103 protein-coding genes, 2 tRNA genes, 2 pseudogenes and 1 riboswitch (2 of these 108 only partly in view) are annotated in these 115343 nt (G+C 52.2%); of the genes and pseudogenes, 56 read left to right on the top strand and 51 right to left on the bottom strand.

The genetic code is table 11. The features are described from left to right. Both CLR69_RS08445 and proP read left to right on the top strand, forming a co-directional pair. Window positions 1-653 carry the 3' portion of an AraC family transcriptional regulator gene (locus CLR69_RS08445; RefSeq protein ID WP_129713270.1) on the top strand. It extends 283 nt beyond the left edge of the window, so the window shows 653 of its 936 coding nt (coding positions 284-936); its start codon lies off the left edge, out of view; it ends in the stop codon at window positions 651-653. A 282-nt stretch (window positions 654-935) separates the two neighbouring features. Beyond that, window positions 936-2438, top strand: a complete 1503-nt coding sequence (gene proP / locus CLR69_RS08440) for a glycine betaine/L-proline transporter ProP (protein ID WP_129703987.1) — start codon at window positions 936-938, stop codon at window positions 2436-2438. Between the two features lie 114 nt (window positions 2439-2552). Here the strand turns inward: proP and CLR69_RS08435 are convergent, their stop codons facing one another. The 10 genes from CLR69_RS08435 to CLR69_RS08390 form a co-directional block, all read right to left on the bottom strand. Beyond that, window positions 2553-4013 carry an AMP nucleosidase gene (locus CLR69_RS08435; RefSeq protein ID WP_129713269.1) on the bottom strand — a complete coding sequence of 487 codons (1461 nt, stop codon included), beginning with the start codon at window positions 4011-4013 and terminating at the stop codon, window positions 2553-2555. A 154-nt stretch (window positions 4014-4167) separates the two neighbouring features. Beyond that, complete coding sequence (locus tag CLR69_RS08430) at window positions 4168-5946, bottom strand: ABC transporter permease subunit (protein WP_129713268.1); 1779 nt, start codon at window positions 5944-5946, stop codon at window positions 4168-4170. A gap of 37 nt (window positions 5947-5983) precedes the next feature. After that, complete coding sequence (locus CLR69_RS08425) at window positions 5984-7495, bottom strand: ABC transporter substrate-binding protein (protein ID WP_129713267.1); 1512 nt, start codon at window positions 7493-7495, stop codon at window positions 5984-5986. 10 nt (window positions 7496-7505) lie between these two features. Further along, on the bottom strand, window positions 7506-8753 hold the full coding sequence (locus CLR69_RS08420; protein ID WP_129713266.1) for an MDR family MFS transporter: 1248 nt from the start codon (window positions 8751-8753) through the stop codon (window positions 7506-7508). 86 nt (window positions 8754-8839) lie between these two features. Further along, complete coding sequence (locus CLR69_RS08415; RefSeq protein WP_129713265.1) at window positions 8840-9667, bottom strand: ABC transporter ATP-binding protein; 828 nt, start codon at window positions 9665-9667, stop codon at window positions 8840-8842. Beyond that, window positions 9664-10503: an ATP-binding cassette domain-containing protein gene (locus CLR69_RS08410; RefSeq protein ID WP_197730568.1), complete on the bottom strand. Its 840-nt coding sequence runs from the start codon at window positions 10501-10503 to the stop codon at window positions 9664-9666. The genes CLR69_RS08415 and CLR69_RS08410 overlap by 4 nt, the downstream gene beginning before the upstream one ends. 182 nt (window positions 10504-10685) lie before the next feature. Then, on the bottom strand, window positions 10686-11606 hold the full coding sequence (locus CLR69_RS08405; protein WP_129713264.1) for an Rpn family recombination-promoting nuclease/putative transposase: 921 nt from the start codon (window positions 11604-11606) through the stop codon (window positions 10686-10688). A 175-nt stretch (window positions 11607-11781) separates the two neighbouring features. Beyond that, window positions 11782-13575, bottom strand: a complete 1794-nt coding sequence (locus CLR69_RS08400) for an aryl-sulfate sulfotransferase (protein ID WP_129713263.1) — start codon at window positions 13573-13575, stop codon at window positions 11782-11784. Window positions 13576-13591: 16 nt separating this feature from the next. After that, window positions 13592-14401, bottom strand: a complete 810-nt coding sequence (locus CLR69_RS08395; RefSeq protein WP_129713262.1) for an ABC transporter ATP-binding protein — start codon at window positions 14399-14401, stop codon at window positions 13592-13594. Beyond that, window positions 14398-15999: an ABC transporter permease gene (locus tag CLR69_RS08390; RefSeq protein WP_129713261.1), complete on the bottom strand. Its 1602-nt coding sequence runs from the start codon at window positions 15997-15999 to the stop codon at window positions 14398-14400. The genes CLR69_RS08395 and CLR69_RS08390 overlap by 4 nt, the downstream gene beginning before the upstream one ends. Before the next feature lie 238 nt (window positions 16000-16237). Between CLR69_RS08390 and CLR69_RS08385 the strand changes: the two genes are divergently transcribed. Further along, window positions 16238-17368, top strand: coding sequence for an ABC transporter substrate-binding protein (locus tag CLR69_RS08385; protein WP_129713260.1), 1131 nt, complete (start codon window positions 16238-16240; stop codon window positions 17366-17368). Between the two features lie 12 nt (window positions 17369-17380). Here CLR69_RS08385 and CLR69_RS08380 read toward each other — a convergent pair whose 3' ends face one another. The 3 genes from CLR69_RS08380 to CLR69_RS08370 form a co-directional block, all read right to left on the bottom strand. After that, entirely contained in the window at window positions 17381-18319 is a 939-nt protein-coding gene (locus CLR69_RS08380; RefSeq protein WP_129704009.1) for a LysR family transcriptional regulator, read from the bottom strand. Window positions 18320-18635: 316 nt separating this feature from the next. Beyond that, a complete protein-coding gene (locus CLR69_RS08375) occupies window positions 18636-19394 on the bottom strand; it encodes a CDP-diacylglycerol diphosphatase (protein WP_129713259.1) in 759 nt (252 codons plus the stop codon). Window positions 19395-19700: 306 nt separating this feature from the next. Next, window positions 19701-20438, bottom strand: a complete 738-nt coding sequence (locus CLR69_RS08370) for a LuxR family transcriptional regulator (RefSeq protein WP_129713258.1) — start codon at window positions 20436-20438, stop codon at window positions 19701-19703. A gap of 817 nt (window positions 20439-21255) precedes the next feature. On the opposite strand from CLR69_RS08370, the gene CLR69_RS08365 reads away from it, so the two are divergent. Then, on the top strand, window positions 21256-22227 hold the full coding sequence (locus CLR69_RS08365) for a chemotaxis protein (protein ID WP_129704016.1): 972 nt from the start codon (window positions 21256-21258) through the stop codon (window positions 22225-22227). A 249-nt stretch (window positions 22228-22476) separates the two neighbouring features. On the opposite strand, the gene CLR69_RS08360 is transcribed toward CLR69_RS08365, so the two are convergent. Further along, window positions 22477-23760, bottom strand: a complete 1284-nt coding sequence (locus CLR69_RS08360; RefSeq protein ID WP_129713257.1) for a TetR/AcrR family transcriptional regulator — start codon at window positions 23758-23760, stop codon at window positions 22477-22479. Window positions 23761-23853: 93 nt separating this feature from the next. On the opposite strand from CLR69_RS08360, the gene CLR69_RS08355 reads away from it, so the two are divergent. Then, window positions 23854-25110: a multidrug effflux MFS transporter gene (locus tag CLR69_RS08355; protein WP_129713256.1), complete on the top strand. Its 1257-nt coding sequence runs from the start codon at window positions 23854-23856 to the stop codon at window positions 25108-25110. A 46-nt stretch (window positions 25111-25156) separates the two neighbouring features. On the opposite strand, the gene yghU is transcribed toward CLR69_RS08355, so the two are convergent. Beyond that, window positions 25157-25996 (bottom strand): glutathione-dependent disulfide-bond oxidoreductase, encoded by an 840-nt coding sequence (yghU, locus tag CLR69_RS08350; protein ID WP_129713255.1) that lies wholly within the window; start codon window positions 25994-25996, stop codon window positions 25157-25159. Window positions 25997-26155: 159 nt separating this feature from the next. Further along, entirely contained in the window at window positions 26156-26767 is a 612-nt protein-coding gene (locus CLR69_RS08345) for an NAD(P)-dependent oxidoreductase (protein ID WP_129713254.1), read from the bottom strand. A 102-nt stretch (window positions 26768-26869) separates the two neighbouring features. On the opposite strand from CLR69_RS08345, the gene CLR69_RS08340 reads away from it, so the two are divergent. From CLR69_RS08340 to CLR69_RS08330, 3 genes are all read left to right on the top strand, one after another. After that, window positions 26870-27310, top strand: coding sequence for a winged helix-turn-helix transcriptional regulator (locus CLR69_RS08340; protein WP_129713253.1), 441 nt, complete (start codon window positions 26870-26872; stop codon window positions 27308-27310). A gap of 226 nt (window positions 27311-27536) precedes the next feature. Beyond that, complete coding sequence (locus tag CLR69_RS08335; RefSeq protein ID WP_129713252.1) at window positions 27537-27875, top strand: type II toxin-antitoxin system RelE/ParE family toxin; 339 nt, start codon at window positions 27537-27539, stop codon at window positions 27873-27875. A gap of 18 nt (window positions 27876-27893) precedes the next feature. Continuing rightward, window positions 27894-28196 (top strand): helix-turn-helix domain-containing protein, encoded by a 303-nt coding sequence (locus CLR69_RS08330; RefSeq protein WP_129713251.1) that lies wholly within the window; start codon window positions 27894-27896, stop codon window positions 28194-28196. A gap of 42 nt (window positions 28197-28238) precedes the next feature. Here the strand turns inward: CLR69_RS08330 and CLR69_RS08325 are convergent, their stop codons facing one another. After that, a complete protein-coding gene (locus CLR69_RS08325; protein ID WP_129713250.1) occupies window positions 28239-29243 on the bottom strand; it encodes a threonine ammonia-lyase in 1005 nt (334 codons plus the stop codon). A gap of 52 nt (window positions 29244-29295) precedes the next feature. Here CLR69_RS08325 and CLR69_RS08320 point away from each other — a divergent pair, with 52 nt between their 5' ends. Then, window positions 29296-29646: an ArsR/SmtB family transcription factor gene (locus tag CLR69_RS08320; protein WP_129704029.1), complete on the top strand. Its 351-nt coding sequence runs from the start codon at window positions 29296-29298 to the stop codon at window positions 29644-29646. A gap of 26 nt (window positions 29647-29672) precedes the next feature. Here CLR69_RS08320 and CLR69_RS08315 read toward each other — a convergent pair whose 3' ends face one another. Then, window positions 29673-30929, bottom strand: coding sequence for an MFS transporter (locus tag CLR69_RS08315; protein ID WP_129713249.1), 1257 nt, complete (start codon window positions 30927-30929; stop codon window positions 29673-29675). A gap of 66 nt (window positions 30930-30995) precedes the next feature. Between CLR69_RS08315 and CLR69_RS08310 the strand changes: the two genes are divergently transcribed. From CLR69_RS08310 to CLR69_RS08260, 11 genes are all read left to right on the top strand, one after another. Continuing rightward, complete coding sequence (locus tag CLR69_RS08310; protein ID WP_129713248.1) at window positions 30996-31454, top strand: helix-turn-helix domain-containing protein; 459 nt, start codon at window positions 30996-30998, stop codon at window positions 31452-31454. Window positions 31455-31939: 485 nt separating this feature from the next. Continuing rightward, window positions 31940-32776: a transporter substrate-binding domain-containing protein gene (locus CLR69_RS08305; protein ID WP_129713247.1), complete on the top strand. Its 837-nt coding sequence runs from the start codon at window positions 31940-31942 to the stop codon at window positions 32774-32776. A gap of 132 nt (window positions 32777-32908) precedes the next feature. Next, window positions 32909-33607: an amino acid ABC transporter permease gene (locus tag CLR69_RS08300; protein ID WP_165346009.1), complete on the top strand. Its 699-nt coding sequence runs from the start codon at window positions 32909-32911 to the stop codon at window positions 33605-33607. Then, on the top strand, window positions 33608-34309 hold the full coding sequence (locus tag CLR69_RS08295; RefSeq protein WP_129713246.1) for an amino acid ABC transporter permease: 702 nt from the start codon (window positions 33608-33610) through the stop codon (window positions 34307-34309). Between the two features lie 10 nt (window positions 34310-34319). Continuing rightward, window positions 34320-35045: an amino acid ABC transporter ATP-binding protein gene (locus CLR69_RS08290; RefSeq protein WP_129713245.1), complete on the top strand. Its 726-nt coding sequence runs from the start codon at window positions 34320-34322 to the stop codon at window positions 35043-35045. A gap of 12 nt (window positions 35046-35057) precedes the next feature. Beyond that, window positions 35058-36260: a pyridoxal phosphate-dependent aminotransferase gene (locus tag CLR69_RS08285; RefSeq protein WP_129713244.1), complete on the top strand. Its 1203-nt coding sequence runs from the start codon at window positions 35058-35060 to the stop codon at window positions 36258-36260. A 24-nt stretch (window positions 36261-36284) separates the two neighbouring features. Further along, a complete protein-coding gene (locus CLR69_RS08280; protein ID WP_129713243.1) occupies window positions 36285-37517 on the top strand; it encodes an MFS transporter in 1233 nt (410 codons plus the stop codon). Beyond that, window positions 37517-38458, top strand: coding sequence for an NAD(P)-dependent oxidoreductase (locus tag CLR69_RS08275; protein ID WP_242451572.1), 942 nt, complete (start codon window positions 37517-37519; stop codon window positions 38456-38458). Before CLR69_RS08280 ends, CLR69_RS08275 begins: the two co-directional genes overlap by 1 nt. A 54-nt stretch (window positions 38459-38512) precedes the next feature. Then, window positions 38513-39238, top strand: a complete 726-nt coding sequence (locus tag CLR69_RS08270) for an IclR family transcriptional regulator (protein WP_129704044.1) — start codon at window positions 38513-38515, stop codon at window positions 39236-39238. Between the two features lie 590 nt (window positions 39239-39828). Continuing rightward, window positions 39829-41100 (top strand): DUF1835 domain-containing protein, encoded by a 1272-nt coding sequence (locus CLR69_RS08265; RefSeq protein ID WP_129713242.1) that lies wholly within the window; start codon window positions 39829-39831, stop codon window positions 41098-41100. 177 nt (window positions 41101-41277) lie between these two features. Next, window positions 41278-42102, top strand: coding sequence for an alpha/beta hydrolase (locus CLR69_RS08260; protein WP_197730538.1), 825 nt, complete (start codon window positions 41278-41280; stop codon window positions 42100-42102). Window positions 42103-42403: 301 nt separating this feature from the next. On the opposite strand, the gene CLR69_RS08255 is transcribed toward CLR69_RS08260, so the two are convergent. The 3 genes from CLR69_RS08255 to CLR69_RS08240 form a co-directional block, all read right to left on the bottom strand. Next, window positions 42404-43654, bottom strand: a complete 1251-nt coding sequence (locus CLR69_RS08255) for an MFS transporter (RefSeq protein ID WP_129713241.1) — start codon at window positions 43652-43654, stop codon at window positions 42404-42406. Between the two features lie 390 nt (window positions 43655-44044). After that, complete coding sequence (locus tag CLR69_RS08245) at window positions 44045-44440, bottom strand: Imm63 family immunity protein (protein ID WP_129713240.1); 396 nt, start codon at window positions 44438-44440, stop codon at window positions 44045-44047. Between the two features lie 104 nt (window positions 44441-44544). Next, window positions 44545-45000 (bottom strand): GNAT family N-acetyltransferase, encoded by a 456-nt coding sequence (locus tag CLR69_RS08240; protein WP_129713378.1) that lies wholly within the window; start codon window positions 44998-45000, stop codon window positions 44545-44547. 216 nt (window positions 45001-45216) lie between these two features. On the opposite strand from CLR69_RS08240, the gene CLR69_RS08235 reads away from it, so the two are divergent. Continuing rightward, window positions 45217-45561: a DUF1294 domain-containing protein gene (locus CLR69_RS08235; protein ID WP_129713239.1), complete on the top strand. Its 345-nt coding sequence runs from the start codon at window positions 45217-45219 to the stop codon at window positions 45559-45561. A 43-nt stretch (window positions 45562-45604) separates the two neighbouring features. Here the strand turns inward: CLR69_RS08235 and CLR69_RS08230 are convergent, their stop codons facing one another. After that, on the bottom strand, window positions 45605-46555 hold the full coding sequence (locus CLR69_RS08230; protein WP_129713238.1) for a bifunctional helix-turn-helix transcriptional regulator/GNAT family N-acetyltransferase: 951 nt from the start codon (window positions 46553-46555) through the stop codon (window positions 45605-45607). Between the two features lie 189 nt (window positions 46556-46744). Then, complete coding sequence (locus CLR69_RS08225) at window positions 46745-47080, bottom strand: gamma-glutamylcyclotransferase family protein (protein ID WP_129713237.1); 336 nt, start codon at window positions 47078-47080, stop codon at window positions 46745-46747. 191 nt (window positions 47081-47271) lie between these two features. On the opposite strand from CLR69_RS08225, the gene CLR69_RS08220 reads away from it, so the two are divergent. From CLR69_RS08220 to CLR69_RS08205, 4 genes are read left to right on the top strand one after another with little or no spacing between them, the layout of a single operon-like run. Then, window positions 47272-48105, top strand: a complete 834-nt coding sequence (locus CLR69_RS08220; protein WP_129713236.1) for a helix-turn-helix domain-containing protein — start codon at window positions 47272-47274, stop codon at window positions 48103-48105. An 11-nt stretch (window positions 48106-48116) separates the two neighbouring features. Next, on the top strand, window positions 48117-48461 hold the full coding sequence (locus tag CLR69_RS08215) for a hypothetical protein (RefSeq protein WP_129713235.1): 345 nt from the start codon (window positions 48117-48119) through the stop codon (window positions 48459-48461). Further along, window positions 48454-49755 carry an NAD(P)/FAD-dependent oxidoreductase gene (locus CLR69_RS08210; RefSeq protein ID WP_129713234.1) on the top strand — a complete coding sequence of 434 codons (1302 nt, stop codon included), beginning with the start codon at window positions 48454-48456 and terminating at the stop codon, window positions 49753-49755. The genes CLR69_RS08215 and CLR69_RS08210 overlap by 8 nt, the downstream gene beginning before the upstream one ends. A 54-nt stretch (window positions 49756-49809) precedes the next feature. Further along, the gene (locus CLR69_RS08205) at window positions 49810-50181 is read left to right on the top strand and encodes a cupin domain-containing protein (RefSeq protein WP_129713233.1); all 372 of its coding nucleotides are present in this window, start codon (window positions 49810-49812) and stop codon (window positions 50179-50181) included. Between the two features lie 209 nt (window positions 50182-50390). Here CLR69_RS08205 and CLR69_RS08200 read toward each other — a convergent pair whose 3' ends face one another. The 7 genes and pseudogenes from CLR69_RS08200 to mtfA all read right to left on the bottom strand — a co-directional run bounded on the left by CLR69_RS08200 (window position 50391) and on the right by mtfA (window position 56862). Further along, the gene (locus tag CLR69_RS08200) at window positions 50391-51839 is read right to left on the bottom strand and encodes an amidase (RefSeq protein WP_129713232.1); all 1449 of its coding nucleotides are present in this window, start codon (window positions 51837-51839) and stop codon (window positions 50391-50393) included. 34 nt (window positions 51840-51873) lie between these two features. Beyond that, a complete protein-coding gene (locus CLR69_RS08195; RefSeq protein ID WP_129713231.1) occupies window positions 51874-53085 on the bottom strand; it encodes an MFS transporter in 1212 nt (403 codons plus the stop codon). A gap of 10 nt (window positions 53086-53095) precedes the next feature. Continuing rightward, window positions 53096-54031 (bottom strand): SphA family protein, encoded by a 936-nt coding sequence (locus CLR69_RS08190; RefSeq protein WP_129713230.1) that lies wholly within the window; start codon window positions 54029-54031, stop codon window positions 53096-53098. Window positions 54032-54088: 57 nt separating this feature from the next. After that, window positions 54089-55081, bottom strand: a complete 993-nt coding sequence (locus CLR69_RS08185) for a helix-turn-helix domain-containing protein (RefSeq protein ID WP_129713229.1) — start codon at window positions 55079-55081, stop codon at window positions 54089-54091. A 172-nt stretch (window positions 55082-55253) separates the two neighbouring features. Continuing rightward, window positions 55254-55704 (bottom strand): annotated as a pseudogene (locus CLR69_RS23155) (integrase arm-type DNA-binding domain-containing protein); the annotation flags it as partial. 174 nt (window positions 55705-55878) lie between these two features. Next, window positions 55879-55954, bottom strand: a tRNA-Asn gene (locus CLR69_RS08170). Window positions 55955-56064: 110 nt separating this feature from the next. Then, window positions 56065-56862, bottom strand: a complete 798-nt coding sequence (mtfA, locus tag CLR69_RS08165; RefSeq protein WP_129713228.1) for a DgsA anti-repressor MtfA — start codon at window positions 56860-56862, stop codon at window positions 56065-56067. A 93-nt stretch (window positions 56863-56955) separates the two neighbouring features. On the opposite strand from mtfA, the gene CLR69_RS08160 reads away from it, so the two are divergent. Together CLR69_RS08160 and CLR69_RS08155 are read left to right on the top strand one after the other, a co-directional pair. Further along, window positions 56956-57045, top strand: a tRNA-Ser gene (locus tag CLR69_RS08160). 240 nt (window positions 57046-57285) lie between these two features. After that, window positions 57286-57453: a YqaE/Pmp3 family membrane protein gene (locus CLR69_RS08155; RefSeq protein ID WP_010280855.1), complete on the top strand. Its 168-nt coding sequence runs from the start codon at window positions 57286-57288 to the stop codon at window positions 57451-57453. An 88-nt stretch (window positions 57454-57541) separates the two neighbouring features. Here CLR69_RS08155 and CLR69_RS08150 read toward each other — a convergent pair whose 3' ends face one another. Both CLR69_RS08150 and CLR69_RS08145 read right to left on the bottom strand, forming a co-directional pair. Further along, window positions 57542-58963, bottom strand: a complete 1422-nt coding sequence (locus CLR69_RS08150) for a DASS family sodium-coupled anion symporter (protein ID WP_129713227.1) — start codon at window positions 58961-58963, stop codon at window positions 57542-57544. Between the two features lie 146 nt (window positions 58964-59109). After that, entirely contained in the window at window positions 59110-60459 is a 1350-nt protein-coding gene (locus tag CLR69_RS08145) for a class-II fumarase/aspartase family protein (RefSeq protein ID WP_129713226.1), read from the bottom strand. Between the two features lie 227 nt (window positions 60460-60686). Between CLR69_RS08145 and CLR69_RS08140 the strand changes: the two genes are divergently transcribed. Continuing rightward, complete coding sequence (locus CLR69_RS08140; protein WP_129713225.1) at window positions 60687-61427, top strand: GntR family transcriptional regulator; 741 nt, start codon at window positions 60687-60689, stop codon at window positions 61425-61427. Window positions 61428-61507: 80 nt separating this feature from the next. Here the strand turns inward: CLR69_RS08140 and CLR69_RS08135 are convergent, their stop codons facing one another. Next, complete coding sequence (locus tag CLR69_RS08135; RefSeq protein WP_129713224.1) at window positions 61508-62980, bottom strand: sensor domain-containing diguanylate cyclase; 1473 nt, start codon at window positions 62978-62980, stop codon at window positions 61508-61510. 275 nt (window positions 62981-63255) lie between these two features. Here CLR69_RS08135 and CLR69_RS08130 point away from each other — a divergent pair, with 275 nt between their 5' ends. Next, window positions 63256-64179 (top strand): lipid kinase, encoded by a 924-nt coding sequence (locus CLR69_RS08130; RefSeq protein WP_129713223.1) that lies wholly within the window; start codon window positions 63256-63258, stop codon window positions 64177-64179. A 62-nt stretch (window positions 64180-64241) separates the two neighbouring features. On the opposite strand, the gene CLR69_RS08125 is transcribed toward CLR69_RS08130, so the two are convergent. The 3 genes from CLR69_RS08125 to moeA form a co-directional block, all read right to left on the bottom strand. Then, complete coding sequence (locus CLR69_RS08125) at window positions 64242-64841, bottom strand: nitroreductase family protein (protein WP_129713222.1); 600 nt, start codon at window positions 64839-64841, stop codon at window positions 64242-64244. Between the two features lie 106 nt (window positions 64842-64947). Next, window positions 64948-65700 (bottom strand): molybdopterin-synthase adenylyltransferase MoeB, encoded by a 753-nt coding sequence (gene moeB / locus CLR69_RS08120; protein ID WP_129713221.1) that lies wholly within the window; start codon window positions 65698-65700, stop codon window positions 64948-64950. Window position 65701: 1 nt separating this feature from the next. Then, on the bottom strand, window positions 65702-66937 hold the full coding sequence (gene moeA / locus CLR69_RS08115) for a molybdopterin molybdotransferase MoeA (protein WP_129713220.1): 1236 nt from the start codon (window positions 66935-66937) through the stop codon (window positions 65702-65704). A 766-nt stretch (window positions 66938-67703) separates the two neighbouring features. On the opposite strand from moeA, the gene CLR69_RS08110 reads away from it, so the two are divergent. The 4 genes from CLR69_RS08110 (at window position 67704) to gsiD (ending at window position 73119) form a co-directional block, all read left to right on the top strand. Further along, window positions 67704-69605, top strand: coding sequence for a dipeptide ABC transporter ATP-binding protein (locus tag CLR69_RS08110; protein WP_129713219.1), 1902 nt, complete (start codon window positions 67704-67706; stop codon window positions 69603-69605). Between the two features lie 25 nt (window positions 69606-69630). Beyond that, complete coding sequence (gene gsiB, locus CLR69_RS08105; RefSeq protein WP_197730537.1) at window positions 69631-71175, top strand: glutathione ABC transporter substrate-binding protein GsiB; 1545 nt, start codon at window positions 69631-69633, stop codon at window positions 71173-71175. A 108-nt stretch (window positions 71176-71283) separates the two neighbouring features. Continuing rightward, window positions 71284-72204, top strand: coding sequence for a glutathione ABC transporter permease GsiC (gene gsiC / locus CLR69_RS08100; protein ID WP_129704102.1), 921 nt, complete (start codon window positions 71284-71286; stop codon window positions 72202-72204). Window positions 72205-72213: 9 nt separating this feature from the next. Continuing rightward, window positions 72214-73119 carry a glutathione ABC transporter permease GsiD gene (gene gsiD / locus CLR69_RS08095; RefSeq protein WP_129704104.1) on the top strand — a complete coding sequence of 302 codons (906 nt, stop codon included), beginning with the start codon at window positions 72214-72216 and terminating at the stop codon, window positions 73117-73119. Window positions 73120-73173: 54 nt separating this feature from the next. On the opposite strand, the gene CLR69_RS08090 is transcribed toward gsiD, so the two are convergent. The 6 genes from CLR69_RS08090 to bioA form a co-directional block, all read right to left on the bottom strand. After that, window positions 73174-74871: an NAD-dependent malic enzyme gene (locus CLR69_RS08090; RefSeq protein ID WP_129704106.1), complete on the bottom strand. Its 1698-nt coding sequence runs from the start codon at window positions 74869-74871 to the stop codon at window positions 73174-73176. Window positions 74872-75080: 209 nt separating this feature from the next. Further along, complete coding sequence (cdd, locus tag CLR69_RS08085) at window positions 75081-75971, bottom strand: cytidine deaminase (protein WP_129713218.1); 891 nt, start codon at window positions 75969-75971, stop codon at window positions 75081-75083. Between the two features lie 173 nt (window positions 75972-76144). Next, a complete protein-coding gene (locus CLR69_RS08080; protein WP_129713217.1) occupies window positions 76145-76840 on the bottom strand; it encodes a CidB/LrgB family autolysis modulator in 696 nt (231 codons plus the stop codon). After that, window positions 76840-77247, bottom strand: a complete 408-nt coding sequence (locus tag CLR69_RS08075; protein ID WP_129713216.1) for a CidA/LrgA family protein — start codon at window positions 77245-77247, stop codon at window positions 76840-76842. The genes CLR69_RS08080 and CLR69_RS08075 overlap by 1 nt, the downstream gene beginning before the upstream one ends. A gap of 209 nt (window positions 77248-77456) precedes the next feature. Further along, window positions 77457-78251: a GH12 family glycosyl hydrolase domain-containing protein gene (locus tag CLR69_RS08070; protein WP_129713215.1), complete on the bottom strand. Its 795-nt coding sequence runs from the start codon at window positions 78249-78251 to the stop codon at window positions 77457-77459. A 276-nt stretch (window positions 78252-78527) separates the two neighbouring features. Further along, a complete protein-coding gene (bioA, locus tag CLR69_RS08065) occupies window positions 78528-79832 on the bottom strand; it encodes an adenosylmethionine--8-amino-7-oxononanoate transaminase (RefSeq protein ID WP_129713214.1) in 1305 nt (434 codons plus the stop codon). Window positions 79833-79927: 95 nt separating this feature from the next. Between bioA and bioB the strand changes: the two genes are divergently transcribed. From bioB to CLR69_RS08035, 6 genes are all read left to right on the top strand, one after another. Beyond that, entirely contained in the window at window positions 79928-80965 is a 1038-nt protein-coding gene (bioB, locus tag CLR69_RS08060) for a biotin synthase BioB (protein WP_129704116.1), read from the top strand. A gap of 39 nt (window positions 80966-81004) precedes the next feature. Further along, window positions 81005-82162, top strand: coding sequence for an 8-amino-7-oxononanoate synthase (bioF, locus tag CLR69_RS08055; protein WP_129713213.1), 1158 nt, complete (start codon window positions 81005-81007; stop codon window positions 82160-82162). After that, window positions 82143-82904, top strand: a complete 762-nt coding sequence (bioC, locus tag CLR69_RS08050) for a malonyl-ACP O-methyltransferase BioC (protein ID WP_129713212.1) — start codon at window positions 82143-82145, stop codon at window positions 82902-82904. The genes bioF and bioC overlap by 20 nt, the downstream gene beginning before the upstream one ends. Further along, the gene (gene bioD / locus CLR69_RS08045) at window positions 82897-83577 is read left to right on the top strand and encodes a dethiobiotin synthase (RefSeq protein WP_129713211.1); all 681 of its coding nucleotides are present in this window, start codon (window positions 82897-82899) and stop codon (window positions 83575-83577) included. Before bioC ends, bioD begins: the two co-directional genes overlap by 8 nt. A gap of 998 nt (window positions 83578-84575) precedes the next feature. Next, window positions 84576-86588 (top strand): excinuclease ABC subunit UvrB, encoded by a 2013-nt coding sequence (uvrB, locus tag CLR69_RS08040; protein ID WP_129704124.1) that lies wholly within the window; start codon window positions 84576-84578, stop codon window positions 86586-86588. 28 nt (window positions 86589-86616) lie between these two features. Then, window positions 86617-87048, top strand: a complete 432-nt coding sequence (locus CLR69_RS08035; RefSeq protein ID WP_129713210.1) for a VOC family protein — start codon at window positions 86617-86619, stop codon at window positions 87046-87048. Here CLR69_RS08035 and yvcK read toward each other — a convergent pair. Further along, a complete protein-coding gene (gene yvcK, locus CLR69_RS08030) occupies window positions 87024-87956 on the bottom strand; it encodes a uridine diphosphate-N-acetylglucosamine-binding protein YvcK (protein ID WP_129704126.1) in 933 nt (310 codons plus the stop codon). The genes CLR69_RS08035 and yvcK overlap by 25 nt on opposite strands. 426 nt (window positions 87957-88382) lie before the next feature. Further along, window positions 88383-88531, top strand: a riboswitch (molybdenum cofactor riboswitch). On the opposite strand from yvcK, the gene moaA reads away from it, so the two are divergent. From moaA to CLR69_RS08000, 6 genes are all read left to right on the top strand, one after another. Then, on the top strand, window positions 88519-89508 hold the full coding sequence (gene moaA / locus CLR69_RS08025; protein ID WP_129704128.1) for a GTP 3',8-cyclase MoaA: 990 nt from the start codon (window positions 88519-88521) through the stop codon (window positions 89506-89508). It overlaps the preceding riboswitch by 13 nt. A gap of 34 nt (window positions 89509-89542) precedes the next feature. Further along, a complete protein-coding gene (gene moaB / locus CLR69_RS08020) occupies window positions 89543-90061 on the top strand; it encodes a molybdenum cofactor biosynthesis protein B (RefSeq protein WP_129713209.1) in 519 nt (172 codons plus the stop codon). An 18-nt stretch (window positions 90062-90079) separates the two neighbouring features. After that, complete coding sequence (gene moaC / locus CLR69_RS08015) at window positions 90080-90574, top strand: cyclic pyranopterin monophosphate synthase MoaC (protein ID WP_011094349.1); 495 nt, start codon at window positions 90080-90082, stop codon at window positions 90572-90574. Further along, the gene (gene moaD, locus CLR69_RS08010) at window positions 90571-90816 is read left to right on the top strand and encodes a molybdopterin synthase sulfur carrier subunit (RefSeq protein ID WP_129704132.1); all 246 of its coding nucleotides are present in this window, start codon (window positions 90571-90573) and stop codon (window positions 90814-90816) included. The genes moaC and moaD overlap by 4 nt, the downstream gene beginning before the upstream one ends. Before the next feature lie 2 nt (window positions 90817-90818). Further along, complete coding sequence (gene moaE / locus CLR69_RS08005) at window positions 90819-91271, top strand: molybdopterin synthase catalytic subunit MoaE (RefSeq protein WP_129704134.1); 453 nt, start codon at window positions 90819-90821, stop codon at window positions 91269-91271. Between the two features lie 112 nt (window positions 91272-91383). After that, window positions 91384-92091, top strand: a complete 708-nt coding sequence (locus CLR69_RS08000; RefSeq protein WP_010280929.1) for a Bax inhibitor-1/YccA family protein — start codon at window positions 91384-91386, stop codon at window positions 92089-92091. A gap of 68 nt (window positions 92092-92159) precedes the next feature. On the opposite strand, the gene CLR69_RS07995 is transcribed toward CLR69_RS08000, so the two are convergent. From CLR69_RS07995 to hlyD, 4 genes are read right to left on the bottom strand one after another with little or no spacing between them, the layout of a single operon-like run. Next, the gene (locus tag CLR69_RS07995; protein ID WP_129713208.1) at window positions 92160-93296 is read right to left on the bottom strand and encodes an ABC transporter permease; all 1137 of its coding nucleotides are present in this window, start codon (window positions 93294-93296) and stop codon (window positions 92160-92162) included. A 9-nt stretch (window positions 93297-93305) separates the two neighbouring features. Continuing rightward, window positions 93306-94481, bottom strand: a complete 1176-nt coding sequence (locus tag CLR69_RS07990; RefSeq protein ID WP_129713207.1) for an ABC transporter permease — start codon at window positions 94479-94481, stop codon at window positions 93306-93308. Further along, the gene (locus CLR69_RS07985; RefSeq protein WP_129713206.1) at window positions 94459-96201 is read right to left on the bottom strand and encodes an ATP-binding cassette domain-containing protein; all 1743 of its coding nucleotides are present in this window, start codon (window positions 96199-96201) and stop codon (window positions 94459-94461) included. Before CLR69_RS07985 ends, CLR69_RS07990 begins: the two co-directional genes overlap by 23 nt. Further along, window positions 96194-97222: a secretion protein HlyD gene (gene hlyD / locus CLR69_RS07980; RefSeq protein WP_129713205.1), complete on the bottom strand. Its 1029-nt coding sequence runs from the start codon at window positions 97220-97222 to the stop codon at window positions 96194-96196. Before hlyD ends, CLR69_RS07985 begins: the two co-directional genes overlap by 8 nt. A 519-nt stretch (window positions 97223-97741) precedes the next feature. Between hlyD and CLR69_RS07975 the strand changes: the two genes are divergently transcribed. The 7 genes from CLR69_RS07975 (at window position 97742) to rhlE (ending at window position 106172) form a co-directional block, all read left to right on the top strand. Then, on the top strand, window positions 97742-99865 hold the full coding sequence (locus CLR69_RS07975) for a TonB-dependent receptor (RefSeq protein WP_129713204.1): 2124 nt from the start codon (window positions 97742-97744) through the stop codon (window positions 99863-99865). Beyond that, the gene (locus CLR69_RS07970) at window positions 99855-100874 is read left to right on the top strand and encodes an ABC transporter substrate-binding protein (protein WP_129713203.1); all 1020 of its coding nucleotides are present in this window, start codon (window positions 99855-99857) and stop codon (window positions 100872-100874) included. The genes CLR69_RS07975 and CLR69_RS07970 overlap by 11 nt, the downstream gene beginning before the upstream one ends. After that, window positions 100871-101860, top strand: coding sequence for a FecCD family ABC transporter permease (locus CLR69_RS07965; RefSeq protein ID WP_129713202.1), 990 nt, complete (start codon window positions 100871-100873; stop codon window positions 101858-101860). The genes CLR69_RS07970 and CLR69_RS07965 overlap by 4 nt, the downstream gene beginning before the upstream one ends. Then, window positions 101853-102884: a FecCD family ABC transporter permease gene (locus CLR69_RS07960; RefSeq protein ID WP_129713201.1), complete on the top strand. Its 1032-nt coding sequence runs from the start codon at window positions 101853-101855 to the stop codon at window positions 102882-102884. The genes CLR69_RS07965 and CLR69_RS07960 overlap by 8 nt, the downstream gene beginning before the upstream one ends. A 12-nt stretch (window positions 102885-102896) precedes the next feature. Then, window positions 102897-103745: an ABC transporter ATP-binding protein gene (locus CLR69_RS07955; RefSeq protein WP_129713200.1), complete on the top strand. Its 849-nt coding sequence runs from the start codon at window positions 102897-102899 to the stop codon at window positions 103743-103745. Then, entirely contained in the window at window positions 103735-104547 is an 813-nt protein-coding gene (locus CLR69_RS07950) for an IucA/IucC family C-terminal-domain containing protein (protein WP_129713199.1), read from the top strand. The genes CLR69_RS07955 and CLR69_RS07950 overlap by 11 nt, the downstream gene beginning before the upstream one ends. Window positions 104548-104756: 209 nt before the next feature. After that, complete coding sequence (rhlE, locus tag CLR69_RS07945) at window positions 104757-106172, top strand: ATP-dependent RNA helicase RhlE (protein WP_129713198.1); 1416 nt, start codon at window positions 104757-104759, stop codon at window positions 106170-106172. Window positions 106173-106209: 37 nt separating this feature from the next. Here rhlE and CLR69_RS23360 read toward each other — a convergent pair. The 3 genes and pseudogenes from CLR69_RS23360 to CLR69_RS07930 form a co-directional block, all read right to left on the bottom strand. Then, window positions 106210-106311 (bottom strand): annotated as a pseudogene (locus CLR69_RS23360) (DMT family transporter); the annotation flags it as partial. A 13-nt stretch (window positions 106312-106324) separates the two neighbouring features. Beyond that, window positions 106325-107524 carry a multidrug effflux MFS transporter gene (locus CLR69_RS07935; protein WP_129713197.1) on the bottom strand — a complete coding sequence of 400 codons (1200 nt, stop codon included), beginning with the start codon at window positions 107522-107524 and terminating at the stop codon, window positions 106325-106327. Continuing rightward, a complete protein-coding gene (locus CLR69_RS07930) occupies window positions 107517-108131 on the bottom strand; it encodes a TetR/AcrR family transcriptional regulator (protein ID WP_129713196.1) in 615 nt (204 codons plus the stop codon). Before CLR69_RS07930 ends, CLR69_RS07935 begins: the two co-directional genes overlap by 8 nt. Before the next feature lie 125 nt (window positions 108132-108256). On the opposite strand from CLR69_RS07930, the gene CLR69_RS07925 reads away from it, so the two are divergent. The 3 genes from CLR69_RS07925 to CLR69_RS07915 are packed head-to-tail and all read left to right on the top strand — an operon-like array spanning window position 108257 to window position 113993. Then, window positions 108257-109423 carry an efflux RND transporter periplasmic adaptor subunit gene (locus CLR69_RS07925; RefSeq protein ID WP_129713195.1) on the top strand — a complete coding sequence of 389 codons (1167 nt, stop codon included), beginning with the start codon at window positions 108257-108259 and terminating at the stop codon, window positions 109421-109423. 3 nt (window positions 109424-109426) lie between these two features. Next, window positions 109427-112579 carry an efflux RND transporter permease subunit gene (locus tag CLR69_RS07920; RefSeq protein WP_129713194.1) on the top strand — a complete coding sequence of 1051 codons (3153 nt, stop codon included), beginning with the start codon at window positions 109427-109429 and terminating at the stop codon, window positions 112577-112579. Beyond that, complete coding sequence (locus tag CLR69_RS07915) at window positions 112569-113993, top strand: efflux transporter outer membrane subunit (protein ID WP_422762866.1); 1425 nt, start codon at window positions 112569-112571, stop codon at window positions 113991-113993. The genes CLR69_RS07920 and CLR69_RS07915 overlap by 11 nt, the downstream gene beginning before the upstream one ends. Window positions 113994-114129: 136 nt before the next feature. Here CLR69_RS07915 and CLR69_RS07910 read toward each other — a convergent pair whose 3' ends face one another. After that, the gene (locus CLR69_RS07910; protein ID WP_129713193.1) at window positions 114130-114801 is read right to left on the bottom strand and encodes an epoxyqueuosine reductase QueH; all 672 of its coding nucleotides are present in this window, start codon (window positions 114799-114801) and stop codon (window positions 114130-114132) included. A gap of 216 nt (window positions 114802-115017) precedes the next feature. On the opposite strand from CLR69_RS07910, the gene dusC reads away from it, so the two are divergent. Continuing rightward, a protein-coding gene (dusC, locus tag CLR69_RS07905; RefSeq protein ID WP_129704164.1) for a tRNA dihydrouridine(16) synthase DusC crosses the window boundary here: on the top strand, window positions 115018-115343 show its 5' end (the start). Its footprint extends 607 nt past the window's final position; 326 of the gene's 933 nt are visible here — the first part of the coding sequence; it begins with the start codon at window positions 115018-115020; the stop codon falls past the right edge of the window.

The following is a 115343-nucleotide window of genomic DNA, read 5'->3' as shown; positions in this document are numbered from 1 at the left end:
TCTGGTTTCGTCAGCAGCATGTCACTATAACGACGTTTGGTGCTAGCGCGGGCGAACGCCGTTATCAAGCTCAGCAGCAGGTCGATCAGCTACGGTTGCTGGTGGGGAAAGCGGCGACTACTCGTTACTTTGGCGCGGAGTGTGCGGAACAGCTGTTTAGTGAGGATGGGCTACAGCAGCGAGCATTTACGCCCGTTTCTGCGGCCAGTCAGGTTCATGTGAATGCGCTGTGCGGCGACGTCGATCCGCTGAATCGCCATATTCACGCCTTAAGTCTGTTATCGCAGCATCGACATCTTTTGCAACCGAACGGCGAACGTGGCGCTATTCATTCACAGGAACGGCGGCAGTTGGAGCGAGTTCGCCATTGGATGCGTGAACATTTGGCTGAACCGCTAACGCTAGCCTGTATTGCCGCGCAATCAGGGATGAGTGAATCCAGACTCAAACTTGGGTTTCATCGCTGCTTTGCAACCACACCGGGTCAAATGCTATTGCGGATGCGGATGGAACGGGCGCACCAGCTATTGGAGCAAGGGTTTCAGGTGGCGCAAACGGCCTGGCAAGTCGGCTATCGACACCCGGCTAATTTCAGTCTGGCCTTTACGCGCTATTTTAACCGTAACCCGAAAATGATTGCGCCGCGTAAGTAAATAATACACAGAAGATAATAGGCGTATTCTGTCATAACCTTTTACTGTTATTTTCCTTTCATTATATTCCCGTGCGTTATTTAGGCATGCAGCGTCATTCTGGGGCGTGAATCCGAGCCTTTGTTCAAATTCTTCTATACTCCATTCAGCAGCATCAATGTGTAACGAATATTGCGGCCAATAAGCGGTTATTTCTTAGTGTGCAGTCGGGTGGTTCCCTGCGCATGAAGTAAGTCGGTTTATTTTTAATAAATGGTCGCTTTTTAAGCAAAGGAATAAAGGATGAGATTAAAAAAGAAAAAAATCGAACCGATGAAAATTCAGGACATTACCATTATTGATAATGCCAGACTCAAAAAAGCCATTACCGCTGCCGCCTTGGGCAATGCTATGGAATGGTTTGATTTTGGCGTATATGGTTTTGTAGCGTATGCGCTCGGACAGGTCTTTTTCCCCGGTGCCGATCCGGGTGTGCAAATGATTGCGGCGCTGGCAACGTTCTCCGTTCCCTTTTTGGTTCGTCCACTCGGTGGGATATTCTTTGGTGCGATGGGGGATAAGTTTGGTCGCCAGAAAGTGTTATCGATCACCATTATTATTATGTCAGTGAGCACATTCTGTATCGGTTTGATTCCGTCCTATGAATCTATCGGTATTTGGGCACCCGTATTGTTGCTGTTAGCGAAATTGGCGCAGGGTTTCTCCGTTGGGGGAGAATATACCGGTGCGGCTATTTTTGTTGCCGAATATTCTCCTGACAGGCGACGCGGTTTTTTAGGTAGCTGGCTGGATTTCGGTTCGATTGCTGGGTTTGTTATGGGGGCGGGCGTCGTAGTACTGATTTCCTCCATCGTGGGGGAAGAAAGTTTTCTGGAATGGGGATGGCGTATTCCATTCTTTATTGCCGCACCGCTCGGCTTAATCGGTATTTATCTGCGCCATGCGCTCGAGGAAACGCCGACGTTCCAGCAGCACGTGGATAATATTGATAAAGAATCGAAAGACAGTATTCAATCTCCGCCGAAGATTTCTCTGCGCGAGATTGTGACCAAACAGTGGAAAGGCTTGCTGGTCTGTATTGGGATGGTGATTACCACGAATGTCACCTATTACATGCTGCTGACCTATATGCCGAGTTACCTGTCACACAGCCTGAATTACTCTGAAGATCATGGGGTGATGATTATTATTGCCGTCATGATCGGGATGCTGTTCGTGCAGCCAGTTATGGGGCTGATGAGCGACCGTTACGGACGTAAGCCGTTTATTATTTGTGGCAGTATCGGGTTGTTGCTGCTGTCAGTACCCAGTTTTATCTTGATTAACAGCGATGTGATTGGGCTGATTTTCTGCGGATTATTGATGTTGGCCGTACTGCTGAATTCGTTCACCGGTGTGATGGCATCGACGCTTCCCGCACTGTTCCCCACGCATATTCGTTATAGCGCACTGGCGACGTCATTTAACGTTTCCGTACTGGTTGCAGGCTTTACGCCAACGGCGGCGGCGTGGCTGGTGGAGTCGACTGGCAACCTATATATGCCAGCATATTACCTGATGGTGATTGGGCTGATCGGCCTGATTACCGGGATGTCGATGCGAGAAACCGCAAATCAGCCGCTGAAAGGCGCAACGCCTGCGGCGTCGGATCGGACGGAAGCCAAAGAGCTGTTGCAGGAACAATACGACAATATTGAGCAGAAAATAGAAGACATTGATGAGCAAATTGCCGAGTTGGAGAAAAAAAGAAAACGGCTGTCCGAACAGCATCCTGAGATTAATTAGCCCTGACCCTTGGTACTAAGGAAGCGCCACGGATGTGGCGCTTTTGCTATGCTTCATTCTGCCAGATCAGGCCACCGCACGAATGGGGTCGCCTCTCTGAACAACGTCTGTCAATTAGCGGAAAGGTGGCTCGTTAAAAGTGCGTAGCTTGCGCGAATGCAGCTTGTCGCTTTCCGCCCGCAGCAGATCGATGGCGCAGATGCCAATCTGCAAATGCTCCGAAATCGCCCCTTCATAGAAACGGTTCGCCTGTCCCGGTAGTTTGATCTCACCGTGCAGCGGCTTATCCGAGACGCACAGCAGCGTACCGTAAGGCACACGGAAGCGATAACCCTGTGCGGCAATCGTCGCGCTTTCCATATCCACCGCGACAGCGCGGCTGAGATTAAACCGCAGAGCGGACGCCGCGTAGCGTAATTCCCAGTTGCGGTCATCGGTGGTGACAACGGTGCCGGTACGCAGGCGCTGCTTAACTTCTTCTCCCGGCATGCCACTGACCATCTTGGTGGCGTCATACAGCGCGCGCTGCACTTCGGCGATGCTGGGAATCGGGATATCCGGCGGCAGAACGGCATCCAGAACGTGGTCGTCACGCAGGTAGGCGTGTGCCAGCACGTAATCGCCGATGGACTGACTTTCGCGCAGGCCGCCGCAGTGGCCGATCATCAACCAGGCATGTGGGCGCATGACGGCAAGATGATCGCAGATAGTTTTGGCGTTGGATGGCCCGACGCCGATATTGACCATCGTAATCCCTTTACCTTGACGAGGAATCAGATGATAGGCGGGCATCTGGTGATTCTTCCATGCCAGATCGGAAACCGTCTGCTCAGGGTTAGGTGTGTCAGCGGTGATATAGATACCTCCCGCGCAGGACAGCGCCTCATAAGGGCTATCAGGATCGGCAATCTGCGCACACGCCCAGCGCACGAACTCGTCGACATAACGGGTGTAGTTGGTGAAGAGAATGAATGGCTGAATATGCTCCACCGGCGTACCGGTATAGTGGCGAAGTCGTGCCAGTGAGAAATCGGTGCGCAGCGCGTCGAAGTGTGACAGCGGCGATGTGGTGGTGGCGTGAAACAGACCATCTGCCGTTTCGTCCCCAATCTGCGACAGCTCTGTGGTTGGGAAATGTTTGGCGATGCCTGCGCTCATAGAACGGTCAAGAATCAGATCGGAACCGTCGAGCACGTAGGGGAACGGAATTTCCTGCTGTGACGGACTGACCTCAATGCTGACGTCATAATCCCCCTCCAGCAGCGCCAGTTGTTCCGCCAGATAAGCACGCAAGAATGTGGGACGGGTGACGGTGGTGGAATAACTGCCGGGATGGGTAAAACGGCCATAGGCACGATGTCGGGGATGACTGGTCGAGTTGCCATTCCAACTGACGCGTAAGGCTGGGTAGGCAAATAGCCCTGCTGCACGCGCAGTGGCATCGGGCAGCGTACCATCATTGATAAAGTCCCCGATGGCATCGCGCAGTGCTGAGACGGCGCCATCATACAGCGCTTCCAGTTTATCCAGAGTCTGAGTGACGGTAAGACTGACGTCGGATCCGCTGTTATGCATGTTCTCTCCTTTATTCACGCTCTGCACTGTTCATATTCTGAACTTCTGTCACATTCTGTACCTCGACGGAGGTTAGCTCATAGCGTAACTGAAGATGCACAGCCCTGCCATCGTGAAATCTGGCAGGGCTGTTAACGTGAAGAAAAGAGGGCCGTTAGTGCTTCTGGCGCCCTGAGAGATTGGCGGCGCTCACGGCCAGTATCGACAGCACGCCGAGCGCGGCAGCCGGTGCCAGCACGCCCCAGAACGCACGCTCGATGTACGGCATACCTTCCGCCAGTACGCGTCCCCATTCTGGCGTCGGCGGTGATGCGCCCAGACCTAAAAAGCCGAGCGATGCCAGCGCCAGCGCGATGCCGGGCAGTCGCAGCATGGCATGACGAAAGAGTGGGCCAACTAGCGCGGGCAGAACATAGAATAGGCTGCGCCGTATCGGCCCTACGCCAAGTATCGGCAGCATCCGAATATAAGGGCGCGCAGTGATTTCGGCGACCAGTGCTGCCGTGTGGGCCGCCAGCGGTGCCCAACTGACGGCAATCACGGCAATCGCCGCACCCGTTGCCGTTGGGCCGTTGACGGCGGCAACCAGCAGCCCGGCAATCACTGGCGGCAGGGCGTTAGTCACTTCGATGGGGCCGATGAGCAGACGTGGGAACAATCCAACTAATAGGCCAATCGCCAGACAGGCTAACGACACCGCCAGCGCCAGCAGACAGGTATTTAACGTACCGTGTGCGACGCGCGCCAGCAAATCACGCCCCATTGCATCTGCGCCGAAAGGTAACAGGAACGAGGGGGGTTGCAGGCGCAGAAAGGCGGAGGTGTAGGGATCGCGCGGCAAGCCTGCTAGTAACAAAAGCACCAACAGCAGTACACAGATAATAGGCAGCCAGATGGCATGACGAGATACGGAATTACTACGCGCTTCTGGCACTGGCATCGCCCCGCTGTGCAGCGCGCCCCCGAGAATTAGCAGCCGCACGCCGCTTGCTGCCATACCCGCTAGCGAGGCGATGAATAAGAGAATCAACACGCCGACCTGCAGGGCAGGGAGATCCTGCGCAGCCGCCGCGCCCAGCGTTGCGCGTCCCAGACCGGGAATGGCGAACACTTTTTCGACGGCAATCGCCCCGCCAGTTAGCGATACCAGCACTAGCCCGATGAGCGGCATCACGCTGGGTAACGTGCGTTTCAGTACGGCTAACGCGATATGACGACGGTTTACCCCCGCGACGCTCCAGGTCGTTAACCAATTCTCGCTAAAGGTGGCGGAGAGCGCATCGGCAATAATCCTGCCGAGGTAACCGCCTGCCGGGATGCCCAGTGCCAGCGACGGCAGTACCGCATAGTGCAAGCCCAGCCAGCCATAGGGTGGAAACCACTGTAGCCAGACAGCACCGACGATCAGCAGAAACGACGCCAGCAGGAACTCGGGCAGTGCGGTAAATAGGGCGGCGAACAGGCCGCCTGAACGATGAACCTGACCGAGTAACCCCTGCCGAAAGGTGGGGGCGCACAGCACGGCAGCCAGCGTGAAAGCCACCAGCGCCGAGGAAGCCATCAGCGTGAGCGATACGCCTGCTGCCTGCAACATCCCCGGGAGCACGGGGCGACCAGAAACCCAGGAGTTGCCTGCATCGCCGTGCAACAGGCCTGTCAGCCAGTTCAACAGCAACTGCAACGGACCTTGATCCAGTCCGAGAGAGTGGCGAATGGCGTTTAGCGTTTCTGCGGTCGCTTCTTGCTCGCCGGAACGAGCACGCAGCAGCGCTAGCGCTGGATCCTGGCCGGATAACCACGGCAACATACCAATCAGTACCACAATCCCTGCCAGCGTCAGCAGTCGCGAAAATAGCGGGATCAGCATGCCGTATCGTGGACGTTGCGTCTGGTTGATGGTCGCGCAGGTACGGCAATATAGCGATTCGCTCATAAACTCGTCATCTTTCTGGTTGCAGGTGCGTTACCCGTTATTTTGCGCCAGTGGCAATATGTGTGGCGGCGTTAATCAATGTGCGTTCACGCGGGTCACGCAGTGCGTCTTTCACCTGCGCGCTTTCACCTTGAATCACGCGCTCATGCAGCATCGGGATTGCAGCATCGCTAGCAAGGATCAGGTTCTCTGCCTGCATAATGGCTTGACGACGCGCCTCCCCGGCGGGAATAGCGGATGCTTTTTGCAGCGCCTGATCGATTTCCGATCGGCATAACTGGGCGATATTGAACGATCCTTCGCAGGCAAAATCGCTATACAGATACGCTACCGGATCGCCGGAATCCAGCACGGTGGCGCGAGACAAAATAAAGGCGTCAAACTTGCCAGCCAGTGCGTCAGACTCGATCTGCGCATATTCACGTACCACCTGCTTTACCGTAAATCCGGCGGCGGTGAGTTGCTGCGCCAGATAGACCGCAACTTCAGGCAGCTCGGCGCGATCGCTGAAGGTTGCCAGCGTGATGGTCGCGCCAGCGGGCGTACCGGCCTTAACGGGATTTGCTACGGGCTGACGCAGTGTCGCAGCCCATGGTAGGGCTGGTCCCAACAGACCTTGTGCGACATCGGCACGCTTCTCATACACGTTATCCACCAACTGCTGACGATTGATGGCATCGCGTACGGCAGCACGCATGGCTGGGTCTTGCATCACGCCATGGCGTGTATTCAGATATAGCGTGTTGGTACGTGGCATAGGTACTTCATGTACCAGCGATTGCTCCAGCAGCGGTGCCTGAGAAACAGGAATGGCTTCGACAATATCTGCCGTGCCAGTACGCAGGGCGGCGGCACGCGCCGCGCCGTCGGACACAAAGCTGACGTCGATACCGCTAGCCTGTGCTTTCTCGCCCCAGTAGCCGTCGAATCTGTCCAACACCGCACTGCTGGTGCCAGTAACAGTTCGCAGCACGAACGGACCGCTCCCTGTGTTAATCGGGTTCACCACGCCATTCTTACCGTATGCCGTGGTGGAAAGAATCGCTAACTGCGGGCTGGATAAACGCTGCGGTAGCAGCGGATCCACGTTGGCGGTGGAGACAATGACGGCGTTATCACCATCGGCTTTTACCGTTAACTGCACACCGTCCAGAATTCGGGGTTTGGGTGAGGCGGTAGACGCCACCGTGAGCGCATTGACTACCGTAGCCGCGTTTAACGTGGTGTTATCGTGAAAATGGACATTCGGGCGCAGTTCAAAACGCCAGGATTTATCATCGATCTGCTGCCATTTCGTCGCCAGCGCGGGTTGAGCTTCGCCGAGTTTATCGAGCACCACCAGCGTTTCCGCCGTACTCCAACGGGAGAGTTTAAAGGCGTCATCGCTCAGCGGCGTCAGGCCCGAGCGCGGTGGCTGGAGCATCGCCAGTTTGATTCGACCATCAGTATGCGAGGTGTGGTTTTCCTCCGGCTCATTGAAGCAGCCTGAAAGCAGCAGCGTGGCTGAGAGCAAACCGGAAATAGGCCACAGGGTGCTACGCATATTCATCAGTCTGTCCTTATTCATTCATGGTTGAAGCGGATTTAAACGGGCGGCAGATGACCATCATCGCCAGTGAGCTACATAACGGTACGGCGGCGAGCAAGACCCATGGAATAGCGGCCTGTGGCGACGGCGTCAGCGCGCGGTCGAGCTGACTCCCTAGCACGAAGTTACCGACCAGTACGGCGATACCGCCCATTGACGCCAGCGCACCATAGTGCGCCCCCAGATTCTTGTTGTTGGCAAAGCGCGGGATGAGGTCCATCCCGACGGGGACGATTAGCATCTGTCCCAGCGTCAACAGCGTAATTAATGAGATCGCGGGAAGCAGGCGCTGCCAGCCTTCGGGCGGTGTGGTGGTGGCGAATAACGCGACGCTAAAGAACGACGCTGACAGCAGCGCGAAGCCCAATGGCAACATGCGTGCCGCACCAACCCGACGGGCAAAACGCGCCAGTGGGAGCTGTAATCCGATCACCAGCAGGGATGCCAGCACAAACAGCGGCCCGAGGTCTTTTTCGCTGCTGCCGGAGCGATGCAGTTCAACTGGCAGCGCCAGATAGAGTTGGTTATAGCTGAACAGGTAAGCGCTGTAGGCGATGATGAAGGCGACAAAGCGCCGCTGGCGAAATGTCTCCCACCACGGTGCGATGTGCAATTCGCCCTGATGCCGCTGTGTCGGTGGCAGACTGAAAAACAGGACGATGAGCGCGATAACAAAGACGCCGGCACCCGCCAGCGCCACACGCTGGAATCCATACCCCGCCAGCACCGAGCCAAGCAATGGCCCCAGCACGGCACCCAACTCGCCACAAATCGCAAACAGGGCGAACCACTCGGAGCGGCTGCGTTTTCCCTCTTTTTCACTTTGCGTACCGGCTTGTGCCATCAGCGCTTCAATGGCAGGAGAGAACAGGGCGCCACCGACGCCGGTCAGACAGGCGCCGAGGATGATCGGCCATAGCGAGTCGCCTAACGCCAGCAGGAGATAGCCGCTGATACGCACGACACAGCCGCATAGGATGATTACACGTGCACCGAAGCGATCGGCCAGCGCGCCGCCGACTAAAAACATTCCCTGTTGAGAGAAGGTGCGTAAGCCAATTACCAGCCCGATAGCCCAGCCGGAAAGCAGCATGTCGTCGCGCAGGAAAATAGCCAGAAACGGCACGACGGCATAAAAGCCAATATTGAAAACAAGCTGGCTACCCAGAAGCAACGGGGGATAAGGCCGTGGGGTGCGGTTGGCGGTAAGGTCTGACATTCAATCATCCGTTATAAAAAAGCCCGTTACGGGGGAAATGTGTGATTAAAGCGGTATTTTATTGTAAAAAGCGCGTTTTCAGCGAGCTAATAGCCGGAGGCCGACAGCGCAGGCACGGCCTGTAATAAACGGGCGGTATGCACCTGTTCTGGCGAAACCAGCACCTCGGTAGTGGGACGATCTTCAATGATGCGTCCGTCGTCCATGACCAGCATTCTGTCGCATAGCCCGGCAAGCATGGAGATATCGTGCGATACCATCAGCAATCCCATCTTGTTTTGTTCAGTGACCTGTTGAAGCAGGGCTTTAATCTGTTCACGCAGTGGCAAATCCAGGCCGCTGACGGGTTCGTCTGCCAATAAAAACTCGGGGCGAACAATGAGTGCTCGCGCCAGCGCGACGCGCTGTGCCTGCCCACCGGAAAGCTGTCCGGCGACCTTGTCCAGAAGTGTGATGCTTAGCCCTACTTGATCCATAACGTCACGCACATTTTTTTCATTAGCGCGACTGCGCTCGTCGGGACGAAGCCGCTTCAGTGGTTCGGCGAGGAGATCGACGACGCGCTGGCGTGGGGCGAGCGAGCCTGCTGGATCTTGCGGAATATACTGAACGCGGCGGCGATACCACAGCAGCGAACGCACTGAACCGGGCTTAATCAGGTTGCCGTCACAGTACACCGCACCACTTTCTGGTGCTTCAAGTGCGAGCAAGGTTTTTAGCAGCGTGGATTTACCACAGCCTGAGGCACCGACCAGCCCGACACGTTCGTTCTGTTGCAAATCCAGCGACAGGTCGTGAAAAATGGCGCTGGCAGGATCGGCCTTTTGCCACGGCAAACGTGGCGTCTGGCGATAGCGGCTAACGTGCTCAAGGCTTAAAAACGGTGAGGACACCGCATGCAGATGATGGCTCATCCGGCAAGCGCTCCGGCAACGGCGGTGGGTAACATGTTGCTGGATAAAACAGTCGTTGATAAAAAATTGTCAGCGCGACGCGCGGCGGCGACCAGACTACGGGTATAGGAATGCTGTGGGGCATTCAGGAGTTGCCGCATAGTACCGGATTCAACGATCTGACCGTTTTCCATCACCAGACCGCGCTGGCAGAGTTGGGCGGCCACGGCGATATCATGCGTAATAAATAACAGGGCTGGCGCATCCGGCTGTGCGCTACGCTCTTGTAAGACCTGCAATACTTGCTGCTGGGTGATGACATCAAGTGCGGTTGTGGGTTCATCCGCGACCAGCAGACGTGTTTTGCCAAGCAGCGCGAGGGTAATACAAATACGTTGACGCTGCCCACCGGACAGTTCGGCAGGATAGCGTTGCAGCAGATTGGGAATATCGTCCAGCTTCATGGCAGACAGAAGCAAAGAAAGCTCAGCGGAAGACGGCGCTTTCAATGCTAGCGAGAGCTGCTTTCCTAACGGCATGAGGGGGTTAAGGGCCGTTGCCGAGTCCTGAAAAACGGCAGAGACGCGGCTGGTATGCGGGCGTGCCAGCGCCTTCAACTGACTGACCTCTTCGCCATTGACCCGAATACTGCCGCTAACCTGACAACCCGCTGGCGGCGTGCCGATGATCGCTTTGGCGGTGAGAGATTTACCGGAACCGGACGCGCCGAGTAAACAGACTCGTTCACCTGCGAACAGCGTAAAACTGATATCGCTGACTTTTGTTTCACCCCCCATAGACAGGCTAAGGTTCCCTACCTGAAGCGTGGCGTCAGTATGTCTGTCCCAGTTGGTCATGATTCGCGTATAAAGTTGATGTAAATCGATATGTAATAACATAACAAATTAAGGCAAAATGATGCAAAGGAAATGTGATCCACAGCGAATAAATCATCCTATCAACGCAGCCTTAACGGCTCGCATCAACGGACGAGAAAGAGGAGAGTAAATTGTAGGGTAGCGCGTTGTGTCTCGAGTGGTTACTCGTTAGGTTCATGGCTGAGCTGTGCCAGTTCTATTGCACTCAACTGAGTAATCTGACAAACCTGAGCCGGTTCCATACCGCTTAACAGGAGTTGGCGAGCAATCTGTCGGGCACTGGTTTTCATACCATGCTGTATCCCCTGCTGCATGCCGTGTTTGATGCCTTTTTCAAACCCGATTTTCTCTAGCTGCTGCGCGATGGTCATGATTGCCTCCCGATCCGTTGACAGAGATTGCGCGACGGTCTCAATAAACTCTGCTGGTCTTGACGTGTTGCCGCTTCGTGCGATGTAAAACAGAATTGCTTTTTTTTGCGGTAGCGGCACTTTCCAGCGCTCAAATAATATCCCGATATCCTGCGCCAGTTCCAGCATATCTCGTGTGCTAATGTGTTTTTGTACCAACTCTAGTAGTGCCACGCGGCGATGCGTCTTGATTTCCTCATCTTGGATCACCGTTAGGTCAACCAAAGGAAAGGATGAATTGTAGAGCTTTTCTGCCTGAATAGCGTCTGAAAACCCATCAAGCCAGCGCAGCGTATAGGGATAAGGGCTGCGCTGGCCGTGATAAAACAGTAAAGGGACGACAAGCGGTAATGTGTCATGACCTTGAGATAGGTGTTGCTGCATGGCAGCCAACGCGTAGCGCAACAGACGAAATGGCATCAGCTTTTCTGTGCGGCTCTGATGCTCAATCACACAGTAGATATAACCTTGCCCTGTGGTGGTATGAATCGAATACAGCATATCCGATATTCTTGCGCGCAGTTCCTCGTCAACAAAAGAGGCTGATTGCAGTTGTAATGAGCTGAAATCGCAGATATTCCTGATTTCTTCTGGTAGGTGGATGGCAAAGAAATCTTTTGCGACGGCTGGATCGCTAAGAAGCTGCTTAAAAATCGCATCATGCACGGCCATGCTGTTTTTCCGTCCCTGAATAGTCTTTATGCAATGGTAAAAGAAGCGGATATAGGCAGGGAAGAAACACAGAGGATGATTACGCTGATATGGAAGCGTGCGCGCAAGAAAAGTGAGAAATGAAAGAAACACAGCGATCTCACAGGAAGCGAGATCGCTTTAGATGTCACGGCGTTTAGGCTTGCTGTTCTGCCAGCCACTGGCGTAGGCGTTCCGGTTGTTGTGCGCCGCTCAGGCGAGCCTGTTCTTCACCGTTGGCGATCCAGAGTAGCGTTGGCAATGTTCTTACCGCCAATTTCTCCGCCAGTGTGATGTGATGATCGGCGTCCAGATAATGGCTCGTTATGTGGCGGTATTCCTCGTTATCCAGAATCGTTTCCAATTGGCGATAGAGGCGCTTACAGTGTACGCAGCGCTCTGCACCTACCAGCAACAGCTGTGGTTCAGCTTGTGCTGCCAGTTCTGTCCAGTCGTTGGCGGTAAGTGGAGCAAAGCGCTCACGGTTGACGGAAAAGAGTTTCGGACTGCGCTTGAGGTCTTCACTGTCGGTCGCGACACACAGGGCATCGCCGCTCTTTTTGTAGGGGCGTGTGCCGTCAATGCGAATGACGCTGGCGAAGCCGGGCGTGGCGGCCCCAGGCTGGCGTAGCTGTGTGTTATCCGGTGCGATCACCGGCGTTTCCTGCGGACGCGACAGCTGCGGCACCCACTCATAGGGCACGCGGTAGGCGCGATACAGCATGTTAGTGTTCACCGTCTTACCCCAGTAGGGGGAAATAAACTCCCAGACAATTTCGTGATCGACGGTGACTTCAAACAGCCGACCATTAGCCCCTTCGTTAATCAGCGTATTGCCGTTCGGCAGGCGCTGAATATTGCTGATATAAGGGCTGTAAAAACGAAACGCGTCGGTTGGGTGTGGAATGCCCGCTTCATAAGGCGAGTAGCGCCAGACGATATCCAGCGTGACCGGATTGATCTCCAACACGCGAGAATGGTCGCGCCAGGCGTTTTTCACTCCATCAGGAGATGCAGGATTGGGTGCACCGTAGCCTGCCCAGCCACCGTTATCAAACACCAGAATATTGCCCGCGCCCGGCAAGCCCGCTGGAATCATATGCGCGTGGTGCTGGCCGATAATCCAGCCGATATGCTTGAGTTCAGGCGTATTGTAATGGGGACCAAGCTGCCAGACGATGTTACCGCTCTGCTTGTCGATGATGGCGATAATGTTGGATTCGCGGGCGTCCCAGATGATGTTATCGGGGTGGAAACGGGTATCGCCCTGATCGAACCACGGATTGGGGCCGAGTGCTGACATCGAGTTGATATGCATCCAGTCGCCCATCCCGCCGCCGCTTTTGCGCAGGTTAGGATTGTTGTACAGCGCGGTTTTGGCATCGTCGTCAAAACCCAACTCGTCGAAATGGTCGCTGCACCGCCACTCCCACAAAATATTGCCCTGCCAGTCAACCTCGATGATGGTGTCATCAAGCAGTAACTTGTCGCTGATGCGTTCGTTATGCAGGTTGGTATGCGCCAGCAATAGCGTGTTGCCGCCAATCGACTGCGGTTCTTGCCCTGGCGCGTAATAGCCGACCGGATTGCCGCTGCGCTGGTAATCATGGTGGACGCGCGCCATCCATTCTGGCGGAAGGTCAGGATCGGTAATGTGTTCATAGCCGTTGAATTTCCAAACGACATTGCCGTCCCAGTCCACCTGAATCAGGTCGACCATATCTTGCATGCCGTAGCGTGAATCGCGTTCGCCGCTGTGCCCGAGGATGTAACCGCCGGGCAGGATTTTGTTGGGGAAGCCGTGCAGGCCTTCCCACAGGCGTAGTTCGGTGCCGTTCATATCCACCAGCACAGCACCGCGCTCCAGCGCTTGAAAGACGGTGTAGCCGCCCCAGGCTTTTTCCGGGTTGTAAATCGTTGTGCCGGTCGGGTAGACGGAAGGGTGTCCCATAATGGTGCTCCAGTATTTACGTGTTCAGAGAAGAAAGGGCAGCTGCCGTGTCAGTAGGCTGCGTCAGTAGCGCGAGCAGATCGCTGCACTGCTGGTGAAAGGTCTGGCTGTCACGCTGACGCGGATGCGGTAGCGAAATGGTTGCAATCTGGCGGATACGGCCCGGTCGCGGTGCCAGCACGACAACGCGGTCGGCGAGATAGACAGCCTCCTCGACGTCATGTGTCACCAGCAGCGTAGTGGTGCCTTCCGCCTGATGAATGCGGCGCAGTTCCTGTTGCATCTGCTGGCGGGTCAGCGCATCCAGTGCACCAAAAGGTTCATCCAGCATCAGGATGCGTGGGTTGGCGACCAGCCCGCGCGCGATAGCCACACGCTGCGCCATACCGCCGGAAAGCTGTGCGGGTAGAGCGTCGGCAAAATCCTGCAAATGCACTAATTGAATGAAGTGATCGATCAGGTGCTTGCGATCTTTTTCGCTGATTGATTCATTCGCCAGCCCGAGTGCGATGTTTTGCCGCACCGTCAGCCATGGAAACAGGCGCGGTTCCTGAAACACCATGCCACGCTCACGCCCTATGCCGCGCACGGTTTTTCCCTCGACCAGCACGCGCCCCTGATAGTCGTTGTCTAACCCGACCAGCATGCGCAGCAGCGTGGATTTGCCGCAGCCGCTGCTGCCGACAATCGCCACCAGTTCACCGCTGTGAATCGACAGGGAAAAATCCTCAATCACCGTCAGCGGTTCGCCCTGTACGCGAAACTGTTTGCGCAGATGGTCGAACTGCACCACTGGCGGTGATACATCAAGGGAAGGGGACGTCATACGATTTCTCCTGCGGAACGCCAGCGCGTCATCCGCTGTTCCAGACCTAATCCGACGCGATCGAGCACTGCGCCTGTTAATCCAATCAATAGCATGCCGCTGATAATTAGAGGCATGTCCAGCAACTGCTGAGCGTTGATCATCAGGCTGCCGATTCCAGTGCCGGATGACATGAAATATTCTGCGCCGATGGTGCCAAGCCAGGCGTAAACCAGCGACAGACGTAGGCCTGCGAAGATGGCAGGCGCAGCGCCCGGCAAAATCAGAACTCGTAGACGGGTCGCTAAACGCAGTTGCAACACCAGCGCGACTTCCTGCAAGGCTTGGGAACGTTGGCGAATGCCGCGATGGCTGGCCACCAGCATGGGAAAGAAAGAGGCGAGTGCGACAAACGTGATTTTTCCGGCTTCATCGTTACCGACCCAGGCAGTCAGCAGTGGCAGCCAGGCAAACAGGGCAATCTGACGCAGCGTCGCGATCGTGGGTGTGAAGAGCGCGTCGCTGGTGGCATTCAGTCCCAGCAGCGCACCGGCTACGAGGCCTGCGACAATACCGCATACTGCACCGGCGAGCGCACGAGTCAGACTGGCCTGCATCGCCTCGGTAAGTGAACCATCGCGGACGCCTTGTAGCAGCGTGTGCCACACGTCGGCGGGTGGGGGGAGCAAGAGCGGGTCGATCCAGCCAAAGCGGCTGGCCTGCTGCCATAACAGAAGAAGCAGAAAAGGCAAAACCAGAGCCGATAGTCTGCGAGACGGCGTCGTGGTGAGTCGGCTGAGTGGGGGATGCGGCCAGAAGACCAGACGGCGCTCCAGTTGGTTGATCAGCCACTCCATTGTCAGCCCAGCCAGACCGATGACGGCGATGCAGACAAACACGATGTCTAGCTGAAACAGCTGGCGTCCCCACACCAGCAGATAGCCGATACCCTGAGACGATGCGAGCAGTTCGACCACGATCAGCGACACCCACGCCTGCGAAAGCGCGAGCCGTAAGCCGGTTAGCCAGGTGGGGAAAGCGGCAGGTAACATTAATTTGATGAAGCGTTGGTGCCACGACAGGCGCAGGGTTCGGGCAACTTCCTGTAGCGCGTGTGGCACATTTCGCACACCCGTTTGCGTATGCAGCGTCACTGGGATAATGACGGCCTTGATGATGACCGCAAGCTTCAGAGCGTCATCAATACCAAACAGCACCATAAACAGCGGGATCCAACCCAGCGTAGGGATCTGCGCCAGCGCGTATACCGTTGGGTGCAGCAAGTGTTCAGCGCGACGTGATGCTCCCATGAGCGCACCGAGTAACGTTCCAGCCAGTAAACCTGCCAGCAGGCCGCCGACGAGTCGTTGCAGGCTGATAAAGAGCTGCGGCAGGAGATCGTTGTGCCAGAGTTCTACGGCGGTGTTGGCGACGACATTGGGGGCAGGAAGAATTTGAACGGGCATCCAGCCGTAATGGGTACTGATGTACCACAGCGCCAGCAACACCAATGGCACGACAAGCGGTACTACGATTAGCACCACAAGAGAATAGACCCGCGTTATCGGCAGTGAAGGCCAGACGACCGCGGTTTTCTTCAGCAGTATCGACTTATTCATTTTATTTCACAAAAGCACCACGGCTGGATGAATAAGTAATAAAAAACAGGTTTACACGCTGAAGGCCAATGCAATAAAACGATGGTCGCCGTGCAATAAATGCATATGCGTAGCCCGAGCCCGCCAGTGCTGATTTATGCTTTTTTCCGCTGAGTAAACCTATAAATGTTATTTAAGCCTGATACCGAGGGTTCGTTAGTTTTCATGGCAGATGAAACGGATTACTGAGGAACACCGTATGCAGCATGTTACCGCTTTAGATTTGCTAGCTTCCTATTCTCGCTGGCGACTGGGAATGAATAAGATTCTTGGTATTACGTTACTGATGAGTGCCGCGCTCGTTTCTGCGGTACAGGCTGACGATAGCGTAACGCCGGATGCACAGAAACCAACGGAGATTCGTATCGGTTTGCCGGACCAAAGCGCCGGTAGTAAGCCCTTTATCCGAGGACCTCTGGGGCTGGCGCATATTCAAAAGCAACTGGAGAAAGAATTTGAGCCGCAGGGTATTAAAATTCAGTGGTCGTTCTTTAAAGGCGCAGGGCCCGCGGTGAATGAGGCGCTGGCAAACAAGCAGTTGGATGTGGTGTATCTGGGCGATCTGGCCGCTATTATTGGCCGTGCGGGTGGCCTGCCAACGCGGGTGCTAGTGGGGTCGCGTGGTTCTAATTCTTATCTGGCAGTGACACCGGAATCGGGTATTCAACGCATTGAAGATTTACGCGGCAAGCGGATTGCGGTCTATAAAGGAACGGCCGATCAGCTGTCGTTTGAACGTGCAATTAAAAGCGTCGGGCTGAACGAACGCGATGTGAGAGTGATCAATCTTGACTGGACGGCGGGCAAAGCGGCGCTGGCGGCAAGACGTGTTGATGCGGTGTGGGGCGGTGTTTCTCTGCTGGCATTGCGTAAGCAGGGTATTAATATCGTTACTACCAGCCGTGCGCTGGGGTGGGCGAATACCACACAGGCTGCGGTGCTAGCGACGCAGGATTTTATCGATCGCTATCCAGGAACGACGCAACAGTTGGTGAATGTGCTGGTGGATAATGCGCGGTGGATCGGTGATGCGCAGCACTTGCCGGAATACACGGCGCTAATGTCTGAACAGAGTCAGATTCCGCAGGCGATTTTTCAGGAAGAGCTGAAAGCGGAAGATCTCCCATTCCAAAGCTCGCCGCGCCTCGATCCGTTCCTGCTCAGCAGTTTGCAGGACAGCATCGAGCGGGCGAAAGCCGCCGGGCTGATTCGCAACACGTTCTCAGCCAGCGACTGGTTTGCCGGCCAGTTTGTCGACCGGGCATTAAAAGCCAAAGCGCTGGAATCGAACTGGACAGTGTATGACGCCAGCGGTAATCCGACGAAATAATCATGACGGCGCTTACAGGGTCGGCAGTGCCGGAGCCGGTGAGCGCAGCCGGTCCTGTGCCAGTATGGTTTCGATCATCAGTTCGGCCAGCGGCGGCAATGTTCTTTGCAAACAGGTGACAATACCGAAGCGGGTTTGCATGTTTCCCCATTCCGGCGGTGTCCCCGTAAGCGGGATTTCTACTAACTGATGGCTTAATCGTCCTAGTGCGAATCCATCCTCGCTGGCGAAGCTGATAGCCTGCGTATGTCGCAGGATGCTGAAGACCGAATAGATATGGTCACACTGAATCTGCGGCCGGTAATCGGGCTGGCGAGTGAGGGCAGCCAAAACCTTACGCATGCCGACGGGCATAAACGGTGAGGCGAGCGGAAAACGCAGCAGGTCATCCGGCGTCACGTTCGTCTGCTGTGCCAGCGGGTGTGAAGAATGGCAGATAAAGAAGCAGCGCTGCTGGCTTAATGGCTGGACATGGAGATTCGTTTCCATTTCGGCCTGCCAGGTATCGGCAACGATGAAAGGCCACTCGTCGGCCAGCAGCCGCTCACGCAGGGACTGCCAGTTATCCACGCTGTAGGTGACTCTGGCTCGTGGGCGAAGGGCATGGAGATGTGCGACCGCTTTGGGGATCAACGCGGTAGAGGGCGCAGGGCCGCAGCCAAACGTCAGTTCGCCTTCCTGTGCCTCGCTGATCTGCCGCATGTCGGTCATCAACTCCCAGGACAGCTCCTGCATACGCCGCGCAAACGGCAGCAGCGTATTGCCCTGCCACGTCAGCGCAAAGCGTCGGTTCTGGCGATCGATAAGCGGATGCCCCATCGCTTGTTCCAGCGCCTGAATGCTGCGGCTGAATGCCGACTGCGACAGACAGACGGCCTCTGCGGCCTGTACGAAACTCCCATGTTCGGCCAGTGCAAGAAAATTGCGTAATTGCCGTAAATCCAGATGCATGTTGCAGCTACCTACGTATCGATTTTCCCCACTTTTTAGGCGGAGGTTGGATAGCAATGCAATGAACAAAACGTTATAAGTTATAGCGAATTGATTGCTATACCCGTCATACTTCAAGTTGCATGTGCGTTGGCTTCATTCGGTCACCCGAATCACTTACTTGGGTAAGCTCATCGGGACTCCTTCACTTGCCGCGTTATTCGGCCTTATGGCCTCACCCCTTTGGGGTCAGCGCAAGCGCTGTTCAAAACGAATGCGTTTTGTCCTGAAACTTGAATTCTTTAGGGTATATCGACCTTCAGGTCGCGGTCAGCGGCTATTTTGCCAGTGCACAAGAAAAATCCTGAATTTCTTCCACGGAGCCGAGACTCATATTAAACACGTCAAGACTGCTGGCGAGCAGCACCTTCTCGCCCGTGGGCGTAGAAACCATCGCAAGACCGTATTTGCCGATAGATTCATTTCGCTGCTGTGCGTAACGATCTAGGGTTTTGAACGGATCGTTTTGCGTCAGTTCGTTCGCCGTGATCGTTTTTGCCAGATAGATGTGTCCGTTAATCTTCGCTGGCAGCGCTTTCCAGTCGCCAGAGAGCGTCGGGAACTGCTGATTCAGCGTTTGATAAATCTCAGGGCGCAGGCAGGCAATGTGGATATGTAGCTGGTTTTGCGTGCGACCATAGCGTGAGTTAATCGCCAGAGAAATATAGTCATCTTTAATCGGTTTACCTGCTTCGCGTGACAGATGGCCGCGTCGGTCCCATGCCTGCATGAAGAAATTGGGGGTGTTTTGCTGCAAGAGTTCAGGGCTCTCGATGCCGCTGATTTTATCCGTGGGGAGTAACAGGTCGTGATAGGGGCCGTTTCTGTCATCAAATAGCACGTAGCCCTCCGTCAGATTGACCTCCAGGCAGGGGGCGGGTTTCCCGCTGCGCTGCTGGTTGGGTACACACTGTTCGCTGACGATTTCCCACAGCGCGTTACTGTTTCCTCGGCTCACTTTCCATCCGATTACCGTGGCTGCGGTAAGTAAAATGACGGCAGAAACAGTGAAGAACAGGATCGTGTTGCGTTTCATGACGGGTCTCCGGCGGGCGCATAAGGCGCGAAGTAGCAGGGAAAAACGGGGCATGAGAATTCAGTGATAAGCCAGTATGGGGGAGAGGCGATGTCATTAATATGACTTTGGTGAAAGGAGAAATCCTAATCAGTAACGGATTGTAAGAGGAGTCAGCGGCAAGAGGAACCGATGGTAACCGCAGGCTGCTGCACGCAGGGATGGCAAACGAAGCTGAACTATATCGCGCATTGTGGAACGTGCAGCAGACGAGTATGCGTCTATCTCACTGTACCGATGTGTCAGGTGAAATAGATGCGCTAGCGATTATAAGGGCTCAGGTTTGATGAGCTGTAATTCCACGCCCAGTCTTATGGCATGTTTGGCATTCAGAACGCCTAGTTTCTTTACCACATTACCAATATGGAATTTCACGGTGCTGATTTTTATATCCAGAATCAGCGCAATTTCCGGGTAGGTTTTTCCCATACTGGCCCAGTAAAGAATTTCGTTTTCACGCTGAGAAAAAATCTCTTTGTCGCCTTGTTTTTTGCTCTGAGTATTTTGTGTCATCTCTTTGTAAAGCGTGGTGATTTTCTCATGGGTAGTAATGAGCAGCATTTGCAGTTTGTCTTTGTTTCCTTCAACAATACTTTCCATATCCGTTGGTACATGTTCTTCAAACATAATCGATAGTGCTGCAAGATTATTATTGTTGTCATGCAAGACAAAGGTGTAGCCATTAACAATATCGTACTCTTTTGACAGATTAAAAATCTTGGAGAACTTTAGCTTAGAATTAATAACGATATTATCTTCCCAAGAGAACGGCGAGACTTTATTTATCGCTGTTAAAATAACGGGATCAATATGCTGATAGTTGTTTTCTTTGTAGGTATTAACCCATTCCTGCGGGTAATTTGAGATGATCACAACCTGGGACGGATTCTTCTTATTCATGATCATATAGGCGTATTTCAGGTCGCCATACTGCTTTAACTTTCGGCTGAGATAGCTTTTTATCGTGTTATTGATAATTTCATTGTCAGAGCAAAATACAGACATGTAACGACCTCAATAAAAAGCGAGAATGTACCCATGATATAGATGATGTCATAAAAGTATAGTGCCGACCTATACCTAAGTCTAACTACTGTTACTCCATGATATCACTTATAATTTTTTCATGAACAGGGCAATTTATAAAAAAATTTAAAAAAGTAAATTTTAAAAATAATTGTTACAAATTGATTTGCCAACCCAGGGAATTACCCATAATTTTGTTCCTGTTCTGTCTACTGAATTTAGGGTGCATGGTATCAAGCCATGCGCCCTAAAAGCAGCTTCCTCATCATACTTCACATTACCTACACGCTGGCCTTCCTGTGACGAACGGATAGCAACGCCTGTGATTCGGCGTTGGATAGTAAATAATCCGTTTTCCCTTATCAATCGCCGTCTTCTTTCTGTGCTCATTGTCGTGCTTTTCTTGTCTTTCTCCCGTTTTTACCGGCGGTGATGTGCCTGTGTATCGAGATCGGCGTAAGGTTTTCTTCTCGGGCAACATTTCTGTCACGATTTGGGATAAGGTGTTGGCAAGTTCTGCCGATATTAATGGTTCAGGGAATGTTATCTGCGCCTTAAAGGATGCGAGCCGACCGTTATACTGAGAGGGTTGATATCCGTCTACTGGTCCGATGATTGCCATCGTTGGATGATGAGGTTGACACAACTAACAAATATTTTACGTTTGACGCTGGATAAGATTGAAGAACACGACTATCACGTACAGTGGAGCGGCCAGATGTTAGTTCATGTTTACTCACATCTCGAATGTTGCCTGATTACGCTATACCTATAAATGACTCGCACTGAGGAAAGCATGGATAATTTTCAAAAAGAGATTGATGAGAGAACAAACCTTACCTCTGCTAATAAATTCGAACTCTTATTATTCCAGTTGGGCAAATCACCTGAAGGTGGCAAATCTGAGCTGTTTGGCATCAACGTATTTAAACTGCGTGAGATTGTGCCAATGCCTACGTTGACCAAAGCGGCTGGCATGAAATCGCCGATGCTGGGCATGGTCAACATTCGTGGGCAAATCATTCCCGTTATCGATCTTCCTGCTGTGGTCGGCAGTGCACCGGATACGGGCCTAAATATTCTCCTTATTACTGAGTATGCGCGTAGTACGCAGGCATTCGCAGTGGAATCGGTAGACGATATCGTTCGTCTGGAATGGAGCCAGGTTCTGACCGCTGAAGCGGGCGTGAGTAGCTCCTATATCACCAGTATTGCACGCCTTGATAACGACAAAGACAGTAACCGTCTAGCTCTGGTGCTGGATGTTGAACAGATTCTGTTTGATATTATTCCTGGCGATCGCGAAACCAAGCTCAAAAATTCAGAAGAGAAAGTTTATCCCTATACGCCAGGCGCGATTGCGATTGTGGCGGAAGACTCCAAGGTCGCTCGTTCGCTGCTTGAACAGGGGCTAACTCAGATGGGCATTCCGTTTAGTATGCACATCACTGGACAGGATGCCTGGAACAAGATTCGGCAGATTGCACAAGAAGCGCAATCAGAAGGGCGACCTATCTCGGATAAAATCTCGCTTGTCCTGACCGATTTGGAAATGCCGGAAATGGATGGCTTTACGCTGACCAGAAATATCAAGCGTGAAGAATTCCTGAAGAATATCCCCGTTGTGATTCACTCTTCACTTTCTGGTAGCGCGAACGAAGATCACGTACGTAATGTTGGTGCAGATGCTTACGTCGCGAAATTCGAAATCAATGAACTGTCGACGGCGATCCAAACTGTGCTGAATAAAGCAAAAGTCAGCCGTTAATTAGTCGCACTGCCGTATTACACATTCGGCCTTTGCCTCCTCCTTTGCGGGAGAGGGCAGAGGCCGATTTTTTTCGTTGCCACCTGTTTAGCTGCTCCCGATTTAATCCCGCGTCTATGAATGCAGGCGAGAGTGATTGCGCTTGATTGGTTCATAGAGGTAGTACATATGTACAGTTTTTATTGTAAGGGCCGGTAACGAGAAGGGAAAATGGAACCGTAGAGGGACTAAAACGGTTTCTCTGCAAGCTTAGCGGAAGGCGTTATACAGCGCTGAAACCGCCTGATAGACCAGATCGCGCGGTAGAGTACGCTCATGTTTTTCCAGCAGTGCACGGATGAAGAAGCCGTTCAACAGCGTACCCAACGGAAGTGCGGCGCTATCGGGAGCGACGACTTTGATGATAGCGATAACGGTGTTAGACCATTCGAGCGCGATGGGGCGCAGGGAAGGGCGTGAAATGGCGGCGGTAAAAAGTTCATACTCGTGTGTCAGCTCATCAATATCCTCAATGCCACGCATGACAAAATCAGTCAGGACATCGCATGGGTCGTCGTGACGACGTCGGAGAAACCAGCTAAACATATCATCGCGAAATAGGGCAATGGCGCTAATCATGACGGCATTCAGGATGTCGTCCAGACTAGTAAAGTGGTAGGTGGTTGATCCTAACGGTACATGAGCGTCATGCGCGACGGCGCGGTGTGTTAATGCACCAATACCATCACGTTTGATGAGATCCGTGGCGGTTTCAATAATGTGAGCCGCGCGCGAATGTACGGTTTTTAACCCCGCACCGCTTGGCGTGACGCCTTTTTCCGCCAGCCAGGCGATTGCCTGTTCTGAGTTGGTTTCGCCAGCGGGAATCGCTGGCATTTCTCGTGAGGAAAACGCAGGCTGCGTAGCGTGAAGAGCTGTAATGGTGTGTGCGGTAGATGTATGTGTCGCTGTAGCATCGTCCGATTGGAACAAGGATTTGGCATCACTAAGCATGGCCTGCCGTTCCTCGCGATCTAACGTCACAAAACCCAGCCCTTGTAATAGGAAAATGCCTTCTGTGGCGAGAAAAGCCAGGCGGATACGTTGCATTGTCGGCGTGGCATCACGTAACCGATCCAATCTGGTACGATAAAATTCCCGTACGGGTTCCAACATTGCAGGGGAATGAACCAGCGCGGTGAGCAGGCCAACGGCACGCGATGTTGTTTCCTCTTCTTCCTGAGCAATCGCAGTAATATGGCCGAGTACATCGGCATGAGGTTGGCCGCTATAGCGTGCGGTTTGTTGCTGTGCTTCCTGCTCAAAGCGGGCAAGTTCACGCGACAGCATGGTCATGATCAACAGGTCCTTACTAGGAAAGCTGTAAACCAGCCCACCTTTGCTAATGCCCGCTTCTACGGCAACGGCATCCAACGTAAAACGATGCACGCCATCGCGCAGCAGTACCTTTTCCGCTGCATCCAGAATCAGATCGTTTTCAATGGTTTTTTTGCGCGCCATCACATTACCTTGTATTTTCGACTGCTCAGTCATATATTGCGTTCGGCAATGCGCATCTTATCCGATTCGCACTCCCATTGCTGTCGGTTATTCATGTTTACGTGGTCTATTTTTGAGGTGTTATCGATGTCTGATTCGTCTTTATTGGCGTCGCGCAGTTTTGTTCTCATCGGCATTTTAGGCATCCTATGCGCGTTTGATGCCATGTCGATTGATATGTATCTCCCGGCTTTTCCCGCGATCCAGCAGGATATTGGCGCGGATGCAGCGGGAATGCAGACCTCGCTGTCGGTCTTTTTGATCGGGCTGGCGCTTGGTCAACTAGTCTATGGGCCGTTGACCGATCGCTATGGCCGAAAAGGGCCGCTGCTGCTGGGCATTGTGCTATTTTCTCTTTCTTCCTTATTTATTGCCCATGCTTCCACGCTATCGGGGTTTGTCTTCTTCCGTCTGATGCAAGGCCTCGGTGGTGCAGCTGGACTGGTTATTCCGCGCGCTATCGTGGCAGATTTGTACTCGGAGCGTGATGCCGCAAAAGTGTTCTCGCTGCTCATGCAGGTGATGGCGATAGCGCCGATCATCGCGCCGCCATTGGGCGGTGTTCTGCTCGGTTCGCTGGGCTGGTCAGCTATTTTCTGGGTGCTGACGGTTGTTGGCATCGTAATGCTGTTTGCCACCTGGCGTTGTGTGCCTGAAAGCCTTCCGCGGCGTGACCGCGTCGGTGGTGGCATGCTTTCTGCTTTAACCGGCTATGCCGTGTTACTACGGCAGAAAAAATTCATGGGCTATACGCTTTCAGGCTCTTTCGTGATGGGCGGCCTGTTTACCTATATTGGTGCATCTGCCTTCATTTTTATTGAATATTTCCAGCTTTCGCCAACGACCTACAGCTATATTTTTGCGTCAAATGCGCTTGGCATGGTGGCGATGGGGCAAATCAATATCTTTCTGCTCAACCGCTGGCGTGAATATCAAATCTTGCCAATCGGGATCGCTCTGCATGTTGCCGGAGGGCTGGTGTTATCCGGCGTTCTGCTGGCAGGCATGACGTCGTTGTGGATCGTTACGGCATTGCTGTTCCTGACCATGAGCTTCCTGAGTCTGGTGTTCGGCAATGTGGTGGCGGTGGCGATGAATACCGCACCCGGTCAGACGGGGTCAGCTTCCTCGCTGCTCGGCGTATTACAGTATGTTTTCGGTGGAGGCGCAGGCGTGATGATGGGCGTTGTGCATGACGGCACGCTGCTTCCGCCAGTCATGTTATTAACCGCCTGTGCGATAGGAGCCCTGCTGAGCTGGTGGTATGCCTCGCGGCAGATGGGTATCGAGACCATGGAAAATAGATTGGCTGATAACCGTACATCAGAAAGGAAAGAGCACTAAAGATGAATGGGAATGCCGCCTGCACTGATTGACAGGCGGCAGAAGATTAATCCAGATCGGATGCCTGATGGCGCTCGGCGGCCTGCTCAGACTCTTCACCCCAGGTACGGTTTACCTTCCTGCCACGAATCACTGCCGGACGCGCGGCAATCTCATCGGCCCAGCGTTTCACATGCGTGTATTCATGCACGGACAGGAACTCCCCCGCGGAGTAAAGCGCGTTCTGCACGAGTCCGCCATACCACGGCCAGACGGCGATATCGGCAATTGTGTAGCTATCGCCAGCCAGATAACGACTCTCTGCCAATCGACGGTTGAGCACATCCAATTGGCGCTTGGTTTCCATCGTAAAGCGGTTGATTGGGTATTCAAATTTTTCCGGCGCATAGGCGTAGAAGTGCCCGAATCCACCGCCAACGTAAGGGGCGGAACCCATCTGCCAGAAAAGCCAATTCAGGGTTTCAGTACGCGTGGCGAGATCGCCTGGCAGCAGTGCCCCAAATTTCTCAGCCAGATAGACCAGAATGGAGCCAGATTCGAACACGCGAATCGGTTTGTCGCCGCTTTGGTCAAGTAATGCGGGGATTTTGGAGTTTGGGTTGATGTCGACAAATCCGCTAGAGAACTGATCTCCATCGCCTATCTTAATCAGCCAGGCATCGTACTCCGCACCCGAGTGGCCCAGCGCGAGCAGTTCTTCCAGCATGATCGTCACTTTCACGCCGTTTGGCGTCGCCAGCGAGTAAAGCTGAAGCGGGTGCTTGCCAACGGGCAGTGCTTTTTCGTGCGTCGGGCCGGCTATCGGGCGGTTAATATTGGCGAAAGCACCGCCGGAGGACGCGGGCTGCCAGACTTTTGGAGGCACATAGGTTGGAGACGTAGCCATTCAAAAACTCCTTATGCATGAAAAGAGAGCGAGTTAAGCCAACACCATAACAAACTCACGCCGTTCGCTGATACCGTTCTGTTCTATCTCTACCTCATAGCGATATAACGCCGCACACTGCTGAAGGAAATCGGCCAATGTGCGGCTCGTCATCAGAGCTTAATAGCCGACGGTAAAGCGTTGGCGAGAGTGTGCCGGAGTCTCAATTTCATCAACCAGTGCGACGGCATAATCTTCGAAGGAGATGCTGCTGCCGTTATCGTTACTCAGCAGTGCATCTTTGCCCAGGCGGAACGTGCCGGTGCGCTTGCCTGGAACAAATTCGGCGGATGGTGAGAGAAACGACCAATCGAGATCTTTTTCTTTCTTTAATAATTCAAGGAAGGCGGCACCACGAGAGGCTTCGGGGCGATAAGCATCAGGAAAATCCGGCTGGTCGATCAGACGCTGACCCGGCGCAATTTCAAGGCTTCCCGCACCGCCGACGACCAGATAGCGCTTTACGCCTGCGGCTTTAACGGCGGCGATCAGGGTTGCGGGATCGGACGAGCCAAATTTAACGGCGCTGACTACCACATCATGTCCCTTGAATAAGGCGACCAGTGCCTCTTTGTCCAGCGCGTCGCCTTGTTTAGCGGTGACGTGCGGCAGTGAGGCAATCTTTTCTGGTGAACGTGCAATCGCGGTGATCGTATGTCCGCGATCGGATAACTCTTTAAGAATGCGTGAACCCGCTTCGCCTGAGGCGCCAATGAGAGCGATATGTGACATGTGAACTCCTTATTTTCTTGTTTTGGGACTAAGTGACAAAAATAGACTATAGACAATCTGGATGGTACATTGCCGACTTTCTCCCAACAAGAAGTCACCGGTATGCAACCAGGTCACACAACAATGACTAATGACACAACCATCGACGACACGGTTAGCCAGCAAACATCGCCAGTTGAAAACCACGATGAGGCGGCGTTTGACCATCCTTGTCCGATCCGTGATGTGTTGGATCGCATCGGCGATCGGTGGAGCTTGTTAATACTGGAAGCGCTGGCGGAAAAGACACTGCGTTTTAACGAATTGAGTCGCCATATCGACGATATTTCACGTCAGATGTTGTCACGCACGCTAAAGCGCTTAGAGGCTGATGGCTTTATTCATCGGACGATTTATGCGGAAGTCCCCCCGCGCGTGGAATACACGCTAACGTCATTAGGGCACTCCTTTTTGCAACCCATGCAGTTGTTGATTCAGTGGGCCGATAAAAACCATGCCGAAATTTGCCGCTCTCGCCGTCAGGCCAGACAACGCGATGCCTGAACGACCATTTGACTCTTAATCAATTGGCCTCTCCACGCTAAATATCACCTTATCGTGCGACCTTGCTCGCACGATGATAGTCATTTCATTTTATCCCCACAGAAGTGTTGGAATACCTTTTCCGGTTTCTCTCACTGGCCTGAGCATATCGTCTACTGTCACTTCATAATCCCAATTATAGCTTTACTGCTATATAGCATTTAATCTATATTCGTAAGGGGGATTTGTGTGGAGAATTGAAACGACGGACGCGTTTGATCGCTGGTTAAGCGCATTAAACGATATAGATCGAGCTTGTGTGCTTGCAGCACTTATTGTGCTACGGGAAAAGGGGCCCATGCTACCTCGACCTTATGCTGATACGGTCAAAGGTTCCCGCTATAGCAACATGAAAGAGCTGCGCATTCAGAGCCGAGGGGTGCCGATACGAGCATTTTTTGCTTTCGACCCACATCGTAGAGGGATCCTGCTCTGTGCGGGTAATAAGTCTGGTAATGAAAAGCGCTTTTACGATGAGATGATCCCGTTTGCCGATCGAGAATTCACCAATTATCTGGAAAAATAGAGAAAAAGGAGTAATGCCATGGGGAGAACGCTGGAACAGCTTCTTGCGGATGAGAAACCAGAGGTCGTCATTGATGCTCATGCTATAGCAGCAGATATGTTGCTCAACATTCACCTTGCTGAACTGCGTGAGAGAGTGCAAAAAACGCAAGTAGAAATGGCGCAGACGCTTGGATTAAAGCAGCCGACCGTGGCGGTAATGGAGAAACCCGGTCGCGATCTGAAACTTTCCACACTCAAACGCTATGTTGAGGCGACCGGGAGTAAGCTACGCCTTGACGTCGAACTGCCGGACGGCTCTCATTACGAGTTTATGCTGTAATGCCTTCACGTATTTTGGCCGCGAAGAGGGCACTTGGACATCCTACTTATCCACACTGGCCGCTGCCTCATTAAGCAGAGTGAGATAGCGTGAGCTCGAAATGTTCCTGCCAGTGACAACACAGACGGTTTTTCGTCCCCTAATCTCGCTAGCGTAGCGAATAGCGCCCGCGATGGCTGGCACTCCCGAAGGTTCGACAACATGACGGTGAAGTTCGAGCATTGATAGCATCGCGGCTTTGATTTCAGCTTCTGATACCGTGAGCACAAGATCGACACGGTCACGAACCAGCGGCCAGGTCATCGCACTGGGCTCAATATAGCCGCTAACGCCTTCAGCGATGGAGGGCGCCAGATCGACGGGAAGCGTTTCACCGGCCTCCTTCCAACGGGCGAAAGTCGGGCTGGCTTCACTTTGTATGCCCCATACTTCAATCGCGGGGTTGATTGCTTTGGCTGCCGTCGCAATCCCTGAGGCGAGCCCGCCACCGCCGATATTCACCAGAATGATCTCCGCATCTACCCAGTCTTCCATAATCTCAAGGCCGACGGTGCCGCCACCTGCAATCATATGCGGATTGTCGTAAGCCGAAACGAAGGTGGCACCAGACTGTTGCGCTGCTGCTATTGCTGCTTGCCTTGCTTCTTCGATGTCATGAAAAAATGAAATACGGGCCCCACAATCTTTCATGGCCGCGACCTTCATCGGGTCTGCTGAGCGTGGCAAAAATATGGTTACGGGGATGCCTGCTACGTGTCCGGCATAGGCGAGTCCGAGTCCGTGATTTCCTGCCGTTGGGGCGATGACGCCAGCGCGGCGCTGTTCTGCATCAAGATTGGCAAGAACGTTTGCCGCGCCCCGTAGCTTGAAGCTACCGGTTTGCTGGAGGTTTTCCATCTTGAGCCGAATTTCCGCGCCAACAAGGGCGGATAATTCCTGCGAGTGCTCTAGCGGCGTTCTGCATATCGTTGTTTTAATCTGCTGAGAGGCAGTGTAAATATCTTTCAATGTGATAGTGTCGGTTGCTCTTTGGTGTTTGCTTGTCATAGTATTTCCCTATCCGCTATATATGGAAATGACTATATAGGTATTTGGCTATATGAACAAGTATGCAGCAACAGCAGCCGACCTACTACGTGCGCTCGGCAATGAGCAGCGGCTCATCATTCTGGAATGGTTGGCCGATCCTCGAGCACATTTCCCGGAACAGCAGGATGGCGATTTGGTTAAGGACGGGGTATGCGTGGGGTTTATCACTGAGAAAATCGGTCTGAGCCAACCGACCGTCACCGGCCATCTTCAATATCTATCGAAAGCCGGAATTGTCACATCGAAACGCATCAAGAACTGGGTGTTCTACAAACTCGTCCCCGAGCGTTTAGATGAGGCAACTGCCGTATTATCTGATCTTGCTAAGGTCGCGTCGCGCCACCATAAGCCGTCGGAATAGGCGGTTAAGCTTCTATTTTTACATAATCACTTCCCCTGAGATTTGGCTGAGCGAGCCCACGCAATCCACCTCGGCAGGTGAGTGAATGCAAGGACGGCAAGTATCATTCCGCCAGACAGAGAAAAGGTTAACCGCATCCCGTTATCGAGGGCCGCGGGCGTTGCATGGGGAAAATCTTCTGTTCCGACTCCTAACGCGAAGGCCTGTCCCATGATTGAGGCACCGGCAATTAGCCCAATGTTGCGTGACAGGTTAAGCAGGCCAGAGACCGTTCCGCGCTGGTTTCCAGGAATATTGGCAAGGGTGGCGGTGTTGTTTGCCGCTTGGAATAGCTGGTAGCCTGGCGTCAGGACAATAATGGCAAGGATATAACCCATGACACCGAACAGAGTAGGCAAGGTCGCCAGCATAAAGGTGCCTGCCACCACGAGGGAGAGTCCGGCGGTGAGCGCTCGCCCAAATCCCCAGATATCGACCAGCCTCCCTGATGGAATCCCGCTAACGGTTGCAACGGCAGGGCCAATGGCCATCACCAGTCCTACCAGCGTTTCCTTCAATCCCAGACTCGAACCAAGATAGTAAGGACCGACGATTAACGTCGTCATAATAACGGAGGTGACGGCTGCATTGATCGCGAGATTCGGTAACAGTGTCGTATTCCAAAACGGCGATCCTCCTGAGAGTGCAGCCTTTTCCTTTACCGGTGTGGCTGGCAGTAGGGTGAAAGCCAGAAACAGGACGATCGCCACCAGCGGGATCTGTACCCAGAATAGGCTACGCCATCCCGCTACCGTAAGTAGGATCCCCCCAACAGAAGGGCCAAGCGCAGTGCCCAGTGCGGATACCGTTCCCAGTACTCCCATCGCGCGTCCGATATGCTTCTCACCGGCAGTTTGCCTCAACAGCGCCATACCGAGCGTCATCAGAAAAGCCGCGCCAATCCCCTGAAGTGCTCTTGCCCCGATAAGTTGCCACAAATGGAGTGCAATGGCACACAGCAGCGAAGCGACAGCAAAGAGCGCAAGGCCTGCAATGAAAACGGACTTCAGCCCATAACGATCGCCAAGGTGGCCTGCGATGACAACTGAGATCGCCATGGCTGCAAGATAGGCGATGACGACGGCCTGTACCTGTGTGAATGGCGCAGAAAATGCCGCAGTCAGTGTTGGAAGGGCAATATTGGCAATACTGGTTCCCAGAGAGGCCGACAGTATCGACAGTGCCAGCGTGATAGTGATCCCCGTGTTGCTCTTCTCCGGTTCGTCTGAGCGGTTAATTACCATTTTTTATCCTTGTCAGAATGTGGGTTCCAGAGCATGCTACAAAGTAAAGTCGACTTGAGGTCAAGTATGAAATTTCTGGATATTGGCGAGGTCTCTGAGAAGAGCGGAATCAAGCCTTCAGCGCTGCGTTATTACGAAGAGATTGGGTTGATTGCTTCGGTATCCAGGCACGGGCTTCGGCGGCAGTTTTCTGAAGATGTACTGCTGCAACTCAGACTGATTACGATGGGGAAATCGGCGGGGTTCTCACTTCAGGAAATTGCTGGCATGTTTAACAAAAATGGGACGCCAGATTTGCCTCGTACCGCGCTTCATCAGAAGGCCGACGACATCGATCGGCAAATCCATGAACTGCGGGTATTGCGTGACACGCTGCGACATGTTGCTGATTGTTCTGCACCATCGCATATGGAATGCCCAACCTTCAGGAAACTCATTGAGGTCACGCACAGAAGGGGGCAGACGCGTGAAAAGGTGAGCTGCGCAGCCAATCGAAAAGTGCCGCAGAGTAAGAAGAAAGCCTGATGCTCTGCCTTTGGCTGATGCCGATTCACATTTACATGTGGGCTGTCATCTCTTTGTGAGGTGTCACTTGTGTTGTCGTTAGGTTAATGCCGCTTCACGTTGGCCAATGTTGCCAATTCTGTTTTCTCCGATCGCCGCTCATTTATTGCCACAAAATGATATTTTTTCACCATCATGGAACACCCTTCACTGAAAGAGTGCAGAAGATCACATTTCTGCTTTGTCAGAATTCATGCTCTCCTCGTTACGAAAGAATTAATTAAGAATTTGAATTTAAAATATTTTTGTCATCTCGCTAATGGGGTTTTCCAGAGTGGCATTGTTTATGCATCGTTTAAGTATCGTTAAATTCATAATGCCATTATGAAAATGCAGATCGCATTTGCGTTGGTATTAAGATGTGGTACTGACAGCCCGAAACGGCTTTCTCCCTTGTATTTACCCTGGAGGATTTACCTGTGGTCAGAAATGCAACAAGCTCTGTTATGCAACCCAAAACGGCCAGTACGCTGGCGGCGTTAGTGTTGGGACTGCTCGGTATCTCCGGGGCAGCTTCCGCGAATCAACTTGCCGATATTAAAACGCGTGGTGAACTGGTGTGTGGCACGTTGTCTACGACCGAACCTCTGGGCTTTACCGATGCAAAAACCCTGAAAGTGGTCGGCTTCGATGTGGATATCTGTCAGGGACTGGCAGATCAACTGGGGGTAAAAATGGTGCAAAAGAGCCTGTCAGTTGAAGCACGTATTCCAGAATTGCAGATTGGCCGGGTAGATATTCTTTCTGCCGCGCTGGGCTACACCACCGAACGTGAGAAGCAAATTGATTTCACCTCATCACATTTTCAGGTGCCGTTAAAAGTGCTGGCACCCGTTGCCGCAGGTTATAAAAGTCTGGCAGATCTGGATGGCAAACGTGTTGGGATGACCTCAGGTTCGACTTCTGAATATTGGTTGCGTAAATCCTTCCCGAAAATTGACGTTGTGACTTACCACGATTCACCATCCGCTTTTTTGGCGATGGAGCAACGTAAAATCAGTGGACAGGCCTTTTCTCAAACCTCGGGTGTACGTTATTTACAGGCTGGTAAAGGTAAATATGCGTTTATCGATCAGGCGATTGCCTGGGAGCCTAATGCGTTAGGCATCCGTAAAAATGAACCCGAGTTTCTTACCGCAGTGAATAGCGCGTTGGAAAAAATGGAACAGGACGGCGAGCTGGATACTATCTGGAATAAATGGCTCGGTGCAGATACCGTTTATAAAATTAAGCGTGAACATAAATTAGAAACTATTGAGCAAGTGAAAAAAAGTCTGCAGTAATATAACCATTCGCAATATATATGCCGCGTCACCGCCTGGCGCGGCAAAATAGTGAACGCAGAAATAAATCATTTCTGTGATGGTGGCTGCTTATTTTATTTTTGTTAAGCCTGCACCAGGGAGTTAAGTCTAATGGTAAGTTTTGACCCAATGACATTACTGCAAGGTCAGTATTTGCAGTGGATTATCTCAGGGCTGGAAACCACACTGGGGTTATTTTTCCTCAGCCTGATTTCTGGTTTTATATTAGCGTTGTTGCTGGCATCGATGCGGATATCCAGTATTGCTCCACTGCGGTGGTTTGTTGTCTGTTATGTGGAATATCACCGTAATGTTCCGGCGCTGGTGCAGTTATTGCTGTGGTATTTCGGCTTATCCGCTGTGCTGCCCTATAGCTGGTCGGAATGGGTCAACCAACATGGCAGCGAATTCTTTTTTGCTTATGTAGCGTTAACGCTGAATAGCGCGGCCTTTATGTCGGAGGATTTGCGCAGCGGGCTGCGTTCCATCGCCAGCGGACAAATGGAAGCCTGCCGTGCTCTGGGGCTGACTTTCTTGCAGGCAATGCGTGATGTGATATTGCCGCAGTCAATTAGGGTGTCAATTCCGCCGCTGCTCGGGCAGTCGCTGGCGCTGTACAAAGCCACCAGTCTGGCGATGGCGATCAGTGTGGCAGAACTGACCTATGCCGCGAAACAGATCGAGAATGAGACGTTTCGCACGTTTGAAGCCTTCGCCATTATTTCCGTGATTTACCTGATGGGTTCATTGCTGATTGTCAGCGTTGGCGCGGCTTATGACCGTTTTATCTTTCGCACCGGGAGCCGCTAAATGAACGATATGTTAGCCATTGTCTCCAACTACCATAATTTGCTGCTGACTGGCAGTTATCCACATGGGCCCATCGGCGGGTTGGCATTGACCTTGTTTATTGCTGCCACCGGATTAATTTGTGCTTTTCCTCTCGCCGTTATTATCGGTATTGCCCGCACCAGTAAGTTTAAAATTATCTGGCTGCCGGTCACGCTATTCAGCAACGTAGTACGTGGCTTGCCAGTATTGATGCTGGTTTTCTGGTCCTATTTTGCTGTGCCATTAATCTCCGGTCATTCTATTTCTGGTGTTAAGACGCTGATTGTGGCGTTAATTATTTATGAGATGGCTTTTCTCGGTGAAATTGTTCGTGCGGGTATTAAATCGGTGCCGCGTGGACAAATTGAAGCCGCAAGAACGCTGGGTGTCAGTTATTCACAAACCATGCTGTATATTATTTTGCCGCAGGCATTATTTACCATGATTCCCAGCATTCTTAATCAGTTTATTAACCTGATTAAAAATACCTCACTAGGATATGTCATTGGTGTTGCTGAGCTCACTTATTCTGCCTATCAGATTAATACTCTGGAATTAACCAAACCCCTACAGGTATTTGCGGTACTAGCGATTATCTATTTCATCATCTGTTTTTCCCTGACGCGCGTCGTCGGAAAATTGGAACACATGATTCAGCGAAAACGCCAAGTTAAGTTGTAGGAGATAACGGATGTTAACATTTGAAAATGTCGAAAAATGGTATGGCCCGCACAAGGTGCTGAACAGTGTCAGTGAGCAGGTGGCAAAAGGGGAAGTGGTTGTGGTGTGCGGCCCGTCGGGGTCGGGTAAATCCACGCTGATCCGCACCATCAATCGGCTGGAAGAGATCCAGCACGGCAGAATTCTGGTCGATGGTATCGACAGCCGTGAGCAAGGCATCGATTTGAACCAGTTTCGTAGCAACATCGGTTTTGTGTTCCAGCAGTTCAATCTGTTTCCCAATCTGACTGTATTGCAGAACGTCACTCTGGCGCAGCGCCGGGTACGCAAAACCAGTAAGCGCGAGGCTGACGAAGTTTCTACTGCGCTGCTGGATAAGGTGGGGCTGACGACCAAACTACAGTCGTATCCGCATCAACTGTCTGGCGGCCAGCAGCAGCGTGTGGCTATTGCGCGTGCATTGGCGATGAAACCACCGGTAATGCTGTTCGATGAACCGACCAGCGCCCTCGATCCAGAAATGGTTGGCGAAGTATTACAGGTCATGAAGCAACTCGGTAAAGAGGGCATGACCATGGTGTGTGTCACCCATGAGATGGGCTTTGCTCGCGATGTGGCCGACCGTGTGATTTTTATGGATCGCGGAGAAATTATTGAGCGCGCCACTCCTGAACACTTTTTCCATCAACCCCAACATCCACGCGCACAAAAATTTGTCGCCGATATTCGCCACTGACAGGACACCCAGATGAAGATGCTCTCTCATACCCTTGATCGGATTAAACCCTCGGCCAGCAATGCTGCCAGCCAGCGCGCCCGTGATATGAAAGCACAGGGTAAAGATGTGATTGCCCTCAGTTCCGGCGAGCCGGATTTTGATACGCCGGAGCATATTAAACAGGCCGCCTGGCAAGCGCTACAGAATGGCGAAACCAAGTACCCGCCCATTGCAGGTATTCCGGCATTACGCGAGGCGGTGGTGAATAAATTCCGTGTTGATAATCAACTGGAATATCACAGCAAGCAAATTATTGTTTCCAATGGCGCGAAGCAAATCATTTCCAATGCCCTGATGGCGACCCTTAATCCAGGTGATGAAGTGATTATTCCAGCACCTTACTGGGTATCTTATCCAGAAATGGTATCGCTGTGTGGCGGGGTTCCGGTAACGGTATCCACCAGTGAAGAGCGGGGCTACAAACTGACGGCGGACAGCCTTGAGCAGGCGATCACGCCGAAAACCAAGTGGTTGCTGTTTAATTCCCCGTCAAACCCTTCTGGGGCGGTGTACAGCCAGCAGGAGCTGCGCGCACTCGCTGATGTTCTGCTACGCCATCCGCATGTCTGGGTAATGGCCGATGATATCTACGAAAAACTGGTGTATGACGACAGCCAGTTCTTTACCTTCCCGCAGATCGAACCGAGGTTGATCGAACGTTCGTTGGTGATTAACGGGGTATCGAAAGCCTATGCGATGACCGGCTGGCGTGTTGGTTATGGTGCGGGCCCGGAGGCGTTGATTAAAGCGATGGAAACCATTCAGAGCCAGACCACTTCGGGCGTGTCATCAATGTCGCAATGGGCTGCTGTGGCGGCGCTAACCGGGCCGCAGGCGTTCCTCGCGGAGTGGCGTGCCAGTTTTGTCGCCCGCCGCGACTATGTGGTTGCTGCGCTGAATGAGGCACCGGGTCTGCGTTGCCAGACACCGCAGGGCGCGTTCTACGTCTATCCCTCCTGTGCTGGCGTATTGAATAAAACCACACCACAGGGGCAGGTGATCCGCAGTGATAAAGACTTTGTTGAGGCACTGCTGGAGAGCGAAGGGGTGGCACTGGTACATGGCGACGCGTTTGGTGTGGCACCGAATTTCCGTCTGTCGTATGCCGCATCGATGGCGCAGTTAGAAGCGGCCTGCGAGCGTATTCAACGCTTCTGCCGTAGCCTGAAATAATTCACTCTTGGGGATGGATGTCGCATGATGCTGGCAGGTACTTTTCCGGTCTTTAAAGAACCGATGATGCGCAGATACCTGATGGGACAGGCGGCATCCATTGTCGGTTTATGGACGCAAAACGTCACGCTCAATTTGTTGCTATGGCAGTTAAGTCACTCGCCATGGTTACTCGGTGTACTGAATTTTTTGCTCTATTGTCCGGCGTTGATTGTGCCTCTGCTGTTTGGTAGTCGCCTGACGCCCGGACGGGTAAAAAATATCATGCAGAAGATTTTGTGCCTGTCGATGATCGTCAGCAGCCTACTGCTGGCCAGCGTGCTGTTTCACTTTATCAGCCCGCTGTTTATCTTGCTGATGGCGGCGGTAGCGGGCTGTGTGGCATCAATGGAGTTGCCGACGCGGCAGCTCTTGCTGACCAGCAGTCTGCAAGATAAATCGTTGATGTATAACGCTGTTGCCATGAATACGATGGTGTTCAATCTGGGCCGGATGTTTGGCCCTGCGATTGCGGCATGGAGTTTTAACCACTACGGCGCAGCGGCGGGATTTTGCATTTCGCTCTGTGGGTTGGTCACCATGCAGTTTGCCGTACGCAGTATGCGGGTGGTGGAAAGCGGAAGTACTGCTCGACGCGGTGGTGGTATGCGCAGCGCGTTGCGTTATGTGCGCAATGATCACTTTGCTATGCGCTTCCTGCCGATGTTGGCGATGCTGGGGATTTTTGCCGGTTCTTACCAGTCGCTGATCCCGGTGCTGGCGGCGGCGACGTTCCATGATACGGCACGCTATACCGGCTGGTTTTTCACCAGTGCCGGAGTCGGTTCATTGCTGGCGGCGTTGTTGATTTCATCGCGGATCTCTCATCAACGACTGGTGCGCTGGCTGCAAATCGCCCCTTGGTCAGCGGTAGTGGCGCTTGGCGGTATTGCCTATTCCTCACTGCCATTATTGACCTGTAGCGGTTTTCTGCTGCTGGGGCTGTCACTCACGTTTTTCTCCACCATGATTAACTCGACCTTGCAGCACTACAGCCCCCCCGAACTACGCGGTGGTGTGGTAGGGCTGTACGGTATGTCCTTTCAGGGCACCATGCCGCTGGGCAACCTGCTAGTGGGGTTACTGGCTTCCGTCGGCACCATTTCGCTGACCTTTCTACTGATGGCAGTGATGCTAGCGATCTTCCTCGCCGTGCAGTGGGGGGTGTTGCAACGTAAAACAACACATTCGACAGTGACAACCGGGAATAAAGAATAATGAAGAAAAATGTACTGATGACGCGCATGCTTCCCGCCACGCTGGTCGCACAGCTGTCTGAACACTGCCACCTGCTTGGCCCGTTAAATGTGATGGATGGCAGCGGGCTGCCCACCGGAGCAGAGTCTGCTGAAGTGTTGTTAACCATGAGCAGCATTCCCACTTCGCGTACGCTGATCGATGCGCTGCCAAATTTAAAACTAGTCTGTTGTTATGGTTCCGGTATTGAATTTGTCGACGCTGACTATTTACAGCAAAAAGGTATCGCTCTGACCAATGCCGCTGGCACCAATGCCGTCAGCGTGGCGGAGTTTACCCTTGGCCTGATGCTAGCTAGCAATCGCCAGATCCTCGCCAGCGATCATTTTCTACGTAGTGGTAAATGGCTGGGCAACAGTGTTGAGCGCTATCCGCTTGCGTCTGGTCTACAGGGGAAGCGCATTGGTATTTATGGTCTTGGCGAAATAGGGCGTCAGATTGCCAGGCTAGCGCAGGCCTTTCAGATGACGGTTGGTTATCATAGCCGCAGCCAAAAAACGGATGACTACCATTATTGCGCCAGCATTGAATCGTTAGCGGAGTGGGCAGATATTATGGTGGTCGCTGCGCGCGGCATGCCGGAGAATTATCATGTGATCAACGCTGATATTTTGCGTCTACTCGGTATCGACGGCTGCCTCATTAATATTGCTCGCGGTATGTTGGTCGATGAAAATGCCCTGTGCGCGGCGCTGGAAAAGGGAGAGTTGGCAGGGGCTGCGCTGGACGTTTATGAGTTCGAACCGGACATATCTGCACGCTTACTCGCTGCACCGAACCTTCTTTTGACACCACATATTGCTGCCAATACCGGATCGGCGCAGCATGCTCAACAGCAGCGGATGCTGGAGAATGTTATCCGGTATTTTGGCGACAGTCCGTTGATTGGCAGAGTGGTTTGATTTGGTTACATTATGGGTTCTGCCAATGCGGTTTTAGCTTATTAATGGAACGTTATGTCGCGAGAAAAAAGTACTGATATCGATCGCTCGGTCAAAGCGGTGAAAAGGACATTGGCGATTCTGGATGCGTTTATTCCCCATCCGGGCGGTATCACGCTAGGTGAGCTGGAAGCGGCCACCGGACTGTTTAAGAGCGTGATTATGCGCTATATGCTGTCGCTGGAAGCCGAGCATTACATATTTAAACGCACAGACGGCCGTTATGAATTAGGTTCACGAGCTTACCAACTGGGGTGCGCTTATGAGCGCACCTTTAATTTGCATCGACATGTGTTGCCTGTGCTGGAAAAGCTGACTGCGGCGACGCTCGAAAGCAGCACCTTTTATGTGCGTGATGGCGCTAACCGTATGTGCCTGTTGCGACAGGACTCACCGCACCATATTAAATCTAGTGTGCCCGTCGGTACACTGCTGGCGATGGATGATACGTCTGCTGCCAGTGTGTTGCGCCAGTTTGAGCAAGGGGTGCCGCCCGATTGGGATTATCGGCAGGGGTTATTTACCTCCAGCGGGGCAGGGTTAAACCGCCTACAGGCTGCAAGTTTGTTGACCTCATCGATTTCAGTGCCGGTATTTAAACATGATAACCAATTAGCGGGGGCACTGAGTATTTCCGGGCCGACCAGCCGATTTGTTCCAGAAGACGCGGCTAGCCAACAACTGTTGCTGGATGCAGCAAAAGCCCTTTCCATCGTATTAGGTGCGTTACTGCCTGATTAGCGGTTATTCATTTTCTGATGCTTGGCATTTTTACCTTGGTATCAGTCAATGACACGACGGTTTCCCGCCTATTGCTGGTAAAAACGACAACCCCTATTTTTACCAGCAAAAAACATCTCTTCGCATGGCTTTTAGTGGGTGAGGGGAATCAGAAGAAGAGGATATTCTCACCCTGTCAAAACCAGCAGAATAACGACCAACAGGGCAGCTTATATAAAGCAGGTTTAAGCGAGTCGTTGCATGTGGTGGTCGTTACCAGGGTATTCCCGACGAGGAGAATTCAGCCAGAGCGAGTATCGAAGGGGCTGCGCGTAGTGGGGCTGTGTTCAAAGAGAGCTAACCGTCTGTCGGTACCGGAAGTGGACATTGCTAACGTTGCACTGCACTAATCATTGAGGGTGCAGGTTACTGGCAACAGAGCGGGTAATCAGTGAGCACTATTATTGTAAACGTACATTCAATCAGTTATATTTTTCTGCGGTGTTCTCCACGCCACCATCCGCGGAAAGGGCTGCGCCCAGGTTCTTCTCTTCAAATACACTGTTACGACTCCAACCTCAGAGCGGAAAAGGTTTGTATTAGGAGATCGTATGTCGACAAAAAATAAACCGCAGCCAGAAAGTGGAAAAATCAATCTGGACCATCAGCGTAAACTCGCCAAAGAACTTCTTAGACATTTAAGAAATGGTACTGCATCACCAGAATCCTATTCCCAGCTTTTAGCTGGAAATCCTCGTTCAAAACCTACGTTAACTGATGCTCAATGGTTGATTGCCAGAGAGCTTGGTTTTAGTAGCTGGATGAAACTTAAAGCTCATGTCGATGCAATTAATTTTGCTGCCAGGAACCCAGATTGCAAAACTAGCGACGAAGTGTTCACAACACATTGGCGCTGCGGCAATGATATTGCGCACACCCTAAGAATTGCTGGCTTTAAGGGCCATTTCCGCACGTTGACCGATCCTTTATGCATAGGGCCTGTTCAAAATTTACACTTTGATGAATTTAAGAACATACGGAGCCTCTATATAAGCCGCACATTTGGAATACAACATAGTGAGGTCTTACACCGACTTGAAGAAGAGTATAAAAGTCTCCTGTTGTTAAAAGGAGATAACCACAACGTTTTATGGTGTGAGGGGGATGCATATGATCAGCTGTTCCTCGTCCGTTTATTGGCTGGACTTGATCGTTTGCCTACGAAACTAGAGCTTATACAGGTTGATGGAATACCTGGTGTATCCAGATTTATTGGCATTGGTCAGCTTGCCCCCGAGCTACTGGCATGGCTGTGGCTTCAGCGTAAACCGGTTAATAAAGAAATGATACAGTTGGCCGGGCAAGCCTGGTCAGCTTTTTGTAGTGATTCCCCTGTTGAGCTTGCCAATATTGCGCATAGTCATCATGAATGCTTACCGTTTCTGGCACCAGCATTGCTCAGACAACTTCAGGAGCTACCTGCGATTAGTGGAGGTTTATCTCTGACTGAACGTCTGGCTTTGGAAATTGTAAATGAAAAAGGTACAGTGTCTTTTCGCAGAGTATTTAATGAAATCACGCGAGTACGCGAACCACTTCCATTCCTGGGTGACATGATGTTTCATAGTTTGATGCGGCCTCTTATTGATACGGTTCAACCGCTGCTTATTGAACTCGACGTTCATAAGGAATGGACTGAACGCACTTTGACGATTACTCAATTGGGGCGAGAAGCCTTAACTGGTTTGGTTTACTGGCCTAATTATGCATCCCATGAGCGATGGGTCGGTGGTGTTTGTATCAAACCAGGCCACTCCCATTGGATGATTGATGAAAATAATAAGCCTGTATGGAACAACTCAGTGTTGAAAAATAAAGAATAGATAAAGCTGGAAGTGAAGTAATTAGATGTCGTATTGCATCTGAATCGATACTATTCCGGTATTTATTTTTGAGTTGGAAGACTTTAGATTTAATAATGTTTTTACTTATTTCAGAATAAAGAAGAGATTAAATTCATCTGAATAACGATTAACTCTGTCAGTCAGGAAAAAAGGAAAATGAATAATTTTGTTTACAGACAAATGGATCGTTCAGAACTGGATAAGGCTTATAACGTAGTTGCGGTTGTTGAAAACTTTCCTGCACTTCTGAACGAATTTGCGGAAAGAAGCAGACTGGCATATTTACGCTACAACTGGTGTCGTAATCTTCGATACGGTAAGGAAGCCGGCAATCAATATGATTTCCTTCCATGTGGAATACCGAATGCGCCAACTTATGTGTTTATACATGGAGGCTACTGGAACAGTGGTAGTAAAGAGGAGCATGCGTTCATTGCAGATGGCCCGATTGCAAATAATATGAATGTGGTTCTTGCTGAATACTCACTGGCTCCCGGGGCCACGATGACGCAGATAGTTGCAGAAATCGGCATGCTCATTGAACATCTTGCGGCAGATAGGGACAAACTTGGCATCGCTGATAGTCCAATTTATCTGAGTGGGCATTCGGCGGGCGGCCATTTGGCTGCAATGTATCGATCGCATCCTGCGGTAACAGGTGTACACATGGTCAGCGCAATAGTTGATCTGGAGCCTATAAGGCTGTGCTGGCTACAGAATAAGCTGGAATTAAGTTCCAGGGAAATCGGTGATTACAGCCCGTTATTGCACATAGGTAAAGGTGCACCAACGCTGATTTCGGTAGGAGGGGCGGAGTTACCAGAATTTATGCGTCAGTCTGCTGCGTATGCCGAAGTATGTGCAAGTAACGGAGAGCATATCAGCCATATCCTTGTACCTGGCGCAGACCATTTTGGAATACTTAATGATCTTGCAGACCCTGAAGGCAGGCAGTTGAAAGCATTTATGAGTTTGCTCTGATTTTAGAAAAACGCAGGGAGTATAATTACTCCCTTATTTTTAGTTAAATAATATAAAATTCAAATAGATATATCCATGAGGTTCTTTTTTACACGATGACCCTCAACCTACTAATCCAGCAAACAATATTTGGCGTCTGCTTTTCGCTCATAATTGCCCTAGTCGTTACCGTGGGCAGCTTAGTGCCAACAGCGGAAGTTTAAGAGTTCAGAAAATGCTAATTCCTTAGGAATTTTCAATCGTCTTATATAGTCTCAATCAATAGTTTGCATTTCAAATTTTGTAATTTTTTTGAGTATTGTCATGAGGAGCTCGTAGCCTTTTGCGACTTAACCTGTGAAAAATTGTCGAGTTGTCTAATCCCAGGGACTAGGCAGGTTCCTAAAGTTGCTATTACTACTGCCATCGCTGAAACCAGAAGCACATTACTACTACCATAATGTATTGCCAGAGGCCCGGCGACCAGTTCACCGAAGGGAATGGCCACAAACGAACCTACAGCGTCATAGGCGTACACGCGAGCCAATTTTTCCTGAGGAATATGAGTTTGTAGTGAATGAGCCCAGGAGACTCCGAATAGACCGAAAGTTACGCCAGCAATAAAAAAAGCTGCAATAAGCCACGTTGCAGAAGCAGGTTGACTAAGCATAAAAATTGGCACTGAGCAAAGTGCTACTAGCATTACACCAATAAAGAGATCGCGTCGTGGACGCCATCTTAGGGCGAAGAACGAACCTGTCATAAGGCCAACACTTTGCGCAGCAACCATAATTCCCCAATTGGCTCGCCCAAAAGAAGCATCAGCAATCACAGGGCCAAGTACCATCATTACGCCACTAAATGCTGCATTGATAATGGTGAATTGGATCACAATTGCCCATACCCAAGCTCGGCTTGCGAATTCTTCCCATCCTTCTTTTAAGTCCTGCAGGATATTACCTGATGGTGGGCATGCTTTGATTGATGTAATGCGAATTAAGAAATAAAGCGGTGCAGAGGCTGCGAAACCTATCGCATCAATTGCCAGTCCCCAACCGGGTCCGACAGAACTGATTAGGATCCCACCAAGCGAAGTGCCGATAATCGTACCACCATAAATACCAAGCTGAATTAATGCATTAGCTGCTCGCAAATTCTGCACTGGAACAGTTTGGGGGACCAGCGCTGAGGATGCAGGTAATGCGATGCCAGCTGCTGCTCCATTCAAAGTTCCAAGTAATGCCAGACTCATCACAGTTGCTGAACCGTCCAGCACAGACCATGCGACAATAGCTTGCGAAACTGCCGCAATAACTGAAGAGGATACCAATACCTGGTTACGAGAGTAGCGGTCCGCTAATACGCCCCCGATCAATAAGAATACAACGTTAAAGATGGAGCGGGACGCAACAACGAGACCTAAATCAGATACCGACCCGCCAATATCAAGTACTGCGAACGCTAATGCAATCGGTGCAATACCATTACCCAGAACGGTAAGAAGGCGAGCAGCAAACAGATTACGAAAAGGACTGAAGTGAAAAGCGCTAACTTTTTTATTAAATGTTTTCATTATGAAAATGGCTTCTGGATTAGAGAATTTATTTTAGAACCCCTGTATTTTGCTAATACTTTAGCATGATCTGATAGTTACACTGCATTATGCAGTTTAGATAAGCAGAGAAATAACTTCCGCTGCTCGCTCATTAGGGATAATCATACTTAAACCTCCCACATTGTAGGAGGTTTGAGCATGAACACGTCACCGTGGAACAAATGACCTGCTCCCCGATGATTAATACACCGCTATGCTAGTAATGTCCGTAGATCGCTCATAGCAGACCTGATAGCCTTTAAGCATGTTTTCAGTGCTAGAAGCAGAAATTTCTCACAGGACAGGGATGCCATTGCAGGTTAGGTAGGCTATTAATGAGTAGAATGTGTATGTATACAGAAAAAATAGTTATGACTGAATAAAGGGCATGAATTCCTTTTTCTTTCTCGTAGCCCATTCGGGCTTTATTGAGAGCATTAAGTAAAATTGTCTTCGGAAGTATCTATCCCTGAATTTTTCGTCAGGGGATACCTTCGATGCAGCATAATCTGAAGCCAAAGCTCGAACACCGCAATCTGCGAACCAATAAAGGATTTCGTCGTCGCTAAGGGTAACCTTACGCTCGATTTCCATGCCTCGTTCACTCACAACGAAATGGTATTCTTGCCTGTAAATTTCCAGATAGGGAGTCGCGACGCCATCAGGTTGGTCGGGGATGATGAAGTAATGATTAGGCCTGACACCACAACCAAGTCGCACGCCAATACCAAGAAGCTCTGCCCTCAGTTCTTCGAGAGTTTTCATGACATTCTATTCATCTTGTATGCTAACCACCCATTCCATATATTTTCTGTATCAATACCCGGATAGCCACGTTTTTCCATCATATTTCTGGCAAGAAACGTATGTCACTCCTGCAATATCTTTGAAAAACAGACCGCCTCTTCCCGGCCTATATAAGGGCCGTAATTCTCAATACGTACGTACCCATTTTTTTCGTAAAAATGTACAGCCCTGTGGTTAACGTGCCGGGTTTCAAGCCAGAGCTCGGTATACCCCATATTCTTTGCCGATACTTCTAGAAAAGTGAGTAAAGCTCTGCCAATACCTGGCGCGCTTCGGTCTGAAAACATCCTTTTAAGCTCAGCGATATTTTGCGTTAATGGGCGAATAGCGCCACATCCTATCGCATCGCCATGAGTGTTTTTTGCTAATACCCACAGCGATCGGTCCCTATCTATTGAATCAACGGTGAAATTGCTTTTGCCACTATCACCGGTAATAGCGGCAAGTTCTGATGACAATGTTTCGATTAAATAACGAGATTCTGGAGCAGATGGATCTGATTTCTCTACTGTTATCATGGTTATGCCTTTTGCCGAAGTCATCGCCAGCATAGAATATCCTGATGGAAAAGGCATCATCCTGAGATAGGTGAGAGTAAATCGCTAAATGCCACCTATCCAGGTGTCACGACGGCCTATTCCGCGCCAATCCATACTGATAGCGGTTTCTTCCCACCGTGTGTACTGCGTATAATGCAGCTTTGATACACTCTGAAAATGACTGTGGCTAATGGTATGAGTCTCAATTATTTTTGTTATTTACTACTGGTCTTTGCGGCTATCGGTAGCACGACGACGTCTGACCCCTTTGCTATGTGGCTCCTGCTCGCCAATGTATTGACGCTGGTGATTTACGGCGTGGATAAAATGGCGGCGCGTAAGGCCTGGCGCAGAGTGCCTGAATCCACGTTGCTGGTGTTTGGGGTTGTCGGTGGGTGGGTTGGCGCGATGGCGGGTCAACAGCTCTTTCGCCATAAAACACAAAAGCAGCCATTTAAAACATACTTCATCGCCAGCATAATAGTGAGTATCTCAGTTATGGTGGTGGTTTATCTGTTCTATCCATTTCTTCCTTCCTGAGGTGTTGCTTCGTGCCAGAAACGGGCATACAGCTAAGGATTGATTATCGTACTCTACGCGTGAATTGCTGCTCAGTCATGCTGCTGCCCCATTGGTTGCCTTGCCATTCTTTAAACAATGTAAAACCAAATGACTCGTAGAGACGCCGTGCCGCCATCAGTTTATTGAAGGTCCAGAGCTGAACTGCAGAAAACTCTCTTTCATCGCAAAACTTCATCGCCTCGACAATCAATTTTCTGCCTAATCCACTGCCACGACAACCTTCATCAAGGATAAACCAGCGCAAGTGCGCCTCGCCATTTCCAAGGTCTTCACCGTCAATTGCGACAGAGCCGACAATACGTTCATTCTGCATGGCCAGCCAGATTTGATTACATGGCTTATCCAGCCTCCCCGAAAAATCAGCCAGACCCGCTGCAACCTTACTCTCAAAAAAACTGCCGAAACTATGCTCCCTTGCGTAGTAACTGCTATGCATTTCAGTAATGCGACCAATCATTCCGGTGCGATAGCCAGAGACGATTTCGAAGCTGGTCGATGAATTCATGTCAGTATTATCACGACAGGCTTTTAAAGCATTGGCATAGGAAGTAAGACCTTGCGAGACGATTTGTTGCCTGAGGGGATCCATTTTACTGAGCGCGGCGATTACGCGTTCGTTAGCGTAATTATTAATTTTTCGTACGGTTTCTCTGCCTTGTGCCGTCAGCCCCAACTGCTTGGTTCTGGCATCCTCAGTAGAAGGTGATTCTTCCAGTTCACCGACATTAACGAGTTTTGCCAACATTCGGCTAACGCTGGATTTCTCAAGTCCCAGGATCTGAACTAACTGAGCTGCAGTCATCGACCCTTGTGCTTCCACTTCAAGCAACGTGTGTACTACGGAAGGGGAATATTGAGTTGCCGCGAGGGTATGGTTCATAAAACCCAGCTCCCGCACCATTCGCCGCGATGCTAGGCGTATTTCTTCAACAAGTAACGATTGAGTCGTCATTCACATTAACTCTTCAAACATGGTTGTATTATACAACCATGTTTTTAGCGTCTCTGTCAATTCAGCATCAAAGCCGACATCCAGAAGCTGCCTAAAAAATCCCGCCTAAGTTTCTTATGCAGGATTTCTAAATGTAGTTCCCTTGCTGGGGCAGGTTAGAGCAGAGAATGTATTTATCTATATCATCGCCTATTGGCCTGTTTGTGGCTGTAACTGGTAAACCCATGCCGTAATCTGCTGGCCTTCCGCTGTAGTAACGGCAGCCTCAACGCGATCGTAGCCCTCCTCAAATTCATCCAGCATTGCCCAGTGTGCTTCAAGGTTATCGGACAAAAACAAATAACCGCTGACGCGAGGCCCATTATCATCCAGTTCGATCCCAGGAAAACCCGCGGCAGCACCCCAGCCGCTCTCATAGAATGTGCCTGTCACGTAACCCGGTAACCACTCTCCACCGATGTTTTCCAGAATATGTGCATTAGTGTGGCCCGGACGCAGTGTGCCGTAGACAAATAAGCGTTCCATTTTTCTGTAGTTTCTCCGGTTTTATTTTCAATTTTAGTGAGTATTCACGTCGACACCAATGCGACTGGTGTGCGGGTCTATGACAATAAGAAATACGTGACGCGAGCAACCTGTATTGAATATTTGTAACACAGGTGTGGCACAGGGTTTGCTTTATTCAGCTATAGGCTTAGTCCATATTGGAGTGTGTCATGTCTGAAAATTCCCTTTGCCGTCCTGCTGGAATCTTTCTCCCAGAACAGCCGTGGTTTGTGCTGAATGCAGCACAACATTACTCGGTGATCGCCTCAGAAAACCCAGCAATTTCACATTTTTACAGCTTCGATGTGGCGCGAACGGCAGGGATGACGCTGGCGGTGCCTGACGGCTGTGTCGATATCCTTTTTGATTGCGATCCACTGAATCCCAAAGGCCTTGTGTGTGGTACTACGCTAGAAGCACGTGTTGCCGACATGTTGCACAATCATCATTATTTCGGCGTGCGTTTCGCGCCGGGAGTGATTCCTGATTTTCTTGATGTGATGGCCGAAGAGGTCGCCAACCATGAATTCAGCTTTCTTGAGGTGGTGCCAGATGCGCGATTGGCGTTTGAGAAAATTGTGCAAGAACGTGATTTTTCGCAGCAAATTTCATTATTTAATGCCTGTTTTACACCAAAACTGGTACGTAAGTCCTCATCCATAACCACTTCAATTGTTCGTGCAATGGTGCAGCAAAAGGGGAATATCCGTATCGATCAACTGGAAACATTGACCGGCTATACGTGCCGTACTATTCAGCGACAGTTCCGCCAGGACACAGGGTTATCACCGAAAGCATTTAGCCGTATTCTACGCTGCCAGTCCGCACTGAATAGCATTCACTCACAAGAAGATATTTCCTTTAGCAACCTGGCAGTTGACCTCGGTTTTAGCGACCAGTCGCACTTTCTGCGCGAATTTAAGAAATTCGTCAGTACCACACCGTGCGATTATCAACGGCACATTGCCGATGATGCGTTACTCCATCGCCTGCGTTACCACTAAGCACCGCAACGGTGCAACCCTGCACCGTTGCTCTATCCGATTTTGTCTATCCGTACACGGAGGCGCTGACGATAATCGCCCAACGCAAAAATACGTTGGGTTTATTTTTCCTCGTCTTTTTTGTGGTCGCAGCGGCATCACCTTTGACCCGCGCGGTGGGGGGCCTGCTGATAGCGATGATTTCCGGCAACGATTGCGGCATCCCGCTTCATCTCTATGTTCTACACGCTTCTGCTGCCAACATTTCTCAATTCATCTTTCGATCTGCATGTCGTAAATATTCAATACACGCTGACTGGCAATGGATTACTAATGATATCAACCTGTCATCCACCAGTGGAAGCCGCTATGCATAATGATGAAACTGCCACGTACTACACCGTGACAAAAAAGTACCATCTCAATTTCCCGCAGCTTGAAAACGATATTGATGTTGATGTTGTGATCATTGGCGGTGGCTTTTCGGGTATCCACACCGCTATGGAACTGGCTGAGCAGGGCGTAACCAGTGTCGCTGTACTGGAAGCGCGATATCTGGGGTTTGGCGGCAGTGGGCGCAATGGCGGACAGGTTATGGCAGGTATTGGCCACGATCTTGATGCGATTAAGAAGGACGTCGGAGAAGAGGGTATTAAGGCTGTTCTCGCACTCAGTGAACTGGGTCCGCAAATTATGCGCGAACGAATCCAGCGCTATCAAATTGATGCAGATTTTCACAGTGGTTATACCTACCTTGGTTTTAACCGTCGTCAATCGGCAACCTTACGTGAGTGGGAAAAACTGTTTAACTCTCTGGGGGGGCAAGATGAAATTCGCTATGTTGAGGGTGACGATTTAAAAAAACTGATTGGTTCGGATGCCTATCATTCAGGCCTATTGCACATGGGGGGTGGGCATGTTCACTCTCTTAACCTCCTGTTAGGAGAAGCAAAAGCGATCAGTGAAATCTATGGGGTCAAAATCTTTGAGCACAGCCCGGCGCTGGAGGTCGTTTACGGCAAGAAAATTCATGTGCGCACCGCCAAGGGAACCATAACGGCGAATAAACTGGTGTGGGCCTGCGACAGCTTTATGAATAAGCTGGAGCCAGAACTCAACAATTCGGTGATTAATACCTATGCTTTTCAGTTAATGACAGAGCCACTTTCTGACGAGCTGATTCATCGGATCAGCCCGATTCGTGGGGCCTATAGCGATATTCGTCCGATTATTGATTACTACCGTGTCACCAAGGAAAACCGTCTGCTATTTGGTTCAGCTACACCACTTCTGGAATATATCCCTAAAGACATGAAAGCATGGAACCGCAAGCTCATGCTCAATATTTTCCCTTATCTGGAAGACGTAAAAATCGATCTGGCCTGGGGTGGGCCAATGGCCAGTACTACCAATCTGTTTCCGCAGATTGGCACGCTGACAGATAAACCGAATGCGTTCTTTGTTCAGGGCTATTGTGGTTTTGGCGTAACCCCCAGTCAGATTATTTGTAAGATACTTGCCGAGGGTATTCTGGGCGGAAGTGAACGCTACACGTTGTTGAGTCGCATTCCACGTCGGACAATTCCTGGTAAGGATCATTTCCGCACCTTGCTTTGTACCTTAGGTAAGGTGGCCCATCAAACAGCAGGTTATTGGCAAGGCCGCCGCTAGGGGTATAGGCCGATAATTAACTGTTTTATTTAACCCAACAAAAAAGGTAGAAAGATGAGTCTGACAAAAATTAACAACGGAGTAACCCTGCAACAATTAGAATCATGGGGAAAATTTACGGCGATAGGCGCTGAAGATTTAGGGGGCGATGTTGAAGCTTTTGGTCAAATGACGCTCGGCACACCCATCGATCCGATCAGTGCTGGGTATTTTGGCACAACGCAAGGGGCATTTCGGTTGGTCTATCCGTTCACTGAGCAGGCTACGTTGTTAACCGGTGAGGTCATCATGGTCAATGATGACACGGGGGAATCGTTCCACTTTCATGCGGGCGACACCTGGTTAATTACACAGGGAACAACAACGACATGGACCGTCACCAGCGCCAGTTTTGTTAAACATTATTTCGCCATCGCAAGCGCGTAATTGTACCGCTAGATCAGTCGTAGAGCAGCTTTTCATCGCATAATAGGTTGTCACTGCCTCAACAGAGGTGAATCTCAAGTCAATGTGGGGATTCATCTCTGACTTGTCTGATGAACCAAGAACGCCATCATCCTATGCAACGAAAAAGACGCTCCCTCACAGTGTGTGGGAGCGCCTTGCCTGCCTTGTTTAGACCTAAAGCTGGTGCATTAACTCAGAGCATTAATAGAGGGTATCCGTTTCGCCCACGGCTTCACTCGCTCTAGCTCAGCCGCGAGTGACAGCAGCGTTTGCTCATCACCAAAACGGGCTGCAAAGTGTGAACCAAGAGGTAATCCTTCCGGCGTCCAGTAAAGCGGGACCGACATGGCGGGCTGGCCTGTGGCGTTAAATAATGCGGTAAAAGGACAATAACGATGAAACCCTTCAATAATATCGCGTAGGTTCAGAGTATCATCAAAGGCATCCAGTTGGCCGATAAGCGGAGGGGCCTGTGTCAGCGTTGGCGTTAGAATCAGATCGTATTCCGTCATGAAATGGGCGAAGCGACGTCCCAGCGCGTGTATGGCATTCACGGCCATAACATAGTCAGTTCCGGGTATCCGGCCGCGTTCCCGCAGCATCACACGAGTTCTCGGTTCCACGTCTTCAAGTGACACTGGCTGGCCACGTATATGGCCCAGCATGTCAACATAAGCCTGTGTATTCACGCCGATAATGGTAAACGCGTCACTGTAGAACTGCTCTGCATCAACGGGCAGCGAGACAACCTCCACATGGTGTCCCAATTGTTCACACAAGGCTGCGGTAGCGCGAACGCTCTTCAGTGCCTCTTTACTGGTGGTCCAGGGTGATAAATGTTCGATCATCGCGATGCGCAATGTTCCGGTCGGTTGCGACAGGCAATCAAGGAAGGGGGATTTCTGATATGGCGCAGCATAGGGAGCACCTAAATCAGAGCCTGCCGAAATATCTAGTAACGCCGCGCTGTCGCGTACCGATAGTGTAATGGCGTGCGATACGCCCATGCCTGCCCAGCCTTCACCGACTAATGGCCCGCTAGGCATACGTCCACGTGTTGGTTTCAAACCAAACACTCCACAGCAGGAAGAGGGGACACGAATTGAGCCACCGCCATCATTTCCATGTGCGAAAGGAACGACTCTGGCCGCAACGAGTGCAGCAGCTCCACCACTGGAGCCTCCGGCGCTATGCTCCAGATTCCATGGGTTGCGTGTTGCACCGAAGCGTGTTGATTCCGTCGTATAGGACGAACCAAATTCAGGTGATGTTGAGGTCCCGGCAATGACAATGCCTGCGTTACGGTAACGTGATACCAACTCATCATCTAACCCTGGATGTGCATCGCCCAAGGCTAGCGATCCGTTAGCCATTCGAGCCTCTTTCACTGCGGTAAACAAATCTTTAACTAGCGTTGGAACCCCTGCAAATGTACCCGTCATTAACTGGGGTTGTCTGGCGACGTCTCGTGCGCTTTCGAACAGCGTTTCAGCTACGGCATTAATTTGTGGGTTCACTTTTTCCAAACGCTTAATAACGCCTTCAAGTAGTTCACTTGGCGTCACATCTCCACATCTGACATACTGGGCAAGCCCTAAACCGTCTTCAGTATCCAGAATTTGTTGGATTGGTTTCACGGTAACACTCCTTAATCGATTATGATTTTTATTGTTATCGGTTGATCATCACGCGAGGGACGCGTGTTTTTAGGGCACTTACCAGCCACAGCACCGCACCACCAAAACTCGCAATAGATAAAATATGAATTGCCCCCATGAGTCCTTGTGTCAATCCTGCCAATACCGCCACAATCAATGGGCTAACAAACTGGCCGATATACAAACAGCCTGTAAACATACCCACGCCTTTCCCTCTGTGTTTTTCAGACAACGCGTTCATAACGGGAAGCATTGTGTTAGGAACCAGCATTCCGATACCTACACCATGAATAAACACAGCAACCAGAATCTGTTGATAACCCGTTGCGCGGACTAACAACCACAGCCCAATTCCTGTTAGCGTCAGTAGTAATACATTAATTCCCATAATGCCAAATTGCCGACGCAATGGTGGCCACAGCAACGATCCCACCAGTGAAGCCAGTAATCCTAATCCCGCAGAGAGGCCAATAAGGGTGCTGGATGTCACACCCGACTGCACCAATAGTGTAGGGGTCTGTACAGGAACAATGAATGCCAGCACCATGCCACCAAAGACCAGTAAGTAATTAGTCAGAAGCGTCGCCACATTTATCGGTTGGGAGTCTGATTGCGAAGGATGTTGAGGATGATGTTGAGATGCCGGTTCCCAAAGTATCTTCATCATAAACGGGACTAACAGCAGTGGTAGCAGATAAAGGTAGAAGGGCATTCTCCAGGAATGTTCACCCAGAACACCGCCGACGATGAAAAAGATCGCGCCGACAACACCAATCGAGACAACTTGTAAATTAACGAAACGGCTTCGCTCCTGGCCATGCCAATAATCGGCAATCAGGGTAGAGCAGCAGGTCATGATAGCGGCTTCGCAGACACCAAATACCAGCCGGCTGAACACAATGCTGCTTAGGCTATTAAGCAACGCAGGCAGCATGCCAGTCACCGCATACAGTAGAGTTGCAAGAATAAGCAGATTTTTGCGACCAAATCGATCGGCCAACCAGCCAACCATTGGAGAACAAACTGCCATGGCTAGAGCGGGCCCCGTGATGGTCAGTGGGATCAAAATATCCGCGCCAGGTGTCGTGGTGCCAAACTCAGTGGCTATTTTCGGCATCACCGCGGCAATCATGACCGATCCCATAATGGTTAGACTGCTACCAAGAATAAGAACCAACCCTTCTTTGCTAGCACTAGGGCGATGTAACGATGTGGTTATCGACATGGCTCATTCCTCAGAAACTTTGTGCAACACGTAAAGCGATGGTGTAACCCTGACTACGGTTACGACTGTCATCTTCTTTATAGGCGTGGATCCAGAAAGAAGGGCTGGTTGGGGAGAAGTAATTCACCGCAGGGCCGTAGGCAAATGTTCGAGACCGGTTGCCCACTGTCAGCGAGTTGCTCTTGTCATCGCTGAATTGGTTGTAGTAGTAGCCGCCAATACCGACTGTCCAGTTCCCAATGTGCTGACCGGCGGCATATTCGTAACGATATTCAGTGCCGTTGCGATAATTTGTTTCGTGGTTTTCTGTATTGAAATCAACTTGAAAACTCGATGAGATCTCAAAACCGCCGTTTGTGATATAGGTGGCATTGAGCATTGGGGAAAAAACCCAATGATTAAGGCCAGGGCTTACTAACCGGTTTTTATCGTAATCGCCAGTTGGTGCCTGAATTTGAAATTGAGTGTTGATAGCAAAATTTTGAGAAGGCATCCAGCCAAGGATAAGCGGTATGACCTGAAGGTCTGCCTGACGAAAGACATCACCGCTGAGTGGTAATGGACCAACCGGCGTTGGTGCGACCATGTCCATGTTCATTTTGAAAAATGGTTGAATAGCACCAAAACCGTAACGCCCTCCCAATAGCGTTTGATCCGTCATCTTGATCCAGACCAGGCTCATAGACAGGACTTGTAGGGAGAATGGGGTATTTTTTTTGTTGCCAGTGTTATCGAGATTGGCATGTGCGGTGTAATACGCCACGCGAGAGCCAAACGTTCCCCAGTCGGTTGTGGGCGGTAAAAATCCTGCACCAAAATCATAGGTTCCCGCGGCAGTAGAGGGCGTTCCATTTTCTGTTGCCATCGCTGGGGTTCCGGTTATTCCAAAAATAATCGGAAAATAGAGGGTAATTGCTGCGATACTTCTGCGATAATTCGGTTTCATGCTGCCATCTCCTGATTTTATTGTAAATCCAGAGTAGGCAATAGAAATGGCTTGCTGTTATCCGAAATTAGCAAAATTATTGCCGGATCTATTTAATGTTGCTGATGGATATTCTCCAAAAAGCTGACGATAATCATTCGCGAAGCGGCTGAGATGCCAGAACCCCCAGTGACAAGCGGTGTCTTGCACGGTTGTAGCGCCCTCTAATAGGTCATGGTGCACACCATTGAGACGTAATACGCGTAAATAGCTGATGGGATTAATACCTAGGGTTTCCTGAAAGCAGTACTGAAGTTTACGTCGACTCGCCCCCGCATATTTGCAGACATCCAGAATAGAAGGGGGGCTATCGCAATGCGCCATCATGTATTCACGAGCACGATCCACAATGCGTTTTTTGGCGCTATCTGTTAGGGTCATTGCACATTCAGGCTCAATCATTTCAGATAGATAAATAAGAATGGTATCTTTAATAGCCTGACGAACCGCCGTGAATGTCAGTAATGTAGGACTGCTGTTATTGCCTTCACTAACTTCAAGACTGTCGCTGAGCATACGCCAGCGCACGAGGTTATCGTGATTAACAAGCGGAAATAGGCGAGGTGTGCGTAGAGTTCGTTCATCAATTTCGTCAAAAATAGTAGGGAAATAGTCACCATCCACGCTGATCAGGAGTAGATCGATAGCTTCTGGCGCTCGTAGTTCTGGCAGAGCATTCGAGGGCGCAACAAGTAGACTTTCGCGATTAATATGATGACCTGCGCAATAAAAAGCGTCTGACGGCGTATATAATGGAAAGGTAAATAGCTGATTCTTAACAGCCTGGCCTTCTTTTAGGAGTGCCTGAGTCGTGCGTTCTCGAATCAACTGGATGCCATCTAACTCCAGAACGGTCAACCGACCATCGAATTTTCCCTGAGTAAACTGGTTATAGTGCACTGACCAACCAGGAATATTGACAACATGTTCAGCAATATTTCGGGATCGGCTATGCGATAGGGAAAATGAGAACAAGTCCGTATTAGCAATGTCAGTCATATTTTCAGCCATATTTATTGCCTTCTCATTAATTCGCGGTGATACGGCGTGGTGTTCATCACCTTACTGATGAGCAAGGAGTGTGCCATTTGCGAGCATGTCGATATTCAACAAATCTTTTTGCTAAAAACGGATAGTGCCAGAGTGATATCTGGCGTTCATTAGTACTCCAGCGGAAGGGCAGGTAGTGGTGTTTAACGGGAGAAGCGATAATGCCATCCAGATTTGCCGCCGGATTGTGCGCTATCAACTCCTGATGTACGGCATGACGCATGATGTTGCGCATATGCTGCCGGGAGCATGCCGCCACTTCCATCAGACCTTTTTCAGCCGGTAGGTGAAATTACGGGGTTTCAGCTCGGTTATCTGCAAGTGTTCAATTATCGGGGATTATGGTTATTCTGCTCGTGAGGAAGTGGTTCGTTCAGCCGCTCTCTGTTGACGAGCATCAGCCAGAGACACACAGGATAGGCACCTAAGCCGAGGCGGGATTCTTTTTTATTGATGCGATATTTGAGATACCAGAGACGTGAACCGCCTGGATTAACTAAAAGGTACAGACCGTAAGAATCGGAAACCTTGAAGGGGTTTGCGGATGGTTTTACGTTGCGGATTTTTGAATCGTGAAGAGACATTTGGGGGTCACTCCGTCATCGAACCGGCTTGACCCCAAATCTGACCACCAAATTCTCCCGATGCGAGGGAGAAATCGAACATGTATTAGGAACGATGTTAAGGTAGAACGTATTGAATATATGAGATAAAAGCAAAAATCCCGCTTAAGTTTCCTTAAGCGGGATTTTCTAATTTGGCTCCTCTGACTGGACTCGAACCAGTGACATACGGATTAACAGTCCGCCGTTCTACCGACTGAACTACAGAGGAATCGTGTGAACGGGGCGCATGATATCCGGCACCCGCAGTGCTGTCAACGGCAAAATCAGCTTTCTTGTCTGACTGTTTAGGCTATGTACAATTTGCTGTTTTTTTATGAATTAATAAATGGATGGAGCGCGGTAGTCGATGCTGCTTTGCCAATTTTTTAGTCGGGTGAGTGGATCTTGTCGATAGAATTTTTGGAAGCAGCGATACAGGTCGGGGAAACGCTCTTCTAGAAGTTCAGGAGCACTAAAGAAATACTCCGACAGTACTGCAAAGCACTCAGCCGGATCCTGAACGGCATAGGGATCCATGCTGGCGGCATCTTCTCCCACCAGATCGATCTCTTCTTGTAAGGCATCCATTGCACCGTGTAGGTGTTGTTCCCAGACCGCAATATCGCGCAGTGGAATCAAGGGGACACCCGTAGCTTCACCGCTACTGCGAATATCCAGCTTGTGGGCGACTTCATGAATGATGAGGTTGAAACCGGAGAGATCGAAGGAATCCTGCACTTCCTGCCAGTTGAGGACAATCGGCCCTTGATCCCAGCTTTGCCCTGATTGCACTATTTTGCCCGTGTGAACGAGTCCGATGTCGTCCTGCCACTCATCTTCAATAATAAACGGGCCGGGATAAACCAGAACTTCGTGAAAGCCATCCAATGCATCCACACCCAACGAGAGTACCGGTAAGGAAAATAGCAGTGCGATACGCTGCTGCATGATGTCTGTTAACAACAGCCCCTGCAACGGAATCAGGCGCTTTTGCTTCAGAAACTGATCGGCAAGGGCGACCAACCGCTGATGCTCTTCATCGCTTAAGGGGGCGAGAAGCGGGATCGAAATTGCAGCTTGCCAATGTTCAAGCGTCTGCACCTGAGGTTGAGTGTTTTTCCACGGCCATTTAATCATTGTTGTTGCTCGTTAAGTCGTCACTTGAATTTAAAGGCGAGGGCGGGTGCTGTTAAAATGCCGTAAAAGTGGGCATCATGGCAACTGCTAAACGGAGAGATGCCGGAGCGGCTGAACGGACCAGTCTCGAAAACTGGAGTAGGGGCAACTCTACCGGGGGGGCAAATCCCCCTCTCTCCGCCACTATTCAAACACTTGCCACTCACTTAGTCTGTGACGCTTTCCACACTTGGCATTGGCTTAACGTGGACAGCGTAAATCCCCTTCTTCACAACGTAGCATGTACCCAATGGCACTTGTGCCGCGTGAAACACGTACTTTCATTTTCTCTGCGAAGATTAATCTCAATTATTTCAATGAATGCTGACAAATCGCGAGTGCTGAACTATTTTCATAAGTAATTATCACGTTACGGAGGTTGATATGGGATTTTGGCGCATTGTACTGACTATTCTTCTGCCACCGTTGGGCGTGTTATTGGGGAAAGGGATTGGTGGGGCATTTATTCTGAATATCATTCTGACGCTGTTAGGCTATTTTCCTGGTTTGGTGCATGCGTTTTGGGTGCAGACAAAAGACGACGGAATTTAATAGCTGGAAAAGCTGAATGGCGAGTATGACGAAATAACGGGGAGGTATGTTGCCTCCCCGTTATTTTTTGCGAGGGCGCAGGACGCAATTAATAATAACCAATCAGTTTCCACCACACTAAGCCGACGATAAAGATCAGGGCGACGTTAAATGTGACGATGCAGAAATTGATTTTATAGAAGCGGTGCCGTTCAAAATATCCTTGAGCAAAGTAGATAGGGCCGGGGCCTCCGCCGTACTCGGTATTTCCCCACATCAGGTTGCTAAAAATCCCAAAACAGATGGCGACCATCATGGGCGGCGCGCCTGCGGCTATGGCGGTGGCGGCGAAGGGGGCATAGAGCGCAGCAACGTGACCAGAGGCGGTGGCAAACAGATAATGCACATAGATATAGAGAATGCCGAGAATAACGAAGGTTTCCATCGCGCCGAAACCCTGGATGGAATTACCTAGCTTAACGGTCATCCACTTAATGAAACCAAGATCAGACAACCCAGCGGCGAGGCTGATAATTACGCTAAACCAGATGACCGTATCCCAAGCTGCGCGATCGCTGAGTACCTCTTTCCACTGGACGGCCTGAGTAACGAACAGATAGGCAACTAATGCCAGCCCGACGGATGTGGCGGAGAAACCGGTGATCAGGCTAGTCCCCCATCCGAGCAGCGCGAGCACAAAGCCAAACGCCACTTTTTTCTCTGCCGGCTTCATGTTCCCCAATTCAGCCAGCGAGCGGCGTCCCATCTCCTTGGCTTCTGGCGTTTTTTTCAATTCAGGGTTCAGAATTTTGTAAACCAGCAACGGCATTAGGCAGAAGCAGCACATTGCAGGCACGACAGCGGCAATGAACCAGCCGCCCCAGGTAATATCCACACCTAATGAGGTTTTTGCCAGACTGCCAACGAGCGGGTTGGCGGCCATGCCAGTGAGGAAAATCGCGCCGGTGATCGGAGTAAACTGAAAGCAGACCATGATCAGAAAGTCCCCGATCTTTTTACCGCTAACGCCGGGTGTTGATCCTAAGACTTCATTAATCGAACGCGCGATGGGAAAGATAATTCCCCCTGAACGCGCGGTGACGGATGGCATAGCGGGTGCCATGATCAGGTCGGAAACGCCCAGTGAATAAGCGATCCCCAGGCTACTTCCGCCGAATAGCGACAGCATTTTGTAGGCGATACGTTTCCCCAGCCCGGATGTTACAAAGCCCAGAGAGAGGATATAGGCGCAAAAGATGAGCCAGACGGTGCCGCTGGAAAAACCGGCTAGCGCTTTCGCTTCTGTTAATGTTCCTGTGAAAATAGTGATGCAAAGGACAAGCAGCATAATTGCGCCCGATGGTAGAGGCTGCGTCAATATTGCTGCGATAGTGGCGGAAAAAATAGCGAACATATGCCATGCCTGTGGCGTAAGGCCATCGGGAACCGGAGAAAACCAGATAATCAGGCCCAGCAGGAGAGGAATAATAACCGCGACTATTTTTTTCTTGGTGGAGGATTCGGATGACATAGCGTCTCCTTAATCGTGCAAGCAATGGTTATCCGGCATCATTCCCGGCAACAGAGAGCCTGCCCAGACGCGTTATTATCTTGCGTCTGGGAAATATCGATCTCAGTCTGTGAATTAGAGTGATACCGGATAATTACCGGTGATAACTATTTTCTTTCCGTTTTATTTAATACCTGGTCAACCATTTCAGGGGCGCTCCCCAAATAATTGACGGGGTTGGTCAGGCTTTCGATTAATTTGGGATCGAGTCGGCTTGATACGCCAGGCATAGCATTGAGAGCATCGGCCAGCGTGCCGCCTTTCTCATTCACGATACGGCACGCATCGTAGACGATGTCATGCGCTTCCTGACGGCCAATGTACGGTGCCAGCCCCATCATAACGGATTCGGCCACAATCAGGCCGTTGGTCATATTGAGGTTTTTCAGCATCATCTTCTCATCAACAATGAGGCCGTTTAGCATAAACTTGGCCTGATGAAGTGCGCCTGCGGAGAGAATGAAACTTTCCGGGATGGCGATCCACTCTGCATGCCAGGGGCCAGTGGCGCGTTCCAGATCTTGCACCATCGCATCCAGCATTAACCCGGCCTGTTGGCGAACACCTTTGGAACAAGCCAGCATCAGCTCGCTAGAAATTGGGTTACGCTTTTGCGGCATGGTGCTGCTGGCTCCGCGGCCTTTGACAAACGGTTCATACAGTTCGCCGAACTCGTTGGAGGCCATTAGCATGACGTCATAGCCAATTTTCCCTAACGAACCGGTGATTACTGCCAGCAGGTTGACGGCTTCGGCAAATCCATCACGAGCCACATGCCACGTTGAGGTAGGTACGCCCAGACCAAGCTCTGCCATCAGCGCTTTTTGTACCGCGAGCCCCTTGTCACCCAATGAAGCCAATGTCCCTGCCGCACCGGCGAACTCGCCCACCAGCACGCGAGGGCGTAGCTGTGCCAGACGCTCGGCATGGCGATCGAACATATCCAGCCAGATAGCCGCTTTGTAGCCAAACGTAATTGGTAGTGCTTGTTGTAAATGAGTACGCCCAGCCATTGGGGTATTACGGTAACGCACGGCCAGTCCGGCCAAAATAGAGCGTAGTGCGTCGATATCGGCTTCAATTAACGCGAATGCATCACGGATTTGCAACACCACGGCGGTATCCATAATGTCCTGTGTCGTTGCGCCCCAGTGGACATAACCGCCAGATTGACCAGCCTGTTTGGAAATCTGGTGCACCAGCGGCAGAATAGGGTAGCCCACAATTTCTGTTTCGTGGCGCAGTAGCTCAAAATCGAGCGTGTCGGCGTTACAGCTGGCAGTGATTTCTGCAGCAGCCTCTTCTGGAATCACGCCACAACGCGCTTGCGCATTGGCCAGTGCGATCTCTACTTCCACATATTTACGGATGAGTTCCCGGTCATCGAAGATCGCCCGCATTTCTGGGGTACCAAATGAATCACGGAATAGAACTGAATCAAGCACATTCGAAGCCATAACGCCTCCTGAAGCGGATATATTGATGATAAGATGCAGACCATATCCGCGATAAGATGAAGCGAGCTTACCTTGATGAACGGCATGGTCAGGAAAAGTTAAATATACGGACATGATTAAATGTCCGTACATGTTGTGGTTATAACAACATGTACGGACAAGTTAGGGAAGCAGTGAAATGTTATTTTGTGATGCAGGGCATCAATATTGATTAAGAGCGTGAGCCGATGAAAGAACCTTTGTATAAGCGCATTGCCCGTGAACTCAGCCAGAATATAACGCTAGGCAAGTACCCGGCTGGCTCGTTGATCCCCTCCGAGTTGGAACTTTGCGAGCAGTATCAGGTTAGCCGCCACACTGTCAGGGAGGCGCTGCGCGATCTAACAGAAGCGGGTTTGCTATCCCGTCGCAAGGGGGTAGGTTCCGTTGTTGTCGATAATGATGAAAAGCGGGAGCGCAATCATCCTCTGGCCAGTCTTGAGGATCTGTTCGTACTCGCTAAAACCAACCTGCGCGTAGTGAAGAAGATTGATGAAGTCGTAGCGGATGTTGAGCTGGCACAGATTATCGGCGGCAAGCCGGGCGATCGCTGGCTGCATATTTCCAGTATTCGTGAAGACAGCCAGAAAAAGGACTCCCCGATATGCTGGACGGATAGCTACGTGAGCCCGGATTATGCCAAGGTCAAAAGTCTGGTGCGCAGCGATCCGTTCGCTTTGATTAGCGATTTGATTGAAAAGCATTACGGTGTGCAGGGGGAAGAAGTGCGCCAGACGATTTCTGCCGTTGGCGTTCCGGCCAAAATAGCGAAAACGCTGGGCGTTGACGTAGGTTACCCGGCATTGAAAATCGTACGGCATTATCTTGACCGCTCGGGAAATGTCTTTGAAACCACGGTATCGATCCATCCGGCAGACCGATATACCTGCTCCATTACGCTGAAACGTCAAACGGGAAACCGAACGTAATCCACATAATACCTCATTGAAGCCTGCTCGCTTCCTGTCTACATGTGCCTGCATGCGTAATGCAGGCACAACGCTTGTTGCTATTGCGCGCGGACTACCTGATTACGTCCTTGCTGCTTGGCCTGATAAAGCGCGATATCGGCGCGGTTAATCAGCATACTGAGTGTTTCTCCTGCCCGATATTCAGCGACACCGCAGCTGACCGTCACCTGAATGATCCCTTCACGGTAGGGAAGGTGTGCTATTTCAACGCTCTGGCGTAGCGCTTCGGCGCGCTGTTGTGCGGCGTTGATATCGCAATCGTCGAGTAGAATGACGAACTCTTCACCTCCCCAACGACAGGATTGATCGCTGGAGCGAGTGTTGGTCGACAGGATGGCAGAGACTTCTTGTAAAACCAGATCCCCAACGTTGTGACCATACTTGTCATTGATTTTCTTGAAATGGTCAATATCAATGAGAAGAATGGAGAGCGACTTATGTTGTAAGGCATTCTTCGTACCGAGACGGCGAAATAAGTAATCAAATGCCTGTCGGTTCATGAGGCCTGTTAATTTATCGGTTGTGGCCATTTGTTCCAGACGGCGTTGATACCCGCCAATGGTCAACCACAGCAGAAATAAGAAGAGAATACTGACGAACGTGCTGATACCAAGGTTTTTTAGCAGTGTGGCGAATAACCGCTTTTCACTAGGGTGGCTGTTTTGTTCTATCATCAAATACCAACCGAATTCAGGAATGAGCCGAGTATTAAGGAAAACATGCTCCCCGTTTGATTGGTATTCATAAGCGCCGCCGGGAACGGTCAGGATCGTAGTGGCAATATTGCCCAATCCCTGCTGTTGCTGAATCTTGAGAGGGCGGTTATATGTTTCTCCATGTAAAGTGATATTACCTTCCTTATCAATGAAGTAGATCGTTCTATTATAGCGCTGCTCATATTTCTCAATAAGGTGTTTAACTCGTTCAACTGGAATACCTACGCCAGTGATGCCGATGAAGTTGCCTTCATAGTCCACAACTTTGTGATTGATAAAAATATCAAGGCGAGTGTGATTCTCTGGATCGAACGAGATGTCGATGGCATAAGGCATCTCGTCTGATAGCGTTCGGTGTTGGAAATACCACCGATCGTCTGGCGAATCTTCTGAGACGGTTTTTAAGATGCGCTGTGGATCGTAGTAGCGCTTGGTTTTATCCGAAATGAAGAAAGAAAATACGGTATCGAAGCGACGATCGATTTCTCGCAGATAGCGAAACATGGCTTGCGGATCGTTTTCGTCCTTCAACACCCAGTCGCGTAAAAAGGTATCGTGTGCCATCAGCGACGAAATAAAGATAGGTTTTAGCAGGTCTTGCTGGATTTCAGAATAGACATTATCACTGGTCAGAGGCAGCGTATTTTCTTCGATTTCTTCCTCCAGCGACTCTTTAGCTACTTCATAACTGGTCCAGCTAATCACAAGGAATGCGGCGAGTAACATAGCGCCGAGTATGATGATTGCGCGTGTTTTGTCCAGCCAGCGTGAGTTACTGATGAATCCAGTCTGCAAAATAATCTCTCCAGAGAATCATTGATGAGATAGGTGAATAAGCCTCTGTTTTCACCTAAAAATTGTGGTGCAACATTTTACTAGACTGACGGTGAAGCATCATTGGGTAAATGAATCGCTGACTCGTAGGATTCAGTATAGTGGTTACATTGTGGAAGTATTAGAGCAGATTGCCGGAACGTAATGTTTTGTATTGTATTGTGGGCTTGTTAAAGCGCTCTTGTCGGGTTGATTATCCCTATGGTTAGATTCGTTCAGACAATAATGTTGGGTGGATGACCATGAGCCATTATTCAGCAGCGAAGGAATCAGGCCCAACAGCGCTTTTATTGATTAATAAGCATGCGCGGAATGGTGATTCCTCTGCTCGCGATGTGAAACAGTTATTACAGCAAAGCCAGATTACCTTCATTGAACCAGATGAAAAAGAGGCGGGCTCATACAGCGATATTATACGTGCTTATGCGGGGCGGGTTGATTTCGTTATTGTCGGCGGTGGCGATGGTACCTTAAATTCTGCGGCCCCCGGCCTGGTCGATACCGGACTACCGTTGGGCGTGCTGCCATTAGGAACGGCAAATGACTTTGCGCGTACGGTGGGCATTCCGCGGGAGATTCAGCAGGCCATTCAGATTATTGCCAACGGTCAGCGGCGTGCAGTTGATTTGGGGGACGTTAACGGTCATCTCTTCTTTAATGTCTCCAGCATTGGTTTTTCTGCGGCACTGGCGCGCGGACTGTCGGCCAAGTCCAAAAAGCGCTGGGGCACGCTGGGTTATGCACTGGCGGCCTTTAAGCTGCTGAAACAAAGTCGTCCTTTCCGCGTTGAGATCGAGCATGATGGCATCAACGAGCGGGTTAGAACCGTGCAAGTGTCGGTGGGAAACGGGCGTTTCTACGGCGGTGGCATGGCAGTAGCACATAGTGCTGCGCCTGATGATGGTCGGCTGGATGTGTATAGTCTGGAGGTTTCCCACTGGTGGGAAATGGTGGCGCTCATCCCTTTTATCCGACGAGGAACACATGGCCGCTGGCGCAACGTTCGCGCTTTTTCCGCCCAACAGCTGACGTTGAGTACCTCTAGGCCGCACGATATTAATGCGGATGGCGAGCTGATTGGCAAAACGCCTGCGGTATTCGGGATCAGGGAAAAAGCGATTCAGGTTTTTGCCCCCCCGGTGTCCGGTGGTAATGGATAGACTACCAACAAACAGGGACACCATGCGGCGTCCTGCTTGTTGATAAAGGATGATTCTGCGGATTATTTAAATACGCGGAAACGTTCTTCAAAGGCAATATAGGTTTTCTCACCAGCGGGTTGCTCAACGGAACCGAATGGCATTTGAGCACGCAGTTTCCAACTGGCAGGCAGATTCCACTCTGCTTTGACATCATTGTCGATCAGCGGATTGTAGTGCTGGAGTGAGGCACCGATTTTTTCCTGCGCCAGCGTCGACCACACGGCGAATTGCGCGATACCGGTTGAGTGTTCTGACCACACCGGGAAGTTATCGGCATAAAGCGCGAACTTTTCCTGTAGCGCTTCAATTACGCTAGTGTCTTCAAAAAACAGGACAGTTCCCGCACCGGCGGCAAAGGAGGCCAGTTTGTCTTCTGTCGGGGCAAAGGCGTCCGCAGGTACAATTTTCTTCAGTTGCTGTTTAACGATATCCCACAGCTTGTGATGCTGTTCGCCGAACAGAATGACAACGCGAGAGCTTTGCGAATTAAAAGAGGAGGGGCTTTCATTAACGGCTTCGGTAATGAGCGCGGTAACCTGATCTTCTGATATCGGTAGTTTATTGCCGATGGCATAGATTGAACGACGGGCCTTGATTGACTGCAAAAAAGCATTACTCATGGTGTGTTCCTCAGTTTACGTGATGACTTACCTTAATACTGTGTCACTGATTTTTGCCATATTCAATGACTTATCGTGTCGGATACCTATCTTCCCACTTTCTACTTTACTCGCCGCAGACGTCGCAGCGGGGATTTTTCGGCAGCGTGATTTCGCGGAATTGCAGCGTCATTGCATCGAACATCAGCAACCGACCCGTAGCCAGCTTGCCATAGCCCGTTAGCAGCTTAATGGCTTCCATTGCCTGTAAGCTCCCGATTGTGCCCACCAGCGGCGACATCACGCCTGCCTCTACGCAGGTCAGCGCATTGGCTCCGAACAGGCGGCTGAGGCAATGGTAGCAAGGCTCATCGGGCTGATAGGTAAAGACGCTGATTTGGCCTTCCATCCGAATCGCTGCACCGGAGATCAGCGGTTTTTTAAGCCGAAAGCCAATCCGGTTCAGGCGGTTACGAATGGTGACATTGTCGGTACAGTCCAACACGGCATCGTGCTTGCTGACCAACTCGCTCAATATGTCGTCATCGAGATCGCCATCAATGGTATCGAGAGAAAGATGCGGGTTCATGTCGACCAGCGTCAGACGCGCCGATTCGACTTTTGCCATCCCGATGCGGTCATCGCGGTGCAGAACCTGACGTTGCAGGTTGGACAGAGAGACAGTATCAAAATCCAGCAGCGTCAAGTGACCGATGCCCGCCGCAGCGAGATACTGCGCGGCGGCACAGCCAAGACCGCCCAGACCGACAACCAACAGGCGTGATGCCTTGAGTTTTTCCTGTCCGTCAAAATCAAAGCCGCGCAGTACAATTTGTCGATTGTAGCGCAGCATTTCTTCATCGCTCAGTTCCGGCAACATCTCAGTGTCCCAGCAGGGCGTTGAAGGGTTCAATTTCTACCCATTCACCGGCGGCGACGTGGCCACGATCCTGCTCAAGCACGATGAAACAGTTACCAAGGCTGAAAGAGCTGAAAACGTGCGAACCCTGATGCCCTGTGGTTCTCACTTCCAGTTCACCCTGCGCGTTGCGGCTAAAAATACCGCGTTGGAAATCGGTGCGACCCGGCGTCTTTTTCAGTGCGCTGGTGGTTTTTACGCGTACTCGCGGCGGCTGGTGCCATTGTGTATAGCCAGACAGGCGAGCCAGCAGTGGCTGAACCAGTTGGTAGAATGTCAGCGCGGCGGAAACCGGATTTCCCGGCAGGCCGCAGAACCAGGCGTGTTGTAATTTGCCGAAGGCGAAGGGTTTGCCGGGTTTGATCGCCAGCTTCCAGAAATGGATATCGCCCAGCTCATCCAACATCTGTTTGGTGTAATCGGCTTCGCCAACGGAAACGCCGCCGCTGCTGATCACCAAATCGGCAAGCTGGTCTGCCTCATGGAACGCAGCGCGCAGGGCTGCCGGATCGTCGCGGATAATCCCCAGATCGAGCACATCGCAGCCCAACTGTTCCAGCATCAAACGCACGGCGAAACGGTTGGTGTCATAAATCTGACCGTCTTCCAGCGGCTCGCCAACGGGTTGCAGTTCATCACCGGTTGAAAACACCGCGACTTTCAGGCGGCGTATCACGTCAATCTGCGCAATACCCAGCGAAGCCAGCAACGGTAATTCGGCTACACCCAGCTTGCAACCGGCGGGCAGCACGCTGGCGCCAGCCTGAATATCTTCTCCCGCGAGGCGAATATTCTGGCCGGGTTTTACCTCATGGGGAAAACGGATGCCGTCCTCGCTGACTTCAGCTTGTTCCTGCATGATCACGGCGTCGGTTCCTGCGGGAATAGGCGCACCGGTCATGATGCGAATGCAGCTTCCGGCAGGCCATTCGCCGGTGAAGGGCGCGCCAGCGAAGGCTTTACCAACCAATGGCAAGGTGGTGGCAGCGGATAAATCGGCGCAGCGTACGGCGTAGCCATCCATCGCGGAATTGGCAAAAGGGGGAACGTTAATCGGAGAGGTGATGGCATCAGCGGTGATCCGTCCTGCTGCGTCGAACAGGGATACGCGCTCTGTTTCGGTAAGGGAAGGAACCTGAGAAAACATATTTTCCAGAGCTTGTTCCAGAGTCAGTAAACCTGAATTAACGCTTTCCATCTTCACTCCACCGTTTTTCATCAATACAAAATACAACGTGTTTCATTAACACAGCTTGTTTTATCAATACGACTGATTACTTCTATAAGAATCGTGTTCCGCAGATGTGACGCTCACGGGCGAAAACCGGTTTCCTATGCCAGTATTAATTATGTCAGAGTTCGTAACGTGGGTGAATGTACGCAGGTCAATGAATAGGGCTTTTATACCCGTCATACTTCAAGTTGCATGTGCGTTGGCTGCGTTCAAATACTCGGCCCGTCGTGGGCCTCGCCCTGAAGGGCCGCTGCAAGCAGCGTTCAAATCTGCTCCCGGCAGATTTGTCACCCGAATCACTTACCGGAGTAAGCTCATCGGGATGCCTTCTCTTGCCGCGTTATTCGGCCTTATGGCCTCACCCCTTCGGGGTCAGCGCAAGCACTGTTCAAAAACGCCTTGCCGTTTTTGTCCTGAAACTCGAATTATTTAGGGTATAGCGCATGACTCGTCAGGCATCAAACGGCAAGGATGGGGTGCGAAAGCGTCACTTTTTTCCCACAAATCGAACTACTTCGGGCAAATGTGAGTGTATCTGCATGGGATATCACACCTTATGATGCGGCTATCTGACAGTTAACTTAATGTTATAAAAAGAATTTTCCACTGTGCTGATTTCAGTTTCCGCTTTACATCATACCTTGCGCTAAATATAGTCGAAAATCGCGGATAATTTGTCCCGATCGCGCTGCGCTGATTCCAGCCGCATTTATATGGAGATTCGCCGTTCATGTTGCCCACACAGGATTATTATGCCTCGCTGTCTTCCCCTGTACCGGGGCTGATTTTGCCTGAAAAACGGGTGGTAGAGGTGCGCAACCTGAGTGTCTATTTCGAGCAGCAGGGACTGCGGACGGACGCGGTACGTAATTTAACGTTCTCTGTCGATCGAGGCGAAACACTGGCTATCGTCGGAGAGTCGGGATCGGGAAAATCAGTCACGTCATTGGCGCTGATGCGTCTGGTAGAACATGCCGGCGGCGTGATTCATCAAGGAGACATGCTATTCCGTCGCCGTGATGGGCAGGTACTGGATCTTCGAGGTGCCCGTCAGCGGGTGATGCGCACGTTGCGTGGTGCGGATCTGGCAATGATTTTCCAGGAACCGATGACGTCTCTGAATCCGGTTTTTCCCGTCGGCGAACAGATAGCCGAGTCGATTCGTTTACATCAGAGGATGGACAGACGCGCTGCGCGTTTGGAAACTTTGCGTATGCTGGATCTGGTCAGAATACCGGAAGCGCGCAACGTGCTGGACCGTTATCCCCATCAGCTCTCTGGCGGAATGCGCCAGCGAGTCATGATTGCAATGGCACTTTCCTGCAAGCCGTCGCTGCTGATTGCCGATGAACCGACAACCGCGCTGGATGTCACCATTCAGGCGCAAATTCTGCAACTTATCCGTGTGTTACAGCGTGAAATGGACATGGCCGTGATTTTCATCACCCATGATATGGGGGTGGTGGCGGAAGTCGCCGAGCGTGTATTGGTGATGCACCGTGGAGAAAGTATCGAAGCGGCAAGCGTGGGGCAGATCTTTACTGCGCCGCAGCACCCGTATACCCAAGGGCTTTTGGCGGCGGTACCGGCGTTAGGGTCGATGCGCGGACAACCGTTCCCGGCAAAATTTCCACTGCTGGATAAAAACACGGCACGCATTGCGGACAACGTGCCGCAGGACACCGTTCCTGTGGATATCGCGCCGATCTTGCAAGTCAGCAATCTGGTGACGCGCTTTCCGATTCGCAGCGGGTTACTGAACCGCGTAACCCGACAGGTGCACGCGGTAGAAAAAGTCAGCTTCGATCTCTGGCCGGGCGAAACACTCTCGCTGGTGGGGGAATCAGGGTGTGGTAAGTCAACCACGGGTCGCGCGTTGCTCCAACTGGTTGAAAGTCAGAAGGGTGAGATTACCTTTAATGGCCAGCGTATCCATCAGTTGAAAGGGGCGGCGTTACAGCATCTGCGACGTGATATTCAGCTAATTTTCCAGGATCCTTACGCTTCATTAGATCCCCGCTTGACGGTTGGGTTTTCGATTATGGAACCGCTGTTGGTACACAAGATCTGTCGCCGACAGGACGCGGAAAAACGCGTGGAATGGCTGTTGTCACGCGTAGGGTTGGCACCCGAACACGCTCGACGCTATCCGCATGAGTTTTCCGGCGGACAGCGCCAGCGCATTTGCATTGCTAGAGCGCTGGCGCTGAACCCCAAGGTTGTCATTGCGGATGAAGCGGTATCTGCGCTGGACGTGTCGATTCAGGCGCAAATCATCAATCTGATGCTGGAGCTACAACGTGAGTTCGGCATTGCCTTTTTGTTTATTTCACATGATATGGCGGTAGTCGAACGCATCAGTCATCGCGTGGCGGTGATGTACATGGGGCAGATTGTCGAGATCGGCCCGCGTCAAGACGTATTCGAACGACCTCGGCACCCCTACACCCGTAAGCTCATGTCGGCCGTACCGATAGCTGACCCCTCATGCCGCCAACGTGAGCAGGTATTGTTGGTTGATGAAATACCCAGCCCGATTCGGGCGATTGGCGATGAGCCGACAACGGCACCTCTGGTTCAGGTTGGCGAGCGCCACTTTGTGGCGTACCACCCGATTGCAGGTGCTTATTGACAGGGATTCATAAGGAGAACATAGCATGAACGTAATGACGATACAGCGGCGCTGGTTAGTGGCCGCAGGGGTAACCGCTGCAATGGTGGCTTCACCCGTCTGGGCAGCCAAAGATGCGGTTATCGCCGTGGGTTCCACGTTTACCAGCCTGGATCCCTATGATGCCAACGACTCGCTATCGCAGACGGTGGCGAAATCATTCTATCAGGGGCTATTTGGCTTCGATAAGGACATGAAGTTGATTAATGTGCTGGCGGATAGCTATGACGTCAGCCCAGATGGTCTGACGTACACCGTCAAATTACATCCCGGCGTTAAATTTCACGATGGATCGGCGTTTAACGCCGCTGCCGTCAAAGTGAATCTGGATCGCGCCAGCAATCCAGACAATCGTCTGAAGCGGTATAACCTGTTTAAAATGATCGACAAAACCGAAACGGTGGACGATCTTACGGTGAAAATTACGCTGAAGACGCCGTTCTCGGCGTTTGTTAACAATCTGGCGCACCCGGCAGCGGTGATGATCTCGCCAGCGGCATTAAGGCAGTACGGTAAAGAGATTGGTTTCCATCCGGTAGGCACCGGCCCGTATCGCTTTGTGGCCTGGAATCAAACCGATTTTGTCAAAGTTGAGAAATTCAGCGGTTACTGGAAGGCGGGGTTGCCTAAGCTGGACAGCATTACCTGGCGTCCGGTGGTGGATAACAATACGCGTGCAGCATTGTTGCAAACGGGGGAGGCGCAGTTTGCTTATCCGATACCGTTTGAGCAGGCCAAGGTGCTAGAGAAGAATGACAAACTGGCGCTGGTGGCGTCGCCCTCGATTCTGCATCGTTACATCAGCATGAATGTCACGCAGAAACCGTTTGATAATCCGAAAGTTCGGCAGGCGTTGAACTACGCGATTAATAAAGACGCGCTGATTAAAGTGGCGTTCTCCGGCTATGCGACGCCAGCCGAAGGGCCACTGCCGAGCAGCATCGATTATTCGGTAAAATATCATCCATGGCCTTACGATCCGGCCAAAGCGCGCGAACTGCTGAAAGAAGCGGGCTACCCGGATGGCTTTACCACTACGCTCTGGTCGTCACATAACCACAGCACGGCGCAAAAAGTCTTGCAGTTCACGCAGCAACAGCTGGCACAGGTTGGCGTTAAAGTACAGGTGACTGCGATGGATGCGGGGCAACGCGCTGCTGAAGTGGAAGGTAAGGGGGTTAAAGAAACCGGCGTCCGCCTGTTCTACACCGGATGGTCGGCATCGACGGGCGAGGCGGATTGGGCGCTATCGCCGCTGTTCGCTACAGCCTCTTGGCCACCAGCACAGTTCAACACGGCGTTTTACAGCAACCCGCAGGTTGATGCGGATCTGGCTAATGCGTTGAAAACGACGGATCGAGCGGAAAAGCAGAAACTGTACAGGGATGCTCAGGATAAAATCTGGGCTGATGCACCGTGGATTTTCCTTGCAACAGAGCGTTTGGTGTCGGCTAACAGCAAGAAACTGACTGGGTTTTACGTCATGCCAGATACGTTGTTTAGTTTTGAGGATGCCGATCTGACGGAATAACTCACCGCAAAAGAATGACCAGGGAGTCGGGTGGCCGTTAGGCTACCCGCTGTGGTCAACACTCGTCTACTTTAGGAGAGCCTGACACATGTATGTGGAAAACCGTTCATGCTGAATTATTTTATTAAACGGTTACTGGGGCTGATCCCCACGCTCCTGATTGTTATGGTGCTGGTGTTTCTGTTTGTTCATCTGCTGCCCGGCGATCCGGCGCGTTTAGCCGCTGGACGTGAGGCGGATGCTGCTGTGATCGAAATGGTACGGCAGGATTTGGGTTTGGATAAGCCGCTACCGCACCAGTTCTGGCATTTCTTGACCAATATTCTGCAAGGGGATTTGGGAACGTCGATGGTGTCGAAGCGACCCGTCACGGAAGAGATCGCGATGCGCTTTATGCCAACGTTTTGGCTGACGGTTTGCAGCATGGCGTGGGCGGTGATTTTTGGCATGGCGATCGGCATTGTCTCTGCGGTGTGGCGTAACGGCTGGCCGGACAGGATCGGGATGACGCTGGCGGTATCCGGTCTCTCTTTTCCTGCGTTTGCGCTCGGCATGCTGCTAATGCAGATTTTTTCCGTCGAGTTAGGCTGGTTACCAACGGTGGGGGCGGATACCTGGCTGCACTACATCTTGCCTTCACTGACGTTGGGGGCGGCCGTAGCGGCGGTGATGGCACGTTTCACTCGTGCGTCGTTTGTTGATGTCTTGCAGGAAGATTATATGCGTACGGCACGAGCAAAAGGCGTGCGCGAATCGCTGGTTGTGGTGAAACACGGGCTGCGCAATGCGCTAATTCCCGTGGTCACCATGATGGGGCTGCAATTTGGCTTTTTGCTCGGTGGATCCATCGTCGTGGAGAAGGTTTTCAACTGGCCGGGGCTCGGGCGGTTACTAGTTGATGCAGTGGAAATGCGCGATTATCCGGTGATTCAGGCAGAAGTATTACTGTTTTCGCTGGAGTTTATTCTGATTAATTTGCTGGTCGACATGCTGTATGCCGCGATTAATCCTGCCATTCGTTATAAATAAGGAAAGGGAATGAGACACTGGCGACGTAACGCTATGCTGACGACGCTCCCTGTTATTAGGGATAAATCCGTTCGCACGCCGTGGCGTGAATTCTGGCGGCGCTTTCTTCGGCAGCGCGTCGCGGTAGCGGCTGGCCTGTTTGTGCTCCTGCTGGTTGCCATCGCTTTTTTGGCACCGTATCTGATGCCCTACGATGCCGAGAACTATTTTGATTATGAACGACTTAATGAAGGCCCCTCTTCGGCACACTGGCTGGGAGTGGATTCATTGGGGCGTGATATTCTCAGCCGGATCCTGATGGGGACGCGTATTTCACTGGTGGCGGGCATTTTCTCGGTACTGGTAGGGATGATTATCGGCACGACCTTGGGTCTGCTGGCGGGCTACTACGAAGGGTGGGCTGACCGCATCATTATGCGCATATGTGATGTGCTGTTTGCCTTTCCCGGCATTTTGCTGGCGATTGCCGTTGTGGCGATTATGGGCAGCGGCATGGCAAATGTGGTTGTCGCTGTCGCGATTTTTAGCATCCCGGCTTTCGCTCGTCTGGTGCGGGGAAATACGTTGGTGCTAAAGCAGCTTACCTATATTGAATCTGCTCGCAGCATTGGTGCCAGCGACTGGACGATTCTCTTTCGGCATATTCTGCCTGGCTCGGTATCTTCCATCGTGGTGTTTTTCTCGATGCGGATTGGAATGTCGATCATCACCGCAGCCAGCCTGTCATTTTTAGGGCTGGGTGCACAGCCGCCGATGCCGGAGTGGGGGGCGATGCTCAACGAAGCGCGATCGGATATGGTGATTGCCCCGCACGTCGCGATCTTCCCCAGTTTGGCGATCTTTCTGACGGTACTGGCGTTTAATTTATTAGGCGACGGTCTGCGCGATGCGCTCGACCCGAAAGTGAAAAGCTAAATAAAAAAGCGCGACAACGAGTGTCGCGCTTTTCAGCAGTAAAACCGTCAGTGCTTAGAACGAGGTACGTTTGTAGCTACGGTACTGTGGTTGCCAGAAGTTATGGTCAATCGCTTTTTGCAATGCATCGGCAGAGGTTACGACGGCCACACCTTGCAACTGCGCGGCTTTACCCACTTCCAGTGCGATACGCTTGGACACCTGCTGGATATCGGACAGATCCGGCAGCAGAGCGCCTTCGCCGTTATTCGCCAGCGGCGAGCAGTCAGCCAGAGCACGGCTGGCAGCCATCAACATACCATCAGTGATACGCTTGGCACCCGACGCCAATACACCTAGCCCGATACCTGGGAAAATGTAGGAGTTGTTGCACTGCGCAATAGGGAAGACTTTATCCTGATAGTTAACCGGAGAGAACGGGCTACCGGTCGCGACCAACGCTGAGCCTTCTGTCCAGCGAATGATATCTTCTGGACGGGCTTCCACGCGAGATGTCGGGTTAGATAATGGCATCACGATCGGGCGAGCACAGTGTTTGTACATTTCACGGATGATTTCTTCCGTGAACAGACCTGGCTGGCCGGATACACCGATCAGAATGGTTGGCTTGGCATTGCGTACCACTTCCAGCAGTGAAATTGCATCGCTGTTACAATCCCAATCAGCCAGCAGCTCGCTTTTCTGCACCAGCTTGCTCTGGAAATCGAGCAGATTTGGCAGTTTGTCTGTTAGCAGACCGAAACGGTCAACCATGAAGACGCGTGCACGCGCTTCTTCTTCACTCAGCCCTTCTGACTTCATCTGCGCGATGATTTGCTCAGCAATCCCACAGCCTGCGGAGCCTGCACCCAGGAAGGTAACGGTCTGATCGCGTAGCTGCGTACCTGCTGCACGGCTAGCGGCAATCAGGCTGCCGATAGCGACAGCGGCGGTACCCTGAATGTCATCGTTAAAGCTACAGATTTCATCACGATAGCGATTCAGCAGTGGTGTGGCGTTTTTCTGTGCGAAGTCTTCAAACTGCAACAGCACGTTCGGCCAGCGACGCTTCACGGCCTGAATGAATTCGTCAACGAATGCATAGTATTCGTCGTCGGTGATACGTGGGTGGCGCCAGCCCATATACAGCGGATCGTTCAGACGCTGCGGGTTGTTGGTACCCACATCCAGAACGACAGGCAGGGTGTAGGCTGGGCTGATGCCGCCACAGGCGGTGTACAGCGACAGCTTACCGATAGGAATCCCCATACCACCGATACCCTGGTCACCCAGACCCAGAATACGCTCACCGTCGGTCACAACGATGACTTTTACGTTTTGTTTGGTGGCGTTTTGCAGCATATCGTCGATATGTGCGCGGTTAGGGTAGGAAATAAACAGGCCACGGGCACGACGATAGATATCGGAGAAGTGTTCACAGGCCTCGCCAACGGTCGGAGTGTAGATGATTGGCATCATCTCACTGAGGTGACCATCTAGCAGGCGGTAGAACAGCGTCTCGTTGGTATCCTGAATGTTGCGCAGGTAAACGTGTTTTTCGATATCGTGTTTGAATTCCTGATACTGACGCCAGGCGCGTTCTGCCTGTTCTTCGATAGTTTCAACGGCTTCTGGCAGCAGGCCTGCAAGGTTAAAGTCAGCGCGTTCTTCTTCAGTAAATGCGCTGCCTTTATTCAGCAGGGGAAATTCGAGCAAGATCGGACCAGCATAGGGGATGTAGAGAGGACGTTTGCTTTCGTATTCTAATTCCATGACTTTTTACTCTTCGGGTAACAGAAAAGAAACTCAGGTGTTGTCGATGAAAAACTGCTGAGGATCTTAAATTACCCAGAGAATATGTACAGGAAATGTTAATTTAAATAGTTACAGATGGCTTGCATCTTGACTGAAATACAGGCTTTATCGATTCACCTCTCTTTTTTCGTACTCATATCGCTGAAATTTGGCGCTTATTTCTACCGTTATTCCTCAATAAAGTGGTGTTCAACGTCAGTACAGCCCAACTCAGCCAACATAATTTGTGAGATCGCCCAGTGGCTGACAGCCGCATTACGGCGTTCAACGACAGCGGCGTACTTAATGGTACTCGGATCCTCGCCTGCCAGGTTCATCAGATTCAACGCCGCTTGCAAAGGTGGCAGGCTGGGGTTGAACGCAGCATTTTCTGCATAGCGTCCGGTATAGATGTTGCCACTCGCCGTTTCCAGCGCAATGCCGCTGATGGCTTTGCTGTAAGGCGCGTGGCTACGGTTGGCGGCATCCAACGCCTGACGCGTGAGCGCATTCACATTCTGCAATGTTGCACCGTGGTTGATGTCATCCATCAGCAGCGTATCGATGTGCAAATCGACGGGGCCAAAGGCATCCGGCAGATAGTGACTGAGCACGGCTGGCTGGCGACCCGGTAGCTGAATACGCAGCGATGCGGCATTGCGCAGCTCGTTCATAAATTGGCGACAGTGGCCACATGGCGTGTAATTCACGGTCACAGCCCGCAATCCACGCTCATTTCGCAGCCAGGCATGGCTGACGGCGCTTTGTTCCGCATGTACCGTTTGCTGAAGCTGAACGGCGGTAAACTCCATATTGGCACCAAAGTAGAAATTGCCGCTGAGCCCTTGCGCAATCGCACCGACTTGAAAATTCGAGATAGAGGCTTGTGCGCAGGCGGCAGCCAGAGGCAATAGCGCAAAGGCCAACGCATCGGTGTCTAGCTGACTGGCTTCGCTGACCGCCTTCACCTCTTCAGCGGTTAGCATGGCGGCGAAATCCGGTTTATCGATCAATGGGCCGAGCGCGTCTTGCAGACCGGTAGATAATTGCTGGAAGGCGTTTTCAAATCGTGGATGCATGTCGGCTTACTCTCTTTACCCGTCAATGACGTCATGTTAGGTAGCAGAGTAGCAATAAATTGTGATTGAAATCTCTTTATTGAGTGAAATGACTGCAAATTAACTGCTAAATGCGAGACATATCTCAATTTTATAGTGGGAGCGATGCGGGATACGCATCGTCCCCTCAGGCTTCAGCCAGCAAGGTGCAAGAGTATAGGAAACACTAACGGAGCAATCAGCGATGTGATGATCCCGCATATGACTAGCGCCAGTGAACTAAACGCCCCTTCCTGATAATCGATCTCTGCGCAGCGCGCTGTGCCGAGTGCGTGCGAGGCGGTGCCCATCGACAAACCACGTGCGGCTTTGGTTTTGATTCCGACTCGGTTGAACAGGGTGTGGCCTAATACGGCACCGAGAATACCGACAAAAATCACGCAGACAGCGCTGATCGCCGGAATACCGCCAATAGAACTGGCGACGGCCATCGCAATAGGGGTAGTAACAGACTTTGGCAGTACCGAGGCGGCGATGTCTGGTGATGCACCCATCCACAGTGCCACCAGCGTGCCGGAGATAATCGCTGTCAGACTACCGATAAAGCACACGCTGATGATCGACTTCCAGCGCGCGCGAATTTGGTGCAGTTGTTCATAAAGCGGGAACGCCAGCGCGACTACTGCCGGTTGCAGTAAGTCGTTAAGTATCTTACTGCCCTGAAAATAGTGCTCGTAAGGAATCTTCAACACCAGCAGCAGCGGAATAATAATCGCCATCGACACCAGCAGCGGGTTCAACAGGGAGATCTTGGTTAACACGGCTAGCTTACGTGCAGCGAAAAAGACGATCAGAGTAAGAGGCAGTGACCACCACAAATAGCTGAACATTATTCGTTATCCTTCGGCGGCGTGCGATCGCTAGCCATAGCGCGTTCACGCTGCATTATCTGGGTACTAAAACCCACAATCAACATCACAACAAAGGTACTGATCAGACAAGAAACCACGATGGGGCCAAACTGCTGGCTGACCAGATCGTAATAATTCATAACGCCGACGCCGATGGGGACGAACAGTAGCGCCATATGACGAATAAGGAGGTGACAGCCAGGTTTTACCCATTTCGCGGGCAGGATCTGCGAGGCGAGGAGGGTGAACAAGACCAGCATACCGATGATACTGCCGGGGATAGTGAACGGAAGTAACGCGGATACCGCATTGCCTGCCAGCAGGCAGAGATAAATCAATGCGAAAGCGCGTAAATACTGCCAACAAACGATGAACGTATTACGCATGGGAAATTCCTGATTAGCACAGGCGATTATCATAACGCTAATGGAATTTACGTGCCACAGATCACGAATCTTGTTCGGGAAGGTGAGACGGCCTCAAGGATGAGCGATACCCGTCCAGACTGAAAATGAAACGAGAGGCAAATGAGATAAATTCGGTTCAACCCCGCGTTAGTGTGGATTGGGGGGTGAACCGGAAGAATATCTACCCGTTATTTTACGTCTACGCTCCACTTGGTGATATCAATCTGCCCATCACCGCCAAAGATCTCGGTACCAAACTCAACGCTGCTGATATATTTTGTATTACTCATCCATTTTTTGGTGCCAACCAGATAGTTGGTGAAATGACGAATATTGAGCGATGCACTGTTGGTATTGGAGGTACGGACAAAGGAAAAGACATTCCACCCTTTGCCATTACCGGCATTTATCCAACCTTTGAATACGTTCCAGCTGCTACCACCGAGGAATACTGTTTCAATATAATCCCCTGCTGGGCCTGCATTGGTATTATTTAGCCAGATCATTAATTCGTCGGTAGGCGTCGAATCCCAACTGGCTTTATCGGTAGTGTGGAACCACACATCATAAGCCGCGTTATAAGTGCCGGTAGATTTGATAGAATAAGTGACGTTACTGGTAATACTTTTATTACTGGATAATTTTATCGGCAGCCCACTATTTTCCGTATAACCCGCAGTCCAGTGCCAGCCGCTTACCAGCGATGGATAAGCTTTAACGCTGGAGCTGCTGCTTGGCCAGTGCCAGTTCCACCCCATGCTGGTAGGGCTATTATAGAAAACCGTTTGCTGCCATCCTTTTACTTCATCTTTCCCCCAGACGTTATTGAATACGTAATATTTATTATTCTCAAAATAGAGTTTGTCTGCGTCTTTGGATGAACTGACCGCAGAAACGGTTAGGGGTGAGAGTAACAAGGCAGAAAATAACACGGGGAATAACGTACGGAAAATACGCTGTGGCTTCTTATTCGCTGTAAGCATAATAAATCTCCTTTTAAATATATGCTTGGGGTCTTTCACGTTAAAATCTAACACGTATTCATCAGCTGTCTATGATTGGTTGAATGTAAAGTGTGGGGTGCGTAACATTTTATGGTTATTCCATCCAGTGTCAGAATAATTCAATGCATTAATCATGAGTAGAATGAAAATCTTATTCATGTAAATAATAATAAGAGCGGTAATGAATAGTCATAATATGGATGGTGTCAGCGATATTTTTTAAGGCGCACAAAAGTGTGCGCCTTGGGCGACCGGTTATTCAAATAGCTGTGCGTTATGAATAGCCGCGTAGACGGCATCGGTTAGCTTATGCAGTTCATCGGGCTGAATGATAAACGGTGGCATCAGATAAATGAGTCGACCAAACGGTCGAATCCAGACGCCGCGCTCGACAAAGAAACGCTGTAACCGTGCCATATTGACCGGACGATGTGTTTCCACCACACCGATTGCACCCAATACGCGGACGTCTGCTACCAGCGGGGAATCTGCACAGGGTTGCAGCTCTGCTCGCAGCTGCCGCTCAATATTTTTCACTTGCTGCTGCCAGCGGTTCTCCGCCAGTAAGGATAGGCTGGCATTGGCGGCCGCACAGGCCAGCGAGTTACCCATAAACGTGGGGCCGTGCATAAAACAGCCTGCCGCACCGTTGCTGATAATTTCAGCCACCGTTCGGGTGGTCAGTGTGGCTGAGAGTGTCATGTAGCCGCCAGTAAGCGCTTTTCCCAGACACATAATATCTGGCGAAATTCCCGCATGCTCACAGGCAAACAGCTTGCCAGTGCGGCCAAATCCGGTCGCAATCTCATCCGCAATCAGCAAGATCCCCCGTTGGTCGCACAGATCCCGTATTCGGCGCAGGTAAGCCGGATGATAAAAACGCATCCCGCCGGCACCCTGTACGATAGGCTCCAGAATCACGGCAGCAATATCGTGAACGTGTGTCGATAGCATCGTCTGAAACGGTTTGATGTCGGCTTCCTGCCACTCGTCGGTAAAACCGTCTTCGTTGGCAAAAGCGCAGGGAGGCGCATCGACAAACAGGTGGGTTGGCAGGTAACCCTGATACAGGCTATGCATTGAATTTTGCGGGTCACATACGGACATCGCACCAAAAGTGTCACCGTGATAACCGTGACGCAGGGTGAGGAAGCGTTGGCGCGTTTCACCGTGCGCTTGCCAATATTGCAGCGCCATTTTCATTGCTACTTCGACAGCCACCGAACCGGAGTCTGCCAAAAAAACGCATTCCAGCGCATCTGGTGTGATTTCTACCAGCTTACGACACAGCGCAACCGCCGCCGGATGGGTGATCCCACCGAACATCACATGTGACATCTGGCTGAGCTGGGTTTGTACCGCCTGATTTATCACCGGATGGTTGTAGCCGTGAATCGCCGCCCACCACGATGACATTCCATCAATCAGGCGGCGTCCGTCATCCAGATGCAGCTCGACACCGCTGGCCGATGTGACCGGATAACAGGGTAGCGGTTTGGTCATCGACGTGTAGGGATGCCAAATGTGGCGCTGGTCAAAAATGATGTCTTCCGGGCTCATGATGATCTTTTGTCAACCAAACTAAATTCTATTTGGTTGACAGTATATCGGGTTAATTTACACTGGCGAAACGTTTTTAGTTTGGAGATGCCGAGATGGCTGACCGCATTTACTGGACGCTTGAGCAAGCGCAAGACTTATTTAATAAACCTTTTCTGGAACTGATGTTTGAAGCGCAGCAGATCCACCGCCAGCATTTTGATCCCCGCCAGGTACAGGTAAGCACATTACTTTCTATCAAAACCGGTGCTTGCCCTGAAGACTGTAAATATTGCCCGCAGAGTTCCCGTTACCGCACCGGAATTGATACCGAACGCCTGATGCAGGTCGAACAGGTATTGGAATCGGCCCGTCAGGCGAAAGCCGCGGGATCGACACGCTTTTGTATGGGCGCAGCGTGGAAAAATCCGCACGAGCGTGACATGCCTTATCTGGAACAGATGGTGCAAGGCGTCAAAGCGATGGGTATGGAAACCTGCATGACGCTGGGAACACTGCACCACGATCAGGCTGAGCGTCTGGCGTCAGCCGGACTGGATTTCTATAACCATAACCTCGATACCTCACCAGAGTTTTACGGCAGCATTATTACTACCCGTACGTATCAGGAGCGTCTGGATACGCTGGATAAAGTGCGCGGTGCGGGCATTAAAGTCTGTTCTGGCGGCATCGTCGGGTTGGGGGAAACTGTGCGTGACCGTGCCGGGCTGCTGGTGCAACTGGCTAACTTGCCAACGCCGCCGGAAAGCGTACCGATTAACATGCTGGTCAAGGTGAAGGGAACGCCGCTGGCAGAGAATGAGGACGTTGATCCGTTTGACTTCATTCGTACCATTGCTGTGGCGCGCATCATGATGCCTGCTTCCTATGTGCGCCTGTCCGCCGGACGCGAGCAGATGAGTGAACAAACGCAGGCGATGTGCTTTATGGCTGGTGCGAACTCCATTTTCTACGGTTGCAAACTCTTAACGACGCCGAACCCGAAAGAAGACAAGGATCTGGCGCTGTTCCTCAAACTGGGCCTGAATCCACAGCAAACGGGGACCGAATTTGGGGACAACCAACAGCAGCAGCGATTGGCAGAACAACTGATTAATGCTGATAGCGAGCAATTTTATAATGCTGCGGTATAGCGCTCTGTACGCCAATTGTAGGATGAGGCGTGCGCAATCATGAGCTGGCAGGAACGTATTGAAGCCGCGTTGGTACAGCGCCAGCGCGATGATGCCTACCGCGTGCGGCAGAGTAATCAGGGCGGTAGCGGACGCTGGCTGATGCAGGGCGATCGCTGCTACCTGAATTTTTCCAGCAACGATTATCTGGGGCTGAGTCATCAGCCCGAAATTGTGCGTGCCTGGCAGCAAGGCGCTGAGCAATACGGTATTGGCAGCGGGGGTTCCGGGCACGTGACGGGGTATACTGATGCCCATGCCGCGCTGGAAAACCAACTGGCAGACTGGCTGGGCTATCCGCGTGCGTTGCTGTTTATTTCCGGCTATGCCGCAAATCAAGCCGTGATAGCCGCGCTGGCACAGGCGGAAGATAGGATTTTGGCCGATAAACTCAGCCATGCTTCACTGCTGGAGGCCGCCGCACAGTCACCGGCGACGCTGCGGCGCTTTAAACACAATCAGGCAGATAGCCTGCAAGCGCTGCTGGAGAAACCTACAGATGGCCAGACGCTGGTGGTGACTGAAGGCGTTTTCAGCATGGATGGTGATACCGCGCCGCTGTCTGCATTGCAGGCACAGTGCAGTGCGCACGATGCCTGGCTGATGGTGGACGATGCGCACGGGATTGGCGTGCTGGGTGATGAAGGGCGCGGGAGCTGCTGGCAGCAGGGCGTCAAGCCGGAACTGCTGATTGTCACATTCGGCAAGGCGTTTGGTGTCAGCGGCGCCGCGGTGCTATGTGCCGAACCGCTGGCCGAATACTTCCTGCAATTCGCCCGTCATTTGATTTATAGCACGTCGATGCCTGCGGCACAGGCCTGTGCGCTGAGCGCAGCCGTTAACTGTGTTCGACAGGGCGACGCGCGGCGTGATGCGCTACGACGTAACATCGCGCTGTTTCGTGCGGGTATTTCAAACTCGCCATATCAACTGATGAGTTCGCAGAGTGCGATTCAGCCGCTGATTGTGGGTGAGAACGCACGAGCGTTGGCGTTGATGAACCATCTGCGTGAACAGGGCGTGTGGGTCAGTGCGATGCGGCCACCGACGGTACCGCCCGGTAGTGCGCGGCTGCGGATTACGCTGACGGCGGAACATCAGCCGGAAGATATCAATCGTTTGCTGACGGTATTGCACCATGCTGACAGAAAACTATAACAAGCAGGCGATTGCGCAGGCCTTTGGGCGCGCAGCGGCTGGCTATGATCGCTTTGCCGAACTGCAACGTATCAGCGGAGAACGTCTGCTGACGCTGCTGCCTGCACGTAGTGGTTTACAGGTGCTGGATGCGGGCTGCGGGACAGGGCACTTTAGCCGTTACTGGCGTCAAGCTGGTAAAAATGTGACTGCGCTGGATTTGTCGGTGGAAATGCTGGCGTATGCCCGTGAGCAGCACGTTGCAGATCGTTATCTGGAAGGGGATATCGAAGATCTGCCGTTGGCGGATAGCAGTGTGGACATCAGCTACAGCAATTTGGCGGTGCAGTGGTGTGATTCATTACCACGAGCACTGGCAGAACTGTATCGGGTCACGCGGCCGGGTGGCGTTATTGCGTTTGCGACGTTGGCGGATGGATCCTTAAGCGAGCTGTCGCAGGCATGGCAACGGCTGGACGGTACGCAGCGGACGAATCGCTTTCTGCCGCTCACCGCTGTCGACGCGGCCTGCCAACCTTATCGTCATCATCTGATACAGGAACGTGAAGTGTGTTTTTTCCCCGATGTGTTGACGCTGATGAAATCGCTGAAGGGAATCGGCGCGACGTGGCTACATGAAGGTCGTACGCCAGGGCTGTTGAGCCGAGCACGTCTGGCAGCATTGTCTGCCTGCTATCCACAAGAAGAGGGCGGCTACCCGCTCAGCTACCAACTGGTTTATGGAGTGATTTATCGTGATTGAACGCTGGTTTGTGACGGGCACGGATACCGAGGTCGGGAAAACGGTCGCCAGCACGGCGTTGCTTCAGGCCGCTCGTCAGGCGGGATACCGTACTGCGGGCTATAAGCCTGTGGCATCCGGCTGTGAGATGACGACAGAGGGAATTCGCAACAGCGATGCGCTGGCGCTTCAGGCCAATAGCAGCGTCCATCTGGATTACCAGATGGTTAACCCACTGGCGTTTATGGAACCTACTTCACCGCATATTATCAGCGCGGTGGAGCAGCGGCCTATCCATTTCTCGACCCTGTCAGCAGGGCTGCGGGCAGTTGAAACCCAGGCTGATTGGCTGCTGGTCGAAGGTGCGGGCGGGTGGTTTACACCGCTGTCGGAGCAGGCCACGTTTGCTGACTGGGTACTACAGGAACAGCTTCCCGTGATTTTGGTGGTTGGCGTTAAGCTTGGGTGCATCAACCACGCGATGCTCACCGCCCATGCGATCCAGCACGCTGGCTTGCGTCTTGGCGGTTGGATCGCTAATGACATCATTCCTCCCGGTAAGTGGCACCAGCCGTATCTGCAAACGCTGCAACAGCGACTGCCTGCGCCGATGCTGGGGGAAATCCCTCATGTATCAGATCTTCAGCAGCATAATCTGGGGCAGTATATTGATATTCGGTTATTGGCGGAGTAGTTGACGTCAGTAAGGCTTATCGAATCAGAGCAAGGTTGAGAAGCGTGGCTGAGCAGATATAAAATTAAGAGAGTCGTGCTGTCTGTAGGCCTGAATGAAATGGCGGTCACTCTACAGGGGGGACGACTACCGCTATTATGGCGACGAGGGTTTTTGGTAAGCTATTGCTTGTGTACTCATCGCAATGATTTTTGTTGTTTTTACCCATATCTCTTTTATGCGGATAAATCTTAATTTTTTATAAAAATCGATAGATAAAACCTTCTTGAATTTTCTTCTAACTCCCCGCCATGACTGAATTGTGGCATTTTAGTCCTCTGCTGTTTTTAGTCTTTTTCCGTCTAATACTTATGCGATAAATCACAGAAAGAGTGTGAAGAAAATCCATATCAGGAGGAATCACGAATGAAGTGGTTATTTCTCTAACTCAGTGCTGATGCGGGGTTGTGGGAGTTATCCACCATTTCTGTGGATAACTATGTGTATTATGGATAGACAACGCGTTCTAACCGAGAGCTGGCGCGGGTTGTCGCCGGGTTGACGCTATTCTCCACGGTTTTCCTAATCTATTTATTATCATATGCTTAAGTAAAATCAAGCGCCTTGAACATCAACGATGCGTAGTTGCATAAATTAACGTCACTGGTCATCCCTGCATGTTACATTTTTATCAAAACTGGGGATAAATCATGATGATTTTATCTGGTAGATTGAATATGAATGTGCTAGCAAATTCATTTGTCGATTAATCATCCAATCTAGCGATAATTTTCTTGATGCTGTTTTTATATCCAGTATCATGATGGTGGCGAATTTTATCATTGGCATTCAGAATAAAGCATCGTATATCACACCCAGTTAGTGTGATCGTTGTGCTTCTGACGGCATCAATGCCTTGCCTGATATCGTCAGTCTGTGTCTTTGTACCTGCCTCTGTGCGTCCATCCACGAACATCGTATTTAGCGATGAGCAATAACGATAAGTAGCGTGCTTAACGATGAGTAAAGTATTTACACTGAATTCCGACTTTAAACCGGCAGGCGACCAGCCTGAGGCCATACGTCGCTTAAAGGAAGGTCTGGAAGACGGGTTGGCGCACCAAACGCTGCTCGGGGTAACAGGCTCAGGTAAGACATTCACAATAGCTAATGTGATTGCTGACCTCAATCGGCCGACGATGATGCTCGCGCCGAATAAAACGCTGGCAGCCCAGTTGTACGGCGAAATGAAAGAATTCTTCCCCGATAATGCCGTTGAGTACTTCGTCTCATACTACGACTATTATCAGCCTGAGGCCTACGTTCCGAGCTCGGACACCTTTATTGAAAAAGATGCGTCGGTTAACGAACATATTGAACAGATGCGTCTTTCCGCGACAAAAGCGCTGCTGGAGCGGCGCGATGTGATCGTCGTGGCCTCGGTGTCCGCTATCTACGGTCTGGGCGATCCCGATCTCTATCTAAAAATGATGCTGCATCTGACGCAGGGAATGCTGATCGACCAGCGTGCCATTTTGCGGCGTCTGGCTGAATTGCAATATACCCGCAACGATCAGGCGTTTCAGCGCGGTACATTCCGCGTGCGTGGTGAGGTGATCGATATTTTCCCTGCGGAGTCTGATGAAATTGCGCTGCGCGTAGAATTGTTCGATGAAGAAGTGGAACGACTGTCGCTGTTTGACCCGCTGACGGGTCATGTCCTTCAAACGGTGCCGCGCTATACCATCTACCCGAAAACGCACTACGTCACGCCGCGTGAGCGTATTTTGCAGGCGATGGAAGACATCAAAGTAGAATTGGCCGATCGCAAGAAGGTGCTGCTGGCAAATGACAAGTTGGTGGAAGAGCAGAGACTAAGCCAGCGTACGCAGTTTGATCTGGAGATGATGAACGAACTGGGTTACTGCTCCGGCATCGAAAACTACTCACGCTATCTTTCCGGCCGTGGTCCCGGTGAGCCGCCGCCAACGCTGTTTGACTATCTACCCGCCGACGGGCTGTTGGTGATTGATGAATCTCACGTCACGGTGCCCCAGATTGGCGGTATGTATCGCGGTGACCGTGCACGTAAAGAGACGCTGGTCGAATACGGTTTCCGGTTGCCTTCGGCGCTGGATAACCGACCGATGAAATTTGAAGAATTTGAAGCGCTGGCTCCGCAGACGATCTATGTGTCTGCGACGCCGGGTAACTATGAACTGGAAAAATCGGGTGGTGAAGTGATCGATCAGGTGGTTCGTCCCACTGGATTGCTCGATCCGATTATTGAAGTGCGGCCTGTTGCGACACAGGTGGATGACCTGCTTTCCGAGATTCGCCTGCGTGCCGCGATTAACGAACGCGTGTTGGTCACTACGCTAACCAAGCGGATGGCGGAAGATCTGACGGAATATCTGGAAGAACACGGCGAGCGCGTACGTTATTTGCACTCAGATATTGATACCGTCGAACGTGTAGAAATCATTCGTGATTTGCGCCTGGGTGAATTTGACGTGCTGGTGGGCATCAACCTGTTACGTGAAGGGCTGGATATGCCTGAAGTGTCGCTGGTGGCGATTCTGGATGCAGATAAAGAGGGTTTCTTACGTTCCGAACGTTCTCTGATCCAGACGATTGGCCGCGCGGCGCGTAACCTGCGCGGTAAGGCCATTCTTTACGGCGACAGAATTACGGCGTCGATGGCGAAAGCGATTGGCGAAACGGAGCGCCGCCGCGAGAAGCAGGAAGCCTACAACACCGAGCATGGTATTGTGCCGCAGGGAATCAATAAGAAGATTTCCGATATTCTGCAATTGGGACAGTCTGCGAACAAAGGCAAAGGGCGGGGCAGCCGTAAAGCGGCGGAACCAGCAGCACGTTATGAACTTATGACGCCGAAAGCGCTGGAGCTGAAAATTCGCGAGTTGGAAAGCAAGATGTTGACGCATGCGCAGAATCTTGAATTTGAAGAGGCTGCTGCCTTGCGTGATGAAGTCCAGGCATTACGCGCACAATTTATTGCTGCATCCTAGCGATGCAAGTGCTCACTGAGGATCAATGATGGATCATTCTATACCGGGTGTAGACGTGTTGTTTGTGGCGGGTTTCGGGCCGATCGTGAAATCACTTTCCGCCAGCCATGCGCTCTATGTTGATACGCTGAAGTTGCCGCTGAAACCTGTTGCAGAAGGGAGTGACTATTTGGTGACCGATGTGATGGACGGCGTGAAGCATTTCGCCCTGTGGCCGCTATCACAGGCCAGCGAATCCTGTTTTGGGCAAGGTAACTGGCCTGCATCACATCCTGAACCGCAAAGCTGGCTAGAGTTTGAAGTGGCTGAGATGACGGAAGCAACCAACACGCTGAAAGAGCAAGGCTATGAACTGCTGGTAGAAAACCGTCTTGAACCTTGGGGCCAGCAGGTAACACGTTTCCTGAGCCCCGAAGGGATTCTGATTGGCGTGACTTATACGCCGTGGTTGCGGGATTGAGACCCTAATAGCTGTAGTGCACGATCGATGGCTTGACGTAGTAATTGACGGTCGTGATGATGGGGCACATCCTCTGCGGCCAGCGCCTGCTGTACGATTAGGCGGTTATTGATCTGACCGATATCGACTTTCGGACCGATGATTGCCGCATCAATAACCGGTTTCCCCACTTTGCGCTCAATCCAAGCCAGTTTCTCCGCCAGCGTCAGACGGGCGGCGGGGTTACTTTGCTCATCACCCAAATTGCCGATATAAACCATAGGCGCTGACGTACGGCGGAGCGCCTGTGTTAGCTCTTCTAGCAGCAGCAGCGGCATCAGACTGGTCAGGAAACTACCGGGGCCAATCAAAATCAAATCGGCCTTGGCGATGGCATCAATGGCCTCACATGTTGCTGGGACGGTCGGATACAGCATCAGATCTTGCGGTAAGGCCGCCAGTTGATCGATCTCGACTTCGCCATAAACAGGGTTACCCTGTTCATCAATTGCCATCAAGTCGACGGGATGCTCGGACATCGGAATTAAAAAGGCGTCCACCTTGAGCAGGTTACGAATCAGGTTGATCGCTTCCAGCGGGCGTACGCTCAGGTGGTCGAGCGCTTTTAACATCAGGTTACCCAGATTGTGTCCGGCAAGTTCGCCGTTACCGTTAAAGCGGTATTCAAACATCGCGGACGCCACACTAGGTGTCGTGATCAACTGGTTCAGACAGTTGCGGGTATCACCCCAGGCAATACCGCCTTCGGAGCGACGGATGCGGCCAGTAGACCCGCCGTTATCCGTGGTCGTGACAATTCCGGTTAGCCGTGAACCCAGGGAAGAGAGTGAAGACATCACACGGCCTAAACCGTGTCCGCCTCCTAGTGCGACAACCCTGTCGAGGTCGGCCAACGTGCGATTGCGCATAGAAAACCTTGTGAATGAGTCAGAGGAATATGAATAACGTGTGTACCCGTCATACTTCAAGTTGCATGAACGTTGGCCGCGTTCAAATACTCGGCCCGTCGTAGGCCTCGCCCTAAAGGGCTAACGCTTCGCGTTATTCAAAACGAACTCGTTTTGTCCTGAAGCTCGAATTATTGAGGGTATAACAATTGCCGCTAAGGTAGCTGATTTCGACTTAAAAGGCGAAAAATCCTTGCACAGGCATGACCTGAGACAATTTTCACCGCAGATTTTCCCGTATGCTGTGCGTCATAAGGTATTGAAAATGCGCTATATATTGTTTTATATACCGATTTTGAGAGTGGTTAGCGGCGCTTTTTCGCAGTAAACTGCTCAATGAAATCACGGTTCTTTACTGGTTATCCTGCCGCTGTTCGATGGAAACCAATGGGAATCAAACTCCTAGCCTTGGTGCCTAAGTGATGCGTTTATTGCGCGTGATACGGTGCCTTGGCCGTGGCCTTCGCGGTCACCAGGGTGCGAGGTAGAAATGCCTGCATCTCCCGTATTTGGAAAGGTGTTTATGGTGAGTCAACTGACTGATGCGTTTGCGCGCAAGTTTTACTATTTGCGTCTGTCTATCACAGACGTTTGCAATTTTCGCTGTACCTACTGTTTGCCAGATGGTTATCAGGCCAATGGCACCAATCCACATCGCTTTTTGTCACTCGATGAGATTCGTCGCGTCAGCCGCGCTTTTGCTGAATTGGGGACGGAAAAAGTTCGTCTTACCGGCGGTGAACCGTCTCTGCGTCGTGACTTCGTCGATATTATTGCTGCGATCCGTGAAAACCCAGCTATTCGTACGCTGGCGGTTACCACCAATGGTTACCGTCTGGCACGCGATGTTGCTCAATGGCGTGATGCTGGCCTGACCGCGCTGAATGTCAGCGTCGACAGTCTTGATGCCCGCCAGTTTCATGCGATTACCGGGCAGGATAAATTCCGTCAGGTGATGGACGGTATCGATGCAGCATTTGACTGCGGCTTTGCCAAGGTCAAGGTCAACACCGTGCTGATGCGTGATGTGAACGTGGGCAGTCTGCACACCTTTCTCGAATGGATTAAACATCGCCCGATTCAACTTCGCTTTATTGAACTGATGGAAACAGGCGAGGGCGGGGATCTGTTTCGCCGTCATCACGTTTCCGGTGAGGTGATTCGTCAGCAGCTATTGCAGCAAGGGTGGCAACAGCAGCAACGCGCACGCAGCGACGGCCCGGCTCAGGTGTTCTGCCATCCAGACTATCAGGGTGAAATCGGGCTGATCATGCCGTATGAGAAAGATTTTTGCCTGAGCTGCAACCGCCTTCGCGTGTCTGCTATCGGTAATCTGCATTTGTGCCTCTTTGGCGAACAGGGCATTCCTTTACGCGATTTGCTGGCCGACGATCGTTATCTCGAGGATTTGAAAATGCGAATCTCGGGCGGACTGTTGACGAAGAAGCAAACCCACTTCTTGCATGAAGGCAATAGCGGCATTACGCAAAATCTGTCTTTTATCGGCGGTTAATCCGCGACATCACTGATTCTTAAAGGAGCCTGACATGAGCAAAGTCAGCAGCGAATTCGTTTCTCTCAACCTTGCGGTATTGACCGTGTCTGAACGCCGTACGGCGGAAGACGATACCTCCGGCGACTATCTACGCGAAGCGGCGCAGTCCGCAGGGCATCATATTGTCGACAGCGCCATTGTGAAAGAGAACCTGTATCAGATTCGGGCACAAGTCTCGGCGTGGATTGCCCGCGACAATGTGCAGGGTATTTTGATTAACGGTGGCACGGGCTTTACCGCAGGGGATGTGGTGCCGGAAGCCATTAGTGTCTTGTTCGACCGGGAAATAGAAGGTTTCGGCGAACTGTTTCGCATGGTGTCCTATGAAGATATTGGTACGGCGACGCTACAATCCCGTGCGCTTGCCGGTCTGGCTAATCAGACGGTGATTTTCGCCATGCCGGGTTCGACTCGTGCCTGCCGAACTGCATGGGAACGCATCATTCAGGAACAATTGGATGCGCGTCAGAAACCGTGCAATTTTTACCCGCACGTAAAAAAATTCTCTTAACGGTAAGCCTTATTCACTATGTCATCATCTAAGCCACAATTGACCCACATTAACGCCGCTGGCGAAGCTGCAATGGTGGATGTTTCCGCCAAAGCGGAAACCGTGCGTGAAGCCCGCGCAGAAGCCTTCGTTGAAATGGCTCCACAGACGCTGGCGATGATTATTGCCGGTAGCCACCATAAAGGTGATGTGTTCGCCACCGCACGCATCGCTGGGATTCAGGCTGCGAAACGTACCTGGGAACTGATCCCACTCTGCCATCCGTTGCTGCTGAGTAAAGTCGCTGTCGAGCTGGAAGCACAGCCGGAGCACAATCGCGTTCGTATCGAGTCCGTTTGTCGCCTGACGGGCAAAACCGGCGTGGAGATGGAAGCGCTGACTGCCGCCTCTGTTGCTGCGTTAACCATCTATGACATGTGCAAGGCCGTGCAGAAAGATATGGTGATCGGCCCGGTACGTCTGTTGGCGAAGAGCGGCGGAAAGTCCGGGGATTTTACGGCGGAGGGGTCATGATTAAGATTCTGTTTTTTGCACAGGTGCGTGAACTGATCGAAACAGACAGTCTGTCTCTGCCTGCGGATTATGGCACTGTGGAGGATGTTCGACAGGCGCTGTGTCTGCGTGGTCCGCGTTGGGAATTAGCATTGGAGCCCGGCAAGCTGTTGGCGGCGGTCAATCAATCGTTGGTTGAGCTGACTCATCCGCTACAGGACGGTGATGAAGTTGCCTTTTTCCCACCAGTAACGGGAGGTTGATCGTGGCAGAAACGCGCATTCGGGTCGGCGAAGAGAACTTCAACGTGGGTGATGAGTACCAGTGGCTGTCACAGTGTGATGAAGACGGTGCGGTAGTGACGTTCACTGGCAAAGTGCGTAATCACAATCTGGCGAAAAACGTCAGCGCACTCACGTTGGAACATTATCCCGGCATGACGGAAAAAGCGCTGGCGGAGATTGTTGAGCTGGCACGCGAACGCTGGGAACTGCCACGTGTGAGCGTGATTCATCGGGTAGGCGCACTTTATCCGGGGGATGAAATTGTGTTTGTCGGCGTCAGTGCCGCCCACCGCAGCGCCGCATTTGATGCAGCTCAATTCATCATGGATTACCTGAAAACCCGTGCGCCATTTTGGAAGCGGGAAGCCACGCCGGAAGGTGAGCATTGGGTGGAGTCCCGTGACAGTGATAAACAGGCCGCGCAGCGCTGGTAGTTGATTTCTGTGTTAGGATAAAAGGATGGCGGGGAGAGAATATTCAGTCTCGATCCCCCAATCAGGCGGTTCGCGCCGCGTTAATCAGATAACTTTATGCAAAGGTAACATCATGGACAGATATCCACGCTCGGGTTCAATCGTTGAGCGCTCGCAGTCTGGTCTCCAAGCCTATATGGCACAAGTTTATGGCTGGATGACCTGCGGCCTGCTGCTGACGGCATTCGTTTCGTGGTACGCGGCGAATACGCCTGCCGTACTGAATTTTGTTTTTTCCAGCCAGATCACTTTCTTCGGACTGATCATTGCCCAACTGGGGCTGGTCTTTGTTATTTCCGGCATGGTTCAGCGTCTGAGCGGTGCGGTCGCTACGTCGCTGTTTATGCTCTATTCGGCGCTGACGGGGCTGACGCTCTCCAGCATTTTCATCATGTACTCCGGTGAATCTATTGCCAGCACCTTTGTCATTACGGCAGGGATGTTCGGTGCGATGAGTCTGTACGGCTACACCACGAAGCGTGATTTAAGCGGCTTTGGCAGCATGTTGTTTATGGCGCTGATCGGGATTGTACTGGCTTCGCTGGTGAACCTGTGGCTGAAAAGTGAAGCGCTGATGTGGGCAGTAACCTATATCGGTGTGGTGGTGTTTGTCGGTTTGACCGCGTATGACACCCAGAAGCTGAAAAACATCGGCGAGCAGTTGTCTGTTGATGACAAAGATAGCTTCCGTAAATATTCCATCGTGGGCGCGTTGACCCTGTATCTCGACTTTATCAACCTGTTCCTGATGCTGTTGCGTATTTTCGGTAATCGTCGTTAATTTTACATCAGCGATCTGGCGCGAAGAGTCGCGCCAGATCGTTCCCTTCCTGTCATTCCCCGATATATTTAAGCAATATTCCGTCGAAAAATAGCGTAGGCTGCCGAACCGGTGGTCAGCGTGATGATGAGCAATGGCCATAAACTGCCCCAGATAATGCTGAAGTCCGCGTCCTTGAGGTAAATCTGCTTCGTTATATCGGTGAAGTGACGGATGGGGTTCACCCAGGTGATGTGCTGCAACCAAATCGGCATGTTCTCAACCGGTGAGACATAGCCGGAAAGCAGAATCGCAGGCATCAGAAAGACGAATACGCCGATAAAGGCCTGCTGTTGTGTTGAACAAAGCGAGGAAATCAGCAGGCCGAAGCCGACCAGAGACAGGCCATAGATCAGCATCGTGGTGTAAAACAGCAGCAGCGATCCGGCGAAAGGAATATGGTATATCAGTATGCCCGCCAGCAGTACGATCGTGGCCTGAAACGTGGCGACAATCAGTGCAGGCACGGCTTTGCCAATGAAGATCTGACTGGTAGACAGCGGCGAAACCAGTAATTGTTCCAACGTGCCTTGTTCTCGCTCACGCGCGACGGAGAGGGCGGTGACAATCAGCACGCCGATAGTAGTTATCATGGCAATGAGCGATGGCACCACAAACCATTTATAGTCCAGATTTGGGTTATACCAGTGGCGTACCACCAGCTCGCTGTTGTTATGAAATAAATTGCTCTGATTAGCGCTGCTTTGAGCCGGTCTGGCTGCCAGCAATTCCAACTGATAATCACGAACGATATGCTGTACGTCGTTGGCAGCGATCTGTGCGCTGTTAGAGCGTCGGCCATCCAGAATAAGCTGAAGCGAGGCGCTGTTTCCGCTGGCTATATCTCGCGAGAACTGTGGTGGGAAACGCAGAATGAGAAGTGCGTGCTGATTATCCAGCGTCGGTGCCACGTCTTGCGAACTATGCAGCATGAGTACGTGAGAAAAGGATTTTGCTTTGGCAAAGCGCTGTGTCAGCTCTATCGCGTGGGGGCCGCTATCTTCGCTATAAATTGCAATGGTCGCGTTGGTCACGTCGAGCGTCGCGGCGAAGGGAAATAGGGAAACCTGAAGGATAACAGGCAGCACCAGAATGGATCGCGTTTGCGGATCGCGCAGCAGCGATTGCAGTTCTTTAATAATCAACGTCCACAGACGATGCAACATAATCGCTCCCTAATCCAGTCTGCGTCGTGTTTGCCAGGCCGTCAGACCAATGAATACAACCGCGGAAAGAATCAGAAACAGCAGGTTAGTTATCAGCACCGTACCGATATTTCCCGCGAGAAACAGCGTTTGTAGCGTACTGACGAAATAGCGCGCCGGAATGATGTATGACACGCCTCGGACAAATTCCGGCATGCTGTCGATTTCAAAAATAAAGCCAGACAGCATGATGGCGGGTAGAAATGCCGCATTCAGCGCCACCATGGCGGCGTTGAACTGGTTGCGGGTGAGGGTGGAAATCAGTAACCCCATACCCAGCGTGCTGGCAAGAAACAGGCTACTGATAATAAACAGCAAAATCAGTGAGCCGCGATAGGGCACCTGCATGATGAAGGTTGAGACCAGAATACACAGCGTCATGGCGATCATCCCAAGGACGTAATATGGGATGAGTTTAGATAGCAGCAGCTCCGCACGAGTGACCTGCGTAGAGAGCAGAGCTTCCATCGTTCCGCGTTCCCACTCGCGGGCGATCACCAGAGAGGTGAGAATAGCCCCAATCACCGTCATGATGATAGTAATTGCACCGGGAATAATGAAATGTTGGCTGATGGCCGCCGGATTAAACCAGTAGCGTGATTGCACCTCAATGAGCTGTTCGAACGTGTGGCCGCGATCTTCTGCCTGCTGCTGTTGCCACAGCAACCAGATTCCTTCCGCATACCCTTGAACAAAATTTGCCGTATTGGGTTCGCTGCCGTCGGTGATGACCTGAATCGGCGAGCGATCGCCCGATCGCGCCAGCCGTTCGGCAAAATCGGTGGGGATCACGATCAGGCCGCGAATGCTGCCTGCCTGCATTTGCTGAATCAACTGCTGACGGTTATTACTGATGGTCGGCGCGATAAACGGCGAGGCTGCAAACGTATTGGCCAGATCGCGCGCTTCTTCACTCTGCTGTTCCAGCAGAATACCGACGTGCAGGCGGCTGGAGTCCAGATTGATGCCGTAGCCGAAAATAAACAGCAACAGCAACGGAATCACGAATGCAATTAACCCGCTGCTGGGATCTCGCAAAATTTGGCGCGTCTCTTTCAGGCATAGCGCCCGAAGACGACGACCGGAAAAATGCGTGCTGCCGTGCTGGTTCGCGTTGTTCTGTTCAGCCACGTTCTGCCTCCCCATCGTAAGTCTGAATCAGCGTAATAAATGCTTCTTCCATTGTTGGCGATGGTGTTTGTGTGCTGGCAGCTTGATGTTTCAACTCGTCCGGTGTACCGCTGGCGATCAGTTTGCCGCGATACACCAGCCCGATGCGGTCACAGTATTCGGCTTCGTCCATAAAGTGGGTGGTGACCATGACAGTCACACCGCGATTGACCATGCCGTTGATGTGTATCCAGAACTCGCGTCGGGTTAGCGGATCGACACCGGAGGTCGGTTCGTCGAGAAACAGAATATCGGGTTCGTGCATCAGCGCACAGGCTAGCGCCAGGCGCTGTTTGAAGCCCAACGGCAGAGCATCCGGCGTTTGGCGGTAAATTGGTTGAAAGTTGAAGGCTTCGGTCATACCGGCCATTTTATCGCGCTGCGCTTTGCCCGTTAGCCCATAAACACCGGAGAAAAACCGCAGATTCTGTTCGACGGTCAGGTTACCGTAGAGCGAGAATTTTTGCGCCATGTAGCCCAAATGTTGGCGTGCTTTGCCGGAGCTGGTTTTCAGATCCATATCGAGCACCAGCGCTTTGCCCTCGGTTGGCACCAGCAGGCCACACATCATTTTGAAGGTGGTTGATTTACCTGCACCGTTCGGGCCGAGGAGACCGAAAATTTCACCTCGTTTCACCTGAAAACTGACGTGATCGGTCGCGGCGAAATCGCCAAATTTTTTCGTCAGCGCCTGTGCCTCAATCACCGTCTCACCGCCGCTGACGTCAATCTGTGGCATGATGCCCGCCAGCGATGAATCATTGGCTGGGCCGCCGCCCAACAGATCGATAAACGCATCCTCAAAGCGCGGATCGGTATCGTGCAGGCTGCCAGCTTCCAGATGCAACGCTGAAAGCAGAGATGCCCGATCTGCCTCCGGTTTTAGCATCAGCCTGACGTATTGCCCCTGAATCACGCCGTCACTGACCTGTGGCAGACGTAGCGCTTCCTGCAAGACATCCCGATGTCGGCGAGTTCCGGTATCAACCAGAATGCAGCGTCCCGCCATGCGTGCGGTCAGATCGCTTGGCGCACCGCGATACAGCAGCTCGCCTTCATTCAGCAGCAACACATCCCGACACTGTTCTGCTTCATCGAGATAAGACGTACTCCACAAGATCAACATGCCGTCGTCAGCCAGTTCGTGCACCATTTGCCACAGTTCACGGCGCGATATGGGGTCGACACCGACGCCTGGCTCATCCAGCAGAAGTACCTTAGGTTGTCCCAGCAGCGTACAAGCCAGTCCCAGTTTCTGCTTCATGCCGCCAGACAGCTTGCCCGCCAGTCTGTCGGTAAAGCGGGTTAAGTCGGTAAATGACAGCAAACGATCAAAGGTTTCTTTGCGAACATCGCCAGTGATACCGCGTAAGTCGGCATACAGCGTTAGGTTTTCCATTACCGTCAGATCTTCATACAGACCGAACTTCTGCGGCATGTAGCCCAGAATGGCATGTAGCTGACGATCCTCTGTGATGGGGTCAAGATTAGCCACTCGCAGCGTGCCGTGGCTAGGCGTTAATAATCCTGCCAGCATGCGTAGTAGGGTGGTTTTCCCTGCACCATCGGGGCCGACAAGTCCGGTCACTGCGCCACTGCGTATCTCGGCAGTGAGGCTGGTCAGTGCCGGTTTTTCCTGTCCGGCAAAGCGCTTCTCCAGCCCGTCCAACGCAATCTGCGTGGGAGAATCAGTCATGGAGAACGGGCTCAATGGCGTGATTGTTCTCCCCAGCGCGCGCATCCTCAAAACGCAGCGTGACTGGCATTCCTTGTCGTAGCCCATCATCGGGATCGGTAACCACAATACGTAGGCGGTAAACCAGATCGGTGCGCAAATCTTCTGTTTCGACGCTTTTCGGCGTGAATTCGGCACTTGGCGACACAAAGCCGACTTTGCCGCGATAAGGCTGGTCGGGGCGGCCATCGGTATAAACCAGCATTTGGCTACCGGGAACGATGTGGCCGAGATCTTTCTCGCTCACGTAGGCGCGCACCCAAACGGGGCGGGTCAGGGAGAGGGTGAAAACGGTACTGCCCGCTGCCAGCATGCTGCCTTTTTCGGCGGCGCGGGTGAGGATCACGCCTGGTGAGGGGGCAAGCAGTTCGGCGTCCTGTTTATCCAGTTCAGCCTGTGCCAGTGCGGCTTCGGCCTGTGCCACTGCCGCCTGCGCGGCGGCAATTTCTTGCGGTCGATTACCGCTTTCAAACTGGCTTAGTTTGTCTTTCGCTGCCTGTAGTGCCGCAAGCGCCTGATTACGCGCTGTTCTGGCATCGTCCAGCATGTTGGCGGAAATGGCGCGTTTATCCCACAGCCCCTGCTGACGTTGGTAGAAGCTGTTGGCGTAATCATAGGCCGCCTGACTCTGAACAACCTGAGATCGTACCTGCGCGATCTCTTCCTGTCTGTAGCCTTCCTGCGCCAGTTGAAGCTGTGCCTGTGCACTGGCGAGGTTTGCCTGCGCCTGATGTTGTGCATTCACGTAAGGCGCGGCGTCGAGTGTTGCTAGCGCTTGACCTGCCTGTACGGTATCGCCCTCATCAACGTTTAATTCGGTCACTCTGCCGCTGACGCGGAAGGCCAGATTGACGGTGCGGATATCCACATTGCCGTAGAGCGTTAATGGTTTTTCCCGTTGCTGATGGTGGTGATAAAAGCTGTAGCCTGCACCGAGCAGGACAAGAACGAGGGCGGCGAACGCCAGTTTTCTCTTGTTCATCACGCATAATTCCTTGTTTATCAGCGGTGAGCTTGTCGACGGTAGCGATCCCGCAGTCCGTGCAGAGGACTCGTCGTCTCTTATTTCTGTAAGCTATTAATCATAAGATGGGTTACAGAGGTTTACGGTGATTTATAGCGATCTGTCTCACAAAAATACATGTCCCCAGTCGAATGGCTCCCACGTATTACTCTTTGTATTCGGCATATCACCTTATTTTTGTTAAGGAATTGAAAATAAACGGTAGCTATTGTAATTAATTTAATTGAATGATAATAATTGTCATTAGTAATTACATCTTTACTGGTGCCGACAGAGTGGTTTGGCAGCATTGAGGTTGTGCCACAGGGTGTAAACCTTGTGTCCAATGCCAGAGCCAATAGTCATCCGCCAAAGTGTTTCGCGTAAGGCGAAGCATTTTGGCATTTTTTTGTCTGTGCTGCGGCGAGTGGTCGGCCACAGACGATGATTTTTATTCACGGTTGGATACATAACCAAAGGGGAAGGACAGTGAACCAGATGCGCACTTTACTCGCATTGATGCCATGCGTGCTGATTGCTCCTGCGTATGCACAGGATGACACGACCAAAAAGGGTGATTCGAGCGACGATGAGATGGTGATTACCGCCTCACGTTCGAATATCCAGCAGCAGAAAGCGCCGCAGGTGGTCACGGTGATTACCAAAGAGCAAATCGAGCAGCAGATGCAGGTCACTTCTGACTCATCGCAGATTCTGAGTAATCTGCTGCCTTCGTTCTCCCCCAGCCGTCAGAAAATGAGCGGCAGCGGTGAAACTTTCCGCGGTCGTGCCGCTTTGGTTATGATCGACGGAATTCCGCAATCTAACCCGCTGCGTCCGACCGGACGTGAGATGCATACGGTCGATTACTCAATGGTCGAACGCATCGAAGTGATTCACGGCGCCAACGCCACCAATGGGATGGGCGCAACAGGTGGGGTGATTAACATCATTACCCGGCGGCCGGAAAACGGTTCGTTTAATCAGCACGTTAACGTACAGACCACGATCCCGACTGAGAAGATTCGCGGTGAAACTGCCAGCTATAAAACCACCTATCGGGTCGACGGACGTGAAGACTATCTCGACTACCTGTTTTCGATTGGTTATGAGAATCAGGGACTGTATCTGGACGGCAACAATCGACCCATCGGCGTGGATAACACGCAGGGCGATACCATGGATTCACGCGCTTACGATCTGCTGGCGAAAGTAGGGTACTGGCTGGATGACTATCAGCGTATTCAGTTGAGCGTGAACCGCTATAACATTAAAGGTGAGAATAACTACCTCAGCGTAGACGGCGTGCGCAGGCTCGGTATTCCAACCACTTCGGTACGTGGTACGCCGCAGGGTGAAGCACCGAATAACAGCATTTGGACAACAGGCTTAACGTATGAACACCACGACCTGGCAGGGATGAAGCTGTCCGCACTGGTGTTTAATCAGCGTTATGAGGCGCTGTTTGGCGCAACCTTGTCGGACACCTTCCAGGATACCTCCATTGCACCCCGTGGTTCGCTTTACGATCAATCCCGCTCAGTGGCCAATAAGTACGGTACTAAGCTGGCATTGACCAAAGACGACCTGCTGGATGACACGCTGAAAGTCACGGTGGGTTTCGATACGCTATACGATAAAGGTAAACAGGATCTCTACCTGACCAAGCGTACCTATGTGCCGGAGATGGAGTACACCAACTATTCACCGTTTATTCAGGCTGAATATCAACTACTGGATAATGTCACGCTTCATGCGGGCGTACGCCACGAAATCGCCAAACTTCAGGTGGGTGATTATCGAACGCTGGCCTCCAGTACGGCCACCCAGGCAGACAATAGCGTAAGCGTTGAGGGCGGCAGTCCGAAATTTAACGAAACGTTGTATAACGCCGGTATTGTCTATGCCGCGACGGATTCACTCAGCCTATTTGCTAACTACTCGGAAGGGTTTGGGATGCCGGACGTTGGCCGTGCGCTGCGTGCTATTGAGCAGCCTGGTATTAGTCTGAAAAACTTTGATGGCTTTAAGCCGATTGTCACGGATAACGTAGAAACGGGATTCAGATTTAAACGTGATAAGTTTGACTTTGAAGCCAGTTACTATGAGTCCAAGTCAAAATTGGGTGAGCGCGTTCTGGCACAAGGTGATGTCTTTGTGTCCCAGCGTCAACGTACCCAGATCCGTGGTGTAGAGGTGAGTGCGGGCTACCAGATTAACGACCAGCATAAAATTAATGCTTCTTACGCCCACAGCGAGGGGAAGTATGACAGCAATGGCGACGGTAAAGTGGATAAAAAATTCAACGGGCTGAATATCGCCCCGGATCGTCTCATCACCAGTTGGTCGGCAAACTGGAACGATCAATGGAGTTCATTCGTGCAGGCGAATTATGCTTTCGGCCGCAGCTTTGACGATGCAGGCATGGCGTTTGACGGCTACCTGCTGATGGATGCTGCCGTGGGGTACAAACTGCCATATGGTCGCCTCAATGTGGCGGTGGCTAACCTGTTGGATAAACAGTACATCACCTATTACTCGCAGGCTGCACTCAATAACAACACGCGCTATTTCTCTGGGCGTGGGCGCACGATGACGCTGGGTTATTCGATTGATTTCTAAGATTACCTTGTTTAGCGATGTCCAAAAATCAGCAACACGGCGGCGTTTTACGCTGGCCGTGTTGTTGTTTTTTCTGCTAGTGACGCTGACGCAAGCGGCAGAACCGTCGCGTCAGGTTCAGCATGCGCTGGGTGTGACTACCGTGACGGGGACGCCGCTGCGCATAGTGACATTGTTTCAAGGCGCGACCGACTCCGCTGTCGCGCTGGGAATCAAGCCGATTGGTGTGGTGGAATCGTGGAGTGAGAAACCGATTTACCGCTACCTTCGCTCCGCGTTGCAGGGCGTGACGCTGGTCGGGCTGGAAACGCAGCCTAGTCTGGAAACCATCGCGCTACTTAAACCCGATCTCATCGTGGCATCGACTTTTCGGCATGAGAAAATCTACGGCCTGCTGTCGCAGATCGCGCCGACGATTGCGCTGGACAAGGTGTCTGAATTCAAGGACACGGTACAGATGATGGGCGTCGCGCTGAACAGGGAAGATAAGGCGAACGAGATTTTATCCCACTGGGATCGACGCATGCATTCGCTGCGTGACAGGCTAAAGGCCCGATTCGGCGAACGCTGGCCGCTTAGCGTTTCCATTCTCGAATTCCGTGAAGATCACATGCGTAGCTATCTACCCGCCAGCTTTGCCGGGTCGGTGCTGTCGGAAATCGGTTTTGTCTGGTCGCGGCCAGAAAGTTACACGTCAGGTGTGATGCAAAAGCTTACGAGTAAAGAGAGCATTCCCGTGGTGGATGCCGATCTGTTTTTTGTGCTGCTGCGTTCAGACAAGCCAGCGGTGGCGCAGAATTATCGGGATTGGCAGGCCCATCCGCTTTGGCAGCGGCTGCATGCCCCTCGACAGCAGCAGGTGTATCCGGTCGATAACGTTGCTTGGAGCCTGTCTGGTGGTATTTTGGGAGCGAATAATATGCTGGACGATATCGAACGGCAGTTTGCTGGCAAGGCCGAATCTGCGGGTAAAGAACGCGATATCGTAGAGGAGAGTCAGACGCGATGAGACAGGGCATCGTGATGGTAGCCGGTATCACACTGCTGCTATTGAGTATCGTTGCCAGCCTGATGCTGGGGCAAACTACGATTTCGTTTGGCGCGGTATTCAGCGCACTGTTCCATTACGATCCGCAGCAGATCGATCACATTCTGGTGCTGACGACCCGCCTGTCGCGGACGGTGATTGCCATCGTCGTCGGTGCCAGCCTTGCCGTTGCCGGGGCGTTAATGCAGGCGTTAACGCGTAACCCGCTAGCCTCGCCGGGGATATTTGGTATTAATGCTGGAGCTATGTTTACCGTCGTGCTGCTGTCTTCGTTGTTGACCCTTTCCTCGCAGGTTGCGCTGGCGTGGACGGCCTATCTGGGGGCTGCTGTTGCTGGCGTCATGGTGTATATGTTGGGAACGTTAGGGAATGCGCGTTCCAGTCATTTACGCATCGTGCTGGCCGGTGCGGCTATCAGCGCACTGTTTATTTCGTTTACACAGGCGCTGCTGGTTATCAATCAGGATGGGTTGGACAGTATGCTGTTTTGGCTGGCCGGTTCGGTATCCGGGCGCAATCTGTCGATGCTGTTGCCGCTTCTGCCATATTTTGTGATCGCGCTATGTCTCACGCTGCTGCTGGCGCGCCACCTGAATATTCTGGTGGCGGGCGATGAGATCGCCAAAGGGCTGGGGCAGCGTACTGCGCTGGTACGTGCGCTGTCTGGGCTGTGCGTGATTGGGCTAGCGGGCGGCGCAGTGGCGATAGCCGGAAATATCGGTTTTGTCGGGCTGATCGTGCCACATATTGTGCGGCGAGTACTGTCAGCCGATCACCGCTGGCTGTTGCCCGGCTGTGCAATTTTCGGTGCCACGCTGCTGCTGCTGGCCGATGTCGCCGCGCGTTTGCTGATAGTGCCGCAGGAAGTGCCGGTCGGGGCAATGACCGCGCTGTTGGGGGCACCTTTCTTTATTTATTTGGCGAGAAGGGGGCTGCGACATGGGTAACGTATACACCGTGCGCGTGGGGAGCCTTTCGCGCCAGATTGATTTACGCACGTCAGTAGTAGCGATCTCGCTCCTTCTGGTGCTATTGGCTGTCGTGTTCCTCTCGCTGTCGCTGGGGCAGGTTGTGCTATCGCCCACGCAGGTCATGTCGGCGCTGCTGGGAAAGGCAGACAGCGGCGTGCATTTTATCGTCAACGACCTGCGTTTGCCGCGCGCGCTATTGGCGCTGTTGGTCGGGGGGGCGCTGGCGATATCCGGTTTGATTCTGCAAAGTATTGTACGTAATCCGCTGGCTTCGCCGGACATTCTGGGGATTACCAGTGGCGCATCGGCAGCAGCAGTATTCTTTCTCTCGTTTCTGGCGACGGCCATCAGCCAGCGCTGGCTCCCACTGGCGGCGATGGGCGGAGCGTGGATGACGGCGATAGCTATCTATTTGCTGGCTTGGAAGCAAGGGGCCGCGCCGCTGCGCTTGGTGCTGGTCGGCGTTGGACTGTCCGCTATCATGGGCGCGGCGGTCACGATGATGCTGGTGTTTAGCCCGATTGGAACGACATTGACGGCCTATGTCTGGTTAACGGGCAGCATCTATGGTGCACAGTGGCAGCATGTAGCGGCGCTGGCTGGATGGTTGCTGCTCAGTGCGCCATTTCTGGTAGGGCTGGCGCGACATGTCAATGTGCATGAACTCGATGACGCGCTAGCCTGCGGTGTTGGTCAGTCTGTCGCGCGTATTCGGCTCGCGCTGTTAACGCTGAGCGTTGCGCTGGCCGGTGCAGCTATTGCCTACGCCGGAGCGATGGCGTTTGTCGGCCTGCTGGCACCGCATATTGCGAAAAAGCTGGCGAGCCGTTCATTCCCTGGGTTGGCGTTGGTGTCTGCACTGACGGGCGGCTTATTGGTGATGGTGGCCGATTTAATGGGGCGTACGGCGTTCTTGCCGCTGGATTTACCTGCCGGCATTTTTATCTCCGTACTCGGAACGCCCTTTTTTATCTATTTATTGCTTCGGCAACGCTATTGAGATCGTAAGGTTATGCTGTCAAAGAATGTACCTCCAGCAAATAACGGTTCCCTCGATGCGATTGCCAGCCAGTCGCTGACGCTAAGCTACGATAAACAGATCGTCATTGACGCGCTGGATATTTCGCTACCCGCGCAGAAAATTTCGGTGCTGGTGGGCAGCAACGGCTGCGGCAAGAGCACGTTATTAAAGTCATTCGCCCGCTTGCTGAAACCAACGAGCGGAACAATTATTGTCAACGGGGCGGATATCCATCGGCAATCCACCGTTGAGGTGGCGAAATCTCTGGCAATTTTGCCGCAAACGCCGACTGCGCCGGAAGGTCTGACGGTATATCAACTGGTGAAGATGGGGCGTTACCCGCACCAGTCGTGGTTGAGACAGTGGTCGGAAACGGATGAGGAAAAAGTCCTTGAGGCGTTGCGCAGTACTGGCGTGCTGGCATTAAAGGATCGCACGGTAGATTCGCTGTCCGGTGGCCAGCGTCAGCGGGTATGGATCGCGATGACGCTGGCACAGGATACCGACATCGTCCTGCTGGATGAGCCGACGACTTACCTCGATCTGGCGCATCAGATGGAGGTGTTGGATTTGTTACGGGAGTTGAACCTCCAGCAGCAGAAAACCATCGTTATGGTGCTGCACGATTTGAACCTGGCGTGTCGTTACGCGCATCATATGGTGGCGGTGCATGACCGGACGGTATTTGCTCAGGGGAATCCGCGCGACATCCTTACTGAAGCCACGGTAAAGACGGTGTTCAACCTGAATTGTCGCATCATTGACGACCCGTTCTTCGGCACGCCGCTGTGCATTCCGTTTGGGCGTGAAGTCACGGAAGCCATGACTGATGTCGGTTAATCGTCTGACGGCACCGCAGTGGGCAATGTTATCCGGCACATTGCAATTGACGGATGCCTCGCAGCGGACAGGTCATGATGGTTGTCCGAGTGGGAGAGTATTGGATCCTGACTATTGTCGCTGGCTGCTGGAAACGTTGACGCCACCGTTACTCTCGCCGTCGATCAAGATTACCGCTTCGCTACTGGCGAAGCGGATAGGGTTCTTAACCACGGCTGCCAGCCTGTACGCCATGTCGGTGTATAACAAAGGGCTGAATATGACGTTGGATAACAGCGTGTTGGAATTCGGACACCACCACCTGTGGACATCGACGATGCCGCTTTACGATCTCACGGTGTCTCAACCAGAAACAGGGCAGCGGGAGGCGTGGCGCGATAATTTGTTCGACACCCTGTTTGCTCAACACCTGTCGCCGATCCTGCATACGTTGTCAGCGGTGTCGGGTGTACCGCTGCGTATTTTGTGGGAGAACGTCGCCGTGCGGGTGTTTTCGTTATACGAGCAGCGTATTGAGTGGGACGATCCTGCGGCAGTGTGTTCGCCGGGAATGACGCTGATACAGCAGGTGCAGCAGGATTTTGACGCTTTGTTGGCTGCACCCGGTGAGCGTTTTGGCTGTGATGATAATCCGCTAAGGCCGTTCTTTCGTGCGAAAACGCGAGTTTCTGCTGTGGGAAGTGCGGTGAGCTTTCGTGAGGTGCGATTTCGCCGCACCTGCTGTTTTTATTACAAGGCGTCGCAGCCGCAGGAATATTGCAATAACTGCCCGTTATTGCGTCCCGCCAGAAAAATGGGCTGACACAGATAAAAATCCCTTAGTGGTCAGAATCTCTGCTACAATCGTCGGCAGTCATGCACCGTAGTTGTGCTCGTTCACCGTGGTTGTTGCGTATGTTGTTGTTACGTGAGTTGTTACGTTAATAGTGGCCCGCCAAACCCGTCTTACTGACCCTCTGAAAACTACACCGGCTGCTGTCCGGTCAGAGCGGATCTGGAGTTGTTCTTTTTATGTCATTTGATTCTCTCGGCCTGAGTGCCGATATTCTGCGCGCGATTGAAGAGCAGGGTTATCGCGATCCTACCCCCGTTCAGCGTCAGGCGATTCCTGTCGTGCTGGAAGGGCGTGATTTAATGGCCAGCGCCCAAACGGGTACAGGTAAAACGGCGGGCTTTACGCTGCCGTTATTACAGTTGCTGACCAGTCGTGAAGCGCAGAATAAAGGGAAAGGTCGCCGTCCGGTACGGGCTCTGATCTTGACGCCAACCCGTGAGCTGGCAGCGCAGATTGATGAGAACGTGAAGGCGTATAGCAAGTACTTGCGCCTGCGTTCACTGGTTGTATTCGGCGGTGTAAGCATTAACCCGCAGATGATGAAACTGCGCGGCGGCGTGGATATTCTGGTGGCGACGCCAGGGCGTCTGCTCGATCTGGAACATCAGCACGCCGTTGATCTGTCTCAGATCGAAATTCTGGTGCTGGATGAAGCGGACCGTATGCTGGATATGGGCTTCATCCATGATATTCGTCGTGTACTGGCGAAGCTGCCCGCTAAACGCCAAAACCTGCTGTTCTCCGCGACCTTCTCGGATGAAATCAAAGCGCTGGCGAACAAACTGCTGACCAATCCCGCTTCTGTTGAAGTCGTGCGTCGTAATACGCCGTCTGAACTGGTCACGCAGCATGTACATTTTGTAGATAAGCGCCGTAAGCGTGAACTGCTGTCGCAGCTGATTGGTGAAAATAATTGGCAGCAGGTATTGGTCTTTACCCGTACCAAGCACGGTGCTAACCATCTGGCTGAACTGCTGGAAAAAGACGGCATTACTGCGGCTGCTATCCACGGGAATAAAAGTCAGGGTGCGCGTACGCGTGCGTTGGCGAACTTCAAAGATGGCAGCATTCGCGTGCTGGTGGCAACGGATATCGCCGCGCGGGGTCTGGATATCGACCAACTGCCGCACGTGGTGAACTATGAGCTGCCGAACGTGCCAGAAGATTACGTTCACCGTATTGGCCGTACCGGCCGTGCGGAAGCAACGGGTGAAGCGCTGTCGCTGGTGTGTGTGGATGAACACAAACTGCTGCGTGACATCGAACGTCTGCTGAAGCGTGAGATTCCGCGTATTGCTATTGAGGGTTACGAGCCGGATCCGTCCATCAAGGCCGAGCCGATTGTGAATGGCCGTCAGGGCAACCGTGGCGGCGGCGGTGCGCGTAACTCGGCACCTCGCGGTCAGTCTGAACGCAGCGAACGTAGTCAAGGTCAGGGCGAACGTCGTTCAAATGATGGCAACCGCCAGCCGCGCAAGCCGGGCGGCAATAGCGATAGTCCGTGGGGTACTGGTGGAAAAGGTAAGGGCAGTGGCGAAGGCCAGCGCCGCGCGCCGCGTCCACAAAACCGCAGCAAACCAGCTGACAAGTAACATCGAAAGGGAGCCACTGGCTCCCTTTTTTATCGCGCTATTTTACTGTTGCGTGTTGTGCGACTGGACGATGTGGGCGATAAAACATCACTGCGTTCCCCGCCAGAATCAGCTGCAGACCGATAAGTGCGTTGGATCGCCTTCAAATAGCGTTAACGCGAACGGCGTACCAGCAGGAACGCGACACCTGCGAGTGCATAACAGATAAAGATCACGAGCGCCATGGAGAGCGCCGATGTGCCATTAATACCGGTCAATGGCGTGCTGATGGCGCCGAGCATAAACAGGCTCATACCAATCAGCGCGGAAGCGCTGCCCGCCAGATTCCCTTGTCCCTGCATGGCTAGCGTGGATGCGCAAGGTCCGATCAAGCCAATTGCGGAAACCGTAATGAACAGCGGCACCATAATGATGGGCAGAGACGCTTGTACGAAGCCTGCCAGCAGCAGCGCCAGCGCCGCCAGAATCGCCATACACAGCGCCATTTTCAACACGGCCAGCTCGCCTTTTCTACGGCACAGCGGCGTGGCGATCTGCGCGGCGATCACCATGCCGATGCCATTAGTGGCAAAACACAGGCTAAAGGCTTGCGGGCTGAGCTGATAGACCTCTTGCAACACGAACGGCGAGGCGCCGATATACGCGAACATGCCTGCGCCGATCAGTCCTTGCGTCAGGCATAAGCCCATAAATTCGCGTTGGGTCAGCAGTGTACCAATCGAACGCAACAACTTGCCAATCCCACCCGTGATGCGCCGTTCGGGCGGCAGCGTTTCTTGCAGACGCCAGGCGGAAAGCGCGATTAACAAAATGGCGATCGCCGAGAGTGCAATAAAGATGCCGCGCCAGTCCATCATATTTAACAGCACGCCGCCCATCACTGGTGCCAGGATCGGCGCCAATCCGTTAATCAGCATCAGCAGGGCAAAAAAGCGCGTCAGATCGTAGCCACTGTAGAGATCGCGTGCGATGGCGCGCGATAACACGGCGCCGCCCGCCCCGGAGGCCCCTTGCAAAAAGCGGGCGATGATCAACAGGTGGATATCCGGTGCTAGTGCACACCAGATGGAGGTGAGCAGAAAGATCGCCAGCGAGAACAGTAACGGGCCGCGTCTGCCTCGTGCATCACTGAGCGGGCCAAACAGCAATTGCCCGACGCCAAGGCCGAGCAACCCGGCGGTCAGACTCAGTTGCACGGTAGATGCTGATGTGGACAGCTCGTTGCTGAGTTCGGGCAACGCAGGCAGATAGAGGTCGGTACAAAGTGGACCGAGTGCGGCCAGCAGGCCGAGAACCAACGCATAACTCAAGCGGGTCGCGCCGTGCAGCGGCTGTGTATCAGTATTATTCATGGTGTTCAGGCATCGAAAAAAGATGATTTAACAAAGTGAGATAGAGCGGGTTCAGCGTGTCGTCTGTCGCCGGCGACTGCACGACGGAACGAAACGCCGTCCCTTCGGTAAGGGTCGCCATCATTTCTACTCGAGCGGCGATTTGTGCGTGAGTGAACTGTGGATAGTGTCGAGCCATCATGGTACAGGCCTGTTGAAACAGGCGGTTATCCGCATCTTGCAGGATTGCTGCGATGCGTGCATTGCGCGTGGCTTCGGCGGTCACTTCCAGCATCAGCGCGCGGTCATCTTCCCGCACTGAACCTGCATCCATTTTGCCGCGCTGCGAGAACGCTAGCGCCGCATGGCGGATATGGCTGTCGTGATCGACGCCGAATTCCATAAACTGCAACTTGTCGTTGGTGATCCTTCGGACGATCTCTTCGATAATAGCGTCTTTATTGGCAAAATAGCGGTAGATCTGCCCCACGCTCAGTTCGGCGTGTTTGGCAATTTCAGCCATCCCGCCGCCGTGGAATCCACCACGGCGAAAGCAGATCCTCGCCGCCGCAATGATCTGGTCACGACGGCGTTGGATTCGTTCTTCTTTACCCATTACTGCATGCATGTGGACCCCTTTAACGTCAGGAAAATGCGCTTTACGAAAGGCTTACAAAAACTTATCAACGTGATGAAACAAGCTTCTTTAAAATTGAGAATGAACGTTCATTCTCAATGATAGGGCATGATTTCATGCAAAGTAAGCACTTTATTTTTATGTTGGTATTACTGGCTGCCGGATGTCGTGACAATGCTTCCTCGACGGCGGCTGTGCCAGCGACGGACGTCACGGTGCAAACGTTGCACACAGAGTCGATCCACTTGAACAGTGAATTAACCGGCAGGGTGACTGCCGCATTGGTCTCCGAAGTGCGTCCGCAGGTAGATGGCATTATTCAAAAGAGACGGTTTACTGAAGGGAGTGAAGTGAAGGTGGGGCAGGTGTTATACCAGATCGACCCTGCCACTTATCAGGCCGCTTACGATGAAGCGGCCGCCGCGCTGAAAAATGCGCAGGCCAGCGTACATTCAAGCAGGCTCAAGGCGGAACGCTACGCGCGCCTGCTGAAAAGTGAAGGCGTGTCGCAGCAGGATGCTGACGATGCGCAAAGCACGTATGAGGCCGCTATCGCCAACGTAGCGGAGAAACAGGCAGCGCTCAACACCGCACGCATTAACCTGAACTACACGCAAATCAAAGCCCCGATCGCTGGACGTATCGGGATCTCGTCGGTTACACCCGGCGCGTTGGTGATCGCCAGCCAAACCACTGCGTTGGCGACCATTCGTCAACTCGATCCCATCTATGTCGACTTGACGCAATCCAGCCGTCAGCGGCTGGCGCTTCAGGCCATGCAGAAAGCCGACGACGTGCCCGTCACTCTGATGTTGGAAAATGGAACCACTTATCCCTACACCGGTACGCTGCGGTTAGCGGAAGTGGTGGTGGATGAATCGACAGGCAGCGTGACGCTGCGCGCTGAATTCCCCAATCCGCAGCACCTGTTGTTGCCTGGTATGTATGCGCGCGCGAGTGTCGTACAAGGCGAAGATCCGAAAGCGATTCTGGTACCGCAACAGGGCATCACGCGTGATGCCAAAGGGAATGCCGTCGCGCTGGTGGTGAATGACCAGCAGAAGGTGGAACAGCGCACCGTGGTGACGGAACAAGCCATCGGCAACCGCTGGCGGGTGACGGAAGGCTTAACGCAAGGCGATCGCGTCATTATTGAAGGCACGGACAAAGTCAGCGTCGGGCAATTCGTCAACCCTGTTGACGTCTCCGCGACGACGACTGACACGGCAGACAACGCGATAGTGACCGTTCAGACGCCTGCCGACACCACGGAGGCAAAGTAACCGATGTTCTCGCGTTTCTTTATTCATCGCCCGGTCTTTGCCTGGGTGATCTCAATTGCCATCATGCTGGCTGGGGTGTTCGCGATCGCTTCTCTGCCCATTGCCCAGTATCCCGATGTGGCGCCGCCCTCCGTCTCTATCAATGCGACTTATGCTGGTGCCTCGGCGGAAACACTGGAAAACAGCGTCACGCAGGTGATTGAACAGCAGCTCACAGGTCTGGATGGATTGCTCTATTTCTCCTCCTCTAGCAGTTCGAGCGGCAATGTCAACATTACCGCGACCTTTGAGAAAGGCACTAATCCCGATACCGCGCAGGTACAGGTACAAAACAAGGTACAGCAGGCGTTGACGCGCCTGCCTACTGAAGTGCAACAGCAAGGCGTCACCGTCACCAAATCCCAAAGCAACTTTCTGCTGATCATGTCGTTGTACGACAGCAGCGATAAAGCCAGCTCGGCTGATATTGCCGACTACATGGTCAGCAACCTGCAAGATTCTCTGGCACGTGTGGCCGGTGTGGGTGATGTCAAAGTGTTTGGTTCGCAGTATGCAATGCGTATCTGGCTCAATCCGACCCAATTGGCGGCTTACAGCCTGATGCCCTCCGATATCTCCACGGCTATCGAAGCACAGAACGTGCAGGTGGCGGCAGGTAAAATCGGCGCATTGCCCGCTCGCAGCGATCAGCAACTCACCGCGACCGTTATGGCGCAATCGCAGCTCAAAACCGTCGAACAGTTCAACAAGATTGTAGTGAAAAGCGACACCAACGGTGCGTTGGTACGTCTGAGCGATGTCGCGCGCGTAGAGCTGGGCGATGAAGATTACAGCATCATGACACGCCTGAATGGTCATCCGGCGGCGGGGATTGCGGTGATGCTGGCACCGGGCGCAAATGCTCTGGCAACAGCGGAGCGGGTGAAGGCTCAGGTGGCGGAATATGAACACACCATGCCGCAGGGCTACCAGATCGGCTATCCGAAAGACAGTACCGATTTCATCAAAATGTCCATCGAAGAGGTGGTGAAAACGCTGTTTGAAGCCATTGTGCTGGTGGTGGCGGTGATGTTTCTGTTCCTGCAAAACTGGCGGGCGACGCTGATTCCCGCTATTGCAGTGCCGGTGGTACTGCTGGGGACGTTCGGCATACTCTCGGCATTCGGCTACTCGATCAACACCTTGACGCTCTTCGGTATGGTGCTGGCGATTGGTCTGCTGGTGGATGACGCTATTGTGGTGGTGGAGAATGTAGAACGCCTGATGCGAGAGCAGCGTCAGTCCCCGCTCGACGCCACCGAAAATTCCATGCGTGAAATTTCCAGCGCACTGATCGGTGTGGCGCTGGTATTGAGCGCTGTGTTTCTGCCGATGGCGTTTTTCGGTGGATCGACAGGCGTGATCTATCGCCAGTTCTCTATCACGATCGTGTCGGCCATGGCACTGTCAGTGCTGGTAGCCTTAACCTTAACCCCGGCACTGTGCGCCACCCTGTTGCGCCCGGTCACTCACGATGCGAACGGTGTCGGCTTCTTCGCCCGTTTTAATCGCGCTTATCAGCGTCTGCAAGACGGACATCGCGGTCAGGTAGCGCAGATCTTGCGGCGTCCGCTGCGCTTTGTATTGTTGTATGGCGCGATTGTTGTGGGGATGGGACTGTTGCTGATACGTCTGCCGACCGGCTTTTTGCCGACGGAAGATCAGGGTGACGTGATGGTGCAGTTTACGCTGCCGCCCGGCGCGACCGCGGCCCGTACCGAGAACGTAGGCAAAGAGATTGAACGCTATTTCTTGACGCAGGAGAAAGATAACACCAAGGCCATTTTCGTTATTACCGGGTTCGGTTTTAGCGGCAGCGGGCAGAATGCCGGCATGGCGTTCGTGGCCTTGAAAAACTGGAGCGAACGCTCAGGCGCGACGAATCGCGCTGATGCGATAGCCCAGCGTGCGATGGCGTCGCTCTCGTCGCTGCGTGATGCGCAGGTGTTCAGCCTGACGCCGCCAGCGGTGGACGGTCTGGGGCAATCGAGCGGCTTTACCTTCGAATTGCAGGCCAGTGGCACCACAGACCGCACCGCGCTGTTGGCAATGCGCGATCAATTGTTGGCGGAAGCGCGTAAAAGCCCGCTGCTCTCTGCGGTGCGTCCTAACGAGTTGGCGCAGATGCCGCAGTTGCAGGTGGATATCGATAACGAGAAAGCCAATGCGCTCGGCCTCTCCATGAGCGATATCACCGCGACGCTCAGCAGCGCCTGGGGCGGCACCTATATCAACGATTTCCTCGATCGCGGCCGGGTGAAAAAAGTCTATATGCAGGGCGATGTTGATACGCGTAGTAAGCCGGAGGATCTGGATAAGTGGCATGTGCGCGGCAGCGGTGATGCCATGACGCCATTCTCTGCTTTCGCCTCTACTCGCTGGACGTTCGGGCCGGAAAGCCTCTCGCGTTACAACGGACTCGCCTCCTATGAGATTCAGGGGAGCGGTGTATCCGGTGTCAGTTCTGGTAAGGCGATGGACGAAATGGCGCGTCTGGCGAAAGCCTTGCCGCAAGGCACCACCTATGCCTGGAGTGGTCTGTCGTATCAGGAACGTCTGGCAAGCGGGCAAACCTCTGCGCTGTACGCCATCTCGATTCTGGTGGTGTTCCTATGCCTGGCGGCACTGTATGAAAGCTGGAGTATTCCTTTCTCCGTCATGCTGGTAATCCCGCTGGGCATTATTGGTGCCGTACTGGCGGCGACATTGCGCGGGCTTGAGAACGATGTCTACTTCCAGGTGGCGCTGTTGACCACCATTGGGCTATCCGCCAAGAACGCCATTCTGATCGTCGAGTTCGCCGAGCTGGCGTATCGACGCGGCGCGACGCTGTTTGAAGCGGCGTTAGAAGGGGCATCGGTACGTCTGCGCCCGGTATTGATGACCTCGCTGGCATTCATTATGGGGGTCTTGCCGCTGGCGATTGCCACGGGTGCGGGTGCAAACAGCCGTATCTCCATTGGTTCAGGCATCGTCGGCGGTACGCTGACGGCGACCTTCCTGACGATCTTCCTGATCCCGATGTTCTTTATGTTGGTGCGCCGCATTTTCCCCCAGATCAAACAGGATGCGAGCCACCGTACGCCGAAAAACGAAGAGAATAACCATGATGTATAACCTGAAGTGGATGGCGTTCATGCTGCCCTGGCTGCTCAGCGGATGCTTGTCGTTGGATCCGCACTATCAGCGGCCAATGTCTCCGGTATCCAAAAGCTGGCCGCAGGGCGCGGCCTATGGTGCTGGGCAAAAAGCCACGACGTCGGCAGGAGACATCCCGTGGCGCGAGGTGATTGTCAATGAAAAGCTGCGCCAGGTGATTGAACTGGCGCTGAGCGATAACCGCGATCTGCGTAAAGCGATCGCCGATGTTGAAGCGGCGCGGGCGCAATATGGCATTCAGCGTGCGGACACCTTGCCGACGATCAATGCCGGTATGGACGGCAGTCGAGGACGAGCGTTGACATCCTCAACGCCCGGCAGCGCCAACACTACGGCGATGACGCAAACCTACAGCGCCTCTCTCGCTAACAGTGCCTATACGCTGGATCTGTTTGGTAAAGTGCATAGTTTGAGCACGGCAGCGCTGGAGACTTATCTGTCGACTGCGGAGGCGGAGAAGCGCGTGCGCCTGACGCTGATTGCTGACACGGCGAGCGCCTATGTGACATTAGCGAAAGCGCGCAGTGATGTGGCGCTATCGCAACACACATTGCAAAGTGCGCAAGCATCGCTGGCGGTTACGCAAGAACGCCAGCGTAACGGCGTGGCATCCGGCGTGGATGTGGCGCAGGCGGAAACGGTCTATCAGCAGGCGCGTGCCGATGTTGCCAGCAATACCACCAGCGTAGCGCAATACATCAATGCGCTGAATTTGCTGGTGGGACAAACGGTAAACGACACGTTGCTGCCGGAGAATCTTGATGCGCTGGCGCACGCGGTGAAGCCGGTCGAGGCGGGGATAGACTCAACGGTATTGCTACAACGCCCGGACGTGCAGGAAGCGGAGCATACTCTGAAGTCGGCCAATGCCAACATCGGCGCGGCGCGTGCGGCCTTCTTTCCCAGCGTCACGCTGACGGCCAGTGGCGGAGTGAGCAGTACCGCGCTCTCCTCGTTGTTTAGTCAGGGAATGGGGGTATGGTCGTTTGCGCCCAGCATCAGCCTGCCGCTGTTTGACGGAGGGGCTAACCGGGCGTCGTTGGCTTACGCCGAAGCGCAGAAAAAGGGCTATATCGCCAGCTACGAGAAAGCCATTCAATCGGCCTTCAAAGAGGTCGCGGATGCGCTGGCGCGCAAAGGTACGTTGGAAGAACAGCGTGCCGCACTGTGGGATTACGTGGCGGCGGCGCAGCGCAGCTATCGTCTGGCGGACAGTCGCTATCGAGAAGGCGTGGATACCTATCTCAATATGCTGGAAGCGCAACGTACGCTGTATAGCGCGCAGAAAGATCTTATTGCGGTGGAACAAACGCGCCTGAATAACCTGATTACGCTGTATAACGCGTTGGGCGGCGGCGTAGCGACGTTGTAGCAGCGATGCTAGCCAGGGACGGCCAGAAAAGAAGATAGGCGCCAGGTCGGCATCATTGAGCACCATCTTTTCTATCCGGTATCGGCGATAAAATCAGACGTAGCGAAACGGCACGCCGCATGACGTGCCTAATCGGTCATTCGGCTTCGTCGCCGTAATACAGCTTACCGATGCGAATAATATCGCGCCCCTGTGATTTGCGATGCATATTGGAGTCGCGCAGGGAGTAGATGCAGCCGCAATACTCTTGCTGATAGAAACGTTCACGCTTGCTGATTTCGATCATCCGAGCCGAGCCGCCGCCTTTGCGCCAGTTGTAATCCCAGTAGGTGACGCCAGGATATTTCTGCGCCGCGTTCTGGCCACATTCGTTAATTTGCTGCATGTTTTTCCAGCGGGAAATTCCCAATGAGCTGGAAATAACGCTAAAGCCATTTTCCGCTGCATACAGCGCCGTACGCTCGAAACGCATATCAAAACACATGGTGCAACGAATGCCGCGTTCGGGTTCCCATTCCATGCCTTTGGCACGTTCGAACCAGTTATCCGAGTCGTAATCTGCATCGATGAAAGGCACGTTATGCTGTTCCGCAAAACGGATGTTTTCCTCTTTACGGATCAGATATTCACGCTGCGGGTGGATGTTGGGGTTGTAGAAGAAAATGGTGTAATCAATGCCAGAAGCGGTGATGGCTTCCATGACTTCACCAGAGCAGGGCGCACAGCAAGAGTGCAGCAGCAGTTTGTCTGCGCTATTGGGTAATGAAAGCTGTGGGCGCTTAAATTCTGCGGTTTTGACATTCGACATAAATAAACAGTCACTTCGTTGTGGTCCGTAAGGACGATAGCATCACAAATTCGTAACGAATTATTGATGATATGCTCATAAGAGGCAACCTCTGGGCGCATCTGGCGTTATCTTTCCCGCTGCATTATCCGTACAATACCCCCCTAGGATTGCCTGCTTTTTTGGCTGTGCAATGAATGGCTGTGATTAACGATAAAATGGTTACCGAGTAGCGTTATGCGTGTTTTGCTTGCCCCGATGGAAGGGGTTCTCGACTCATTAGTGCGAGAGCTACTGACCGAAGTAAATGATTATGATCTGTGCATCACCGAGTTTTTACGTGTTGTAGATCAATGCCTGCCGGTTAAATCTTTTTATCGTCTTTGCCCGGAGCTACATCATGCCAGCCGTACGCCGTCCGGCACGCTGGTGCGTGTGCAGCTACTGGGACAATACCCACAGTGGCTGGCGGAGAATGCCGCGCGGGCGGTAGAACTGGGGTCGTATGGCGTCGATCTTAACTGCGGCTGCCCGTCGAAGCTAGTGAACGGTAGTGGGGGCGG

This window comes from Pectobacterium zantedeschiae (assembly GCF_004137795.1).
Taxonomy (GTDB): domain Bacteria; phylum Pseudomonadota; class Gammaproteobacteria; order Enterobacterales; family Enterobacteriaceae; genus Pectobacterium; species Pectobacterium zantedeschiae.
Note: the sequence above shows the minus strand (reverse complement) of the source record. Positions and strands in the feature narration are given on the sequence as shown.

Coding starts and splice junctions, on each gene's coding strand:
- proP (WP_129703987.1), top strand. CDS start 936: ATGAGATTAAAAAAGAAAAAAATCGAACCGATGAAAATTCAGGACATT.
- CLR69_RS08435 (WP_129713269.1), bottom strand. CDS start 4,013: ATGCATAACAGCGGATCCGACGTCAGTCTTACCGTCACTCAGACTCTG.
- CLR69_RS08430 (WP_129713268.1), bottom strand. CDS start 5,946: ATGAGCGAATCGCTATATTGCCGTACCTGCGCGACCATCAACCAGACG.
- CLR69_RS08425 (WP_129713267.1), bottom strand. CDS start 7,495: ATGAATATGCGTAGCACCCTGTGGCCTATTTCCGGTTTGCTCTCAGCC.
- CLR69_RS08420 (WP_129713266.1), bottom strand. CDS start 8,753: ATGTCAGACCTTACCGCCAACCGCACCCCACGGCCTTATCCCCCGTTG.
- CLR69_RS08415 (WP_129713265.1), bottom strand. CDS start 9,667: ATGAGCCATCATCTGCATGCGGTGTCCTCACCGTTTTTAAGCCTTGAG.
- CLR69_RS08410 (WP_197730568.1), bottom strand. CDS start 10,503: ATGACCAACTGGGACAGACATACTGACGCCACGCTTCAGGTAGGGAAC.
- CLR69_RS08405 (WP_129713264.1), bottom strand. CDS start 11,606: ATGGCCGTGCATGATGCGATTTTTAAGCAGCTTCTTAGCGATCCAGCC.
- CLR69_RS08400 (WP_129713263.1), bottom strand. CDS start 13,575: ATGGGACACCCTTCCGTCTACCCGACCGGCACAACGATTTACAACCCG.
- CLR69_RS08395 (WP_129713262.1), bottom strand. CDS start 14,401: ATGACGTCCCCTTCCCTTGATGTATCACCGCCAGTGGTGCAGTTCGAC.
- CLR69_RS08390 (WP_129713261.1), bottom strand. CDS start 15,999: ATGAATAAGTCGATACTGCTGAAGAAAACCGCGGTCGTCTGGCCTTCA.
- CLR69_RS08385 (WP_129713260.1), top strand. CDS start 16,238: ATGCAGCATGTTACCGCTTTAGATTTGCTAGCTTCCTATTCTCGCTGG.
- CLR69_RS08380 (WP_129704009.1), bottom strand. CDS start 18,319: ATGCATCTGGATTTACGGCAATTACGCAATTTTCTTGCACTGGCCGAA.
- CLR69_RS08375 (WP_129713259.1), bottom strand. CDS start 19,394: ATGAAACGCAACACGATCCTGTTCTTCACTGTTTCTGCCGTCATTTTA.
- CLR69_RS08370 (WP_129713258.1), bottom strand. CDS start 20,438: ATGTCTGTATTTTGCTCTGACAATGAAATTATCAATAACACGATAAAA.
- CLR69_RS08365 (WP_129704016.1), top strand. CDS start 21,256: ATGGATAATTTTCAAAAAGAGATTGATGAGAGAACAAACCTTACCTCT.
- CLR69_RS08360 (WP_129713257.1), bottom strand. CDS start 23,760: ATGACTGAGCAGTCGAAAATACAAGGTAATGTGATGGCGCGCAAAAAA.
- CLR69_RS08355 (WP_129713256.1), top strand. CDS start 23,854: ATGTCTGATTCGTCTTTATTGGCGTCGCGCAGTTTTGTTCTCATCGGC.
- yghU (WP_129713255.1), bottom strand. CDS start 25,996: ATGGCTACGTCTCCAACCTATGTGCCTCCAAAAGTCTGGCAGCCCGCG.
- CLR69_RS08345 (WP_129713254.1), bottom strand. CDS start 26,767: ATGTCACATATCGCTCTCATTGGCGCCTCAGGCGAAGCGGGTTCACGC.
- CLR69_RS08340 (WP_129713253.1), top strand. CDS start 26,870: ATGCAACCAGGTCACACAACAATGACTAATGACACAACCATCGACGAC.
- CLR69_RS08330 (WP_129713251.1), top strand. CDS start 27,894: ATGGGGAGAACGCTGGAACAGCTTCTTGCGGATGAGAAACCAGAGGTC.
- CLR69_RS08325 (WP_129713250.1), bottom strand. CDS start 29,243: ATGACAAGCAAACACCAAAGAGCAACCGACACTATCACATTGAAAGAT.
- CLR69_RS08320 (WP_129704029.1), top strand. CDS start 29,296: ATGAACAAGTATGCAGCAACAGCAGCCGACCTACTACGTGCGCTCGGC.
- CLR69_RS08315 (WP_129713249.1), bottom strand. CDS start 30,929: ATGGTAATTAACCGCTCAGACGAACCGGAGAAGAGCAACACGGGGATC.
- CLR69_RS08310 (WP_129713248.1), top strand. CDS start 30,996: ATGAAATTTCTGGATATTGGCGAGGTCTCTGAGAAGAGCGGAATCAAG.
- CLR69_RS08305 (WP_129713247.1), top strand. CDS start 31,940: ATGCAACCCAAAACGGCCAGTACGCTGGCGGCGTTAGTGTTGGGACTG.
- CLR69_RS08300 (WP_165346009.1), top strand. CDS start 32,909: ATGGTAAGTTTTGACCCAATGACATTACTGCAAGGTCAGTATTTGCAG.
- CLR69_RS08295 (WP_129713246.1), top strand. CDS start 33,608: ATGAACGATATGTTAGCCATTGTCTCCAACTACCATAATTTGCTGCTG.
- CLR69_RS08290 (WP_129713245.1), top strand. CDS start 34,320: ATGTTAACATTTGAAAATGTCGAAAAATGGTATGGCCCGCACAAGGTG.
- CLR69_RS08285 (WP_129713244.1), top strand. CDS start 35,058: ATGAAGATGCTCTCTCATACCCTTGATCGGATTAAACCCTCGGCCAGC.
- CLR69_RS08280 (WP_129713243.1), top strand. CDS start 36,285: ATGATGCTGGCAGGTACTTTTCCGGTCTTTAAAGAACCGATGATGCGC.
- CLR69_RS08275 (WP_242451572.1), top strand. CDS start 37,517: ATGAAGAAAAATGTACTGATGACGCGCATGCTTCCCGCCACGCTGGTC.
- CLR69_RS08270 (WP_129704044.1), top strand. CDS start 38,513: ATGTCGCGAGAAAAAAGTACTGATATCGATCGCTCGGTCAAAGCGGTG.
- CLR69_RS08265 (WP_129713242.1), top strand. CDS start 39,829: ATGTCGACAAAAAATAAACCGCAGCCAGAAAGTGGAAAAATCAATCTG.
- CLR69_RS08260 (WP_197730538.1), top strand. CDS start 41,278: ATGAATAATTTTGTTTACAGACAAATGGATCGTTCAGAACTGGATAAG.
- CLR69_RS08255 (WP_129713241.1), bottom strand. CDS start 43,654: ATGAAAACATTTAATAAAAAAGTTAGCGCTTTTCACTTCAGTCCTTTT.
- CLR69_RS08245 (WP_129713240.1), bottom strand. CDS start 44,440: ATGAAAACTCTCGAAGAACTGAGGGCAGAGCTTCTTGGTATTGGCGTG.
- CLR69_RS08240 (WP_129713378.1), bottom strand. CDS start 45,000: ATGATAACAGTAGAGAAATCAGATCCATCTGCTCCAGAATCTCGTTAT.
- CLR69_RS08235 (WP_129713239.1), top strand. CDS start 45,217: ATGAGTCTCAATTATTTTTGTTATTTACTACTGGTCTTTGCGGCTATC.
- CLR69_RS08230 (WP_129713238.1), bottom strand. CDS start 46,555: ATGACGACTCAATCGTTACTTGTTGAAGAAATACGCCTAGCATCGCGG.
- CLR69_RS08225 (WP_129713237.1), bottom strand. CDS start 47,080: ATGGAACGCTTATTTGTCTACGGCACACTGCGTCCGGGCCACACTAAT.
- CLR69_RS08220 (WP_129713236.1), top strand. CDS start 47,272: ATGTCTGAAAATTCCCTTTGCCGTCCTGCTGGAATCTTTCTCCCAGAA.
- CLR69_RS08210 (WP_129713234.1), top strand. CDS start 48,454: ATGCATAATGATGAAACTGCCACGTACTACACCGTGACAAAAAAGTAC.
- CLR69_RS08205 (WP_129713233.1), top strand. CDS start 49,810: ATGAGTCTGACAAAAATTAACAACGGAGTAACCCTGCAACAATTAGAA.
- CLR69_RS08195 (WP_129713231.1), bottom strand. CDS start 53,085: ATGTCGATAACCACATCGTTACATCGCCCTAGTGCTAGCAAAGAAGGG.
- CLR69_RS08190 (WP_129713230.1), bottom strand. CDS start 54,031: ATGAAACCGAATTATCGCAGAAGTATCGCAGCAATTACCCTCTATTTT.
- CLR69_RS08185 (WP_129713229.1), bottom strand. CDS start 55,081: ATGGCTGAAAATATGACTGACATTGCTAATACGGACTTGTTCTCATTT.
- mtfA (WP_129713228.1), bottom strand. CDS start 56,862: ATGATTAAATGGCCGTGGAAAAACACTCAACCTCAGGTGCAGACGCTT.
- CLR69_RS08155 (WP_010280855.1), top strand. CDS start 57,286: ATGGGATTTTGGCGCATTGTACTGACTATTCTTCTGCCACCGTTGGGC.
- CLR69_RS08150 (WP_129713227.1), bottom strand. CDS start 58,963: ATGTCATCCGAATCCTCCACCAAGAAAAAAATAGTCGCGGTTATTATT.
- CLR69_RS08145 (WP_129713226.1), bottom strand. CDS start 60,459: ATGGCTTCGAATGTGCTTGATTCAGTTCTATTCCGTGATTCATTTGGT.
- CLR69_RS08140 (WP_129713225.1), top strand. CDS start 60,687: ATGAAAGAACCTTTGTATAAGCGCATTGCCCGTGAACTCAGCCAGAAT.
- CLR69_RS08130 (WP_129713223.1), top strand. CDS start 63,256: ATGACCATGAGCCATTATTCAGCAGCGAAGGAATCAGGCCCAACAGCG.
- CLR69_RS08125 (WP_129713222.1), bottom strand. CDS start 64,841: ATGAGTAATGCTTTTTTGCAGTCAATCAAGGCCCGTCGTTCAATCTAT.
- moeB (WP_129713221.1), bottom strand. CDS start 65,700: ATGTTGCCGGAACTGAGCGATGAAGAAATGCTGCGCTACAATCGACAA.
- moeA (WP_129713220.1), bottom strand. CDS start 66,937: ATGGAAAGCGTTAATTCAGGTTTACTGACTCTGGAACAAGCTCTGGAA.
- CLR69_RS08110 (WP_129713219.1), top strand. CDS start 67,704: ATGTTGCCCACACAGGATTATTATGCCTCGCTGTCTTCCCCTGTACCG.
- gsiB (WP_197730537.1), top strand. CDS start 69,631: ATGAACGTAATGACGATACAGCGGCGCTGGTTAGTGGCCGCAGGGGTA.
- gsiC (WP_129704102.1), top strand. CDS start 71,284: ATGCTGAATTATTTTATTAAACGGTTACTGGGGCTGATCCCCACGCTC.
- gsiD (WP_129704104.1), top strand. CDS start 72,214: ATGAGACACTGGCGACGTAACGCTATGCTGACGACGCTCCCTGTTATT.
- CLR69_RS08090 (WP_129704106.1), bottom strand. CDS start 74,871: ATGGAATTAGAATACGAAAGCAAACGTCCTCTCTACATCCCCTATGCT.
- cdd (WP_129713218.1), bottom strand. CDS start 75,971: ATGCATCCACGATTTGAAAACGCCTTCCAGCAATTATCTACCGGTCTG.
- CLR69_RS08080 (WP_129713217.1), bottom strand. CDS start 76,840: ATGTTCAGCTATTTGTGGTGGTCACTGCCTCTTACTCTGATCGTCTTT.
- CLR69_RS08075 (WP_129713216.1), bottom strand. CDS start 77,247: ATGCGTAATACGTTCATCGTTTGTTGGCAGTATTTACGCGCTTTCGCA.
- CLR69_RS08070 (WP_129713215.1), bottom strand. CDS start 78,251: ATGCTTACAGCGAATAAGAAGCCACAGCGTATTTTCCGTACGTTATTC.
- bioA (WP_129713214.1), bottom strand. CDS start 79,832: ATGAGCCCGGAAGACATCATTTTTGACCAGCGCCACATTTGGCATCCC.
- bioB (WP_129704116.1), top strand. CDS start 79,928: ATGGCTGACCGCATTTACTGGACGCTTGAGCAAGCGCAAGACTTATTT.
- bioF (WP_129713213.1), top strand. CDS start 81,005: ATGAGCTGGCAGGAACGTATTGAAGCCGCGTTGGTACAGCGCCAGCGC.
- bioC (WP_129713212.1), top strand. CDS start 82,143: ATGCTGACAGAAAACTATAACAAGCAGGCGATTGCGCAGGCCTTTGGG.
- uvrB (WP_129704124.1), top strand. CDS start 84,576: ATGAGTAAAGTATTTACACTGAATTCCGACTTTAAACCGGCAGGCGAC.
- CLR69_RS08035 (WP_129713210.1), top strand. CDS start 86,617: ATGGATCATTCTATACCGGGTGTAGACGTGTTGTTTGTGGCGGGTTTC.
- yvcK (WP_129704126.1), bottom strand. CDS start 87,956: ATGCGCAATCGCACGTTGGCCGACCTCGACAGGGTTGTCGCACTAGGA.
- moaA (WP_129704128.1), top strand. CDS start 88,519: ATGGTGAGTCAACTGACTGATGCGTTTGCGCGCAAGTTTTACTATTTG.
- moaB (WP_129713209.1), top strand. CDS start 89,543: ATGAGCAAAGTCAGCAGCGAATTCGTTTCTCTCAACCTTGCGGTATTG.
- moaC (WP_011094349.1), top strand. CDS start 90,080: ATGTCATCATCTAAGCCACAATTGACCCACATTAACGCCGCTGGCGAA.
- moaD (WP_129704132.1), top strand. CDS start 90,571: ATGATTAAGATTCTGTTTTTTGCACAGGTGCGTGAACTGATCGAAACA.
- CLR69_RS08000 (WP_010280929.1), top strand. CDS start 91,384: ATGGACAGATATCCACGCTCGGGTTCAATCGTTGAGCGCTCGCAGTCT.
- CLR69_RS07995 (WP_129713208.1), bottom strand. CDS start 93,296: ATGTTGCATCGTCTGTGGACGTTGATTATTAAAGAACTGCAATCGCTG.
- CLR69_RS07990 (WP_129713207.1), bottom strand. CDS start 94,481: ATGGGGAGGCAGAACGTGGCTGAACAGAACAACGCGAACCAGCACGGC.
- CLR69_RS07985 (WP_129713206.1), bottom strand. CDS start 96,201: ATGACTGATTCTCCCACGCAGATTGCGTTGGACGGGCTGGAGAAGCGC.
- hlyD (WP_129713205.1), bottom strand. CDS start 97,222: ATGAACAAGAGAAAACTGGCGTTCGCCGCCCTCGTTCTTGTCCTGCTC.
- CLR69_RS07975 (WP_129713204.1), top strand. CDS start 97,742: ATGCGCACTTTACTCGCATTGATGCCATGCGTGCTGATTGCTCCTGCG.
- CLR69_RS07965 (WP_129713202.1), top strand. CDS start 100,871: ATGAGACAGGGCATCGTGATGGTAGCCGGTATCACACTGCTGCTATTG.
- CLR69_RS07960 (WP_129713201.1), top strand. CDS start 101,853: ATGGGTAACGTATACACCGTGCGCGTGGGGAGCCTTTCGCGCCAGATT.
- CLR69_RS07955 (WP_129713200.1), top strand. CDS start 102,897: ATGCTGTCAAAGAATGTACCTCCAGCAAATAACGGTTCCCTCGATGCG.
- CLR69_RS07950 (WP_129713199.1), top strand. CDS start 103,735: ATGTCGGTTAATCGTCTGACGGCACCGCAGTGGGCAATGTTATCCGGC.
- rhlE (WP_129713198.1), top strand. CDS start 104,757: ATGTCATTTGATTCTCTCGGCCTGAGTGCCGATATTCTGCGCGCGATT.
- CLR69_RS07935 (WP_129713197.1), bottom strand. CDS start 107,524: ATGAATAATACTGATACACAGCCGCTGCACGGCGCGACCCGCTTGAGT.
- CLR69_RS07930 (WP_129713196.1), bottom strand. CDS start 108,131: ATGCATGCAGTAATGGGTAAAGAAGAACGAATCCAACGCCGTCGTGAC.
- CLR69_RS07925 (WP_129713195.1), top strand. CDS start 108,257: ATGCAAAGTAAGCACTTTATTTTTATGTTGGTATTACTGGCTGCCGGA.
- CLR69_RS07920 (WP_129713194.1), top strand. CDS start 109,427: ATGTTCTCGCGTTTCTTTATTCATCGCCCGGTCTTTGCCTGGGTGATC.
- CLR69_RS07915 (WP_422762866.1), top strand. CDS start 112,569: ATGATGTATAACCTGAAGTGGATGGCGTTCATGCTGCCCTGGCTGCTC.
- CLR69_RS07910 (WP_129713193.1), bottom strand. CDS start 114,801: ATGTCGAATGTCAAAACCGCAGAATTTAAGCGCCCACAGCTTTCATTA.